The organism is Bacillus sp. 22-7, assembly GCF_010628845.1.
In the GTDB taxonomy this organism is placed as follows: Bacteria; Bacillota; Bacilli; order Bacillales; family Cytobacillaceae; genus Cytobacillus; species Cytobacillus firmus_B.
In genome coordinates, this window is the sequence record NZ_NJQY01000009.1 from 115,344 (window position 1) to 230,686 (window position 115,343).

Genomic DNA, 115,343 nt, shown 5'->3' on the forward strand with positions numbered 1-115,343 from the left:
GGACCGGAAAGCTGCTTTAGATCCGATGAAAGTATCTTTGGGATTGTTTTTACAGATGCTCTATTGGACAAACGGGAAGCCGGTAAACCTTTTGTCCGATTCCGGAGAGTTGTCAATAAAGCCAGTGAATAGTAAAGAACGGCTGGATTTCATTTTTGCACGTCCGGCTTTTTATCATTCTTACATACAGCTGTCTGAACTTATAGCTGAAATGGAGAAGCAATATATGAGGATGCTGGCATTAGAAAAAATGAAGAAAAAGCGCTGATTCAAAACTGAATCAGCGCTTTTTTATAAGCTTTATTTAATTACGGCCGCCACTGGATTCAGATCCGTTGTCGGAATCTCCTCCGGTGTCGCCGCCAGTCCCGCCAGTTTCAGTTCCAGTTCCTGCTCCGGTACCTGTATCGCCATCTCCAGTACCTGTATCGCCATCTCCGGAACCTTCACCATCACCGTTTCCGGCTCCTTCACCGTCTCCAGTACCTGTATCGCCATCTTCGGAACCTTCACCATTACCATTTCCAGAACCATCGCCATCCTGGTTTCCGTCCTGGCCGCCTTCACCATTTTGATTGTCCTGATCTTCCTGTTCTTCTTCTTCCGTTCCTTCCTGCCCTTCATCTTCCGTTTCATCTTCTTCGATGAGACTTGGGTCAGGGATTTCTACTTTTACAGAAGCAGGATCACTTTGCTGGTCACCGTTAAATGCTGTTACTTTAAAGGTATACACAGCACCTGGCTGAGGGTTGGCAATTTTTAAGCCTTTTTCTGAAGTAACGCTAAGCTGCTGATCTCCGCCTTCATTTACGGATACAGTCACTTCAAATTGAGTGCCTTCTGCGTCTTCCGGGTAATTCCATGATAATGTGATCTCATTTGCATCCTGGTCAAAGTTCGCTGACAGTCCAGAAGGGGAGTCCAGTTTATCAAACTTCTCGGACACTTGTGTCGGAGCATTGCCTTTTACAGCGTACTCATAAATGATTTGCTCCTTAGGTGTGTACTGGCTTGCCAGTTTGGCAGGATTGCTGCCTTTTTCAATGGCTACCTTCTCTACAGAGTTAGGGGCCTTGAAGTCTTCCGTTTCTTTTCCTTCTGAAACATGTGCCATTAAGCTGCTGAAAAGCTTTTGAGCAATTTTTTGCTCATCGCCGGCCGGGATGTAATTTTTTCTATCCTGATAGCCGGTCCAGACAGCTGCTGTATAATTAGTTGTATAGCCTGCAAACCAGGCATCAGGCACGGCACCTTGAGGTATTCCAAATTCCTGTTCCTGTTCATCCGTATAGTTTGTAGTCCCTGTTTTCCCTGCAACAGGCAATCCAGGTACATCAGCCAGACGGCCCGTTCCGTAAGAAGATTTAACTACACTTTTCAGCATGTCACTGATCATAAATGCTGTATAATCCTTCATCACTACTTCAGATTCAGGTTTCAAATCAAGCTTCGTGCCGTCACGCATTTCAATTTGCTTGATGGCATGTGGTTCAGTGTAGAAGCCATTATTACCAAATGCACTGTATGCACCGGCTACCTGAAGAGAAGAAACCTCATAAGCGCCGATAGAATAGGACTCATACATCTCTTTCATTGGAATGCCTAATTTATTGGTGAATTCCAATGCTTTATCAGTCCCGACTTCCTGAAGTGTTTTCAGAGCCGGAATGTTGCGTGAGCGGGCAAGGGCCTCACGCATGGACATAGGACCCATGTGTTTTCCATCCCAGTTATTGATTTCTGTACCTCCGGAATATGTGTGAGGTTCATCAACTATTGTCTGGTAAGTTCCCCATTTTAGATATTCGATTGCTGGTCCATAATCGACAATTGGTTTAAAGGTTGAACCGGCATGTCTTTTTTGATCCACGGCAAAGTTAAAGCCGCGTTTTACTTCCTGATTGCGTCCTCCTCCGATTGCTCTGATTTCCCCAGTTTTGGTATCAAGCAGGGTGATTCCTGCTTGGAATTCGTCATCTGGATACGCTACTGCTGCATCAGTGTTTAAAATGTTTTCTACGTGTTTCTGTGCATTTGGATCGAGTGTCGTATGGATTTTCAGCCCGTCAGAATATGGGTTAAGATCCGGGTATTTTTTTTCGACTTCGTCCAAGACAACATCGATGAAAGAATCATATTTTGATTCGTTTGTTTCTCTTTTTTCTTCAGCCACAAGAGTAGATTCCACAGGAACCTTTTGGGCTGCTTCCATTTCTTCTTTTGTAATAAAACCATGCTGATTCATCAGTGAAAGGACAATATTTCTCCTTTTCTCTGCTTTGTCAGGATGATCAAAAGGATTATAATTGTTCGGGCTTTGCGGCATGCCGGCTAAGAGGGCAGCTTCATGCAGTTCCAGCTCACTAAGTTCTTTACCGAAGAAAATTTTCGATGCCGTTAATACCCCATGGCCTTCAGACATATAAATCTTGTTTACATACATTTCAAAGATTTCCTGTTTTGTATACTTGCGTTCAAGCTGGAAGGCAAGCCAGGCTTCCTGGGCTTTTCTGCTAAGCGTTTTTTCATTATTCAGGAAGGAGTTCTTTACCACCTGCTGGGTAATCGTACTTGCCCCTTCAGAACCAAATCCGCGCGTAACATTTGCGATAACAGCACCGCCTAAACGGATTAAGTCCATTCCATTATGTTTATAAAAGCGGACATCCTCAGTTGCTAAAAAGGCGTCTTCCACAAGTTTTGGAATGTCTTCATATGCGACATAATCCCGGTTTTCCGAGCCTACATCTGTAATGAATTCGCCCTCCATATCGTAAATCTGTGAAGAAATGGGATCCTTCAGCAATTTTTCATCAAGCTTTGGTGAGTCTTTCACCATAAATGCAAAAGCGCCTGCTCCTAAGAGCATTCCAGCAATTCCGAGGGCAATTAAAATAAGGAAAATACGTTTAAAAGTGCCTGTGCCTTTTTTCTTGCCCTTCTTTTTAGGCTTGGATTGCTGTTTGCGGCGCTCCTCCCTTGATTGATATTTTTCTGTCATATCTATGTTCATCCTTTCTGACAATGGAACTGTAAATTAATTATTTAAGGGTATAAAGATAATCTATTATCTTAATATAGTCAATTCTGGGCTGAAATCCAAGCGGAATGTAATGGCCATTCATTTCAATTTCACCCTTGGTGATTGATTTTCTCCCCCCATCCTTCATTCTCTCCCAATATGAGAGCAGATGATGTGCCTCTAACAGGAAAACTTCTTCGGTAGCCGAGAAGCGGAGGAGGACGAAACAAATCCCTTTCTGGGCTAAAACTTTCTCCATGTGCTTTACCTGGTGCTCATGAAAATTCTTTAAAGGGAAGGAGGTCGTGTTCTGGGTTTCTTTTGCTTCAAAATCAATATACCTGCCTTTATACACACCATTATAATCAGTTGTTGATGCTTGTTTGAAATAAGCTTCTTTAATAACGGCTGCACTTCTCTTTGGATAATCGACCTGTACGATTTGAACAGGCGTGGGCTTTTTATGAATAGTGGCTATTCCATGTTCCAAATAGAATTCATTGGTTTCATTTATATCTTCCTCCAGTGTCATTCCGCGATTGCTGTATGTCCATTTCTTCTCTGGAGTCAGTTTTTTGGCGCTATTAGCAGGCGGGGTATATCTCCTGCCATTAGGATAGTGGAAATTCATGCATTCACCTCATTTTAAGCTACTCCCTATGATAACAAAAGTACGCATGATTTGGTTGAATAAAAAGTTCTAAATAACAAAGTATATAGGAAACTCCAGTTAAGCAGTATTTTCCGGTTTTGCCCGGATGCTGCCTGATGCCCAAATATAGAACATTCATTTTCTGAGGTGAATTGCGGTGTTTCTTTCTGGGAAATTCCTGAACAGACATGAAAAAAAGGAACAGGCAATAAAGGATCATATTATGAAAATGACAGCCAAATATAACATGGACAATATCTCGAGAACGGAAGCTTATTTTCATTTTTACAAAAAGCACCCTGAAATACGCTGGGCGTTCCTGGCCTCCATGGTATCCCGTAATGCCGGCTGGAATATGTGCGATCTTGAAGGAAGCTGTTTTCCTAAATTGATAGGAAAGAAATTCAGGGATATGCTTTATATTACATATGAAAGGGCCAATTGGCTGATTTTTCAGGATGCATTTCCCCAGCTGCTCCTCTATCATTATTCGACGAAACTAAATAGGCCAATGTTTCATTTATTAAAAACTTTTCATGTATCGGCCTTTATGGAAAAGGAGTGGCTGTATTTCTGGAAAAATAGAAATAAAAAGAGATTAATGATTTCACTGATTATTAACGAACAAAATGTTATTCAAGAGCCTGTAATGGAGCATTCTATTTATAAAAATAAAGTTTTTCATACATTGCTTTTTTCCTTTCAGGATTATCTTCATTTTAGTTCAGTCATCTTCCCTACTTGCAAAGGGGAATTATACGGGGCGAGTGTTAATGGTTTCCGCTCTGTGTCCAAAAGAATTGATCTTGGAAAACGGCTGGCAGAAATATTATTTGACACAAGTTATTATGACGACGTGTATGAATTTGCTTTTAACACGGTTCATACTGGTTCAAGGCATGATTATGAGAAATACTTTAAGGGAAGAAAACGGAGAACTACCCCTTTCTTACGCTGTACATACCCAATAATCACTCATCACATACATCAATTTACTGATTGGTCTGTCAAAAAACGCATAAAGAGTAAATGGACATCAGAATCGGTTGTCCTAAAACATCCCGTCCATATTAAAAAATGGTATTTGCATAAGCAGGACCAGCTTCACAAGGCTGCCAAGCTGGGAAAAATATTTCGCTCAATTTGTTAACAGAATAAAACTGCAAACAAAAAAGCAAGGAGTTCCTTGCTTTTTTGTGTCTGCATCCAGCTCCAGCGCCTGCTCCCTCGAGGTCAGAAGCCAACCCTCTTCCGCTTTTGTTCTATTAAGTTGAAGGGCGGTCAGGACCTTCAAGCTTTTTATTGCCATAGCCTGCTTTTGTTTCTTCCAGCTTTTTTGGCTGAACTTTATTTTGTTTTTCTTTTTTTGCCATAACATAACACCTCCGTTCATTAGTTTGTTCAATGATGTTATTTTCATTCTTAGGAGGCTGTCGAAACCTTGCCGCTTCTATGCAAATAAGTACTTTCTTTGGCGAATCACTTCTAGTTTTGTCATGCATGGAGGAAACCTTCTGGGAAGATAGAATTTATGTAGGCACAAAGCAAATTTTCACTGTATCCTTCATTGTATTTATGGCAGATGGCAAGGGGAAAAAGAAATCGGGAGGTTTTTTGAATGCAGGGAAAAATGGTAGAAAAAGATGAATTGCTGGCCATGCTTTCAGAAATATATGATCAGCTTGAAGAGCTTGAAAATGTACTGGAGTCTAATTTGTCAGGACTTCGGCAGGATTGGTATTATGAACAGTCAGAAAAAATAGAGGCTTGTGAAAGCAGGCTCGAAGTGATTGAAGAAGATATGACGGCAATCAGGTCTGAGGCAGACAGTATAGAGAGCGCAAAAAGATCGGCACGAATGAAGCTTGAACTCGGCTTCTAAGTGGAATAGAATAGCAGTATCCTTCAGTAGCTAAAATTGACTAGCTACTTTTATTTTTGGAGATGAAGCCCATGGTAAATGAAAATTCCCTGCTGCAAATGACAGAAATGCTGCTTGAATATGTGGAGATCTCGGACAGCAGGTATAAACAGGCTAAGGAATCAGGTGAAAAGGGTGATTTTTATAATGAAGTCAAACCTTTTGCTGATGAGGTTAAATCCATAAATGACAGATGGAAAGAAGAAGCCCGGGAGTGGGTTAGCATTCATAAACCACGAAATCTTTATTCACAGCAGATTGAATCTGCTTCTGAACATATTGAAATGGTTTCCATTCAGGCATTTTTTCCTGAAACAAGCAGAACCAGATTTATTAATTATGTTAATTCGGCTGTGTATGTGTTAAAGCAGTTGATAATATTATTAAGTGATGAAAAAAAGGGAACCTGAATCAGGCTCCCTTCATTAAATTCTTATGCATTTACTGAATCCTGGAGGGTATTATCTCTGTAGCTTTCTGGAACGGCCGCTCCTTGAGCTTCGAGCTCACGAACGAGATTTCGATAATCTGTACTGGAAATTTCATTATGGATATAGGCCTTTTTAGCAAAATCCAATAATTCATTAACATTTTCAGGAGTATACTCCCGCAGCTGATGAAACTTCATTTGTAGTTCGTGAACATTCATGATATTGCCTCCTCTAGAATAGATTCGCGGAGAAATTTCTTCCCCGCATTCCGGTAAATGAAAAAGCGGACAAGAAACAATTTGTTTTTTATATCCTAACATGAAAATTTATTTTTCATCGTTTTTAAAAAAATCAAACTTCCGACATCTTTCATCATAGTTAGACAAAATCGGAAAGCGCTTCCTTTTTTACTCATATTTTACTCCTTTCACATTCTGGGCAAATCATTCATATATTGTAGTGGTGATAATAAGAAAGCTATTGCCTGATATTATCGCTAATATACTTATCTTATTGAATGGGGAGGATGTTTGCCCATGTTTGGCGGAGTAATGAATAGAACGAACCATATACAGCCATACGGCCATTTAAATCAAAATGTATACTTTGATCCATTTTATATGGGGCCCAATGGCCAATATTATATGAGGCAGCAGCCATTGCAGAATTATAACCAAGCTGCCGAACAGTATAATCCTTATTATTCGCCTTTTAACATGGAATACCAGCAGCCGCAGCAAATGACAGGAATGCCGCAGAGTTTTCCGCACCAGCCCTATCCGCAGCAAAATTTTGATTCCGGATATTACTCACATACAGGATCAAAAAATGCAGGGATTTTTCAGAATCCGCTAGAATCTGAAGATTATTATGGAAATCAGCCAAGTAAGCCAGCTGCTCCGCAAATGCCATACATGAATCCATATCCAAAGCAATCCTTCATTCCAAAACAGCCATCTGGCGTGCAAAGCATTATGAATTCGTTTAAAGCCCAGGACGGATCACTGGATCTTAATAAAATGGTAGACACAGCAGGCCAGATGATGTCTGCAGTCACACAGGTATCATCCATGGTTAAAGGGATTGGCGGAATATTTAAAGCTTAAAGGATCATGGCCGCACCGGCCTTTTTTTTATGTTTTAAAAAATCAGACTTGAAAAAAGATTAAATATATTTAAAAATAGAATAGCCGGTCTATTTTTAAATATATATAGGAAATATTAGCTATGAGAATTTAATTGTTATGATTGGCGAAATTTAGACAAAAGTGAAAAAATAGAAAAATGACTCTTAGTCATAAAAGGGGGGTTACTATGGTTCGTGCTGTGCAGCAAATTTTTATTATATTTGTATTAATTTTATTTCTTGCAGCTCTGCCAAAGATTATATCTGTTGATCCATTGAGCGGGAGTCTACACTGGAGCTTCGAAAGTCTGCCGCATATTTATGGAGATTTTATTTCTGAAATAAGCAAGGGAAGCCTTGGTACCTATGAGCTTGGGATGCAGACACGTCCTATAGCCGGGGACATTGCTGATAACTTTTTTACCAGCCTGCTGATCGTATTGGTTGCTGTAAATGCATCCTTAATTATAAGTCTAATTTTCGGAGTGTTTATCAGCCGCTTCAGGCTTACTAAGCTTTTTGGGGCTTTCATGAATATTCTTGCGGCCATACCTGACTTTATCATCATTGTGATGTCTATGATTCTTGCCGTTAAAATATATAAAATGACCGGTATCAGGGTGATTTCACTCAGACCGGATGGAGGAGCTCTCAACACATGGTTTCCCACAGCGCTTGCAGCGATTGCCCCGACGCTATATTTATTTAAGCTCGTGTCGGTCAAATATTATCAGACAAGCGGGGAGGATTATATTAAGACTGCAGTTGCTAAAGGAATGGGCTTAAATTACATAAATTTTCAGCATGTCTTCAAAAATTTAGAGCCATTTATCAAATCTGAACTTGTCAAAGTGATTTCCCTGGCTATTGGCAATCTCTTTATTATTGAATATATTATGAATGTTTCCGGCATAACAAAATTTATTTTTCAGAGCAGCGGGGTTCAGCCGATTGCAATCGGCTTGTTTGCCATGCTTTTGATTTCTTTAATTGTCTATATTTCTAATAGACTCATATTCTATCTGTTTAAACGGGGTTTTATCTATGAATAAGCTGTTAAAAATAAATTACTCCTTAATTATCGGAACTGTTATGGTTTCCGGCTTGCTTTTTTTCAGCATTTTCGGGCCTATTCTTGCACCGCATTCGTTAACATCGGTTTTAGAAACACAATATACTAACGGGAAGGTTCTGGCACCGCCATTGGAACCTTTTGAATCCTCTTCCTATCCGCTGGGCACCGATAAATGGGGCTATGATATTTTATCCATGATTTTATATGGATTAAGGTACACTGTTTTTATTGCAGCTGCTGTGACTGTTATAAAAATGGCATTTGGAACAATCATCGGTTTGTATGCGGGCACCTTAAAAAGGACGCCAGGCTGGCTGATTGCTTTCGAAAATGCATGGAGCTATGTACCGCTTTTTCTGATCCTGTATTTTTTTCTTGCGCCAATAAGCTTCAACAGTAATCTTAAGCAAAATGTGTTAATTGTCTATTTTATAGTCATTGCGTCAGTCATCAGCATTCCAAGCATTGTGTCTTCTGTAAGGCTTAAAACCGCTCAGTTATATAAGTCTGTTTATATTGAAGCTGCAAAAGCCCTGGGGGCCGGAAAACACCGTCTGATCTGGAAGCATATTTTTCCTCAGTTAAAGGAAACGTTCCTAGTAATGTTTATACTTGAAATTGTCTACGTAATCGCCCTTATGGGCCAGCTGGCACTTTTAAATATCTTTGTCGGCGGAACCATTATGAGATATGACCCCATCATCTACCTGTCAGCAACAAAGGAGCTGGCGGGATTGGTTGGCCAGGCAAGATTAAATATTTATGGCAATACCCATATATTAATTGCACCATTAGCGGTCCTTTTGCTTGCAACTGTGTCTTTCAGTCTGCTGGCAAATGGACTGAAGAACCGCTTTCAATCAAACTATCAGCGTACTCCCTGGATTAAGACTGGGCATGAGCCATTAATACAGCCTTCCAGAAAACAATATGGCCGAAAAAAGAAATTCTGGTCATTCTCCGGCCCTAAAGCAGGCTTCGCTGCATTAGTCGTTGCTTTTGCAGGTGCAGGTGTCTATGTTGTGGCTGCAAAGGATTCAAATACAGGTGTTCAAAGCGGCAGCAAGGCGGATTATAACATTGATCTGGAATTGAACGGTGAAGGCTATTTCACTGCTAAAGCAAATATCCAGATGAAAAACCAATCAGATAAAGACTGGAATGAGCTTGTCTTTTATTTCATTCCGAACGTTTTTAAAGAGGGACATTCATTTGATTCTGTTGAAGGATCGTCTGAAGCAGAGATCGAAAAAGTGACAGTGAATGGGCAAAAAGCTTCTTTTAAGCTGGATGGTGATACGCTAACAATAAACTTAAAACCTGAAATGAAGGATAAAAGCAGACATAAGGTGGAGATCCAATATGGATTTACAGTCCCAGAAAGAGGCATCCGTTTTTCAAAAGCAGGTACAAATTATTATCTTGCTCAATGGTACCCAATGGCTGCAGTCTATCAAAAAGGCAAATGGAACAAAGAGCCTTATATGGAGGGGCTGGAAACATTTCATACAGGCTTCTCTGATTTCAAAGTTTCCTATAAGCTGCCTGAAGGGTATTCCCTGGCTTCCACAGCAGAAATAGATCCGGAAAAAGGAAAGAGTGAAGGGACAGTTAAAGCCAAAAAGGTCAGGGATTTCTTCATTGCAGTCATGAAGGATATGAAAGTGTATGAAACGGAAGCGCAAGACGGTGTGAAGGTCAGACTATTTTCAAAGGGGAATCATGACAAAAACCCGGAAGCATCGTTAACACTGGCCAAAAAAGCACTATCTTTCTATCAGAATAATATTGGTGATTACCCGCATGAGCAGCTTGATATTGTTTTGGATGAAGGGCAATTTATGGAATATCCCGGTATAGTCACTATAAATCCTTATATTGATGATAAAAGGTTTTATGATATTTCTATTGTTCATGAAATTGCTCATCAGTATTTTTATGGAGCAGTAGCTAATGACCCATACAACAATGCGTGGATTGATGAAGGGATTACTGAATTTGCCACCTCTATGTACTTCTATGCAGGACAAAACCAGGCTGAACGACAGGCATTTGGCATCTCCCATTATCGGATGGAGGCTATCGAGGAAGCTGGTCTGGGCAGGCAATATTCAAATGTGCCGGTTAATGAGGTAAAGCATACAGGATATATTTATGGCCAGCCTGCTTTGGAGATTTTACAAATGATTCAGGAAAAGTATACCTTGAAAGGAGAATCCCCTAAGGAAGTGGGGATGCAGTTCCTGTCAGATTATTATCAGAAATTCCGCTATAAAGAGGTCGATACGAAGGAGTTTATATCCTTCACAAAGGATTATTTCAGTGTTCCGACCGGCTATTTCAATAATTGGATTGATACATCTAAACTGAACAGTTAAGCCCAGCTTAGATGACCCAAACAAAAACAAGCAGGCATGATACTGCTTGTTTTTGTTTATCCAGACTCTATAAAAGTGCAGCCAGAATCAGTTCTCATCGATCAGGATTCTTTTTCCCTGCTGCTTAGGTACTGTGATTTGCAAAAGGCCATTTTGGTAAACCGCTTTTACTTTCTTTTCATTAACTGGCTGTGGAAGCGGAATTGTCCGGCTGGAACGCTGCATGCTTTGCTGCCTGCGGAAAATTTTGTTTTTTTCATCTTCTTCCGTTATCATCTCAGAGGATTTAACTGAAATGGTTATATAATTATCCAGGATATCAATCTGTATTTGCTCTTTATTTATTCCTGGAAGTTCCGCACTAATGATGTGTTCCTTTTCAGTTTCAGCAACATCAACATGGAAGGAAGAAGAAGCCGGGAAGGGATTTTTAAAGAAATCATCCATTGTCTGCAGAAATCCTCTGCCAGGTTTTTCATGGAAAAGCTGATTCATTGATCTCATCAAATCCCCAAATGGTTCGTTTCGATCCTTTTTCTTTGGATCCTCCATATCCATCCATCCCCTCTCAAACAGGATTTTTCAACATATCGTATGCTGCCTATTGGGTGGATGTTCCTGTGGAATAATCAGGAAAAAGAAAAAACCGCATAGTGCGGTCTTAAAATATTGTTTCTAATAGCTGATCAGGGTTTATGATTAAATGTCCATCCTGGTCTGTTTCAATTAACATTTCTTTTTTCATTTTGGTTAAAGTCCTGCTGACCGTTTCCCTTGTGGTGCCAATCATATTGGCAAGGTCTTTATTTGTAAAGTCCCCTTTTAAAACAAAGCTGCCGTTTTCAAGTTTTTTTCCATGCATTTTGGCAAGCCGGATAAGCAATTTAATGATTTGCTCATAAGTGTTGTTTAAAATTTGCGATTCCAGGCGCTCCTGCAGATCGACAATCTTCTCGCCAAGGACTTTAAACACCTTAATACATAACTCTGGATTTTCAATAAGCACCTTTTCAAATTGCGAAATAGGCACAACTACGAGCTGAGCGTTTTCCAGCACCTCGGAAAAAGCCGGGTACCCGCCTTTTCTGAAGAATCCCACATGAGGGAACATCTCGCCTTTTGCCAGGATGGCAACAATCTGTTCTTTGCCATTAATATCACTTCTATAAATCTTAACTCTGCCGTTGTTAATAAAATAAACATTATCCAGCGGGTCGTCCTGCAGAAAAACATGACTTCCTTTTTTCCATTCCCGTGATATGGATATCTCAACTACTTTATCCAGTTCTTCGCTGTTCAGCTCTTTAAAAAGAGAGAACTGGGAAAGAACTCCCTTAATTTCTTCTGCTTTCATAATCCACCTCTTGCTTCTGTCCTATTAAGCTTATTGTAACAAAAAACATTAATAACGTTTATCTTAAGAAAAGCTTATTTTACTAATCCCGGCTGTGACATCTAAATATATCGGACCTTCCTGGTGAAAAATGATTTTAATCCCTCGGCGAAAATATTAAAAGTTAAGATGGCATAGGTCATGGAAAATGCCGAGAAAAAAGGAATCCAAATTGGGCCTCTTATATCCTCAAAGGCTTTAATCATCATCATTGGCCAAGAAATCGAATTATTGACCAATTGCCAATCTCCTGTCATGGATTGAACAAAATCCTGTGAAATAAAAATGCCGATAAACCCTAATTGACCAAGCAGAAACATGACTTTTCCAAGATCAGTAACCATATATACAAGAAGCTTACTATACAGAAGAGGAAGATAGTATATTCTGAAAAGCCTGTAAGGTGAAGCTCCGGCAGCAATCCCTCCATTTATATACTCTTTAGATGAAATCTGATCAAATTCCAGCTTTATCATTTCAGCAGCACGGGGCATTTCTGCCAGAGCAATAATAAGGAGCAGGAATAAAGGGCGGTATTCAATCAGCAAAAATGGCGGCAGCATGGCAAGAAGCATGACAATGATGATGGTTGGAATATATGACAGCAGTCCATTCAGCCATTTAAGCAAGAGGTGTGTACCCAGCCATTTTTTGTGTGCAAGAAAGGAGAGCGGAATGGCCAGTACATAGCGAAGGACAGTTATACAGGCAACTAGCAAAATGGTTTCTTTTGCCCCCAGGATGATCAGACTGAGTAAATCCCTTCCGCTTTTGTCAGTGCCAAATATGTAATCCCCTGATGGCGGATAAGGCGGTATAACTGGCTTCTTATCCTCATTTAGGATGTATGTAATCGTTGTAAGCTCGCGGTCAACAAAAGGAAGATATGGTCCGGCAAACGTGATTGCCAGCAATAGCAGCAGCAAAAAGGTTCCTAAGCAAAATAAAGCATGTTTCTTGATCCATGATAAAAGTCGCATCTCCATCACACCCTTTCCTTTTGGACGAGCCATAATTTTGCTGTCTGTGAAAGGATAATAGTTAAAAACATGATTAAGAGAAAGGGAAGCATCAGGGACAGTGCCTTAATTTCATCATTAGATGATATGCTGAATAGAAGTTCCTTGCCTGCCCCATTGTAGCCTGCCAGCTTTTCAATGATTGGGAGACTGGATAGGATATAGAGCATCACCATCTGCGCCTGGTTCATAATGGGGGACCAGCAATTCCATAGCATGTGAAGAAGTGCTTTGAAGTCGCCAAGCCCTTTTGCATATGCTGTGCGCACATACTCTTCGCCCATTTCATTTTCAAGAGCAGCCGATGTAAAACGGGACATGTGCAAAAATGGAAACAAGGATAATGAAATGAGCGGCAATAAAAAGCTATACCAATTTTCATGTCCATAAAGCTTAAAGTGCGGAAGTCCATGCTGCATCATCAGAATGAAAAGATACTGTATGGCAATAAACAGAAAAAAATCGGGTATGGAAGAAAACATCCAGGAAAGAAAATTCTGCAGTTTCCCGGTGAACTTTGTTCTCTGGTAAAATTGGACAGCACCCATTAATGTGCCAAGAAGCATGCTGACAATGAAAGCAGGCAGAACAATTTTTAAGCTGCGCGCCACGAATATTCCAGCTTCTTCACTAACGGGGCGTCCGGTGCGGGCTTCCCCTAATCCTTTTTCAGTTAAAATATGGCCTGTGAAATCTTCTATTCTTTCCAGATATAGTCCAAAACTGAAGGGGTAATCTGCTTCAATATGAAAGGCCGATAAAAAGGTTACTTCCTTTTCTCTTGGAAGAAAAAGAATCAGGATAAATCCAATGACAATTAACATAAATACACCTGTTGATTTTAAAATACTTTGCAGCACGACTTCACCTCATTTGAGAAAAAATGGATATGCTATATTTTCTTATATTTAGAACCTTCAGTCAATTTTTCTGTGAATCTGAAAATAAAGATTAAAGACTTTAAGGCTTAGTAGAAATTTTTCCATAAAAAGTTAATAGAAATTAAGAGTTTGCTCTGTTAGAACGAACGTTTATTCGATAGAATAGGAAGATGAGGTGAAATAGATGAAAGTGCGAAAAAATTTGCCTGAAATCATGAAACAGCTTATATCTGAACAGCAATATAAAGAGAATATTGTCCATTGGCACACAATAGAAGAAAAAGAGGCTAAGACTGCCAGCCTTCCGGAAAACATTCATCCATCCTTAAAGGGTGCACTCCAAAAAAGGGGCATTTCAAGGCTTTATACACATCAGAAAACATCTTATCAGACAGCCATGAATGGGGACAGTCTGGTAGCTGTTACTCCAACGGCATCTGGAAAAACGCTTTGCTACAACCTTCCAGTCCTGCAGACGATCGTAAATGATCCAGATGCAAGGGCGCTTTATATGTTTCCGACAAAAGCATTGGCTCAGGACCAAAAAAGCGAAATAAATGAAATCATCCAGGAGTCCGGATTGGATATAAATTCCTATACATATGACGGGGATACACCGGCAAACATCCGGCAAAAAGTTCGCAGGGCCGGGCATGTAGTTATAACAAATCCCGACATGCTTCACTCGGCAATATTGCCTCACCATACAAAGTGGGTATCCTTGTTTGAAAATTTAAAGTATGTGGTCATAGATGAACTTCATATTTACAGAGGGGTATTTGGCAGTCATGTAGCAAATGTTATTCGCCGCCTTAGACGAATTTGCCGTTTTTATGGCAGCGACCCCATTTTTATCTGTACATCTGCAACAATAGCCAATCCTCTGGAGCTGGCAGAAAAGCTTACTGAAAAGCCGATGAAACTCGTGAATAATAATGGAGCTCCAAGCGGGAAGAAACATTTTGTATTTTATAATCCTCCAATCGTCAATAAACCGCTGAATATCAGAAGAAGTGCAACTCTCGAAGCGAGAAAGCTCGCAGGAGAACTTCTGAAAAATAAAATCCAAACCATTGTATTTGCAAGAAGCAGGGTCAGAGTCGAAATCCTGCTGACGTACCTCCAGGAGCTTGTCAAACATAAACTGGGGCCTAAAGCAATTCGGGGTTATAGAGGCGGTTATTTGCCAACCCAGAGACGGGAAATTGAAAAAGGACTGCGTTCAGGGGAGATCTATGGAGTTATCAGCACAAATGCCCTTGAACTGGGAGTGGATATCGGACAGCTGCAGGTTTGTGTCATGACCGGATACCCCGGTACCATTGCCAGCTCATGGCAGCAGGCTGGACGCGCAGGCAGAAGGCATGGTGAATCGCTTGTCATTATGGTGGCAAACTCCAGTCCGCTGGATCAATATGTTATTCAGAATCCTGATTACTTTTTTAATAAAAGTCCTGAAACAGCCAGAATTAACCCGGATAACCTTATTATTCTCGTTGATCATATCAAATGTGCAGCCTATGAGCTCCCTTTCAATGCCGGGGAACGTTTTGGCACTTTTGAAACTGAAGAGGTATTGGAATACCTGGCGGAGGAAAGGGTGCTTCATCAGAACGGTGACAAATTTTATTGGATGAAAGACTCATTTCCTGCCCACAACATCAGTCTTCGTTCAGCATCACAGGAGAATGTTATCATAATTGATCAATCAGATATTGCGAATGTAAAAGTAATTGGTGAAATGGACCGCTTTTCCGCTATGACCCTTCTCCACGATGAGGCAATCTATCTTCATCAGGGAACCCAGTTTCAGGTGGAAATGCTTGATTGGGAAGAGAAGAAGGCATTTGTCCGGGAAGTGGATGTAGACTATTTTACGGATGCTAATCTGGCAGTAGAGCTCAAAGTGCTTGAGCAGGATAAAATCAGGTCGTCATCCATTGGAGAGATTGGCTTTGGGGATGTCAGTGTTGTAGCAATGGCAACAATATTTAAAAAAATTAAGTTTGAAACACATGAAAATATTGGATCCGGTCCAATAACACTTCCAGAAGAAGAGCTCCATACAAGCTCAACCTGGCTTTCGTTTAACCGGGAATCCTTGAATTATAAACAGGACCGGCTTGAACAGGGACTCATTGGAACAGCACATGCGCTCAAGCATATTGTGCCGTTATTTGTTATGTGCGATCCTCAGGATGTTCATGTTATCCCGCAAGTGAAAGCTGCCCATAATGAAAAGCCGACGATCTTTTTCTACGACAGGTATCCTGGCGGTGTAGGGTTAAGTGAGAAAATTTTCGGGGGAATCGAACATATCATGCACGAAACGATGGAAATGGTCAGCAGATGTGCATGTGACCATGGCTGTCCTTCCTGCATAGGAACAGATACCTCATCAGAAAAGGCCAAAAAAGACGTACTCAGGATTCTCGGCTCTTTTAAAAATGGCGTTAATAGCGCAGGTGATAGAATTGTCCATTAAAAACAAGCTGAACAGGCTTAAGGGCCATCTTGGCACAGATAAAGATAAACAGCCTTCATCCGTCCCAAAACATGAGAATAAGGCCGATGTCCCTTTTAAAGAAGTATGGACTAAAGAAGGTGTTTATCCGTATTACTTTGAAGACTCTTACTGTCTTGTAAGGGAAAAAGAATACAGCCTTGATTACAGGCATGGAATCTATACTTTTGGACAGTTTACAGCAGCGGTGGATGCCTGGAATTCTTCCGGCCTCAGACATCCGCTGTCTGCATCCGGTCACGGGCCGGAAAGTCTTTTCTTTTTTGATACAGAGACAACCGGTTTGGGCGGTGGTACTGGCAATACTATCTTCCTTCTTGGCCAAGCCAGCCTGCAGGGAAGCAAAATAAAGCTGAAACAGCACATTCTCCCTCAGCCGGGTGCTGAGATAGCTTTATATAAAAGTTTTCTGGAAAGCATAGATTATTCAACAATGGTCACATACAACGGGAAAGCTTTCGACTGGCCGCAGGTTAAAACGAGACATACCCTGTTAAGGGAGCATGTTCCAAAACTCCCGCCGTTTGGACATTTTGATTTATATCATGCTGCAAGGAGAATGTGGAAGCACAAGCTTGAAAGAATAAAGCTTGCTGCAGTGGAGAAAGATGTTCTGGGGATTGAAAGAAAAGATGATATTCCAGGGTTTCTGGCACCAATGATTTATTTTGATTTTATTGAAAGAAAAGATCCTGAAGGTATGCTGGGAATCATAAAGCATAATGAAATTGATATCCTATCCCTGATCAGCCTGTATACACATCTTTCTTTCCAGATTCTGCAGCTGGATGAAAGACAGACATCACGTGAGGTTTATGAAGTGGGAAGGTGGCTTTCCACACTGGGTGAATCTTCACAGGCAGCAAGTGCCTTCAATAAAATATCTGAAGGAGAGTCATCTGAAGCTTTGGATGCCAGGTTTGCATTAGCTTTTGAGCATAAGAAACATAAAAATTGGGATGAGGCAGCAAAATTATGGAAGGATATTGCTGAAAAAGGCTTAATCAATATGAAGGCAGTATCATGCATTGAACTGGCCAAGATTTACGAGCATCGAATAAAGGATATAAGCCAGGCTATACTCTATTCAAATAAAGCGTTAAACCTGCTGGAAGCAGATAACGGAACAGAAAAACTGAAAATAAAACAGGAAGATGTACACCGGCGGATTGTACGGCTTAAACGAAAATTTAATCGAGCTAATATCTCCTTGTAACATAATTTTAATATACCAGACAAAAAAATCCACTATTTCCTAGTTGTATGTACTTCTTCTAACAGTTAAAATTATAACTTGTGTGGTACTTTTTTAGGAATTTTTTATAGTGAGGCTGGTAAAAGATGTATAAAGCAATCTTATTTTTATTCTTCCTTGTAATTTTCACTACTGCAATCGTTTTCTCCAATTTAAAAGACAGTTTCTACAGTATGCTCTAAGGCTAGTACCTATAAAATAGGTGTTTTCATTAGTACAAGATTACTCTTTCTAACATAGGTTGTTAATGTAAAAACAATTTCGAAAGGGGATCTTTACATGTATTGCAGACCAAGACCTTCGCAGGTGATGCCTGCTGTTGTTCATCCGACAAAATGCTGTGTAACTCATTCGTTCCAGAACATTGTGGTTCCGCACATTCATCCTACGCATCATACTCATGTAAACCACATTAACTATGAGAATCAGCACTCTTACCCGCATACGCAGTCAAATGTTAACCAGGTTACACAATCGAATGTGAATATGGGACCAAGACCTGGCGTGGCAGGTGCATATAGCCCAGGAATGGGTCCAGGTATGGGAATGGGCCCTGGTATGGGAATGGGTCCAGGTATGGGAATGGGTCCAGGTATGGGAATGGGTCCAGGATATGGCGGACCTGGAACTGGCGTAGCTGGAGCATCAACGGGAATGGGTCCAAAACAAGGGCCAAGTTTTTCCGGCAGATAATAGACAAGGGCTTTATGCCCTTGTTTTATTTATATAAACGGCAGGTTACTCAGCCAGATTTCTTTAAGGAGTTTTGCAATTGACAAAAGTAGCAGTTATTTCAGGGTACAAGCCTTTTGAAGTAGGGATATTTAAATACGATGCCCCTGCTGTCAGCTATATTAAAACCGCAATCAGAAAAAGCCTGCTTTCATTGCTGGATGACGGTCTGGAGTGGGTAATCATCAGCGGACAGCTTGGTGCAGAACTTTGGGCAGCTGAAGTTGTTTATGATCTTCAGATCGAAGGTTACGAAGACCTGAAGCTTGCAGTCATTACTCCCTTTTTAGATCAGGAAGCTTCCTGGAAGGCTGCCAACAAAGAATGGTATGAATCTATATTGGTTCAGGCAGATTTTGTTGATTCGGTAACAAAAAAACCTTATGAAAGCCCGCTGCAATTCAGATTGAAAAATCATTTTTTGGTCAGTAAGAGCGATGTTCTGCTGCTGTTTTATGATATGGAAAAAGAGGGAAGCCCTAAGTATCTGTATGAAACCGCAAAAAAATATCAGGAAGAAAATGAATATGATATTAGACTAATCACCTTTTATGATTTACAATTGGTTGTAGAAGAAGAACAACTCTCTCAGAGAGACTCATTTGAATAATGCTCAGATAAATTGACAAATGTACATATCTCTGGAAAAATAGTATTAATTATGATTGCCGATATACTGAGGTGAGTGTCATGCTATCCGATAAAATTAAATTAACTGCAAAAGATATTTTGGAAAAAGAGTTTAAGACAGCCATGAGAGGCTACAAGCCTGAAGATGTCGATAAGTTTTTAGATCTGGTCATTAAAGACTACGAAGCATTCCATCAGGAAATTGAAGATTTGCAGCTGGAAAATATGAAGCTGAAAAAACAGGTTGAGGAAGCTTCACGCAGACCGGCAGCACAAACTGCAGGAACAACCAATTTTGACATCCTAAAAAGATTATCAAATCTGGAAAAACACGTTTTTGGCAGTAAATTGTATGATTGACAGTATTTATCGGACTTTCCAGTTTAAAACCATTGCTATTCCATCACAGATTACATATAATATTCTTTGTGATCATTAATAGCGTTCGGGTAATCGCTGCAATATATCTTATATTGTAGAGGAAAGTCCATGCTCGCACAGGCTGAGATGCCTGTAGTGTTCGTGCCTAGCGAATTCATAAGCTAGGGCAGTCGGAGCTGGCTCCGGCTGACGGCAGGGAAAATGCCTAAGTCCTTCGGGATATGGCATGAATACCTTGAAAGTGCCACAGTGACGTAGCCTTTTCAGAAATGAAAAGGGTGGAACGAGGTAAACCCCGCGAGCGAGAAACCCAAATGATGGTAGGGGCACTTTCCCTGAGGAAATGAACAACGGGAAGGACAGGCAGAAGCCTGTAGATAGATGATTACCACCTGAGTACGAGACATTTGTCGCTTGCAGTACTACGGTACAAAACATGGCTTACAGAACGTTATTAGTGAGACAGTATGAGTGTTATAAATTCAAGCTCTCCTTTTTGGGAGAGCTTTTTTACTTTGCTGCAGGCTGGTAAGAAGTATATGCTGATTTCAAGATGACTACTCAGAGGACCTGAGAGTCTCATTGCGGCTAAAGAAATAAACAGATATACTTTATGTGTTGATTGCTATGTCCAGTTAGGGTATACATAATAGAAATAAGAATTTAGGTTAGGGTGAAAATAAATATGTCTAAATACGATTTAATCGCCACTACGGCCATGGGCCTTGAGGCACTTGCTGCCAAAGAAGTGCGCGATCTTGGATATGAATGTGAAGTTGAAAATGGCAGAATAACATTTAAAGGCGATGAAGCTGCAATTGTCCGGTCTAATTTATGGCTGAGAACAGCAGATCGGGTTCGCATAAAAGTGGGAGAATTTAAAGCAACGAGTTTTGACGAGCTTTTTGAAAAAACTAAAGCGCTGCGCTGGGAAAGGTATATGCCAGAAAACGCCGAATTCCCAGTATCAGGGAAATCTGTGAAGTCCAAGCTTTTTTCTGTTTCCGATTGTCAGGCGATTGTCAAGAAAGCAATCGTTGAACGCATGAGAACAAAGTATAATAAGACAGGCTGGCTTGAAGAAAATGGGCCCCTATTTAAAATAGAAGTCGCTCTCCATAAAGATGTAGCCCTTCTGACCATCGATGCTAGCGGAAGCGGCCTCCATAAACGGGGATATCGTGCAGGGCAGGGGGAAGCTCCACTGAAGGAAACACTTGCAGCTGCATTGGTTATGCTGACAAATTGGAACCCTGAAAAGCCATTTGCTGATCCCTTCTGCGGATCCGGCACTATCCCGATAGAAGCAGCATTAATCGGACAGAATATTGCACCCGGTTTCAATCGTGAATTCATTTCGGAAGGGTGGTCCTGGATTCCTGAAAAAGTCTGGGAAGATGCAAGAAATGAAGCTGAAGACCTGGCAAACTATGATCAGCCACTCGATATAACAGGTGCTGACATTGATCACAGGATGGTTAAGATAGCCGAAGAAAATGCTTTCGAAGCTGGGTTGGGTGATTTGATCAACTTCAAACAAATGCAAGTGCGTGATTTTACGACTGCTAAGGAATATGGTGTCATTGTCGGGAATCCTCCATATGGGGAACGCCTTGGTGAGAAGGCTGCGGTACAGCGAATGTATGCAGAGATGGGAAGTGCCTTTGCTCCTCTTGACACGTGGTCCATTTATATCCTGACTTCAGACGAGGAATTTGAGACTCACTATGGAAGAAAAGCAACTAAAAAACGAAAGCTCTTCAATGGTTTTATTCGTACAGACTATTATCAGTACTGGGGCAAAAGACCGCCGAGAAATAATTAGCAGCAAAAGCATAAAACCTCCTGAAACTGTATAGAATATATCTATCTGATTCTTTTTTCAGGAGGGGTGGCAATGAAACATTCCAGCATCGATTTTCATAAAATTTCCCAGGCGCTGAATGGAACACTTGAAGCAATACACGGAGACGGTGATCCATCAGCAGAGGCACTGGAGAGTCTTAAAAACGCACAGGATGAACTTCAGCAGGCATTGTCATTTTCTATGTCACGTTTCAACTAGTCGTTTATCGCAGTCTAACGGGCAGTAAGACCCCCACTTCAAGAGATAAGTGGGGGTCAAACTGCCCGTAAAGGCCCGATTGGTTCAACTAACAATCAGTGGGGGATAAGGAAAAACCCCACTGATTGAAGTTTCACTTTATAATGAGCAGGGGGCTGCCTTAAAGCACCCCTGTTTTTTTGATAAATTTGCAGGTTTGGCGTTATATCTTGACAGTTACTGTATTTGAGATAAAATTATATGATGTTCATTTGATTATTAATTACTGATATATGAAATAATGATAGAACTGAATTCAAAGCGTCTGGTTTATAGGCGCTTTAAATTTTTAATTACGGAGGGGTAGCATGTCGAACCGGATGCCTTTTGCCGTATCCAAGAGCGAATCTTTTTATGAAAAGCTAAGTGAGTGGATCGGAGATGTTTTTTACGATATATTGCCTGAAGCAGGATTTGAAATTCGGGATGAGCAAATATTTATGGCTTTTCAGCTGGAGAAAGCATTTAAAGATAAAAGTGTTATTTTCGCTGAGGCAGGTGTAGGGACTGGGAAAACGATTGTTTACCTTTTATATGCAATCAGTTATGCAAGGTACATAAATAAACCTGCTATTATCGCCTGTGCGGATGAGACTTTAATCGAGCAGCTTGTGAAAAAAGAAGGTGATATTGCCAAGCTGGAAAAAGCATTAGGGTTAAATATTGATGTCAGACTGGCAAAATCACGCGATCAGTATCTATGCCTAAACAAGCTGGACAAGCTCGTTGCAAATGATGTTCATGATCACTATAATCGCATTTTTGATGATCTTCCGGATTTTGTTCAAACAGGCTCATCCATGCAAAAGTTTGAAAGATATGGTGACCGGAAAGATTACCCTGAATTGCCGGATGAGCATTGGACCAATGTCTCTTGGGATTCAATACAGGACTGTTTCACTTGTGAGAAGCGTCACCGCTGTGGTCAAACTCTCCATAGGGAATATTACCGCAACGCAAAAGACTTGATCATTTGTTCACACGACTTTTACATGGAACATATCTGGACCAAGGAATCGAGAAAACGGGAAGGGCAGCTGCCTTTGCTCCCTGAGAGCTCATGTGTGGTTTTTGATGAAGGCCATCTGCTGGAATATGCATCGCAAAAGGCTCTGACATATCGTTTTTCCGAGCAGATTCTGGAATCCATCTTAACAAGGCTCATGGCGAATGATGTACGTGAAAAAACGTTAAATATCATTGAAGATGCTATTTACCAGAATGAGCATTTCTTTTTGACACTGTCCATGTCAGCTTCGGGTGATACTGGTTCTGACAAGAAAACGATTGAAAAAACTGCAGATGTTATGAGTGAAGGACGTAAACTGCAGGACTTGATCAATACACTTGAGGAAGAATTAGTATTTGAAAGCGAAATGTATGTCATTAATGAATATGACTTAAAAATTGTTGAAGAATATCTTGAGCAAATCTCATACTCACTTTCATTGTTCCTTAAGGATTTAAAAGGAATCACCTGGTTTGAAGAGAATAATGGGGAAAGAACCCTGGTTATTATGCCAAGAATGGTAGAAGACATTATGCGGGAAGAAGTATTTTCCCAGAAGAAGCCGTTTGTTTTCTCCTCTGCAACACTGTCTGAGAATAAGTCCTTTGATTATATGGCAAAAAGCCTGGGAGTAGACGATTATCTATCCTTTACCGTAGATTCCCCGTTCGACTATGACGAAAATATGGTCATTCGCATGCCGGAATTTGCGGAGGGATCAGGAACTGCGAAAATGGACTACATTCTCGAACAAGTTAAAGCAACAGAAGGAAGGGCTTTAGTATTATTCAACAGTTCTTCTGAGCTGGCAGAATTCAAAGCATTTGTTTCAGGGAAAATAAGTGTGCCGGTCTTTTTTGAAGGGGATGCAGAGATAAGCAGCCTCGTATCAAGTTTCCAAAATGATGAGCATTCAGTTCTCTGCTCTGTTCATTTATGGGAAGGTCTTGATATACCGGGCAGATCCCTGGAGAATGTGCTTATTTATGGCCTTCCATTCCCTCCTCACGATCCGGTCTTTACAGCCAAAAGGGAAGGTTCGGCCGATCCTTTCAAAGAGGTTGATCTTCCATATATGATCCTGCGTTTAAGGCAGGGGATTGGAAGATTAATTAGAACACATGAAGACAAAGGGACCGTTCATATTCTGATGAATAAAAATGAAAATCCTGAAGTCCGCGAAATGATAAAAAAGGTTCTGCCTGCAGAGCCCGTAACAAGCTGAACGAAGGCAGTGCCCAAGCGGGCGCTGCCTTCCCTTTAACCTCTCAACAGCTGATTTGCTTCGGGTGTCATACGAGCAGGAGTCCAGGCAGGCTCCCAGACAAGGTTAACCTCCACATCTGAAAACAGCTCAAGATCTTCAATGCAATACTTAACTCCACTGACTATGCTGTCATGCAGCGGGCAACCCGGTGTTGTAAGAGTCATGGTAATAACTGCCTTGTCACCATCGGGAAAATTAATATCATAAATAAGGCCCAAATCAACCACGTTTATATTCAATTCAGGATCCATAACTCTTTTTAGATTGCTGAGAACTACTTCTTTTCGATTCATGTTAATTCCCCCTATTGTTTTAAAACAGAAATAATCAAATAACAGAAAACAATGCTGGCTCCAGCCGTTACAATCTGGCCGGATAGGAACAGGGCGGGCTGTTCACATACGATGGAGACTGTCACACTGAGTATACCGAGAATAAAGGCGGAAAGAACCGGAATGGATGCCTTGTCATTCATCATATCTTTGAGAGAAGGTACACTCCGTTTGCCGATCTCTTTGCTGTATTTCCAGGTCCACCACAAGAATGGCACGATTTTAAACAGATAACCGAGAATGCTCAAAGCTACCCAGAGCATGAGGTATGCAAACACAAGATACCCAACTGCATTTTGAAAGCTTCCGATTAGTGAGCTTATGAATGCTCCAAGGTGGATTGCCAGCCCTGCAGGTATGGCGATAAGAGCATATCGGAATGAATAATCAAGCTTTTTCTTTACTCTTTTCTGCAGGATTTGCAGCATGTGCCAGGTGAAGAAGGCAAATCCGCCAGCCAGGACCAATAAGGCAATAGTAAAAAGAGAATTATTCCCGGTGAAAAAAGAGATAATTGCCGCAGCTAGTCCTGCTGCATAAACCATATACACATATTTGGCAGGCTTCATGCTGTAGCCGTGGGACAAGGAAAACATGGGAACCATTTTATAGGAAAATCCAAAAATCAGAAGTGTAAACCAGCCTGCTGTCCCAAGCAGTATGTGGCTTTTAAAAACTGCCTGGTAATCGGTGGAAATAAATCCGGTTTTCATGCTGAAAACCATAAGGATTCCCAATAGAATTGCAGACAGCAGGCTAATTAGTGCAGTTCCTACGAAAAGAGTCAGTACATTAGGCTTTGCCTGCTGCCTTAAAGTCATGAACATCTGCAGCAGAAACATTAAGATGCCTGTTAATGTAATGAGCCCGGGCAGCATTGCACCCGCCGGATTATAAAATAGACTATGCGCAAAATATAATATTCCAAAGGCAGTTACAGTAAATTGTGAAAATCCAAATCTTTCATTCCATATAGGGGTAAGAAAGGCCACCGGAACGAGCTGATACATGGCTCCCATTGCTGTCATCAACGCCCAGCCCAATATAAACAAATGAGCCGCTGACCAAATGGCGGGTATACGGAATTGACTGTTAATTATGGATTCCCCTTGAAAAAGAATGAGCGCCATAGATCCTATTAAGCAGAGCAAGCTGAAAAGTATAAAGGAAAAAGGAAGTTTTATATTGGTCTCATTTTTTGTATTGGCCAGCAACGCGATCACCTGCTTATTTTTTGATTTCTATTAAAAAGCTTCCGTCTTCCAGTTCGGAAGTTACATGCCTGCAGCCCATTTCGTCCAGCTGTTCATAAAGAAACATGGGCCGCCTGTCATTTATAATTGATAAGGTTTCTCCCTCTGGCAGATCTTCAAGAGCCGCGAGAGTTCTCATCATCGGCTGAGGCGGTTCCAGCCCCCGGTTATCCAGTTTCATTATGACGTACCTCTCTTAGTAAAGATCACTTTCCAATGCTTCTTTTCAATTTCTTCAGCTTTATATTCAAACCCTTTAGCCTTTAATACTCCAAAAAGAGGGATGGGCTTAAACGGGGCATGAAGGATAAAAACATCATCGATATCAAGTTCAGCAATCGCCGACATGATTTTTTGAAACGGCTCCAATTTATTTTTTAAATCCTCTCTTACATCAAGCTCAATAACTTTGTTTTCCATTCTGATCTCTCCTTCAATCGGCTGATGGATTAAATTAATTGCCAATAACTGAAAATCACCTGCCAGTGAGAATCGTTATTAATTACTTTAAGTTTAACAGCGTGAGCTTTTCAAATAAGTGACATATATCATATTGCAGAGAACATTTTTCAATGTACAAATCCAATGGAACAAAAAAACCCGCAGATGCTTACTCTGCGGATTCTTTCTGTTCTTCTATACATTCAAAACAGATGGTTTCATTTTTTTCATTATGGACTCCGTTGAAGAATCCATCAAGACAGTATAGGTCTTTCCCGCAAACAGCGCAGCAGCCTACTAATTCTTTCATTTTCAGTCACTCCCGCTTTTTAATATTTGAGGGCTTCTCTTTTTAAAGTATATCGACATGCCGCATACCGTTAACAATAAAATGGCTGCGGCGATTAAAAAACCTCTATCGAATGTTACTCCTAAGAAACCTAATATGGTGGAACCGGCTACCACGCCTAATGAAAAAAAGGCATAGAAGAGGCCAAATGCCTTACCTCTTGTTTTTTCAGTTGTATGATTGGCAATAAGGGCATTAATGGATGGGAATAGAAGAGCAAACCCGGTGCCGTAAAGAACCATGCATAAAAACATGAAACCAAGAGAAGATGCTGAACTTAGCAGGATTAATGCGATTCCTATGATCAGCATTCCGGTAAGCATGCTATTGTGATGTTTATACTTATCAAAGATTTTATTAATGGGCAGCAGAAAAATAAGAATTGCAGTTATTCCAAAAGTGCTTAATAAGATCCCGCTGTACATCGCATCAATTTGCAGAGCTTCTACCTGAAGAGGAAGAAGGTAGGCAAGTGTCCCTTGAGCAAACATGAGAGAAAAGGCTCCTAAATAGCTTGCTGCGAGCATAGGATTCTTAAGTAATGGAAGCATTTTTTCATGGGAGTTCTCTTTTTTTACATTTTTCAGAGTTCCTGCCGGCAGAAACAGAAAGGCGAGGACTGCGCTGCTGATCATGGTTGCCGCTATAATTAAAAAGACCCAGTTTATAGTGTAATTGGACGCAATCACCGCCCCAAAAGCCGGTCCTATAATGGCTGAACAGCCGACAGCAGCGCCTGATACAGCCATTTTTCTTCCTTGTTTTTCTGAATTTCCGATGTTTGAAATGATTGTGAAAGCCGCAGGGACCAGGAAGCCTCCAAATAACCCGTGAAAAAATCTTACTGAAATTAAATGCAGGGGTGATTCAGCAAATGTATACAGTACTAATATAATTCCAGTTAAGGTTAGGCCGGACACCAAAACTCTTTTTGCTCCGCTTTTATCGATCCAATAGCCGGCTAAAATATTGCCAATCATATTCGAGAAGGAATACATCCCAACAATCATTCCTGCAAATGCGGGTGATGGATTAAATGTCATGGCAAAGGGGCTCATTATAGGAAGCTGAGAAAATGTATCAATAAATGCTGCAATAACGATAAAGTAAATCAAATATTTCATGCTATCTCTCTTTCCGGTTAGTTCACTTTCCACTATTATAACTCTTTGGCAGCCAGGTGAAAAAGAAAAGCAGCCAAAGGGCATAGTTTAAGAAAAAGATTATAGAGACTGCCTTTTCAGAAAAATATGATAAAATGATACTGTAGTAGATACAAAGGGGGAAAAATTGTGGCAGAATCACTAAAACAGACAGAACAGCAATTCCTTGATTATGTCAAAAAAATGATGGCCTATAATGAAGCGATCGGGCTGATGTATTGGGATATGCGGACAGGCGCACCCAAGAAGGGAATGGAACAGCGCTCCGAAGTGATTGGAATGATCTCTTCAGAAGTTTTCAGAATGTCCACTTCTGAGGAAATGGCAGCATACATAGCGAAACTTTCAAGCCGGGAAAATATTTCTGAAGTAACATTGAAAACATTGGAAGAATGCAAAAAGGATTATGACAGGAATAAAAAAATTCCTGCAGAGGAATATACCGAATATGTCATCCTGCAATCCAAGGCTGAAAGTATTTGGGAAGATGCAAAGGCAAGCTCAGATTTTGAAATGTTCCAGCCTTATTTGGAAAAGCTTGTTGAAATGAATAAAAGATTCATTTCTTATTGGGGATATGAAGGAAACAAATATAATACACTGCTGGATATGTATGAACCTGGCGTAACCGTTGATACGCTTGATCAGGTGTTCGGGCAGCTGAGGGAAAAAATTGTTCCGCTTGTTCAGCAAATCTCTGAATCACAGAATAAACCGGACACCAGCTTTTTATTTGAACACTTTGCCAAGGATAAGCAGCGGGATTTCAGCCTTAAAATTCTTGATCAAATGGGCTATAACTTTAAAGCGGGACGTCTCGATGAAACTGTTCATCCTTTTGCAACAGGTTTGAATCCTGGTGATGTCCGAGTGACCACCAAATATGATGAAGCTGATTTCCGGACAGCTGTGTTTGGCACGATTCATGAAGGCGGGCATGCTCTTTATGAACAAAATATTTCTTCTGACCTGGTTGGAACTCCGCTGTGCTCTGGAACATCAATGGGAATTCATGAATCACAGTCATTATTTTATGAAAACTTTGTCGGAAGACATCGTTCTTTCTGGAAAAAGAATTATGACCTTCTTAAAGAATATGCAAACGGTCAATTTGATGATGTGTCAATAGATGCTTTTTATCGTGCAATTAATGAATCAAAGCCTTCATTAATCCGTATTGAAGCAGACGAATTAACATATCCGCTTCATATAATTATCCGTTATGAAATTGAAAAAGGCTTGTTTAACGATGAAATTGAAGTTAAAGACCTGCCAGCGATCTGGAATGAAAAATATGAACAATACCTCGGAGTAAAGCCAGAAAATAACGGAGAAGGCGTTCTGCAGGATGTTCACTGGGCAGGGGGGAGCTTTGGTTATTTCCCTTCATACGCTTTGGGTTACATGTATGCAGCACAGCTAAAAAACAGCATGTTAAAGGACTTGCCAAACTATGATGAATTACTTGAAGAAGGCAATTTAATGCCAGTCAAAGAGTGGTTTACTAAGAATGTGCACCAATTCGGCAAAATGAAAAAGCCGCTTGAAATCTTAACTGAAGTCACCGGGGAAGGCCTGAATGCCCAGCATTTAATTGATTATCTGTATGATAAGTACGGTAAGGTGTATCAGCTGAAATAAGTGTTTAATCATAATTTTTGTAAGAGGGTGGTCTCAGTCATCCTCTTACTTCATGGAGAGACATAATGAAGAAATTACTTCCATTTCTAATGATTGCATTAGGAGCAAGTCTATGGGGCATTATTGCTGTATTTGTTAAAGGGCTCGGGGAATATGGATTCTCAGCTATGGAAATCGTGGCTGTAAGAGTGTTTTTTGCGGCCATATTTCTCGTTCTAATAGGGATAATGCGTTTCCGGAACTGCTTTAAACTGGAATCTGCCACTGACATCCGGTTATTTGCTGGAACCGGGATACTGAGCATCGTCTTTTTTAATTATTGTTATTTCACAGCAATGAACCAGATCAGCATTTCATTGGCAGTCGTTCTGCTTTACACCGCTCCTGCATTTGTGACTGTATTATCCTACCTGTTTTTAAAGGAAGGGATAAATCTAAGAAAGATTGCAGCTGTAGCAGGCACCATTGTGGGCTGCATATTAGTTGCCGGATTATCAGCAGGCAGCAGTGATATTACTCTGCTTGGAATTTTGACGGGGTTAGGTGCCGGGTTCGGGTATGCGCTTTATACCATCTTCGGGAAATTTGCGTTAAGAAAGTATCATCCTTTTACAGTTACGCTTTATACATTCCTGGTTGCTTCGGTATTTCTGATCCCGGTAACAAAGCTATGGACAAAAGCTTCAGTTTTTTTGAACGCTGAAGTTCTGTTTCTTAGTATGGGTTTAGGTTTTGTGCCTACGGTTCTCGCCTATTTTGTTTACACATGGGGACTGGAAAAAACAGATGGAAGCAAAGCAGCTGTAATCGCTACAGTCGAACCAGTCGTTGCCATGCTTTTAGGAGTGACACTTTACGGGGAAAATCTTGGTGCAATCCAGATTGCCGGTGCTTTACTGATACTTAGTTCGGTTATTATTGTGAATCTGCCTGCAAGAAGGAAAAATACGGGACTGACAGCTGAGAGCAAGTTAGAACATTAAAACACTCCGGTCCAATTTAGACCGGAGTGTTTTTTTACCATAACTTATATCCCTTGGCCCCTGGGGGTGCGTTTTGAATTAAATCGATAAATGGAATGGTGTAGGCAAATAGAATAAGAACAACAGTAATTCCGAGCCATAGCTTCCAGTTTTCGAATACCATCGGTGCTTTTTCGGCTTCTTCAGCCGCTTCTCCGACAGGGAACTCCTGCTCGCCCTTTGGTGCGAAGAATGCAAGGTTGATAAAGATATAGATCATTAATATAATGCCAATAAAGAGAATAGAACCGCCGATTGCCTGTGCAACCTGGTATGGAATCCATTCTGCTGCTTGTGCTGCTCCGCCATATTCAGAATATGATGAACGGCGCGGTGCTCCAAGCAGACCGACAGCATGCATGGCACCGGACATGAATGTCATTCCGATTGACCAGATAACTGCCTGGATGATCCCTAATTTATTCATTGCTTTGGTTAATGTTCTTCCAGTCAGATGAGGAATAAGCCAGTAAGAAACCCCAAAGAATGTAAGTACTACAGAAGTTGCCACTGTTAAGTGAAAATGACCGGTTACCCAAATCGTGTTATGAACTACCTGGTTCATCTGGTGGGAGGCGTTGACGATCCCGCCTGCACCCGCAGGGATAAAGGCTACCATCCCAATAAAAGGAACGACAAATCGCGCATCTCCCCATGGAAGCTTCTTCACCCAGCCGAATAACCCTGTAGCCCCTTTAGAACGGCCAAAGCTTTCGAAAGTAGCAAATAAAGAAAATGCAGTCATTAAAGATGGAATGACAACAAGGAATGTTAAGATAACCTGCAGGAATTTCCATGCCGGATCAATTCCCGGCTCCATTAATTGATGGTGAAATCCGACAGGGATTGAGAACAGCAGGAATAATATAAAAGACAAACGTGCCAATGAATCAGAGAAAATTTTTCCGCCGATGACTTTTGGAATGACAACATACCACGCCATATAAGCAGGCAATAGCCAGAAGTATACAAGCGGATGTCCGAAATACCAGAATAGAGTTCGGCTGACGCCGATATTTACGGTTTCTACAAATCCCAATGACCATGGAAGAAGCTGGAAAAGAACGGTAGATGCTACACCGATTGTTGCCACAATCCACATCATTGTATTGACCAATGACATGAAAGTTAATAACGGACTCGGCTGGCCAGGGTTTTTCCTGCGCCATTCTGCATACTTCATAATGATTGCTGCCCCGTCAATCCAGCTTCCCACTATAACAAGTGTTAAACCGATATAGTACAATGCATGTGCCTGAAGAGGAGCATAGAAAGTATAAAGAACTGTAGCTTCATTCAGCAGGATCATAACAGCTGCAAGAACAGTTCCCGCTGTCATCAGCCAAAAACCGATCCAGCCGGTAATTCGCTGTTTATTTGTAAGGGTCCCTGATGTTTTGCTTGTTGCAGCTAACTGGAAGCCCATTATAAAAAAAGTAGTAAGTACAAGTCCCAATACAACACCGTGAACCGTGAGGATCTGGTAATACCCGATGCCTGCCGGGAGCTCGAATTTACCGGAGCGGACCAAAGTCTGCAATAATCCGGCTAGGCCGCCTATTGCTAAAGCTGTAAAGGCAACGAAAAAGTGAGCCATTGCCAATTTTGCGTCGCGAGGGTCAACTTTTAATTTTGCTGAAGGATTAAACATTATTCCACCACCTTAATTTTAGACGACATCATGTGGTGACCAACACCGCAATATTCATTACATACAATTAAGTATTCGCCTGTTTTATCAAATGTTGTCACATGTTCACTGATATAGCCGGGTTCAAGCATCATGTTGATATTCGATCCCGCAACTTCAAAACCGTGGACGACGTCTTTGGTTGTAGCGATAATTTTCACTTTAGCCCCATATGGAACCTCTACTTCAGCTGGGCTGTAGGAAAACGCAGATGCTACGTATACCAATTCGTAATCCCAATCTTTTCCTTCTACCTTTTTCAATCCAGGCTCATTAAATGGAACGGTAGTATCGACCTTTTCAGGGTCAATGGTTGCCAAACAGCTTGGAGGCTGATTGCCCAGGTAAAATGCGCTGACTCCCAGTACTGTTAGGAAAACAAGCAGTGATCCAATTCCAAAAATGAGCCAGGCTTTTTCAAACTTATGCATATGCATGGCTTTTTCCCCCTTCTAACTTTAAAAGCGGCTGATAAATAATAGATAAACGCCTACCCATGTAATAATCAGGAAGAATCCTAATAAGAAAACGGAAGCTAACGTTCCCTTTAAGGAAGAGCTATCCTCTATTTCAGTTTTCGTTTTGCGGCTGAGTTCCGTTTTCGCCATTTTCCTTCACTCCTTTCGAAAATTGGAAAAAGTAAATGATTACACTTTCATAATACAAAACATTTAGGAAGATTCTAGATGCTTTTGGTGAGTTCACAAATTGTTCATTCGTAACTTAAACACTATGATAATGGTGAAAAATTGATATTTAAGTGATTTAAATCACAAAACCCATGTGTAAATTGTGAAATAAATGTGAAGGTTTATATTAGGCTTCAAAAGTGGGACTAATTATTGAAAAAAATCATACTGAAGATAGTAAAATGTTCAATTTACGAACAATTATGAAAAAAACATTATTTTAGTTCGCTTTTCTATGAAGGTTTTTGTTGAAGTATTAGGAAATGGTGTTATAATGTTAATAAATTAATAACATTCACTCATATAATCGCGAGGATATGGCTCGCAAGTTTCTACCGGATTACCGTAAATAATCTGACTATGAGTGAGCAATGACCAGGACGTTTTTTTGTCATCCTCGTTTGCCTGCAGCCAGCCTGAAGGCCATTGCTTCACTCATTTTTATGTTGTGAATGCAATGGGCCTCAGGCTTTTTTTATGGACCTGAAGGCTTTCTATCACAGAGGAGGATGCAAAATGGATATGCTTATTGAAAAAATAAAAAGCGAAGGGATTGTTTTATCGCATTCAGTCTTAAAGGTTGATTCATTTCTGAATCACCAAATAGATCCTAAGCTTATGCATGAAGTCGGGAGAGATTTTGCAGATAGATTCTCAAACAGCGGGATTACAAAAATATTGACAATCGAATCTTCAGGGATTGCACCAGCTGTAATGGCGGGACTTCATCTGAATGTCCCGGTTGTATTTGCGAGAAAAAGAAAATCTCTCACTCTGGTAAATGACCTGATTACAGCTTCTGTCTATTCTTTTACTAAAGAAGAAACAAGTGAAATTTCTGTTTCAAAGAAATATCTTTCAGAAAAAGATAATGTTCTTATAATCGATGATTTTCTTGCGAATGGACAGGCAGCATTAGGTCTTGCGGATATAGCGGAAAAAGCGGGATCATCAATAGCAGGGATTGGGATCGTTATTGAAAAAGGCTTTCAAAAGGGCGGACAGCAGCTGAGAGAGAAGGGATTTCGGGTCGAATCTTTAGCTATTATTGACTCTCTTGAAAATGGCATGATCAGCTTTGAAAAAACATCAGAGAATGTGGAGGAATTGTTGCGATGAATCAGAATCCAATTAAAATTGCTTCGCTCGGAATTCAGCATGTCCTTGCCATGTACGCAGGCGCGGTCATTGTACCTTTGATTGTAGGAGGGGCACTGGGCTTAACAGGGGAGCAGCTCACCTATCTGGTTTCAATTGATATTTTTATGTGCGGAATTGCAACACTACTTCAAGTATGGCGCAGTAAATTTTTCGGGATTGGCCTTCCGGTCGTCCTTGGCTGCACATTTACGGCTGTTGGACCAATGATTGCGATTGGCGGTCAGTATGGGATACCGGCAATCTATGGGTCTATACTGGTTTCCGGTATTTTTGTGGTTGCTGTTTCAAAGTATTTTGGAAAACTGGTGAAATTTTTCCCGCCTGTTGTGACAGGGTCAGTAGTTACAATAATCGGGATTACGCTTATTCCTGTTGCTATGAATAATATGGCCGGCGGGCAGGGAAGCCCTGACTTTGGGTCGATGACAAACATAGCATTGGCTTTTGGAACATTGCTGTTCATCATTATTCTCTTCCGTTTCTTTAATGGCTTTATCCGGGCGATTGCCATTTTGCTGGGATTAGCTGCGGGAACCATAGCATCCTATTTTATGGGCATGGTCGACTTCACAGCTGTTGGTGACGCTTCCTGGTTCCATATGCCATCACCTTTCTATTTTGGCATGCCGACATTTGAGGTGACAGCCATCCTGACTATGATTCTAGTAGCAATGGTAAGTTTAGTTGAATCTACAGGCGTATACTTTGCTCTGGGAGATATTTGTGAAGAGAAACTGGAAGAAAAGGACCTCTCGAATGGTTATCGTGCCGAAGGACTTGCCATTATCCTTGGTGCTGTCTTTAATGCATTTCCTTATACAACCTATTCCCAAAACGTCGGACTTCTTCAGCTGTCAGGCGTAAAAACAAAAAATGTCATATATACAGCAGGTGCTTTCCTTGTACTGCTTGGACTGGTACCGAAAATTGGTGCATTGACCACTATCATTCCAACTCCGGTATTAGGAGGCGCAATGGTTGCCATGTTCGGTATGGTAGTCGCTTATGGAATAAAAATGCTCAGCAAAGTGGAATTCTCCTCCCAGGAAAATTTATTGATCATTGCCTGCTCTGTCGGGATGGGACTGGGCGTAACAGCTGTTCCTGAACTATTCGCGCAAATGCCTTCGAGTGTGCGGATCCTGACGGATAACGGGATAGTGGCAGGCAGTGTGACGGCCATTCTTTTAAATATCGTTTTCAATGTAGTTAAAGGAAAAAAAGCAGTTCAGCGCCCTTCTCTTGCGGAGCAAAAGGCTTTATAATTCTCTTTTGAGGCAATCACAATAATATTGGAAATTAATATAATAATCTATCGGTATTTTTACATTTCCGAAGCGATGTTTCTCGCAAGAAAGAGAGTGTAATGTGATGGAGAAATATTATTGTGATAACTGCCGGCTTTTATATAATGAAGAAGAGGTTTGTGCTGCTTGCGGTATCCTGGTGACGAAAAAAATATATATAGAAGTTCAAAAGCATCATAAAAACCATAATGGATTGGATGCATCAAAATAACTGCGTCAATCGCCGGCCGCATTTCATGGTTAGGTGCGGCATTAAAAAGTAATTGGAAAAGATTTAGTAATGCTATTCATTTAATGATTCATTTATAATAAAGATGCACAACAACTCCTTCAAAACACATTGCTTCCTCCTAATGGGGGGAGCTTTTTTTTTGCTCTTTATCCAATTTTGAAACATAAATTGCTTTTATTTGGAAAAATTAACAGAAAGCAATAGAAGGAGAGTCGCTTATGCCAGCAATTGTATCAGTAGCGGAGGCAATACCTGAATATGTTCTGACACAGGATCAGGTAATGGATTTTGCCAGAGATTTATTTTCCGATTCCTTTAAGGATATTGAACGGCTATTAAAAGCTTTCCACAACGGCCAAATTGAGAAGCGGCACTTTGCAAAGGGATTGGAATGGTTCAAAACAGATAAATCATTTGAAGAACGAAACAATGCATATATTGAGCAGTCTATTGAACTGGGAACAAGGGCCATAAAGCGCTGCCTGGAAAATGATCTTTTCCTGACCAGAAGTCTTCCGTGCGATGAGATAGATGCCATCTTTACTATCTCAAGTTCAGGGATTGCCACTCCGAGTATTGAAGCAAGAATCATGAATAAGCTTCCATTTTCTGAGTATACGAAACGAATTCCGATATGGGGGCTCGGATGTGCAGGCGGTGCTTCAGGGCTTTCAAGAGCCTATGAATATTGTCTGGCATTCCCTGAAGCGAAGGTACTGGTTTTAAGTATAGAATTATGCAGTTTGACCTTTCAGCGCAATGACCGGTCAAAAAGCAATCTTATCGGGACCTCTCTTTTTGCTGACGGTGCAGCATGTGCTCTTATAACAGGTGATATGGTACAAAGGGATTTTCAAAAGCTGTCATCCATTCCAGGAATTCGGGGAACCCAATCGACAACCAAGCGAAATTCTCTGGATGTAATGGGCTGGGAAGTTAAGAATGAGGGTCTATATGTGGTGTTCTCAAAGGACATCCCATCCATAATAGAGGGATGGCTAAAGCCTAATGTAACGGAATTTCTAAGGGGAAAAGGCATAGAAATGGAAGAGATAAACCACTTTGTTGCCCATCCCGGCGGAAAAAAAGTCATTGATGCTTATCAGAAAGCGCTGCAATTTGACCCTGGTATGACAGAGATTTCACTTGATGTATTAAGGGAATTCGGTAATATGTCATCTGCAACTATTCTTTACGTACTCAAAAGGTTTATGGAGATAGGCAGACAGGGAGATACCGGGCTGGCAACTGCACTCGGACCGGGATTCAGCTCGGAATTATTGCTGCTGGAATGGGAGTGAATACATGCTGTTCTTAATTTTTATTACCTTCATCATTTTGCAAAGGGCTGCAGAGCTTGCTGTAGCCCGGAGTAATGAAAAGTGGATGAAAGAGCGTGGAGCATTGGAATTTGGCCAGAGGCACTATCCGTGGATCGTTGCTGTTCACGCTTCATTTTTTGTCTGCTATTTGCTGGAAGTATTCATCTTTGAAAAGAATCTGTCGCCTTTTTGGCCCATATTGCTGATTCTGTTCTTCCTTACCCAGGCGGGAAGGGTATGGGCGCTGTTTTCCTTGGGCAAATACTGGAATACGAAAATCATTGTCCTGCCGGGAGCTGAGGTAGTCAGAAGAGGGCCATACCGGTTTATAAAGCATCCCAACTATGCCATTGTAGCTGCTGAATTTCTCGTGATTCCTTTAATGTTTCAGGCTTATTTAACGGCTGCTGTATTTACTCTGCTAAACATAATAGTGTTATCTGTCAGAATACCGGCGGAGGAAAAAGCACTGAAGGAATTGACAGAATACGAAGAAGCTTTTTTACGATTACGGCCTGACCTTAATGAAGATATTAAAAAAGTTTGACAATTTTAAATTCCCTATTGAAAATGATTATCGTTCGTGATAAACTTCTAATTGAATTTGAAAATTATTCTCAATATCATTCCAACAGGAAGGTGCTGCTACATATGACAATTCTTTTCGTTGCCGGCACAATTGCTGCCTACTCACTTGTTATGAAACATGTTTTAAATAACGTAGCTAGACCACATACAAGATAATTACTACTTATTAAAACCAGGCTATCAATGCCTGGTTTTTGTTTTCATATCGTCTATTTAATTAGGTTTTTAGAAGTTAAATACATTAATGCACTGAGTTGATTGGAGCGGAAGGCGCGAGATCCTCGAAAATGCTATCGCATTTTCTTCGTGCGGTGTTTTTTCAGGGAAGCTTATTCAACGTCCAGTGAGAGCAGCGGGACAGGTGAGACCCCGGAGACGCGTAGCGTTGAGGAGGCTCAGCGCCCGCCCCACGGAAAGCGAGTGTCTGCAGCGGAAATCAACGGGCCAAATTGAAAGACAAACAATTTATAAGCAGTAATTTGAAAATAGAACATAGAATAACAGCAGAAACTGATTTGCTGATAAAAATTAGAAAAATCAAAGATTAATCCATCCTGTATAGGAAAATAAACAAAAATCATTTAAAATAGGAAGTAAATTAAAGTTACAAGGGGATTAATGGAAATGGCCGACACGATTTTGCAACCAGGATTGCAGCAAACTGAATTAATTAACAGAATAACTGCTATATATACATTTGCCCAGAGAAATGGAGATGCCGAGACAGCCCAAAGAGCTAAGGATCTCGTGCTTAAGCTAACGAACCAGGAATTTGCCATTGCTTTTTGCGGTCATTTTTCTGCCGGAAAATCAAGCATGATCAACAGGCTGGCAGGAGAAGATCTTCTTCCTTCATCGCCGATTCCAACCAGTGCCAACCTGGTCAAAGTCAAATCAGGTGAGGAAGATTATGCAAAAGTAATTTTTAAGGAAGGAAAGCCAAGACTTTATCCTGCTCCATATGATTACGGACAGGTAAAATCCTATTGCAAAGATGGCGATTCTATCCATTCCATTGAAATAAGCCATTCTGCCACCAGCTTGCCAAAGAAGGCAGTGATTATGGATACACCCGGAATCGATTCCACTGATGATGCGCATAGAATTGCTACTGAATCTGCTCTTCATTTAGCTGACCTCATTTTTTATGTAATGGATTACAACCATGTCCAGTCGGAATTAAATTTTCTTTTTACGAAAGAACTGACGGCAGCAGGAAAAGATGTTTATCTTGTTATCAATCAAATTGATAAACATCGCGATGAAGAACTCAGCTTTGAGCAATTCAAAAAAAGTGTAAAGGATTCATTTGCATCCTGGGGAGTAAAGCCTGCCCGGATTTTTTACACCACGTTAAAAGACGAGAACCATCAGGCAAACGATTTTAAGGAACTTCAGAGCTTTATTAACAGCAGCATCGCTGATCGTGAAGAACTTTTGCCTCAGTCTGTATTTAATTCTTTGAAGAAATTAACAGAGGATCATCTTGAGTTTTTAAGAGACTCTCATGCAGCTGAAAAAGCTGACTGGGAAGAAAAACTGGCAGAACTTGATCAGGATGACAGGGAGCAGCTTCCCGGCAGACTGGAAGACCTGGAGAACCAGTTAAATAAGCTGAATTCTTCCTTACATGAAGCTGATATAGAGGTAACCCGTAAATTAGATGAGATTTTGAAAAATGCTTATTTAATGCCTTTCCAAACGAGGGAACTGGCTGAATCATATCTTGAATCGTGCCAGCCTTCCTTTAAGATTGGCCTGTTTTTCAGCAAACAGAAAACGGAGCAGGAAAGGTCATTGAGGCTTGACCGCTTCTATGAGGATTTATCAGAAAACGTTAAATCTCAGCTGGAGTGGCATATAAAGGAGCTGTTTTTACAGCAGTTCAAGAAGCATAATATCCATGATTCTGAAAAACTTGCACAAGTTCAGAGCTTCAAGCTTAACTTTGAACCAGCTGTTTTAGCTGAAACGGTAAAATCCGGGGCAATGGTTTCAGGTGACTATGTTCTGCAATATACAAACGACACAGCTGAGGCTGTAAAGAGAATTGCCAAAAAGAACGCAGCTTCTTTAAAGAATGCACTTCTAGAAGCACTCGAAGAAAATAACAGCCAGGAACAAACAGCGCTGGTCAATGAAATTCACACCCTTAATGCTTACGCTGAAGCATTAAATGCGCTAAAGGCCATCCATGAAAAAATTAATAAGGCATCAGCGGGAATGAAAGTCTATTTGACTGGTGAATTTAATACTCATGAGTTTCAGGAAAAAGCCCAGATGCTTGCAGCAGAAGAAGTTGATGAAGCTGAAGTTGTTTTCCTGAATGAAGATAAAGCTAAGAAAGAACAGGCAACCCGGAAATCTGAACAGTCACTTGATGAAGAGCCTGAAAAGGAAGCGGTTGCTGTTGCGGTACAGCCTGTTATTGAAAAGCTTCGATATACTGCTAATGCAGTAAAGGAGCTCCCTGGCTTCAGAAAGCTTGCAGCTGATTTGGCAGATAAAGCATCAAGGCTTGAGAGCAAAGAATTCACAGTTGCCCTTTTTGGTGCATTTAGTGCAGGGAAGTCTTCCTTTGCCAACGCTTTGATCGGGAATAAGCTTCTTCCTGTTTCACCGAATCCGACGACAGCTGCTATCAATAAGATTAAGCCTGTTACAGATGAATATAAACATGGAACCGTTCTTGTTAAAGTTAAAGATTCACATACACTTTTAAATGATATCAATCATTCCTTGAAGGTGTTTGATTATTCAGCAGGAAACTTCGATGATGCTGCCGCCGCAATTAAGAAGATTACTGGGGAAAACCAGGATTTTGATGCGAGTGAAAAGACACACTTTGCATTTCTTAATGCATTTATGAAAGGGTACAATTTCTTCACTGATAAGCTGGGGAAAATCATTAAAGCTGACTTGGATGAGTTTGGGGATTATGTTGCCAATGAAGAAAAATCATGCTTTGTTGAAACGATTGAAGTTTACTTTGACTGTGAACTGACAAGGCAGGGAATTACCCTGGTTGACACACCCGGCGCTGATTCGATTAATGCGAGGCATACCGGCGTTGCATTTGAATATATTAAAAACTCGGATGCTATCCTTTTTGTCACTTATTATAATCATGCCTTCTCAAAAGCGGATAGAGAGTTTCTTATCCAGCTGGGGAGGGTTAAGGATACCTTCTCCCTTGATAAGATGTTCTTTATTGTCAATGCCATTGACCTTGCCAATAATGAGGAGGAAAAAGATTCGGTTCTACAGTACGTTGAAGAACAACTGGTGCAATACGGAATCCGCCGTCCTAATTTGTCTGGCATTTCAAGCCTTCAAGCTCTGGCAGAGAAGCTGGATAGCAGCAAAGAGGAAGTATCCAATATCAGTTCATTTGAAAAAAGCTTTTACTCCTTTATTAATCAGGATCTGCTGAATATTTCCATTTCATCAGCTGAAACAGAGTGGAGGCGCCTACTAGCCCAGCTGAGGTCTTATATTTCTTCCTCACAGGAAAATAAAGAAGTCCGGATTGAAAAGCTCAAACAGCTTGAGAAAGAACATAAGGATATTACTGCGATTATCAGCGGACAAAAACCTGAACTGCTTTCCCAAAGGCTTGAACAGGAAACAGATGAGCTCGTCTATTACATCAAACAGAGGGTATTTCTTCGTTTCTATGACTTTGTGAAGGAGGCCTTCAATCCATCAGTTCTGAAAGATGACGGCAGGAATTTAAAGAAAATGCTTAAGTTGGCACTGGACGAATTCCTTGCAAGCTTTGGATTTGATTTTGCCCAGGAGCTTCGTGCTACAACATTAAGGCTTGAATCCTATATATCCAAACTGATCGCTCAGCAGCAGGAGACTATTTCGAAAAAAGCCTCCAATGTAAACAGTGATTTGACTTTTAGCACATATGAGCCCTTAAAAATGGAAAGTATTGAATTTGAATCAGCATTTTCCAATGAAGACACGAACCAATTTAAAAAAGCTTTGTCCTACTTTAAAAATCCAAAAGCATTTTTTGAAAAAAATGAGCGCAAGCAATTAGCTGATGAACTGGAGAAGAACCTGCAGGAACCTGCAGAACGTTATCTGCAGGCTGAAAGCAGCAGGCTGAAATTCCATTACAGCAGCCAGCTGATGACTGAATTCGAGCGGCTGCTCAATTCGCTGATTGAACAGAACAACGAATATTATGAAGGAATTACGGCTGCTTTAAAAGATGATTTCCCAATTGAAGAGCTGAAAGAAATTGAGAGGAATATTGCACAGTACGAAAACTAACTTGGAAAGGTTGCTGCTTTTCACATGGACAAATGGCTGTGCACAGCAGAAGAGAAATATAATATCGATATCCTTTTTGCATGTGACGCGGGGAGCAGGGCGTGGGGGACAGATGATGCGGATTCGGATTATGATATTCGCTTCATCTTCAAACATAAGAATCTTAAAACATATCTTTCCCTTGAACGCGCAAAAGATGTTATCAATACAGATACCCCTTATGATGCGCATGGCTGGGATATCTTTAAAGCATTTGACCTTATGCAGAAATCCAATCCCAGTATATTTGAATGGGCATACTCACCTATTGTCTACAAGGAAATGAACGGCTTTTCAGAAAGACTGAGGAGTATTGCGGAAGAAGAGTTTTCAAGATTTAAGTTATTCCATCATTACACTCAGGCTTTTTCACGGAATCTCGGTGAAGCGGTAAAAAATGAGAATCTTACGTTTAAGAAACAAAAGCTGCTGATTCAGGCAGTAAGGGCGTGCCTCATATCAAGGCAGCTGCTTAAGCAAAGTAATGTAAAAGGGGATTTTTTGTATACAGGTCTCTTTTGCATAAAGGCCGAGGATGAGATCACCCGCTTTTATCAGACCCTGGTTCATGCAAAACAAAGCGGGAGGATTATCGAGAATCATTTAGCAATGCAAATGGCGGAGAAACTGGAGTCAGAAAGGGAACTGCTCTATGCAGCAGCTGACTCAATGCCTAAAGAAAAAGGCAAGGTATCCGGATTGAATGAATGGCTTTGGGAACTGCTGAAGATTTAATATCATTTCTGAGAAGAAAAGGGAGACAAATGGAGAAGAATTCTTTTCATGCATGTGCAACCTGCATAAACTTCCAGCCTGAAAAACGTAAAGACGGAATGTTTTATTTTTGCAGCAGGCTGGGCTATGAGACAAAGCCTGACTATCAATTTAATTGCTGGACACCAAAGGAACATATAATACACCTGATGGAAAAGAGAAAAGGGGAGAACCTTAAATGAAGTATCTAGCAGAAAAGGAATGGGTATTATCCAAACTGGATGACTCCAATATCCGAATTGCCGACTGCCGTTTTAAACTTGGATCGCCAGATGAAGGGCGCAGCTTATATGATCATAGCCATATTCCCCATGCAGTGTATTTTGATCTGGAGAAAGATCTGTCAGGTCCGGTAAGAGAACACGGAGGCCGGCATCCCCTTCCGGATCCAGCTCAACTTAAAAAAGTCCTTGAGAAAGCCGGGATCAGCAGAGATACCACAGTTATTGCCTATGACGGCGGAGAAGGGGCTTTTGCTGCAAGATTCTGGTGGCTGCTCAGGTATTTAGGGCATGAGAAAGTGTTTGTATTGAACGGCGGATATAAGGAATGGGCTGAAAGCGATTATCCTTTGACTAAAGAAGTTCCCAGCATGGAGCGCGCGGATTTTAAAATTGATCTGCAGCCTGACATAATTGCCTCATGCGAAGAAGTTAAAAGCGTCGCAGGTAATCAGGATAGCGCTGTATTAATTGACTCCAGAGAGGAAAAGAGATACCTGGGGCTGGAGGAGCCAATTGATAAAAAAGCAGGCCATATTCCAGGAGCAATCAATAAAGTTTGGCTTGAAGCATATAAAAATGGCAGATTTAAAGATACCAAAGAACAGGAAAATCGATTTGCAGGTATGGATAAAAACAAACCCATCATTGTTTATTGCGGCTCTGGTGTAACGGCGGCACCTAATTTTCTTGCTTTAAAGGAAGCCGGCTATAAACATGTTAAATTATATGCAGGAAGCTTCAGCGATTGGATCTCTTATGACAGCAATAAAATAGAAACTGTCGAAAAATAGTGAAATCCCTTTTTAAAAAGGGATTTTTTTACTGTTTAAATTATTATATAATTTAAAATGTTTGATAGATTAGAAATTTTGGAGGGGAAATATGAATACTTCGGGTTACACCATAACCAAAAAACAAAAAACCGATATAACTCAAATATTGGTCACGACGGGAATCATTCTTATATTATCTGCAATATTTATTCCAATATTTTTACTTTCGCCATTTCAGGCTCAATTTTACAGGCCTGAAGGAACCTGGGTATTCGAAGCGCCAAAATCAGCTTATTTGACATTTAGCATTGGTCTGGCAGCTGTGGGTGTTTTTATCATATTGGGAGTTTGGATGAAGAGCGCCGAAAAATTCGGGTGGTTTGGAAAAGTTTTTGTCGGAGCAGGATTTTTAATTTCGCTTTTGATGGCAATTTTAAGTTTTGATTATTATCACTATATCGATAAAAATGGTGTGCATTTCAACACCTTACTCAGTTTGCAGGAGAAGCATTATGAATGGTCGGAAATTCAGCAGGCAAGGCAAACGGTTATAAATAAAATGGGTGTTATGTCAGATGATGAATTAATTTTTACTTTTTCCGATGGAACTGCTTATTCATTTCAGCTAAATGATAATATCCGCAAAGCGAGAATCGCGACTTACTATGAATTGGAAGAACAAGGAGTGGAATTGATCAGGGAAACGGACTGATTCTGTAAAACTTTTCAAGAGAAATGGAGAGTTTCCCATGTTATAATAGTTGTTATGATTATAATTGGGAGGCGGAGACATGAACGAGAATAAACCTTCACTGCTGCTTGTTGATGGAATGGCGCTGCTGTTCAGAGCTTATTTTGCAACAGCAATGTCCGGTCAATTTATGATAAATTCTAAAGGAATTCCTACAAACGGAGTTTATGGTTTTGTTAAACATTTTTTAACAGCTGTTTCTTCCTTTAATCCGTCACATGTGGCAGTATGCTGGGATATGGGCAGCAAAACCTTCCGAACGGAAATGTTCGATGCCTATAAAGCAAACCGTCCAGAAGCTCCGATTGAACTTGTGCCTCAATTCGATCTGGTAAAAGAAGTGGTGGAAGCCTTCGATGTACCTAATATTGGCCTTGAAGGGTTTGAAGCTGACGATTGCATTGGAACCATTGCAAAAAAAGCAAGCCAGGAAGCGGAAGTTCTGATCCTTACTGGTGATCAGGATATGCTGCAGCTTCTGGATGACAATATTTCTGTCATTTTACTGCAAAAAGGCTACGGCAATTACCTTGTGCATACAACGGAGACGTTTTATGAAGAAAAAGGAATCACACCTAAGCAGATGATTGACCTGAAAGCCTTCATGGGAGATACGAGTGATAATTACCCGGGTGTAAAAGGAATTGGCGAAAAAACAGCGCTTAAGCTGCTTCAGCAATTTGAGCATATTGAAGGCGTATTAGAAAATCTGGAACAGCTGACAAAGGGACAGCGTGCCAAGATCGAACAGGATCTTGAAATGCTCCACTTGAGCAGGCAGCTGGCCGAAATAAAATGCGACGTTCCTGTTGAATGCCCTCTTGACCTCGCCCAATTCACAATGAACCGTGAAAAGGTCCTCGAGAAATTCACTGAAATTGAATTCCGCGGCCTTCACAGATTCCTTGATATTAAAAAGGAATATGCATAAATAAAGCTCCAGGCTTAGCCTGGAGTTTTTTTATGCATACATCGAAAAAAGCCGCACGTGGCGGCCATCCTAATATTATTTAGTATTTTTCTTCTTCGCTGCATTCTCCAGTTTGCTTTTAGGCTCTTCTGCAAATTCAGCATCCTGTCCGTATCCTTGCGGGTTTACGCCAGGTGCTTTTTTTCCTCTGTTTGTATGTCCGTTTTTACTCATCTGATTCACCTCCTAAGTCAGCAATTCTTCATTTGATAAGCTTATTATTGTTAAAGTCTTCGGGTTTTAATCATGTACAGGCAGGGTACAATTTAGCAACTGATGCGGTGAATTTTTTCTTCAGATCCGGTTTAATTACTCCATAAAATCCAATCTATTTAGCGTTTGAAGGAGGAATAATAAAAGTCTGCATACTTAACACTAATGATGAGGTGAGTTTTTATGAACAAGGGAGTTTATATTGCTCTTTTAAGTATAGGGATGGCACAGGGTTTGAAAATTCCGATCCACTATGTGAAAAAGGGAGAACTGCGTCCGGATTTATTTTTCCAGACAGGAGGCATGCCAAGTTCCCATTCGGCAGGCGTATCGTCTTTAACCACGTTTATTGCTTTAAAGCGGGGTGTACCAACGGTAGATTTTGCTCTATCACTGGTTTATGGCCTGATCGTAATGTATGATGCACAGGGAATCAGGCGCCAGACAGGTGAGCTTACCCTAAAAGTAAACAGTCTGGGTGAGCTGGTTGATAAAATTCACAAAGATGAAACCGTAAAATTTGAGGAAGAAGGTCCAAAAAAGCTGAAGGAAATGCTTGGCCACCAGCCTGCTGAAGTATTAGGCGGAGCACTCCTGGGTGTATTAACCGGAACACTTGGCTACCTTCTTACTAAAAAGAAAAAATAGCTGCTCACTTGAGCTTACAGCGCCCCTGCTTCATGCCGAAAAAAGGTAGATAATTGTCGAAAAATCAGTTAAGATTTAAGAATACAGGAGGAGCAGGGGAAGAGGGTAAGTACAATGAAGACAGTTGAAGAATATTTGCATTTTTTGCAAAGTAAAGGTTTTCAATTCAGGGAGGACGCAGTTGGCTTCATTTACTTTGGCAAACATTATACCAATGCTTCTGACGAGCTGGCCAATGCTGCGATAGAACTGACATTAAAGGCACAGAAATCATTTGACGGAAGTTTCTACGTTTCTTTGCTGGAAACTTTGGTTTCAAAGAATATTACCAGCAGGCGGGAAGCAATAAAATTTGTAAAAGAAAAAGCAATCATCTAAAAAGGCGTGTCTGTTTCGAGAACACGCCTTTTTTGAATTATGAAGCTGTTTTTTTTCTGAAGGTTAAAAACGTTTTCTTAGCAGGCAGTTCTGCAAAAATCATTCCCGCAAAAATAAGCAGACAGCCGGCCAGGGCACTAAACGAAAGTCTTTCATTCGCCCACATAAATCCTGCAGCTGCTGCAAACACGGGCTCCATAGCGAAAATCAGGGCAACTCTTGTTGGTGTTGTGTACTTTTGAAATGCCGTCTGTGCAAAGAATGCGATAGCGGTAGCAAAAAGTGAAGTCACAATAAGCGCAGTAACCACATTGGCTTTAAATAAAACTTCTGTCTCCAATGCCTGCTGCCAGTCTTCAGTGATCAATGCGAAAATAACTGATAATACTGCCACCGTACTTACTTGGATAACCGTTAATAGCAGGGCTGGGTATTTGCTGCTGTATTTACCTGTAAAGATAATATGGAGGGCAAAACCGACAGCACAGATTAATACATAGGCATCACCAATATTCAGCGGGGCATTATCGGTCATGGTTAGAAAATATAGTCCGGCCGTCGCGATTAAAACTCCGATAATGGCATTGAATCCCGGCTTGATTTTTAGCAGCATTAAAGAAAAGACTGGAACCATTACTACACTTAACCCCGTAATAAAGCCGGCTTTTGAAGAAGTTGTGTGCAGCAGGCCGATGGTTTGAAAGGCATAGCCAATAAATAAAAACAAGCCCATAATAACTCCGGATATTAAAAGCTCTCTATCCATTTTCTTTATCTGTTTTCTTTCAAAAATAACAAGCCATCCGCCCAGAATTAAAGCGGCCAGGAAAAAACGGACACCATTAAAAGAGAATGGCTCAAGAAAAGCAATGGCGTTTTGTACTAGCACAAAGGTGGTTCCCCACACAAAGGCAACCAGCAAAAGGCTTACATCTGCAAATATTACTGATCTATTCATGATCTTCCTGACCTTTCACTTTGTTTTTGTGAATGGCAGCTCTTGCTAATTCATCCGCTGCCTTGTTTTCAGAGCTGGGAACCCACTTCATAAAAAATAAATCAAATTTTCCTGTAAGCTCCAAAGATTCTTCAAGCAGTGGGGCAAACTTTTTATTTTTTACAAATTCTTTTTCAACAGCACGGTTAACAAGCTGTGAATCCGTTCGAAACGAAACAGTTTTATATCCCTTATCAATGCATAATTTCAGTGCATGAATAAATGCACGGTATTCTGCTTCGTGATTTTCCATGCAGCCCAATGCGATGGAAAAGCGTTCAACCTGGCCATTATTTTTTATAAATATGCCTGCACCGCTGGGACCCGGGTTTCCCGCACTTGCTCCATCGATATATACTTCAATCAATTGAATTGCCTCCTGATTTTAACACTATAATAGGGTAAACTAAATGTAGTTTATCACAAAAATAGTTGATACTGCAGAAAAAGGATACCTAAAAGGCATCCTAATCTTTTACTGGGAAACGTTTAGCGATATAGCCAAACGGGGTATCAAGTACAGCTACTATAAATTTCAGCAAGTAAGTTGTGATGAAAATTTGGATCCATTCTTCCAGGGGAAATACACCAAGGAAGGCAATGCTTGTAAACACAAGGGTATCCAATAGCTGGCTGACCATGGTGCTGCCATTATTCCTGATCCAAAACTGGCCGTCTTTTGGAAATTTCTTTTTTAAATAGGTAAAGATATAAACATCTGTAAATTGGCTGACTAAATAGGCAGCGAGGCTTCCGGCAGCAATTCGCGGCAGAACCGAGAAAAGAGTGCTGAGAGATTCCTGTGCAAAATCCGTTTCATGCGGTTTGAACATTAATACCATCTGCATAATCAGAGTCATGGACAGAAGAGTAAAGAAACCGAGCCATACAGCTTTTTTCGCTTCTTCTTTTCCGTACTTCTCATTTAAGATATCTGTAACAAGAAAAGCTGTACCATACATAGCGTTGCCTAAAGTGGCGGTCAGTCCGAACATTTCAATTGTTTTTACGACTTGAAGGTTGGCCATGACAGTGGAGAAGCCGATCCACACGAAAAGACCAGTCTTTCCGAACAGGCGGTACATCGCCAATACTAAAATGAAATTAATTATTGCAAAAAGCAATCCAAACCATTCATTAAACATCAAATTCCTCCTAGTTTTGTTAATGCGGGAGTTTTCGAACCGCAGAATATAAAAATGTCATTGACCATTATACCTTGAAATATACTCATTTAGTAATAAACAAAGGAAAGTATAATAAGTTCAACTATTGCAAACAGTTCTAATAATGATAACCAGCTAATAAAGTACAGAAAGGCTGACCTCAATGAAATATAAATTAGAATGGAAATATAAACTTAAAGGAACTGAGGATATTTTGTTTACTTCAGACCTGATCGATGGTGAAACTGCTTTGCAGGCTGGTGAAGATATTGAAAAGTCGGGCAAGGGCAAAGAGGTAATTTATTATGATGAAGCCGGCACTTCCTGGAGCACAAAGGAAATGAAAAAGCTTCTTATGGAAGTTGAAGAGGATCCTCATGATATTACCGTATTTTTTGATGGCGGCTTTAATAAAGATACCGGCCAGGCCGGACTCGGTGCGGTCATTTATTTTAAACAGGGTAAAAAAAAGTATCGTGTGCGGGCAAATGAGCTTTTTGATGAGATGGATAATAATAATGAGGCAGAATATGCAGCAATTTATTACACCCTGAATCTGCTTGAAGAAATGGGCGTTCATCATATGACATGTGAATTTAAGGGGGATTCCCAGGTAGTATTAAAACAGCTTGAAGGTGAATGGCCTTGTTATGAAGAAAATCTAAATCGCTGGCTTGACCGGATAGAAGAAAAGATTAAAAAGCTGGGCATACTGCCAAGATATAAATCCATTCCGCGCAATGAAAATAAAGAAGCGGATAAGCTGGCAAGCCAGGCACTGCAAGGGAAATTTATTAACAGCAAAATGCAGATCATATAATCGCAAATAAGGAAGGCGTGAACCGTTTTGAGCAGAAAGGAAATTATCAATGAAGTGGAGGAGCTGATGACCAGTTACTGCAAAGACTGCTTCCTTCATAAACATCATAAAGATGAAAAAGGGCGCAGATATGCCCATCGATTTTGCATTACAGAGTGCACTGTCGGTGTGAAAATAAAATCGATAGGAAGCAAGCTTTCATAAAGTGAAACTTCAATCAGTGGGGGGCTTTATCCCCACTGATTGTTAGTTGAACCAATCGGGCCTTTACAGGCAGTTTGACCCCCGCTTATCCTCTATTGATTCATCAGAGTTATAAAGTGGGGGTCTTACTGCCTGTTAGACTGCGATAAAGTGAAACTTCAATCAGTGGGGGGTTATCCCCACTGATTGTTAGTTCTTCTTTCGGGCCTTTACATTATAAAGCGAGGCGACTTGCCTTGAGGTGACAAGCATAAGACGAGCAGATGTTGGAAAGTGCTTTTCTTCCTATCAGCTGATTGGCTTATGACCTCGAGCCTCTATGAGCTGCAGCTGGATTGGGCAGTTTGTGACCCCGCTTATCTTCCATTGATTCATCTGAGTCTTGATGTGGGGTCTCACAGCCCGTTAGACTGCGATAACCTGGACAAAAATAAAAGGCTGGCAGATGCCAGCCTTTTTATCGTTATATTTGAATTATAGTTTTACAACGTTTGCAGCTTGAGGTCCACGGTTTCCTTCAACGATTTCAAAAGAAACTTCCTGGCCTTCTTCTAAAGATTTGAAACCATCACCTTGGATAGCTGTGAAGTGTACGAATACATCGTCTCCGCCTTCAACTTCGATAAAACCGAAACCTTTTTCATTGTTGAACCATTTTACTTTACCGTTTTGCATGTTTACTTTTCCTCCTAAGCCTTTCAAGACACAACAGGTGCCTTAGATGAATATTACCACCTAACAAAACATAAAGCAGATATTTTTAGCTAATAACGGAAATATATTCTGTTAAATGATGATTATAATATACACGAATGGGCACTTTCAGTCAAGGAAATGAACACCTTTTTTACAAAAAACATTAAAATATTTTAAATATTTTTACTTTTTTATGCTGGGGAGGAAAATACAAAGTTTCTGCTGTGATCTGATAACATAAATTATCGTTTTTCTCATATGAATTATTAATTATCTTGTTGTTAAAGGGTGAGGAAAATGTACAGGTTTTCGATTGAGGATCAGGATTGGATTTTGAGGTTTTCACCCAACATCCAAATTGAAGCGGAGGAGAAGCAGGCCATTATAAGCTCCATTCTGCAGGTTGGCAAGGATCTCCCGCAATATTCGCATGGAGAGTCTTTTATCATTATGAATGACCAATTAGGCATTATCGTTTTTAGTGTCGAGAAAATACCATCTATGATATTGACCGTCTCAAACATTGTTACAGAAGATAAATGGTACATTCAAAAGAACCTTACAATAAAGCGGTATCATAAAGAATGATCGGCAAATGCCGATTTTTTTTTGAGAGATAAAAAAGTATAAACTTTGTACGTAGATAACAATCATCGCAGGACTAAAAGCGTTAGCTTTAGGAGGAGCGCCTGCCCCCTCGAGGTCACCAGTCTGTCTTGTTTCGGCTCCTAGGGACGAAAGACTAGCCAATCCCTTCCAGAAGGAAAGAACACCTTCTTGCAGGGCTCTTCTTATGGTAGTCTTCCCTGAGCAGTCGCCTCCACATTTCGGACAACCCTCCCAAAAAGGCAAAGAACGCCTTCCCATGAGGCTCGTCTTGTGCTTTAGGCCCGCAGGACAAGGAAGGCTTCGTCAGCATAAACATTGCACGACCAAAAGCGGCAGCTTTTGGGAGGACGTGGCGTTCTTAGTCTGCGTTCCTTCGTGGGCATGGCGCTTGGGCTTTTCTTATTGTGAACAGGTTTAATAGGTAAAAAATCACAGAGTCTTCCGCCTTATGCAAACGCTTTCTCTTTTGGATTAATATATAATTGCAGGAATCTTTAAACAATTTATAAAGGAGGGCTTAGGTTGAAAGGGTTTAAACAGTTTATTTTTCTGGCCGCAGCTATAATATTGGCGGCATCAAATTTTTCATCCCCATTTATGCAAACGATTGCATCGGCCGAAAAAACAACACAGGGGGCCGGTCAGACTACAGCAGTCACCATCCATTATCAGCCTGAAGAGGGCGAAATAAAGGATTGGAATTTGTGGGTATGGCCTAAAGATGGCGAGGGTCAGGTTTTTGAATTCACTGGTGAAGATGAGTTTGGACTTATTGCAGAGGTTATGCTGCAAGGTATTCATGATGAAGTTGGTTTTATTGTCCGCACTGACAGCTGGGAGAAAGATGGAGGGGACCGATTCATCAATGTAAAGAGCGGCAATGATGAGGTATGGGTGAAAGCAGGCGATGAACATACCTATACATCACCGCCTGATGGTGAGTACAGAGACTTTCCAGCATTTGAACGTGTGAAGGTCAAACTCCACTACTTTCGATATGACGGGAATTATGAAGGCTGGAATTTATGGACATGGCCAGAAGGCAAGGATGGGAAAAGAGTTGATTTTACAGCAGAAGATGATTTTGGGAAAGTTGCAGAGTTTGAGCTTGAAAATCCGGAAGGTATGAAAAAGGCCGGATTTATAGTCAGGAAGAGCATGGAAGGAAATGATTGGGCCGGCAAGGAATTTGGTGATCGCTTTATTGCAAAGTTCGATGAAAATGGGAATGCAGAAATATGGATTGTTCAGGGAACAGAAAGAATTTATTACAATCCAGCATATATTGAAAAAGATCCAAAAATAGTGAATGCTTCTATGGATACTTTTAATCAGATTACGCTTGAAACCAATTTTCCTTTCCAGTGGAGGGATTGGAAATCCATAATTAATATTGACAATGCCGATATTAAAGAAGTTGTCCCTTATGACGCGAACGAGGAAAATGATTTTACAAATAAAGTAAAAGTGATAACAGAAGATAAACTGGATTTCAGGCAATCTTATAAAATCTCTGCAGTTTCATTCGGAGAGGCAGAGGTGAAGTTAGGGGAGATTGTCAGATCAAAGGAATTTGATGATGCTTTCTATTATGATGGGAAGCTGGGAAACCAGTATACGAAAAATCAAACCTCTTTCAGGCTTTGGGCCCCTACAGCAAGTGAAGCATCGATTGTGCTTTATGACAGCTGGGATGATCAGACCGCAGAAGAACTTCCTCTTAAAAGAGGTGAAAAAGGAACCTGGACAACTGTTCTAAAAGGTAATCAACATGGGCTGATTTACAATTATAAAGTTAACATCGGAGGGGAATGGGCAGAAGCGACTGATCCCTATGTCCGGGCTGTAACAGTGAATGGCGACAGGGGCGTTGTAATGGACCTGGACTCAACCAATCCTAAACAGTGGAATAAACAGAAGCCGGAGTTAAAGAATCCAGAGGACTCCATCATTTATGAAGTTCATGTACGGGACCTTTCAATTCATGAGGACAGCGGCATGAAGCATAAGGGGAAGTTCCTAGGGGCTGCTGAGAAAAGCACCATAAATTCTAAAGGAGAAAAAACAGGTTTAAATCATATAAAAGACCTTGGAGTCACACATGTTCAGTTCCTTCCGATTTATGACTACCGGACAGTTGATGAAACAAAACTGGACGAACCGCAATATAACTGGGGCTATGATCCTAAAAACTATAATGTGCCGGAAGGATCCTATTCTACTGATCCTTATGATCCAGCGGCAAGAATTACAGAATTGAAGACAATGATTCAGGCATATCATGATGAGCAGCTGCGGGTTGTAATGGATGTTGTGTATAATCATGTGTTTGCAGTAAATGAATCCAGTTTCCACAAGCTTGTTCCAGGCTACTATTTCCGCTATAACGAAGATGGAACACTTGCCAATGGCACAGGCGTCGGCAATGATACAGCTTCAGAAAGAAAAATGGTGCAGAAATTTATTGTGGACTCTGTTGCCTATTGGGCTGAGGAATATAATCTTGATGGATTCCGCTTCGATCTGATGGGCATTCATGACACTGAAACAATGAATAAAGTAAGAGAGGCATTGGATGCTATTGATCCTACTATCATTATCATTGGTGAGGGCTGGGAATTAAACACACCACTGGCAGCTGAAAAGAAGGCCAATCAGAAAAATGCCGAAGATATGCCTGGCATTGGCCATTTCAATGATGGCATCCGGGATGGATTAAAAGGCAGTGTGTTTGATGAAATGGATAAGGGTTTTGTAAATGGCAAACAAGGCATGGAAAGCTTTGTACAGCAAGGAATTGCAGCCGGATTGGATTATCCGGATGCAATGGCCACATACAAAGATCCTGAACAGGCGGTTACGTATGCTGAGGCACATGATAACCACACTCTTTGGGATAAGCTTGAACTGACCAATCCAGATGCAGCGGAAGAATCCAAAAAGAAAATGCATAAATTGGCTTCTTCCATCATACTGACATCCCAAGGAGTCAGCTTTGTTCATGCTGGCCAGGAATTCATGCGGACAAAGTATGGGGATCACAACAGCTATAAATCCCCTGACAGTGTAAATCAGTTAGACTGGGACCGCCGAACTGAATTCAGCGGGGAAGTAGACTATTTTAAAGGTCTGATTAAGCTCAGAAAGCATTATAAATCCTTTAGAATGACAACAGCTGAGGATATTCAATCAAAGCTTCATTTCATTGATGCCCCGGATAATACTGTGGCCTACAGACTGGATGCAAAAGGCCTGAAAGATAGGGCGAAAGAGATCGTTGTAATCCATAATGCGAATACAGAACCAGCTAAAATATCACTTCCGGGCAAGGGCCCTTGGCATTTGCTTGCAGACGGAAAACAAGCTGGGATTAGAACCCTAAAGATATATCAGTCAAAAACAATTGAAGTACCCGCACAAACTAGCTTTATACTAAAAAGATAAGTAACGGAGGAGAATCCTGTCAGGGGTTCTTCTTTTTATTTGCTTAGCGGAACACGATTGTTTTAAAAATTTCATAACTATAAAGGTATTTTAACCCTTTTGCTAAATTTTTAGGTTAATATTAAAATAGATGTCTATATTTTGTATTACAACAAAGGGAGCTAAAGTATGAAACTGATAATCGCGGAAAAGCCCGATCAGGGTATGACGCTGGCTTCTATTTTTAAAATGAAGAAACACCAGGGATATATTGAGATCTTTCCAAATGATATATTCCCCCAGGGGGCTCATGTTACCTGGGCTATAGGCCACCTATGCCAGCTGTCTGCCCCTGAAAAATACAAAAAGGACTGGAAAAAATGGTCATTGGACACATTGCCGATCATTCCGGAGCAATTTCAATATGAAGTGACAAAGGATAAAGCAAAGCAATTTAATATAATCAAACAGCTAGCTTCTAATCCTGATTTAACAGAAATTATCCATGCGGGCGATGCAGGGAGAGAAGGAGAGCTTATCATCCGGAACATTCTAAGGCTTACCGGATCAAGAGTGCCTATGAAAAGGCTCTGGATCTCTTCTTTGACTCCAAAGGCCATAAAGGAAGGGTTCCTTGCCCTGCTGGATGAAAGTGACACAAGGAATTTATATTATGAAGCCTATACGAGAGCATGTGCCGACTGGGTCGTTGGGATGAATGCTTCGCGTTTATACAGTCTTCTTCTGCAGCAGAAAGGTTTCTCGGATGTTTTTTCAGTAGGAAGGGTTCAGACCCCAACTCTTGCTTTAATTGTAAAGAGAGAACAGGAAATTCAGAATTTTGTTTCCGAACCTTTCTGGGAGGTTAATGCACAGTTTAAAGTGGACGGGAAAAAATATACCGGCAAGTGGGAAAAAGATGGTGAGACCAGAATTAAAACCAAAGAGCTTGCCGAAAAGATTGCGGCATTTTGCAGAGATAAAGAGGCACAGGTAGAAGATGTGCAAGCTGAGAAAAAAGAATTCCTGCCGCCGATGCTTTATAATCTTTCGGCATTGCAGGCGGAAGCCAACCGCAGGTTCAAGTTCCCGCCTAAAAAAACACTTGATGTACTGCAGAAGCTTTATCAAAAAGGAATCGTATCATATCCCCGTTCAGACTCCAGGCATGTAACAGAAGGAGAAGCGGAAATGTTTCCGGAAATCCTCAGAAAAATGGAAGCAAAAGAGGAGTATAAGGAATTCTTCCCTCTGCCTATAAGCTCCATATTGCATAATAAACGGTTTGTGAATGACAAAAAGGTGACGGATCACTATGCCATCATACCGACGGAACAGGTGCCGGACCTGGGAAGATTATCTTTGGATGAAAAAATTCTCTATGATCTGATCGTGAGGAGCTTAATAGCTGCACATTATGGAAAAGCTGTATCAGAATATACAACTATAAAAACCCTTGTTGAAGGAAGGGCATTGTTCCTATCCAAGGGAAAAGTACAGCTTGAAGAGGGCTGGAGAAAAGTGATTCCGCAGCAGGAGAAGGAAAAGGAACCGATTCTGCCTTTATTGCAGGCTGGCGACCAGGGAACAGTGTTAAAGGCCGATGTAAAAGAAAGCAAAACCCAGCCGCCCAAAAGGTATACCGAAGGCCAGCTGATTACACTAATGAAATCGGCCGGTAAGCAGATCGAGGATAAGGAACTCGAAAAGGTTCTAATGAAAACAGAAGGCCTGGGAACGGAAGCCACAAGAGCGGGAATCATTACCATGCTGAAGGAGCGCAAATACATTGATATAAAGAAGAATCTTGTATATGCAAACTCAAAAGCAAAAATCCTTATTGAAGCGATAGGAACAGAGATACTTGCTTCCCCTGAAATGACTGCCAAATGGGAACAGCGGCTGAAGGACATTTCAGATGGGCAGGCATCCCCGAAACAATTCATGGAGCAGACCAATAAAATGGTAGGCCATTTGATCTCTGCCTCCATTGAACATTCTGGAAAGTGGGCATTCTCAGAAGAAGACAAAGAGGGATTCATCCCTGGGAAATTCAAACAAAAAAGATCAGCCAATCTGGGCAAATGCATGCTGTGTGATGGTAAAGTTGTGGATAAAGGAAGCTTTTATGGCTGCTCCAATTATAATAAAACCAAATGCACTTTCACTATTTCCAAAAGCATTATGGGCAAGACAATAACTCAAAAAATGCTCAAACAGCTATTAAAGGATGGAGAAACAGAATTAGTCGAAGGATTTACAAGCAAAGGAAAAGATAAAACATTCTCTGCTAAATTATCCTGGGACCGACAGGGAAACAGAGTTAAATTTCTCTTCCCGCAAAAGGCCTGAATAAGCCAGATGCAGTATATTTCCTTGTCTCCATTTTCCAACTGTAGTAAAATCGTTAAAGTCTAATATTTATTTAAGAAAGATATAAAGTGAACATGCGCTCTGCGCTTTTCTAATAATATCTGAATTTGTATCTTTGAATTTTGAGAACTGTCTAGCTCCAGCGCCTACCCCCTCGAGGTCACAAGCTTGTCTTGTTTCGGCTCCTAGGGACTCGGGGTCATAAGCCGTTTCCTTTCAGAAGGAAAAACGCCTTCTTACAGGAACCGTCTTATGCCTGTCGTCCCTGGGCAGTCGCCTCCACATTTCGGGCACTCCTCCCAAAAAGGCAAAGAACGCCTTTCTTAGAGGCTTGTCTTGTGCTTGTCGGGGGTGGGCAAGGCGCTTGCGCTTTTCTAATTGGCAGGAGGTTGCGTAATGCCAACACCAAGTATGGAAGATTACATTGAACAAATATATATGTTAATTGAAGATAAAGGATATGCGAGAGTTTCTGATATTGCTGAGGCTCTTTCTGTGCATCCATCTTCTGTGACAAAAATGGTTCAGAAGTTAGATAAAGATGAGTATCTTGTTTATGAAAAATACCGCGGGCTTATATTAACGCCAAAAGGGAAAAAAATCGGCAAGAGGCTTGTATATCGGCATGAACTTTTAGAACAGCTACTGCGTATTATTGGAGTCAAAGAAGAAAACATTTATGAAGATGTGGAAGGCATCGAACATCACCTGAGCTGGGATGCCATCGACCGGGTTGGCGACCTGGTTCAATTTTTTGAAGAGGATGACAGCCGCATCGGAGTGCTGAGGGAAATTCAGCGTAAAAATGAAGAAGAACAGTAAAAACCTGACTGCTATAAGTCAGGTTTTTTCATGTTTCGCAATATTAATAGAGACTTGGAAAATCATCAAAAGATGACGAATCGGAAGGATTCAGCTGCATAGAGCCGTCTTCGTTTTCATCAATATGGATACCCTCAATTACACCGTTCTCAGCCTCCATTAGTGCTTTGCGATAAGAAATAATCCGTCCTCCGGAAGTCTGGAAGGAAATTATTTCACCATTATTGTTGCGGTAGACTGCTGTCAGCTGCTCGCCGTTCATAAAAAACTCTCCTTATTCATTTTCTATTAATATTGTTGACGTTTTTACCATTTTATAATCAGAGGTATTTTTGAGAATCTTAGCGAATTTAAAATATTGGGAACTTTTTTATTGAACAATCGTATTCATAAACGGAGGGATAAAATGAGTACTTTTAATTGGTCTGCAGAAGCAGAGAAGCTTTGGGATAATAATTCGGAATCATGGAATGCAAAGAGCAGGGCAATGTGGGAGGAAGGAAGCCGAAAGGATATCATCTCCTTCTTCGAAAAGCATGTCAAAAAAGGATCTGCTGTTTGTGATCTTGGTTGCGGAGATGGTTACGGTTCATACAAGCTTGCTTTGGCTGGCTATAGAGTTACTGGGATTGATGTCTCAGAAGAGATGATACATAAAGCTGAAAAATTAAACGCTGAAACTGGTGCGGTGTTTAAGAAAGAAGACATTTCTAATCTTTCACTTGAGGAAAATGCGTTTGATTCGATTCTTGCAATTAATTCCTTGGAATGGACTGAAAGCCCGCTGGATGTTTTACAGGAAATTCAGCGAATAGTTAAGCCGGGAGGAAGAGCGTGTATAGGGATTCTTGGCCCCACAGCCGCCCCCCGGGCTAACAGCTACCGCAGACTTTATAAGGAAAAAGTTATCTGCAATACCATGATGCCATGGGAATTTGAACAGCTTGCAAATGAAAACGGATGGTTGAAGATTGATGAACTGGGTGTTTATAAAAAAGCATCAGAGCAGCTTTCAAAAGGATCGCTGACTGATGAGCTAAAGCAATCATTATCTTTTATGTGGGTCTTTATGCTTGAAAACAGGGAAATGAAAGGATGAAAAGAGAATGAGCAGATATTCAATTGAAGAGTTTGTAAACCAGACGAAACAGCAGGATAAAGGTGAAGGGCTGTTTGAACTGGAAACATCAAGGATGCTCGAAATTAATTTAACCAGCCAGGTTTGGGCTAAAGCAGGCGGGATGGTTTCCTACCGCGGCCAGATAAAGTTTGAGCGCGAAGGCATTCTCGAGCACGGCTTAGGAAAGATGTTCAAAAAGGCACTTACTGGAGAAGGCACAGCATTAATGAAAGCAACAGGCAACGGAAAGCTGTACCTTGCAGACCAGGGGAAAAAGATTTCAATCCTGAATCTTGAGGGGGATTCCATCTTTGTAAATGGGAATGATCTCCTTGCTTTCGAGCCTTCCATCAGCTGGGATATTAAATTAATGAAAAGGATGGCAGGCATGCTTGCAGGCGGCTTGTTCAATGTCCGTTTAGAAGGGACGGGAATGGTGGCTATTACTTCTCACTATGAGCCCCTGACACTTTTAGTTACTCCTGATAATCCCGTATATACCGATCCAAATGCGACAGTTGCATGGTCAGGGTCACTGCAGCCGGAATTCGTAACAGATATCTCCTTTAAAACGTTTCTTGGTAGAGGGAGCGGGGAGTCGATCCAAATGAAGTTCTCAGGCAGCGGATTTGTAGTGGTTCAGCCGTTCGAAGAAGTGTATTATGCCCAGCAATCATAATGAATATCGGAAGCGCTTCCGCTTACCAGCCGCTTGAAGATATTTAAATTTTATAAAATGAAAAAGCCGGTTTTGAGAGGGGAAACCCTGCAAAAAACCGGCTGTTCCTGCTTTTAGCTGCATATTAAATTATTCCGCTCACTGCATAATTAATCCCACTCGTAAGGAGTCTCCTGGTATACATAGTAGTTCAGCCAGTTGGAAAACATTAAATGGGCATGTGACCGCCATATATTAAGGGGTCTTCTGCCGGTATCATCATTCGGAAAATAGTGTTTTGGCACTGGAACCTGAAGACCTCTGCTTTTGTCTCTAGCATATTCTTCTGCGAGTGTGCCTGCTTCATATTCCAGATGGCCAGTTACCATGATTTGTCTGCCGCCGTTTGCGCTCATGATGAAAGGACCCGCCTCCTCAGAAGAAGACAGAAGCTTCACTTCCGGGTGATTCAGCAGCTGCTCTTTATAAACATCGGTATTTCGTGAATGCGGGGCATAATAGATATCGTCAAAGCCCCTCAGCAATTTTTCGCTTCTGTCATGAACTTCATGAAGATAAACACCGGAGCATTTCACAGGCAGCTCATATTTTCCGATCCCAAAGTGATAGAACAACGCTGCCTGTGCTCCCCAGCATATATGCAGAGTGGAGGTAACATTTGTTTTTGTCCATTCCATTATTACAGTTAGCTCCTCCCAATAGTCAACATCTTTAAAGTCAAGAAGTTCTACAGGAGCTCCAGTTATAATCATCCCGTCAAATTTTCTTTTTTGAACCTGCTCAAACGTAGTATAGAATTGTTCAAGATGCAGGGGACTGGTATTTTTTGATTGATGAGTGGCTGTTTTTAAAAATGAGATATTTACCTGTAAAGGCGTATTTCCAAGAAGTCTTAAAAGATGGGCTTCTGTTTTTTCTTTCTCAGGCATCAAATTCAGGATGAGGATATTTAATGGGCGGATATCCTGCTGTTTGGCACGGTCCTCATCCATGATAAATATATTTTCTTCCTCTAAGATCTCCCTGGCAGGAAGCAGCTTAGGAATTTTTATTGGCAAGTGATCATCTCCCTGTACAAAATTCAATTAAACTTATTATAAAGACGATTCAAAATTGTATCAATGCTTTACTGTGTGAAAATGCGAAAATATCAAAAGTAATTGATAATATTTCGTTTCAGTGATGGTACAATATAGCTGTAAGTAACTTATACATATTGGATTCCGGGGGGACAAAAATGAATGTGAAACCGATCGTGAAATCAGACATTGAAATTGCTCAGGCATCAGAAATGAAGCCCATTACGGAAATAGCTGAAAAACTAGGGCTCATTGAGGATGATCTGGAGCTATTTGGCAAGTATAAAGCAAAAATATCCGCAGCAGCCTTAAAGAAATTAAGTACGAATGACAGCGGTAAAATAATTCTAGTCACTTCCATTAATCCCACACCAGCGGGCGAAGGGAAGTCCACAGTAACAGTCGGACTTGCCGATGCTTTTAACAGACTTGGCAAAAAGGCTATGGTCGCAATGCGGGAACCTTCCCTGGGGCCGACAATGGGGATTAAAGGCGGTGCAACAGGCGGGGGATATTCACAAGTTCTGCCGATGGAAGACATCAATCTGCATTTTACCGGCGATCTTCACGCAATTACAACAGCCAATAATGCCTTGGCTGCCCTGATTGATAATCACCTCCAGCAGGGAAATCTGTTGAATATCGACCAGAGAAGAATTGTCTGGAAGCGTGCTCTGGATTTGAACGACCGTGCATTGAGAAAAATCGTGATTGGCCTGGGAGGGCCGTTACAAGGTGTCCCAAGGGAGGATGGCTTTGATATTACTGTGGCTTCAGAAATTATGGCCGTTTTATGCCTTGCATCCGATCTGCAGAACCTGAAGGAAAGACTGGGGAAAATGGTTATAGCCTACAATTATGATAAACAGCCCGTAACAGTGAGCGATCTTGGAGTGGAAGGCGCTCTTACTCTCCTGCTTAAAGAAGCAGTCAAACCTAATCTTGTCCAGACTATAGAACATACACCGGCATTGGTTCATGGCGGCCCGTTTGCCAATATCGCTCATGGCTGCAACAGTGTGATTGCAACTTCCGCTGCATCCAAACTCGCTGATTATGTAGTGACAGAAGCGGGTTTTGGCGCAGATCTTGGCGCTGAAAAGTTTCTGAATATTAAAGCCAGAAACGAAGGCATTGACCCTGAAGCAGTGGTTATTGTAGCTACAATCCGTGCTTTAAAAATGCATGGAGGCTTGTCAAAGGCTGAATTGGGCATGGAAGATACTGAAGCACTCACTAGAGGTTTTGCAAACTTAAAGAAGCATGTTGAAACAGTTGAAAGCTTCGGGCTACCGTATGTAGTGGCTATTAACCGGTTTATTTCCGATAGCGAGAATGAAATTGCAACCCTTACAGATCTTTGCAGTGAGGCAGGCATGCCAGTAGCCCTGACAGAGGTTTGGGAAAAAGGCGGCCAGGGCGGAATTGAGCTGGCAGAGAAGCTGCTGGAAATTTTGGACCAAAACGCAGCGAAGTTCAATCATCTGTATGATTTATCACTGCCTCTTGAAGAAAAAATTCTAACAGTGGCTCAGAAGGTTTATGGCGCAGATAATGTTGAATACTCAACCAAAGCCAAAAAGCAGATTAAAGACTTTGAAAGCTTTGGCTGGGGTGTCCTGCCGGTTTGTATGGCTAAAACACAATATTCTTTATCTGATGATCCTTCAAAACTGGGAAGGCCATCTGATTTTACCGTTAAAATCCGTGAACTGAAGCCATCGATTGGTGCAGGATTCATTGTAGCACTTACCGGTGATGTGATGACTATGCCGGGCTTGCCTAAAGCCCCTTCAGCCATGAACATGGATGTAGATGAAGATGGAAATGCAGTCGGCCTATTTTAAGGGGGATAACCATGTTTGATCCAACGGCCTTTGAAAATATGAAGGTTGTAATGGAAGGCGGATTCTATGACCGGGATCTGAGCGGAGAAATAAGAATAGTTGACCGGAATGATAATATAAACTCAGCGAAAATGAGCCGCAGGTATGACCTTACTTTCACAGATCTTGCTGAAGGCTTGGCGGAGATTCTCGGTACCTTTACTATGGAAGCGGGACTTGATAACCTTGCAGCTGAGCTATTGCCTCAAGTGAAATCAGAAATGCTGGCCGGATGCCGGATTTCTGTGATTTTTAAAATTAAGCATCAAATGGAACACAACAAATTTCAGGAAATTCGAGAAGTCCTGGAGCAAATTTGGGGCAGCGGAAGGAATATCGAACAGACAGTGAAATACAGCCCTGAAAAAAGGCAGGGTCTTGCCGAAACCGAAACCATCATTTCCTTTAACCGCCTTGTCCAGGAAGAGCAGATAGATGACCTGCATGAAATGATCAATTATATGACTGCTTCTATGGATGCTTTGAGAAAAATTCAATTTTGACAAAAAAACGCCTTGCTAGTGGAAGCAAGGCGTTTTTTTGTGCTGCTGTTTTCACAAGGTTTGTTGCTTTTTGTATCTTATTTACTGAGTTGATTGTAGCGGAAGGTGCGAGATCCTCGAAAATGCATGCGCATTTTCTTCGTGCGGTGTTCACTCAAGGAAGCTTATTCAAAGTCCTGCGGGAGTAGCGGGACAGGTGAGACCCCGCAGACGCGCAGCGTTGAGGAGGCTCACCGCCCGCCCCGCTGTTCGCTGAGCATCCTGGAGCGGAAATCAACGGACAACATTGATAGGCGGAAACAACTTCAAAAAGAGCCTTTTGCAAAGGATTTATACGGAAAATTAAAAATTATATTTACAATCCATTCCTCTGATAATACGATTAAGAAGGAATGGAAAAACATTCCGAATACGATCAAAAGGAGGAGAGGCAAATGATTAAGGAAATCATTGCGAAAAAAGATTTGGAGAAGGGTAGACAAGACGTAACCTAGTCAGGAGGACAAAGGAATGATTCAAGGTACAGACAAATTAATCATTGCAGAGTATCATGAGGACTTTGCTGCAGGAATCGCAAAAATGTGGAACTTAAGCAGAGACAGCTGGGGCGGAGATACTAGTGTAATGACGGAAGAGCAAGTGAAAACGAAGGAAGCGAATAACGGCAATATTATTTTATACTTAGCCCTTGATGGGGAAGAAGTTGTAGGCTATTGCGGGCTATCGGAATATAAAGAGGATACGGGATCCCTGTATATCCCTCTTTTAAATGTAAGGCCGGATTACCATGGGCGGAAAATCGGAAAGATGCTGGTGCTAAAAGCGCTGCAAAAGACTATAGAATTGGGCTGGCCGCGCCTTGATTTATATACATGGCCAGGAAACGTGAAAGCTGTCCCGCTTTACAAAAAATGCGGCTTCTTCTGGGAAGACCGGGATGATACAACCCATTTAATGAATTTCATTCCCGCTGTTCATCAGACAGAGCTTTTAAAACCTGTCCTGGAGAAGCTTGATTGGTATGGCAGCAGCCTGAGAAATATCGATGTGAAGCCAGATGGAATCAAAAAAAATGGCTTTACATTTTACGAGTATAAATGGCAAAGCGGGGAAGTGTCTGCAAGAGTCAGATTTGAAAGAACTGGCAGAGGCATCAGTTTAATTGAAACAAATGATTATCTTCTAGAACTATGCATGGATAATCATGAAGTTATTGAAAATCAAGTTCAAACTTTTCAGCTCAACCTTGTAAATAAAACAGGAAATCCCGTTTCGTTTAAAGCCGAAGGGAATAATCAGGGAAGGGTCGAATCAATGTTCGAGCATGATTTGACAGCTGAGAGCGACGCTGTAATGACCGGAACATATATTGTGCATGAAGGGGAAGAGCCCAGTGTCTGGAAAACTCATCCTTCATTGGATGTAAAGGTTTGGGTAAATGGAGAGGAATGTGAACTGCGCCTTGGGCTTCTTCCAAAGCAGCCAGCCAAAATAACAGGCGCTTCTAAAGGAAATCTCAGTTTTTTCAATCAGGAAGCAGAATTGGAAATGGAAGTAGAAAACAACCTGGAGGATGAGGCAGTATTTCACCTTTCTTTCCCTGAAAGCGATCTGGTTGAATTAGAAAAGCGGGAGTATCGAATACAGCTCCACAAAAAAGAACGTAAGCTGCTAAAGGTGCCTTTTATAGTGAAAAAACATGGCTTTTATCAGCCCGAAATATCGATAACGGCATTAAAGAAGAACGGAGAAGAACTCTCTTTTACGTGCAGATCGGTGGGCATTCCCCTTAAAAGCTTCGGTCAGAAATTCGGAGGAGAGTCCAAGGATTACTGGCATATCTGCAATGGGATCTGCCAGGTGAATATCCGGAAATTAGATTATAAAATAACAGCAGGCAGGAATGAAAGTGTTAACCAGCCTTTTTCGTTTTTTGTTCCTAGGCTTGGCAAGCCTTATTCTACTGAATTTTCAAAGGCAAAGCCTTTGGCAGCAGAGTGGTTCACAGATGATACGGCCATCACCTTCAAACTGGTTTTCAGATCTGAAGCTTTTCCGGGAATTCTTGTAGCCTTGTATACCTCTCTTTATGGTGAGGGCTTTGTGAAAATTTGGTCTGAACTGACAAATGATGGGGATAAAAAATATGAAAACCTGTTTTTAAGCCAGCCGTTATATCATGAAATGCAGCATCCATATTTTCCGCTGGAGAATGAGGTGATAGAGTTTTCTGATGTAAGAGAATTAGGGTTCATGGAAATACCAGGTGAAAGCATAAGTGAAAATTGGTTTTTCGCCAATCATAACGGAGAGCCGATTGGATTCTGCTGGCCTAAAAGTGCTAAATCCAATCCGGATGGGTGGCAATTTTATTATCAGCAGGAGACTGGCTGTCTTGCACCCGGAGATCAGAAGGTACTTGCCCCTGGCTATTTATCCATTGGAGCTTTCAGGACATGGGAAGAAATGCAGCAATTTGCATGGGTGACGGCTGAAGCTGGAAAAATAGTGAAAAATGAAAAAGCGCTAGTAATAAATAGCGGAAATCCAGTTGCAAAGGAGCAGGGAACAGCGGAGTTTACTCTTAAAACTTATCGTTCGAGTTATCTAAACGGCACTATAGATATTTATTTAAATGAAGATAAAAAACTATCCGCAAATTTCAGCCAGGAACAGGAACTTAAGGAATTTAAATCGAATTTCCCTATTGAAGGAATGAAACCCATTTCTCTTGTAAAAGCCGAGATTACACTTGACAGTGGTAGGACGAATGTAAAAGATCTTCTGCTGATGCCCGGTGGGAAAATTCGTATATTAACTGAAGAGCAGAACGGCAAGACTGTATATACAATGGATAACGGCATTATTAGCTTCAAAGCCGCACCGGATTTTTATCCAGGATTATTCTCTTTATCATATAAAGATAGGGAATGGCTGGATTCTTCATTTCCTGAACCGGTTGCCAAGGGATGGTGGAATCCGTGGGCTGGCGGCATGAAAACTGCTCCATCGCAAATGAGTGTGTTTTCGCTATTGAAGGAGAAATCTTCTGCTGAATTTCTCAATGTTAAAGATTCGTATGAAAATGAATGGTCTGTATTGGCCATTCATACGAAAGCAGTCCAGCACTCCACCTGGAAAGGTCTTGATTATACACAGTATTTCGCGTTATTGCCGGGAGTGCCAATCCTTGCTCATTGGGTAAAAGTGATCAATGCAGGCGGGAAGTATCTGTTAAACGAAAAATGGATTACAGATATATTTTTATCCGGAGGCTCATTAAAGGATCTTACGCTTACACTAAGTGACAAAGGTGCTGAATCAGCCTACCAGGCAGGAATCGAGGAACAATCATTTGTTAATATTGATGGATCCCGTATCAGCAGCTCCCTCTCTTCTGAAAAAATGTATGTAATGAAAAGCAAAGATACTGAATTCCTGGGGGCATATATGAATAAAGAAGCCTTCGAAGTTATTTCCGAAAGGAAGGCGTGCCCATTGGCCAAACCGGGATTTATCGCATTTGATGAAAGAAGCTTCGATGGCCGATTACTTAATAAACTGCATTATCTGGAATTCCGTTAAAGGAGAAATTATGAAAGTCATAGATGCACATATTCATTTTTCTGATATAAAATCATTTCATCATACTGCCGAGGAACTCTCATTTGTAGATTATTCATATGATGGGCACCAGAAGGAGTTCCAAAATGCCAATGTAGTTCTGAGCATCGCAATGGGACTTACAGAAACAGATAATATGGGCTTTCCTGATTATGAAACAAGAACACCGATGGGGATTGACCTGGAAGACAAGGTCCCGGCTAATATTGTTTACTGTGCCGGCATCAATCCATATGATCTCAATGAAGAGGCTTTAGAAAGGCTCGAAGAAGATCTGCAAAAGCCTGCTGTTGTGGGCATTAAGATTTACCTGGGGTATTATCCTTTCTACGCCTATGATGAAGTATACGAACCTGTGTATGCACTCGCTGAAAAATATGGAGTTCCTGTTGTATTTCATACAGGGGATACTTATTCCGAAAGGGGATTGCTTAAGTATTCTCATCCCCTGGCTATTGACGAGGTTGCAGTTAAACACCGGAATATCAATTTCATGATAGCTCATTTTGGAGATCCGTGGACGCTGACCGGAGCTGAAATCATATATAAAAATCCGAATGTCTATGCCGATCTTTCAGGCCTTATTGTTGGAACAGAAAAAGAATTGAAGAAACACAGTGAAGGAAGATTTTTGGATCATCTTAGGCATGCTTTAGTGTTTGCAGATTCTTACGATAAATTGCTTTTTGGAACCGATTGGCCGCTTGCGCCTGTGGGCCCTTATATCGAATTTATAAAAGAGCTCATACCTGGAGAGCATCATGAGGATGTTTTCTATAATACCGCTATAAAGGTTTTTCCTAAAATCAAGCCTTTTCTGCCATAGAACCAGGGGCTGGGAGAGAAATCTTTCAATTCCAGCCTTTCAAATAGTATTATTTACATACATATACGTATAAATATCTTAAAAGGGGGCGTCTTTAGTGGTTAAAATTGCATGGGTAACAGACAGCACGGCTTTTTTAAATAATGAGTTAAGGAACCACCCTGACCTGTACCAGATTCCAATGACTATCATTATGGATGGCAGTGAGTATACAGATGGTGTTGATTTATCACCTGAAGAACTTTATGCGAGATTAAAAACCCTGGATACCCCAGCTAAAACTTCCCAGCCATCCATTGGCGCTTTCAGGGATTTATACGAAAATCTGCAGAAAGATTATGACTGTATCATCGCTGTACTTGTATCGGCAAAGCTCAGCGGGACTGTTTCTTCGAGTGAACAGGCTGCCCAGCTGGTTGATATTCCGGTATACAGCCTGGACTCCAAGATATTATCATATCCTTTAACAAGATTAATCCTTAAAGGGATGGAATTGGCAGAGGCCGGATTGGATAGTAAAGACATTATCAGCGAGCTTAAGACGCTTCGCGATACGGGCGAAACATATGTCCTCATCGGCAGTCTTGAACAGCTTCATCGAAGCGGCAGGATGTCCGGAGTTCAATTTTTCCTGGGAAGCATGCTTAATGTAAAGCCGATTATCTCAGTACATGATGGAGAATTAAGTGTCAGGGAGAAGGCCAGGAGCGAGAGAAAGGCAAAAGATAAGATTGTGAAGCTTCTGAGGAGCGCTCACGAGAGAAACCCGCTGAAGGAAGTATTCATCCTGTACGGTTTGCATCCGGAAGAAGCCGAGCTATGGAAGAAGGAACTTCAGGATGAATTTACGGGCATTGAATTTGGGTGCTATTCCTTAGGAGCCACCATTGGCGTCCACGCAGGAGAGCATACACTCGGCATCAGCTGGCTGAATGGCCTGGATTAAATTATTATAAGCTCAGGTGCAGGAAATCAATTACTGGTTTTTTGCACTTTTTTTGTCTTCAAATATCAATATAGCTTGACCTTGCCATCGTTTCTTTTTAGGACTAATGTTAAAATGGACAGTGGAGTTTGAAAGCGGGTGAAATAATGAAAGAAAATATAATACATATAACAGAAAAATTTGTCCGGGATACACTCGGGGATGATTCAACCGGGCATGACTGGCATCATATTGAGCGCGTGCGAAAAAATGCCCTTTACATAGCGAAAAGGGAACAAAAAGGAGATCCTTTTTTCATTGAAATGGCAGCCTTGCTTCATGATATACCTGATGCGAAGCTGAACACTTCCAGAGAAGCAGGGGACAGAAAACTGTCGGACTTTCTGCAGGAACTTGAAATCACAGAGGAAGCATTCAGCAGTATTAAGGCAATCATTGATTCAGTTTCCTTTAATGGCGGCTATAACACCAGGATTTTAAGTGAAGAAGCCAAAATAGTCCAGGATGCGGACAGATTGGATGCGATCGGCGCCGTGGGAATTGCGAGAGCATTTGCATACGGAGGCAAAAAAGGACAGCTGATTTATGATCCTGCCCTTAATATCAGAAGAGAAATGACTGAAGATGAATACCGGAATGGCAGGTCGTCATCCATCAATCATTTTTACGAAAAGCTTTTGAAGCTGAAAGATCTGCTGAATACTGACACTGCTATGAAAATGGCAGAAGAGCGGCATGAGCTTATGGAACAGTTTCTGCATCAATTTTTTAAAGAATGGAATGGTCAAGCATGAAGATGATTTCTGTGGAAAATGTGACAAAAACCTATGGTGAGAAAGAACTTTTTAACAATATATCATTTACAATAGCCGAAAAAGAAAGGGCAGGACTGATCGGTGTAAACGGTACAGGAAAATCCTCCCTGCTGAAGGTGATCGCGGGGGTAGACCTCCCGGACTCAGGAGAAATAGTCAAACCGAGAGATTACACCATTTCATATTCAGCACAGCAGCCTGACCTGAATTATGATTTAACCGTTCTCGAGCAGGTATTTGCAGGAGATGCGCCAATACTTGTCCTGCAGAGAGAATATGAGCTCGCGCTGCTGGAGCTTAGCCGGAACCCTGAAGATCCAGCTATCCAGGATAGCCTTTTCGAACTTCAAAAAAGAATGGATACACTTAATGCATGGGAGGTAAATACCGATGCCAAAACGATTCTCACTAAACTGGGCATTGAGGATTTCAGCAGAAAAATTGGCGAGCTTTCAGGCGGACAGAAAAAGCGGGTTGCGCTCGCCCAAGCTTTGATCCAGTCACCAGACTTGCTGATTCTTGACGAGCCGACAAATCATCTTGATTTTGAATCGGTTAAATGGCTGGAAGAATATCTGGGCAGATATAGGGGCGCACTGCTTCTTGTGACACATGACCGTTATTTCCTTGACCGGGTTACAAACAAAATGTTTGAGCTTGAGGGCGGAAATCTTTACAGCTATAAAGGGAATTATGCTGCATTCCTTGAAGCCAAAGCAATAAGAGAGGAAAATGAAGCAGCCACTATAGAAAAGCAGAAAAATCTGTTCAGAAGAGAACTCGAATGGATCAGAAGAGGTGCAAAAGCCCGTACCACCAAGCAAAAAGCCAGGATCCAGCGGTTCGAAACTCTTGACAGCCAGCTTGCTTCAGTTAAATCCTCCGAAAAATTGGACATGTCCCTAAGCGGCAGCCGCCTCGGAAAACAGGTATTTGAACTTGAAGCTGCATCAAAAAAATTTGGCTCCCAGACAATTCTGGATCATTTTGATCTTCTCGTAAAACCAGGGGACAGAATAGGGATTATTGGAAGAAATGGGACAGGGAAATCAACTCTCCTTAACATACTGGCAGGCAGGATTCCGCTTGACTCAGGTGAGCGCATTATTGGGCAGACAGTAAAAATTGCTTACTATACACAGGAAAGCGAAGATATGGATGAAAGTAAACGCATGATAGAATATCTCAAAGAAACAGCTGAAGTAGTTGAAACTTCAGATGGAAAAACCATTTCTGCGGCTCAAATGCTGGAGCGTTTCCTTTTTCCGCCATATACTCATGGCACTCCAATCCGCAAGCTTTCCGGCGGGGAAAAACGGAGGCTTTATCTACTGAAGATCTTAATGTCAGAGCCTAATGTTCTTCTTCTTGACGAGCCGACCAATAACCTTGATACCCAAACCCTGACGGTTCTCGAGGATTACCTGGATGATTTTCCCGGCGTAGTCATTACTGTTTCGCATGACCGCTACTTCCTGGATAAAGTGGCTGAGCAGCTGCTTGTGTTAAAAGGAGAGGGCAAAATCGAATCCTACTATGGAAATTACAGTGAATTTCTTGAAAGTGAAAATGCCAAACCGGTTCAGGAAATGGACCATGCCCCTAAAAAAACGAGGGAAACAAAACCGAAAAAGAAGAGAATGAGCTACAAAGAGAAGAAAGAATGGGAAGAAATAGAGGGAAAGATTGAGGCTGCTGAAGCCCGTCTTGAAGCGATTTCCTCAGAAATGGCCAGCATCGGAAGTGACTTTGAAAAGGGCCAGGCCTTAGTAGAAGAAGAAACAAAGCTGAATGAAGAGCTTGAATACTTGATTGAGAGATGGAGCTATCTATCAGAAGCAGCAGAAGATGAATAATGTCATGCCCGGGGGAATCTCCGGGTTATTTTTTATGGTTAAAACAGCTAAAATGCCTCGAAATTCTCCTTATGTTAAAATAAAATCAGTTACCAGCGTTAATATATAAAAAAGGGTGATACTTTTGAAAATAAAAGCAATCGAACCAACACCAAGTCCGAATACAATGAAGGTTATTCTTGATGAAGAGCTTCCAATGGGGAAAGCCAATAATTACAAAAAAGATAAAAAAGAAGGAGCTCCAAGGATCATCCTTGATATTCTTGAGATCGAAGGCATAAAAGGGGTTTACCATGTTGCTGATTTCCTGGCAGTAGAAAGAAATGCCAAATATGACTGGAAAGAGCTGCTTCCTCAAGTTCGATCTGCATTTGGCGAGGACGTGGAAAATGACGGTAGTGAAGAAAACGGCATGGATGAACATTTTGGTGAGGTGCAGGTATTAGTCCAAATGTACAAAGGAATTCCGATGCAGGTGAAGCTGACTGACGGCACAGAAGAAAAGCGCTTCGGACTTCCTGAAAACTTTATTAAAGCAGTTACAAAAGCGCAGGATCCTGCTGATAATGTTGTCATGGTCCGCAAGTGGAAGGAATTCGGGGTCCGCTACGGGGACTTTGACCAAGTTGGCCATGATATTGTTGAGGAACTAATGGCTGCCTATCCGGAGGGACGGCTCCAGACCCTAGTGAAAACAGCTAAAAGCCCGGATAACACAGAGGATAAACATGTGCGGTCTCTCCTTAAACTTTCATTAGAAGATTTGGATTCTCCTGATTGGCGGGAGCGCTATCAAAAACTCGAGCAGATGGATAATCCAGAACTGGGGGATCTGCCTGTTCTTGAAAAAGCTCTCAATGATGAAAAGGCTTCAATTAGAAGACTTGCGACAGTTTATCTTGGAATGATTGAAGATAAAAAGGTCCTGCCGCTTCTGTACAGAGCATTGAAGGATAAAACGGTCACTGTAAGGCGTACAGCCGGAGACTGTTTATCAGACTTAGGGTTTGCAGAAGCAATGGATGCCATGAAGGAAGCCCTGCAGGATGATAGTAAGCTTGTACGCTGGCGTGCGGCCATGTTCCTTTACGAAGTGGGTGATGAAAGTGCGCTGCCTGCTCTAAAAGCTGCAGAAGACGACCCGGAATTCGAAGTCAGTCTGCAGATTAAACTGGCAATTGAGAGAATTGAGCATGGAGAAGAAGCAAAGGGTTCAGTATGGAAACAAATGACTGAATCCCGGAATAAAGGTGAGAAATAATTTTAAAAAAACCGCTCAGATTTTAGGATCTGCAGCGGTTTTTTTATTGGAATTGATTAATTTAAAACTTACACGCATTACAGTTTCATTCATTTAAAGCGAAAAATTAAATTAAATTTGTAATAATTATTGAAATTATCCGAAAAAGGGTCTATATTGAAAAGAAATATTTGGGGGGCAGGAGGTTAGTTAATTTATTTCCATAGAATAAGAGATTATGAATCTAGGGTAAAACGGGAGGTACATACTATGACTGGCTCACAGATGAGAAGTGATATGATCAAAAAAGGGACAGACAGGGCTCCGCACCGCAGCCTGCTGCGTGCTGCCGGAGTAAAGGAAGAAGATTTCGGAAAACCATTTATTGCTGTGTGCAATTCCTACATTGATATCGTTCCTGGCCATGTGCATTTGCAGGAATTTGGTAAAATTGTTAAAGAGGCAATCCGTGAAGCAGGCGGTGTTCCATTTGAATTTAATACCATTGGAGTGGATGATGGCATTGCCATGGGCCATATCGGCATGCGCTATTCTCTCCCAAGCCGTGAGATCATTGCAGATTCACTTGAAACAGTGGTTTCTGCCCACTGGTTTGACGGAATGGTCTGTATCCCGAACTGCGATAAAATCACACCCGGAATGATGATGGGGGCATTGAGGGTTAATATTCCAACCCTTTTTGTCAGCGGAGGCCCGATGAAAGCCGGCGTAGATTCAAGCGGAAAGCCATTATCCTTAAGTTCGGTATTTGAGGGTGTAGGTGCCTTCGAATCCGGCCAGATAGATGAACAAAAGCTCCTGGAAATCGAGCAGGTAGCATGTCCGACCTGCGGTTCCTGTTCAGGGATGTTCACTGCGAATTCCATGAACTGCCTTGCAGAAGGACTGGGCCTTGCACTTCCTGGCAATGGCACGATTCTGGCCGTATCAGAAGAAAGAAAGGAATTTGTTAAACGTTCAGCCAAACAGCTGATGGAATTAATCAAGCAAGACATCAAGCCGCGTGATATTGTTACTATTGATGCCATTGACAATGCATTTGCCCTTGATATGGCAATGGGCGGTTCCACCAATACAGTTCTTCACACATTAGCGCTTGCTCACGAAGCTGAAATTGAATATCCGATTGAACGAATCAATGAGATCGCCAATCGGGTTCCGCATTTAGCCAAGATCGCTCCTGCATCAGATTATCATATTGAAGATGTTCATAATGCGGGTGGGGTGAGTGCAATCATCAATGAATTGCTTAAAAAGCCGGACGCCTTGAATGGTGACTGTCTGACAGTTACCGGAAAGCCGCTAAGGGAGAATGTAGCAGGCAGTGAGATTCTGGATAAAAATGTAATCCGGACACTGGAGAATCCGCACTCTGAACGAGGAGGGCTGGCGGTTTTATTTGGGAATTTAGCTCCTGAGGGATCAATTATAAAAGTGGGTGCAGTAGATGAGTCAGTAGGCGGATACCATAGAGGGCCAGCCATCTGCTTTGATTCGCAGGAAGATGCACTATCCGGAATCATTACTGGCAAGGTGCAGGAAGGCCATGTTGTTGTCATTCGTTATGAGGGCCCTAAAGGCGGCCCTGGAATGCCGGAGATGCTTGCACCGACTTCACAGATTGTCGGCCGTGGTTTAGGTGCAAAAGTCGGCCTGATTACAGATGGCCGTTTCTCGGGTGCTTCACGCGGCATCAGCATTGGGCACATCTCACCGGAGGCTGCTGAAGGCGGACCTATTGCATTTGTGGAAAATGGAGACATAATTGAATTGGATCTGAATAACCGTACAATCAATCTGGAAATTTCAGATGAAGAATTCGAAAAGCGGAAAGCCAATTGGAAGGGCTTCGAGCCAAAGGTTAAAAAAGGGTACCTTGCCCGTTATTCGAAGCTTGTCACGAATGCCAGCACAGGCGGCGTTATGAAAATTTAAATATATTTAGGATGCCGGTCTTTTAGGACCGGCTTTCTTGCTGAATTGATTTGAATTAGAAACCTTATGACAAAAAATAAAACCCGGCATAGAAAAATTGCATAAGGATCGTGTGATATAGTATGCTTACTTTACAAAATGAACGATAAGGAGGAAATAAATTTTATGTCAATGGCATATGAAGAATATATGAAACAAATGGTGAAGCCGATGCGTGAGGAGCTTGTACAGGCAGGCTTTAAAGAGCTTGCGGCTTCAGAAGATGTAGAGCAATTCATGGAGAACCTTGAAGGCACAGCTCTTGTTGTTGTGAATTCAGTTTGCGGCTGTGCAGCAGGTCTTGCCCGCCCTGCAGCAACACAGGCTGTTCTAAGAAGTGAAAAGAAACCTGATCATCTAGTGACGGTTTTTGCAGGACAGGACAAAGAAGCAACAGCAAAAATGCGCGAGTACTTTGATGGATATGAGCCTTCATCACCTTCTATGGCTCTTTTAAGAGGAAAGGAAGTTGTGCACTTCATTCACCGCCATGATATTGAAGACCATTCCATGGAAGCAATCATGGAGAACCTGCTTGCAGCATTTGAGGCGAACTGCTGAGAACATAATGCTTAAACAAAAAAGGGTGTCTGCAGGCACCCTTTTTTAATAGCAATTTTAGGAATCAGGTGAACATATATGCTAATTACGACATCCGGACGCACCAATGAAGCAATGAAAGAAAAAGCAAAAAAAATTGCAGAACAATTGGGAGCAGAGTACATCGAAAGGAATAAAAGGTCTGTTAAAGCGATTCAACAACAAGTTCCTGAAGACTGCATAGTAGTCGGAAAAGACCGGCTGGAACTTTATCAGATTGGTGAAAACCAGCCGTTCTTCTTTCATCCGAGTTCTGCAATGTTCAGAGTGAAGCGCCTCTTAAAAGGTGAGAGTGATCCTTTTCTTGAGGCTGCGGGTCTTAAAGAAGGCAGCAGTATACTCGATTGTACTCTTGGTCTGGCATCTGACAGCATAACAGCCAGTTTTGCTGCGGGCAATAAAGGTAAAGTTACGGGACTCGAAGGAAATAAATACCTTTCCTTTCTCGTTGCGAACGGGCTAAGGCAGTGGGACTCCGGGCTTGAAAGTATGAATCAGGCCATGGGAAGAATAAATGTTGAAGCAACAATGGCCCTTCCATATTTAAAAAAACTGCCTTCGGACAGTTACGATATTGTCTATTTTGATCCAATGTTTGAAGAAGAAATCTTTGAGTCAGAAGGGATTAAAGCTTTAAGGAGCTTTGCTGTTTATGAGGATCTGTCAGAGGAAGTTATATTTCATGCAAAAAGAGCTGCGAGGCAAAGGGTGATCCTGAAAGACCACTTTAGAAGTTCCAGGTTTGCTCAATATGGTTTCAAAGTAATTGAAAGAAAGTCATCTAAATTTCATTTTGGCATAATTGAAAAATAAGAAAAGGTGCCAGTTAACAGGCACCTGCTTATTTAATCTGCAATAGCCAGATAAACAAAGTAAGCCATAAGTAAAAGACTTGCAATGACAAAGAATACAGACCAATCCATGATCATTTCCCCCTTATTCATTCTTCTGGACTTGAAGAACATGATTTGTTTTATTATTCCCCGCTTTGCTCCTAATTAATCCGCCAAATAAGTTATTACTATATTTCTATTGTTCTTTTTGCAGATACATGAAATCAATTTTAATTTGGTTCGAAAAGAAGTATAATAGAAAAATAGAAACGAGATACATAGCGAGGAAGGTTACGATGGAATTTCCTATTTCAAAAAGAATGGCTTCTTTTACAGAGAGCGTGTTTACGGAATTGGCCCAAATTAAGAATTCGAAACTTTCAGACGGGCTTTCGGTGATTGATTTGAGCATTGGCAGTCCTGATATGCCCCCTCCCTCTTTTGTTATGGAGGAATTGGCAAGAGGTGCCCGTGATCAAGAACTATACGGGTACTCGTTAACAGGTACAAATGAATTTCATACCGCAGTCAGCGGCTATTATAAACGAAATTTCGAAGTGGATGTCGATCCTGCTTCAGAGGTGCTGCTTTTAATGGGGTCCCAGGATGGGCTGGTACATATGCCGATGGTTCTATGTGATCCGGGAGATTATATCCTTGTTCCTGACCCCGGATACACTGCTTATGCTGCAGGTGCTGCAATGGCTGGTGCACAAATGTACGGAATGCCTTTAAAGAAGGAGAACAGCTTTCTCCCTGATTTTAATGAGATCCCTGAAGAAATCCTTGCAAACACGAAATTAATGATATTGAACTTCCCTGGCAACCCAGTTCCGGCAATGGCCACAGAGGAACTTTTTCTTCAAGCGATCCGGCTTGCAAAGAAATACGGTTTTGCTGTACTGCATGATTTTGCTTATTCGGAACTTTATTATGAAAATAAGCCTTTAAGTTTTTTGTCTGTTGAAGGGGCAGCTGATGTGGGGATTGAAATGAACTCACTATCAAAAAGCTTTAATATGGCTGGCTGCAGGGTGGCATATGCCGCAGGTAATCAGCAGCTTATTGCGCTGCTGGCCAACTTCAAATCCAATTTGGATTATGGGGTATTTCTGCCGGTACAGGCAGCTGCGGTGAAAGCATTGAATGATCAGTCCGGTTTTTTGCAGGACTTGAGAGAGACATATAGAAAAAGAAGAGATGTATTAATAAAAGATCTTGAAACTATCGGCTGGGATATCAGCAGGCCTGAGGGGTCAATGTTCTTGTGGGCCGAGGTCCCATCCGGGTACAGCTGCTCCAAGGATTTTGCGATTGACTTAATTAACCGGGCCGGTGTAGTCGTAACTCCTGGAAGTGCATTTGGCAGGTGGGGTGAGGGATACGTTCGGATTGCTCTTGTTCAGCACGAAGATGTTTTAAGGCAAGCTGCCCTTAATATTGAAGGCAGCGGCATATTTAAAAAAATCCTTGCTTAGGGGAAAGGAAGGGCGAATAACATGCCGAATTGGCTGAGGAAATCCTTTGTTGTACTTGTTACCATTTTAACGTTTGGCCTCGTCACACCTTCTCAGGCATTTCTTTATGAAAATACGAACCAGCTAAAAGCCTCCAGAGCTTCAGATGTTGAAAACTCAGAGAAGGGCGCAGAACTTGTTGAAGAGGAAAATAGTAATTTCGATAAAGAGAACTTTATCAGGCAAATGCTTGTAGAGGCTGAGACACAATCGTATGAGAAATTTGGTGCAAAGATAGGCCCAGTTATTGAAGATGAGTTTAACGAGGTCATCCTTCCGGAAATTGAGAAAGCCATCCAGGAGGTGGCAGTGCAATTTCCCGAGGAAAGCCTTGCACAGTTAAAAGTTACAGAAACTCCGGGGGGCGGATTATCGGAAAAAATTTTCCATATCACCAATAGCATGACGGATGAGGATGTGATTCGGTTCCATGTGCGAAGGGACCACCCTCCTCAACAGGGGTACTGGTTTAATTTTCATTATCACACACACCATGATCAATTTCAGGCTCACCATGAACTCGGTTCAATCTATTGGAATAAAAACACCCCGCCTAAATGGATGAGTTAGAGGTTTAAGATTGAAATAAATTTTGGAATGTGAAAAAATATTTATACGGATTATGAAACTTTTCATGATTTATACCGTAAATACATTTATTCTACATAATGGAGGTTTGAGTTGAAATGGCAGTAAGCTTATCAAAAGGACAAAAAGTGGACTTAACAAAGACAAATCCAGGAATGAGTAAGGTAGTAGTAGGACTTGGATGGGATACGAACAAATATGATGGCGGAAATGACTTTGATTTGGATTCCTCCGTATTTCTGCTTGGAGATACTGGAAAAGTAACTTCTGAAAGTGACTTTGTTTTCTACAACAATACATCAGGCGCTAATGGTTCAGTTGTACATACTGGGGATAACCGTACAGGTGAAGGGGAGGGCGATGATGAGCAGGTGAAAATTGACCTGGCAAATGTGCCGGCAAGCATTCAGCGCATTACATTCACAATCACCATTCATGACGGGGAAGCCCGCAATCAGAACTTTGGACAGGTATCCAATGCTTATGCAAGAATTCTGAATGAAGATACAGGCGAAGAATTGATCCGCTATGACCTGGGTGAAGACTTCTCAATTGAAACTGCTCTTGTAGTTGGGGAATTGTACAGACATAACGGAGAGTGGAAATTCAGTGCAATCGGAAGCGGATATCAGGGCGGACTGGCTGCACTGGCAAAAGATTTTGGTTTACAGGTTGGATAAATAAGAGGTATATTTGCTTAATAAGGCTCGGCAATGCCGGGTCTTTTATATGAAAAAGCAGTCATCACCGGGAGGAATAATTTAGAATGGAAATCTTAGAATCTATTATGCATACATATTCCCAGTTCTTTAATTGGGAAATGTGGGTTGAAGCTTTGTCAAAGCCGGAAAGCTGGGCACTGATAGGTACACTTGTAATTCTGGAAGGCCTATTATCTGCTGATAATGCGCTTGTTCTTGCTGTAATGGTAAAGCATCTGCCGGAAAAACAGCGGAAGAAAGCTCTTTTTTACGGTCTTTTAGGTGCTTACTTCTTCAGATTTATTGCTATCGGCATCGGTGTATTTTTAATTGAATTCTGGTATATCAAGGTGTTAGGTGCTGCCTACCTGGCTTGGCTTGCTATTAAGTATTTTATTGATAAGAGGCAAGCTGAAGAGGAAGGCGATGAACATGCAATTGAAGGCATTAATCAAAGAGGATTATTAATTCGCCTTTTCGGTACTTTCTGGGGAACTGTCATTGCAGTTGAATTAATGGATATTGCATTCTCAATCGATAGTATATTGGCTGCGCTTGGAGTCAGCCAGGAAATCTGGGTGCTGTTGATAGGCGGTATGCTTGGTATTATCATGATGCGTGGTGTAGCAGGCGTATTTTTGAAGCTGATTGACAGGGTACCGGAGCTGGAAACCAGCTCATATATTCTGATCCTTCTTATTGCTGCTAAAATGCTTGCGAGTGCTGCTGGTATTCACATTGACCATATTTACTTCTTTATCGTATTGGTTATCGTGTTTGCTGTTACTTTTATTGTACATGCGAGGAATGCAAAAAAAGAAGCTGCAGATCAAGGATCAAACTAAATATGTAACTGCATAGATCTTGAAAGGGAACAGACACTTGTCCGCTCCCTTTTATTTTTATCTTTTTTGGTTGAAAAAGGAAGAAAGTAGTATTTTAGTGAAGGAATGGAGCTGCGAAAATGAGACTATTTTCCGATATTCCGGGTGAAAAAATAAATAAAATGTTTTACAAGAAGCCTGGCTATTTTAATAAGAGATCCGACAGGGAGCTATTATCATATGCTCTTGGGGCAACTTTATATATGCCGGCGACAAGGCCAAATATTCACCAGGATCTGCTGTCAAAAAAGCATGCTGGCCTTTCATCCATGGTCATATGCCTTGAAGATGCAATTGGTGATGATGAAGTAGAATTGGCCGAAAATCTGCTTTGTTCGGAATTGGAAAATTTGAGTTCAGACCTTGTGAAAGGTCTTTGTGAAGAAGAAGATCTCCCTTTGATCTTCGTTCGAATCAGAAGCTATGAGCAGCTTATGAGACTCAAAAGCAGAATTCCGAATGGAATGCATCTCCTGACCGGCTTTGTCCTGCCTAAGTTTTCACCAGCTGAAGGATGCAAAATTTTAACTGAAATAAAAGAGCTTAATTCTCATGGGTATTGTTTATATGCCATGCCGATTCTGGAGACGAAAGAAATTATTCAGAAAGAAACAAGGCTTGAAGAGTTGATCGGCATAAAGAAAGTGCTGGACCAATATTTTGAGCTAATTTTAAATGTAAGAATTGGAGCTACGGATTTTAGCGGACTCTACGGAATACGAAGAAATTCTGATACGACAGTTTACGATATTGCTGTAATTAGAGATTGCATATCAGATATAATTAATATTTTTCTGCGTGCCGACCAGCCGTATGTCATTTCAGGTCCGGTCTGGGAATATTTTTCCTCAAAAGAGCGGCTTCTAAAGCCTCAAATAAGGCAAACACCATTCATGGAGCGTCTGGGACAGGATGGACTGAAAATGAGAACGGACTTAATTGATCGGCATATGGATGGTTTAATAAGAGAAATTGCAATGGATATTTCAAATGGCTTATCAGGGAAAACCATTATTCATCCAACCCATATTAGGCCTGTACAGGCATTGAATACGGTAACACTTGAAGAGTACCTGGATGCTCAGAGCATCGCCGGTCAGGCCGGCGGAAAAATAGGGGTAATGAAAAGCGATTATCAAAACAAAATGAATGAAATAAAACCTCATTTATTTTGGGCTAAAAAAATATTATTAAAATCAGAAGTATACGGGGTGCTGCAGGATGAGATCACATACATTGACCTACTCAAAAACGAAACATTCAATTCAGATACTCAACTCATTAACCGTTAATATTCATATAACTGAGAACCCATATGAGCTGCTCCCTGAAGATTTATTTGTCATGGCAGCAAGAATTAACAAGAAAAGATCTTTCTTATTTGTCAGCAAAGTACTCGGGAAGCATATACCGATAGACCCGAAGATCGGACTTCTGACAGGAGAATTGCTCGCCAGCCGTTATATGGAGAAGGTGAAGAAGGTTGAGACCGGAAAGGCCGCAGAGCTTTTATCCGCTATTAAAAACGGTACAGATTTCTTGAACAGCAATCCTTTTATTGATAAAGACCATAACCCGGTGATTATTGGATTTGCCGAGACAGCAACGGCACTTGGACATGCTTTCTTTCAATCATTTAAACGTGCCGATTACTTTCATACAACAAGAGAGCAGCTGGCAAATCAGAATTCAGTCATAACTTTTGAAGAAGAGCATTCTCATGCTACTTCACACAGATGCTATGCAGATGCAGACCTTTTGTATAACAAGAGGGAGATTATACTTGTCGATGATGAAATGACTACAGGGAAAACCGCTATTAATATCATCCGCTCCATTCATGAACGCTTTCCGAGAAAGATATATACAGTCGTCTCCATCCTGGATTGGCGTTCCCCAAAAGATCAAATCCTGTTTGATGATTTGGAAAAAGAGCTGGGCATTATTATTAACAATGTGTCTCTTCTAAAGGGGGAGATCGATGTAAATGGGACTCCTGAAGTGAATAAAGGTCAGTCAGCAGGCGAGCTGTCAGGACAAACTGCACAGATTTCCCATATTGATATAAGTAAAGAATTCCCTGAATTATTAAGCACTACGAATGAACCATCAGTTACTTTAAACGGTGAGATCAGAAGTACTCCCTATTTAAAAGATTCGGGCCGTTTCGGGCTGGATGAAAAACGCCAGGCAGGATTAAGTGTGTCATTAGCTGAGGTTGGCCAATCCTTATCCCGAAAACGGGATGGAAGAAATACATTATGTCTCGGAACCGGGGAGTTTATGTATATCCCTATGAAGCTTGCCTCCTTAATGGGGGAAGGCGTAAAGTTCCACTCAACAACACGCAGTCCCATCTTTGTAAGAAATGATAAAGACTATGGAGCACAATACGGCATATCCTTTGAAAATCCAGAAGACCCTGAAATTGCACAATTTGTTTATAACATTCCAGACGGTTGTTATGATGAAGTGTTCCTGTTTTTTGAAAGAGAACCGGAAAAAGATTCCCTTATGCCTTTTATCAATCAATTAAAAAAATATATTAAAAATGTAAAAGTAGTCTACTTTAATGGAGGTGGAAAAAATGAATAAAACAGCAGATAAATTAGGTTCATATAGTAAAGATGATGTTATCTTTTTATTGAAGGATTTAAGCGGATATTCACTTGAAGGATCCATTGAACAAAGAGAAAAAAACATTCAGTCCGGTCAGCATTATAGTGAAACGCTTCCTATTGAATATCAGCCGCCTGAAAAATACCTTTCCCTGTTTTGGGAAACGCTTGATGTTTATAAACGGAAAACAGCATTGTCAACAGGAGCGGTTTCTGAGCAGATCTGGAAGCAAAAAGGAAAAAATACTGTTTTAGTTTCTCTCGCGAGAGCAGGAACACCTGTTGGAATTTTGATAAAGAGGTATCTTTCTGAAGTTTATGGTGTGAGTTTGCCGCATTACAGCATTTCCATTATCAGGGACCGGGGGATTGACGAAAATGCCATAAAGCATATTCTAAACTCACATCCCGGCTGTGAAATTCAATTTGTGGACGGATGGACAGGAAAAGGTGCTATCTCCATTGAATTAACCAAGGCCTGCAGACAGTTCCAGGAAACTTATGGTGTTATTCTTGATGATACCTTGGCCGTTCTTGCTGATCCTGGTTATTGCACAACTCTATATGGAACGAGGGAAGATTTTCTGATTCCAAGTGCCTGTCTCAACTCAACTGTTTCAGGATTGGTCAGCAGAACAGTATTAAATAAATCCTTAATTGGGCCGGAAGATTTCCATGGCGCCAAATATTATAGTGAGCTGGAAGAAGCTGATGTTTCAAACCAATATCTCTCAGCTGTAGCAGATGAGTTCCCGGCTATTAAGCAGGAAGCTGCTGAACTTGCGAAAAGGATTATCGAAAACCCTGGGGAAGCAAGTTTTAAGGGCATGGAAGAGATTCAGAGAATACAAGAGGAATTTAATATTGAATCTATTAACTTTGTAAAGCCGGGAGTAGGCGAAACAACCAGAGTTCTTCTAAGAAGGCTTCCATGGAAAATTCTGATGAAAGATCCGGAAAGTCCATATGTTGGCCATATTGTCATGCTGGCCCGGGAGCGGAATGTTGAGGTTATTCATTATCCTGATATGAGTTATACCTGCTGCGGATTAATTAAAAAGACTGGAGAAAAATCATGAGGATGTTTGCATCAGATTTGGACAGGACACTGATCTACTCAAATAAAGCACTTGCTGATTTTGGGCAGTCAGGAGAAGATTTAATAGGTGTTGAGCGTAAAGATGGCAGGGAAATTGCCTTTATGACACAAGAAGCTCGGAGTTTACTGAAAGAGATATCTGCTCAAATGCTCTTTGTGCCTGTTACAACGAGGACTTATGAGCAATATAAGCGTATTTTCATTTTTCAGGATGTCCTTAACATTCCTTACACTGTCACATCCAATGGTGCCAATATCCATTATTATGGAAAACCTCTTGAGGAGTGGTCCGTCATAGTCCGAAAGAGGCTGAAGGCAGAGTGTGCTTTGCTTGAGGAAATGATGGTCAGGTCACAAAGCCTGGAACTGAACGGGAAAATAAAAATGGCTGAAAATCTTTTCTTTTATTATATTCTTGAAGAAAAATTAACAGCTGAAGCCAAAAAAGCAATGGCTGATCTGGCGGAATCCTTTGGATGGAGGATATCCCATCAGGGAAGAAAGCTGTATTTTATGCCAAATCCCATCTGTAAGGGCGAGGCAGTGAACTTTATTCAGGAACGGGAAGATATAAATATGATAATTGGGGCAGGAGATTCCATGCTTGATCATGACTTTTTAAAGTACTGCGACTATGCATATGTCCCCAGCCACGGAGAACTGGCAGCTGAAAAGTCCATCTCATCTCCTTACTTGATTACTGCTAATATAGGGACAGCGGCAGGGGAAGAAATTCTAAATAATATACTAAATAGTATGAAAGAAAGAGTTTAGTCCGGCTGGTCCCTCAGCCATTTTTTTAAAACGATAAATAAGCAGATGCAAAAAGTATAGCTTCCTGTAAAGATTAAGCTGCTGATGGGAATAGACTGGTAATTGGCAAAAGAGAAAATGGCAAGGATCAATGACAGGAAAAAGACGTCTATAAAAACAAAGGAACTTGAACATAAAGTATTCCTGATTATATCCAGATCATGATCAATCCCCCGATATCTCACTCTTCGAAAAAGCAGCCTCATACTTACTCACCTTCCTCTTACAAAGTACTCCACTTTATGCGGGGACAGGGATAAAGGTGAAAGAGTCCATTTGAGGTCAATCAGCAATGAAAAATATTGCCGGAATGAAACTTTCTTACTGTTTATACGTAAAGAAAGTGAACGATTTTTAGAAAAAGGCTGTATTCCTATGATATGATGGTAATAAGTTTACATATTTTTTTCCCGTGCCATTATCCGGGAACTGAAACGCAATTTTTGAATGAAATGATAAGAATGCATCTTTCGCTCATAGAGGGAAGGGATAATAATTGAACTTGTCGTACAGTCAAATTAAAACTCACATCTTAAAGGTTACATATGAGAACTGGAGCTCTCAGTTAAAAAAGCCTAATCATGAACGTGAAAGTTACAGAGAGGAACAGCAAGCGCTGCATGTTGGCCAAATTGTTGCCAGATTTCTTGGAGTTCCCCTCGATGAAGATGAATATTATAATCGTCTTTTTGATCTTATTCACACAGAGAATACAGGGCTTCTCCTCCTTAGTGAAGAACATTTGGATAAAACCATTAATAATCAGCAGTTCCAGGCGATACAAAAAGTCCTGAATATTAACCGGGAACAGAATTTATCCATAAACCGATTTGCTGCTTTCCTAGATGGAGAACAGCTGCTGCTCAAATCTTCCTCACCTTCTCTGCACAGGAAAATAAGAGAAGCGATGATCAGTATGCTGAATCTGTTTTCTGAAAAGGAATCAGGCGGCTTGAAAAACCAGGATATAAGAAGAGTGCTTGTAGATGTGATTAAGTGGTCCGCTAATCATTTAGGCACAGAACTTAAAGAAATTGACCCGAAATTGGGTATGCCAAAAGTCCTTTGGTACGGGAATGGGAAAAAGAGTCATTATTACTTTTTATACTACTTAATTCAAATCGGGTGCGATATTCTTTATTTTTCTCCATCAGGAGAAGACCTTTTTGCAGAGATGGGTCAGGAAGTTCAGGATTCTTTTGTACATCATTATCCTGAAAAGAAAAAGCCTGAACCCTTCCCGCAGGAAAAGAGAAGAAGGAGTGCTACAGTCGCCTACAGGGCATCCAGGGAAATAGAAACCATCCTTAACCATGAGGGTTCAGGCCTTTATAAACCCTGGCAGCTTAGGGAGTATACTCCTTCTTCTGTGACCTTGAAAACCACTTATGATGAACTTTTTATTTTAATTAAAGAGAAAGCTATGATCCGCCCAAACTTTGAGGTGAAGGATGGAAGGGTCATGATACCCTCCCTTTTTTCAAAGATTCAGGGAGTAAGCAGGAACCGAAAGGAATATTGGGATCGAATACAAACGATCAGCCAATATGAAGAAAGTCTGCTGATAAAAAGATTCCCTTTCACGAACAGCGTCAACAATGATTTTCGTTTCCATTATCGCAATGCACTGGACGGGGAAGGGAAGCTTGACCCTGAAAAAATCATTTCAGGGCACTATTGGAGGTATCAGCAGCTTCCTGGAGGTCTTCAAAATGGCATTGCAAAGGCTATTAGAAATATGTGTGATCGCCCGCGATTAAAGCCGCTGCCGGGTGAATCGGAAGAAGAATTGAAGATTTATCTGTTTAGCCAAAGCCTGCAAATTCCGCCGAGCATTCTAAAGTTAATGCAGCAATTTGATTACTCGCAGGAAGTTCCTAAGATTATCCTCTATAACAACGAGCTGAACGGGACGATGGTAAGAACAGATGCCGCACTCCTTTTGCTGCTTAATCAATTTGGGATAGATATTGTACTGTATAATCCGCCGGGCCATAACGACATTGAAAACTTCATTGAGGAAGATTTATATGATGTTCATTGGCTTGAGGATGTTGTTTTTGAACAGGAATTTAAGGAGCCATCCTTTCTTAAAAAGGTTCTCTTTCAAGGATTATTAAAAAATTTAAAGGGTGATTGAAAATGAATCCGACCAAATCAACAGAACTGAATTTAACAGCCGAGCTGCAGGATGATAAATTAACCGAAAATAACGTTTCAGAAATTAAGCTTGCTTTAAGGCAGGAGCCTGAGGTGCAAAATCTGGCCAGGTCCATTGATGAGAAGGACCAAATCCAAATACTTGAATTCGGCAAAGAGCCTGCTGTTCAGATTTCCCGCTTCTCTGACCAGATATTGAGCAACATGAGAACAACGAAGGTTGAAGATTCAGGTGAACTTTTAAAGCAGCTCGGCAGAATCATGGACAAATTTGACAAGAAGGATTTCGAGCAGGGACCTAAAGGCATCTTTGGCAAGCTTTTCAAGCGCGGAGAAAAAATGATTGAAAAGCTTTTCGGAAAATACCAGACAATGGGTGCGGAAATTGATAAAGTGTATGTTGAAATTTCCAAATACCAAAGTGAAATGGTGGATTCCACAACCATGCTTGAACAAATGTATGAGCAGAATTATCAGTACTATCTGACGCTCGAAAAATATGCTGTTGCAGGACAAATGAAAGCTGATGATTTAAAAGCCAATCAGCTTCCACAGCTGGAAGCTCGGGCGGCTCAGGGAGATCAGATGGCTTCGATGCAGCTTGATACGTTAAGAAATGCCGTCGATCTACTCGAGCAAAGAGTTTATGATCTTGAAATGGCTAAAATGGTTGCCCTTCAGACAGCACCGCAAATCCGGCTGCTGCAGAGAGGAAATACCAAACTTATCGGCAAGATTAATTCTGCGTTTGTAACCACTATTCCAATCTTTAAAAATGGTCTGATTCAGGCAGTTGCAGCCAAAAGGCAAAAGCTCGTTGCTGATTCTATGAGCGAGCTGGACAGACGGACAAATGAAATGCTGGTGCGCAATGCGCAGAATATTTCAAACCAAAGTGCTGATATTGCAAGATTGGCAGGCGGTCCAAGCATTAAGATTGAAACGATTGAGGAATCCTGGAATATCATCATGAAAGGTATGCAGGAGACAAAATCAATAGAAGAAGAAAATAAACGTCTGCGAGAAGAAGGAACCAGGAGACTGGAACAGCTCCAGGATAATTTTAAAAAAATGAAGCAGCAGGGTTAGTCAGCTGCACATTTTTAAATAAAATATAAATTATTGACGAGGTGGAATTGATATGGCAATAAATCTTCAAAAAGGCCAGCGTGTTGACTTAACTAAAGGAAATCCGGGATTATCTAAAATTATGGTAGGATTAGGGTGGGATCCAGTGCAAAAAAGCGGAGGCGGCGGTCTCCTGGGATCTTTGTTCGGAGGCGGCGGCGGAGCAAATATCGACTGTGACGCTTCTGTAATCATGCTTGGTGAAAATGGAAAGCTTAAAAGCAATAAAGATGTCATTTACTTCGGCAATTTAAAAAGCAGCGACGGAAGTGTCCAGCATACGGGGGACAATCTGACAGGAGCAGGAGATGGGGACGACGAGCAGGTGCTGATTGATTTAAGCAGAGTGCCTGCACACATTCACAAAATGGTGTTCGTTGTAAACATTTATGACAGTGTAAAGAGAAAGCAGCATTTCGGAATGATCCAAAATGCATTCATCAGAGTAGTAAACTCCGGCAACAATCAGGAACTGATTCATTACAACCTGACTGACAACTACAGCGGAAGTACCAGCTTAATAGTTGGAGAAATTTATCGCCATGGAAGTGATTGGAAGTTTGCAGCAGTAGGTACTGGAACTGCTTCTCCCGGCCTTTCAGATGTAGTGCGTTCTTATTCTTAATAAAAATAAACTTCGAAGGGGCCCGAAATTACTCGGGCCCTTTTTGAATTTTCATAAAAGTTTCCCATCATTTGTTTCCTTTTAATCCTCCTTTCATATGTTATAATTTTAATAGATTATCAGATCGGTTAGAGATTTTTTATCCATTCAGGCAGTTCCGCAGCTTATACACTTCAAAGAGCTCTGTTGCCCGCAAATTAGACATCTTAGATTAGCAGAAGGGGCTTTTAACATGCGCAAAATGGTACTTACATTTACAATTATAATCATTTCCCTTGCACTGCTCGGGAATTCTCAGGCTGCCATGGGCGGCATAAAACTAAAGGATTACCCGCATTCTTCCCAGCTTAAAGAGTTTCTCAGTCTGAAATCTCCACGCCAGCTTGGTGAAATCTTTATTGTGCCTCTCGAACCTTTTGATGAGAGAGAGGCTGCAGAGATGATTTCCCGAGTGGATCACCTGCCCGCTTCTCTGCTCTCCAAAATAGAGGGTGAAGATATTAGGGTGAAATTATTCACGGGGAAACTTACTGATAATCCTACAGCGCAGCATCTCACAGGGGTAATACCGCGCGGCTATACAGGGGATACCACTTGGGATGATGTCCCGGGGATTGGCGGCGCCAAAACTGTCCTTGTAAAAATAGGCTTCAGTGAGAGAGGGAAAGGTCATGGATCCGTTAATCTGGAACTTCATGAACTTGCCCATTCTGTGGATCGTCATGTGTACGATGGCATTCGATTTAATCAGAAGTTTCTGTCTGTGTGGAAAGCTGAAAAAGCTAAACTGTTTCCGGGCCAAAATTATCTTCTTTCCTTCCCGGAAGAATATTTTGCTGAGGCTTTTGCCATGTATTTTGCAGAAGGGGAATCGAGGGAATTATTAAGAGAGAATGCCCCGAAAACCTATGATTTTATAAAAGAGTTAAACTGATTTTACCTGTTTTTTTATGATTTTTAACTAATGTTAAACAATCGCAAATTGTGTACAATAGCAATGAGTATCTTAAAAAGGTTGGGTTGAAATGAAACAATATTTGGATCTTTGCAGGCATGTCCTGGAAAATGGCACTAAAAAAGAAGACCGTACAGGCACAGGTACAATAAGCACGTTTGGTTATCAGATGCGCTTTGACCTGCAGGAGGGCTTCCCGCTTGTTACTACTAAGAAATTGCATCTAAAATCCATTATCCATGAGCTATTATGGTTTTTAAATGGAGATACAAATGTGAAATACCTTCAGGACAATGGTGTGCGGATATGGAATGAGTGGGCAGACGAGGAAGGGAATCTAGGGCCCGTTTATGGACATCAGTGGAGATCCTGGACAGGTGCTGATGGAAATACAGTTGATCAGATCACGAGCCTGATTGAGCAAATCAAAACAAATCCTGATTCCCGCCGCCTGATTGTAAATGCATGGAATGTTGGAGAAATTGAAAAGATGGCTTTGCCGCCTTGCCACTGCATGTTCCAGTTTTACGCTGCAGATGGAAAGCTATCCTGCCAGCTTTATCAGAGATCTGCAGATGTCTTTCTCGGCGTGCCGTTTAATATTGCTTCCTATGCTTTACTGACTATGATGGTTGCGCAGGTTTGCGATCTGGAGCCTGGTGAATTTGTTCATACTTTCGGTGATGTGCATATCTACCAGAATCATCTTGAACAGGTAAACCTCCAGCTGAGCCGCGATCCCCGAAAGCTTCCAAAGATGAAGATTAATCCTGAGGTGAAAGATATTTTCAGCTTTAAGTTTGGCGATTTCCAGCTTGAAGACTATAATCCGCATCCTCATATTAAAGGAGTTGTCAGTGTATGATATCTTTAATGTGGGCAATGGATGAGAACCGTGTGATCGGCAGGGATAATAAACTTCCCTGGCATTTGCCTGAGGATTTAAAATTTTTTAAAAGAACGACGATGGGGCATCCCATTGCCATGGGACGCAAAACCTGGGATTCAATCGGGAGACCTCTGCCGGGGAGAGAAAATATTGTGATAACCCGGAATAATTCCTTTTCCTGTGATGGATGTACAGTAGTACATACAGTTGAGGAGCTGCTGAAGTACAGCGGCGATAGGGAAGATGAAATTTTTGTCATTGGCGGTGCCGAGATTTTCAAAGCCATTCTTCCTGCAGCTGATCGTCTATATCTGACTATGATTTATGACGAATTTGAAGGGGACACATATTTTCCGGAATTGGACATGTCAGAATGGGACCTTCTATCAAGGGAGAAGGGCACAAGGGATGAAAAAAATCCGTATGATTTTGAATTCCTCATTTATAAAAGAAAATAACCAAAAAGCAGCTCGCGCCGGCGGGCTGCTTTTTTAAATTTATAAACTGTAAACATATAGTGAAAGGATCCTGATTAATATATAATGTAAAACATCCCAACCCTTGGAGGTATGTATGCTTCGATTAATAATCTTTTTTCTTTATATGGGCGGATATTTGATTTATAGCCTGCCTGCTCTATCCCGGATGAGAAACCTGAATTCAGCACTTCCCGTTGAAGAGCGCGACTGCATCATCCATAAAGTGCCCCAAAAGTGGTCCAGGACAATAATGAAAATATCAGGCTCTCAAGTAAAAATTACGGGGCAGGAATTGATCCCCGAGGGGCCTGTTGTCATTGTCTGCAACCATGAAGGGGATTTCGATATTCCAGTCCTTCTATCATCTATTAATAAACCTTTTGGCTTCATATCAAAAATTGAAGTGAAGAAAGCACCCATCATCTCATCATGGATGGAAGTCATGAACTGTGTCTTTATTGATCGCAGCAATCGCAGGAGTGCTATCAATTCTTTGAAGAATGCTGCAGAGCTTTTAAAACAGGGACACTCTCTCCTGATTTTCCCGGAAGGGACGAGAAGCAGGGGCGGGCAGGTAGCGCCTTTTAAAGTAGGCGGATTCAGGCTTGCACAGGATGCAGGTGTTCCGATTGTGCCAATATCTATTAAAGGGACGGCAGATGCCTTTGAAAAGAATGGGAGACTCATAAAGCCGGCTAAAATAGAAATCAGGGTATGCAAGCCTGTGAATGCCAGGATTGTTAAAGATATGGATGCAAAGTTTCTTGCGCAGGAAGTAAGAGGGATAATCTGCAGCAGTCTCTCGAACAGAAAAATCGCATCATAAAAAGAAGGCCCCAGTCAGTCAGGGGCCTTTTAGCGGTAAATTATAAATTCGGATTCACTAAATAATCTGTGAGCTTCTGAATCATTCCGTGGTATTCCCTGGGATCGCAAAACTCTTCTGCGGTAAAGTTCTCTTTCACCCACTCTATTAATTCATCTGCACTGTTGAAGTACTCTCCACTCGTGTCGCTTTTCCGAATCATATACCTGCCGTTATCTTCATCCACTGTTACCTCCACAGGCAAAGCGCTATCCAGACTGCATAAAGAAAACTCCATTCCTGCACCCCTTTGAGATATAAATTAACTTTTGCTTATTATATGTCAGTTTTATCTGTTTCTATCCATAAAATAATTCGAAAAATGTAAATTTTTAAAATACCGGATTGAAATCGTGATTTGTCATGGTATAATGTACAAATTAATAACTTGTAAAGAAGAGGGTGGCAAAATGGAACAGAAACTAATGACAAAAAAATGGGTGCAGTTGGAAGATATTTTGATTGCATACCAGCAGCTAAAGGATATTGTTGCCCATACACCTTTACAGAAAAATGAACGCCTATCAGAAAAGTATGAGTGCAATGTCTATTTGAAAAGGGAAGATCTTCAGCATGTCCGCTCATTTAAATTAAGAGGCGCCTACTATAAAGTTAAATCTTTAACTGCAGGGGAGCTTGAAAACGGTGTAGTCTGTGCAAGTGCAGGGAATCATGCGCAGGGAGTTGCCTATGCATGCAGACACCTTGGGGTTCAGGGGAAGATCTTTATGCCAGCGACCACGCCGAGACAGAAGGTGAGCCAAGTAGAGCTGTTTGGGAGAGATACAGTGGAGATTATACTTGTTGGAGACACTTTTGATGATTCCTATCACGAAGCTCTTAAATGTGCCACGGAGGAAGACAGGGCATTTATCCATCCGTTTGATGATGAAATGGTGATAGCGGGACAGGGAACAGTAGCGGTCGAAATGCTTAACGATTGTGAAGAGCAAGTCGATTTTGTTATTGCCAGCATTGGCGGAGGCGGATTGATGGCAGGACTCAGCACATACATAAAAAGCATCTCACCGGAAACGCAGATGATTGGGGTTGAACCTGAAGGAGCACCCTCTATGAGTGAAGCTATCAGGGTTCAAACAGTAGCACCCCTCGGGGAGATTGATAAGTTTGTAGATGGTGCTGCGGTAAAGTGTGTCGGTGAAAAAACTTATGACATCTGTAATGAGCTTGTTGATGATATTTTCATGGTTCCGGAAGGGAAAGTGTGCACGACAATCCTTGAATTATATAACGAGCATGCGATTGTGGCAGAGCCTGCCGGTGCTTTGCCGATTGCTGCATTGGATATGTGCAGAGATCAAATTAAGGGAAAGAATGTTGTATGTGTGATCAGCGGGGGCAATAATGATATTGGCCGCATGCAGGAAATTAAAGAGCGTTCCCTGCTTTATGAAGGCCTGCTTTACCACTTCATAGTGAATTTCCCCCAAAGGGCAGGGGCATTAAGAGAATTCCTTGATGAAGTGCTTGGCCCAACGGACGATATTACACGTTTTGAATATACGAAAAAAAATAATAAAGAAAATGGTCCGGCCCTTGTAGGAATAGAACTGAAGCATAGGGAAGACTATAGCGACCTCATAGTGAGAATGAATAAAAAGGGATTCTCTTACAAGGAGATAAACAAAGACAGCAACCTTTTTCATCTTCTTGTATAAGTATCCGAATGACTTGCAGATCCCTATTATTTAATAAGATATGTGACTGAAATATGAATTTTTATGATATCTGTGACATTTCCTTTGAAAAGTACTATAATCGTATTAGATTCAAAAGGGAAGTACTTTAAAGGAGATGTGAATATGCTTTCAAATATCGGTGTACCAGGATTAATTTTAATCCTAGTTTTGGCGTTAATCATATTCGGTCCAAAAAAGCTGCCGGAAATTGGCCGTGCTTTTGGTGAAACACTAAGAGAATTTAAAAAATCTACCCGGGACCTGACCAGTGACGTGATGGATGAGCTTGAACAGGATACTAAGAAAAAAACGGTTAAATAAGGTGTAAGGATATACTTCTTGCACCTTTTTGTTTTGGGTTAAGATACAACAGGCTGGGCCAGATATAAAATTAGCAGGAGAATCGTATGGAAGAAAAAGAGTTAAATTTAGTCGAACATCTAGATGAATTAAGAAAAAGACTCATTATAACGGCATCAGCATTTATCCTGTTCTTTATTGCAGGCTTTGTGTTTGTGGAGGATATTTATAAATGGCTGGTAAGAGACCTGGACGTCAAATTGATTGTCCTGGGCCCAAGTGATATAATCTGGGTTTACTTTATGCTTGCTACGGTCATTGCCGTTGCAGGAACAATTCCCGTTCTGGCTTTGCAGATTTGGCTGTTTGTCAAGCCTGCCCTTACAGCAGCTGAGCGGAAGATTTCTCTTTCTTATGTGCCGGCGCTATTTATTTTGTTCATTATTGGCCTTTGCTTTGGCTATTTTGTCATTTTCCCCACCGTATTAAGTTTTCTTGTTGATTTGGGTGGAGAATTGTTTGAGGCCAATTTCACTGTGGATAAATATTTCCGCTTTGTCCTTAATATGACTTTGCCTTTTGGAGTTTTGTTTGAACTCCCGGTAGTCATCATGTTCCTGACTTCGCTGGGAATTATAAATCCTTATGTGCTTACTAAAATCAGGAAGTATGCTTACTTTGTCCTTGTCGTGATTTCGGTTGTAATATCACCTCCTGACTTCATGTCTGATATTCTTGTCACTATTCCATTGCTTCTGCTCTACGAAATAAGCATCAACTTATCAAAAATTGTCTACAAAAAAAAGCTGAAAAAACAAGAGAATACAGGAGAATCTTCTTCATAAAAGTTTTTTTTGCAAGGTTTGATGATATATATATTATTTGCTGAGTTGATTGGAGCGGAAGGTGCGAGATCCTCGAAAATGCATTCGCATTTTCTTCGTGCGGTGTTTACTCAGGGAAGATTATTCAACGTCCTGCGGGAGTAGCGGGACAGGTGAGACCCCGCAGACGCGAAGCGTCGAGGAGGCTCACCGCCTGCCCGCGGTTCGCTGTGCAGCCTGGAGCGGAAATCAACGGACAACATTGAGAGGCGAAAAACAATAATTTATAGGAAAAGAGCTTCATAAAAAAAATAATGTGATAGCATAATCAGACACATTTCGAGCCGTATTTGGGGTATAATATTAACAAACGGGTGAAAAAGAGGATTGATATTTTGCTATTTAAAAGCCTAGAGTTCAAAAATGCTGTTGGACAGAAGGTAAAAATTACTGAAATTCCTGTATTGGCAAAAGATAGCCCTTATTATTTTATGATCCAAGTCCGTTTAAAAACTTTTATTGCGGCCACTAATGCCAATCCACTTAAGAACCATTCTTTTAGAGAATATCTAAAGCGAGTTTTAAAGTGGCCCGTCTATGAAGAGATTTTTAAGACTCCAGAATTAAAAAATAACGCTTAACAACATTGATGCCGGCAGCCAGCCGGTATTTTTTTGGCCGCTTGGAAGAGAAAAACAAGCTATATATTTATTGCTTTATTTGTATTTTGCTTGAATGTATAATATGAACTAATTGTTAATGCAGGGGAAGTGAAAGCATAATGGCTAAAATTAAAATTGTTACTGATTCAACAGCTGACCTATCCAGCGAATTGCTTGAAAAATTCGATATTGAAGTCGTCCCGCTATCTATTCACATCGATGGTGATACATACTTGGACCGGGTTGATATTACTCCATCTGAATTCATGAGGAAAATGAAAGAAGCGGACGAGCTGCCTAAAAGCTCACAGCCTCCCGCGGGAGTGTTCGCAGAGGTGTATGACAGGTTTGGTGACCAGGGCTATGAAATTCTCTCTATTCATATGACTGGCGGAATGAGCGGTACTGTTCAATCAGCAGAAAGTGCAGCAGCTATGTCACATGCAAATGTTACCGTGGTAGATTCCAGATATATTTCCAAAGCACTGGCTTTTCAAGTCTTGGAGGCTGCGAAAATGGCCAGAGAAGGTAAAAGTATTCAGGAAATTGTCAGCCGGCTGGAAACCATTCGCAGCAATACTAAGTTGTTTGTAGTAGTGGACACACTGGAAAACCTTGTGAAAGGCGGGAGAATTGGCAAAGGCAAAGCCATGATCGGGTCCCTGCTGAATATAAAACCAATTGCCTCGCTTGAAGGCGGTGTTTATACACCTGTCGCCAAAGTAAGAAGCCATACCCAGGTTGCAAAATATTTGGCCAAGCAATTTGCAGAAGATATTAAAGGGAAAACAATTAGAGGTGTAGGTCTTGTTCATGCAGAGGGCATTGAGTTAGCTTCTAAGCTGAAAACAATGATAGAAGAGCTGGATGCTGGCGCAGAGGTTGAAATCGAAGAAACAACTCCAATTATCAGTACACATACAGGTCCAGGTGCAATTGGCTTTATGTATCATCTGGAAGATAAATAAAAAGGACGCATAGCACTCAGGCTATGCGTTTTTTTGCGAAATCAATTTTTTCTCTAATCATGGTTAGGAATAGTGAAATCATAGACTTTTATCCTATTTGAAAATATTTGCCATTCTTGATTATCCCCGGAATAAAATGAATTATGGGGGTGTAGGATTGAAGAGGAAAAATGTATTATTTTTTAGTGACTTTGGTATTGACGATTTTGTTGCAGTTATATTTGCGTTTTTCTCAGAGGCAATCAATATCGTCGGGATTGTTGCTGATTATGGAAATGTTTCCAGGGACGATGCCGTCCGAAATGCGGCTTACCTTCGTGAATTGACCGGACAAAATACTCCTGTATTCAGCGGAGCCGTATTGCCTTTAACCGGCGAGGTTCCGGTGTTTTACCCGGATATTCACGGCATAGAAGGGCTGGGTCCGATTATTCCTAACCTGGAGAATTCCAATAACATGTTTGAAAACTTCGATGATTTTAAGGAACTGATTGAGAACTATGAAAATGATATAACAATCGTTAATGTAGGAAGACTTTCTTCATTGGCGACGGCCTTTATCCTTTATCCGGGACTTATGGGTAAAGTCAGTGACTTTTATATTATGGGAGGGGCATTCAATGTTCCGGGCAATGTGACTCCAGTGGCTGAAGCAAATTTTTATGGGGACCCGTATGCGGCTAATGTTGTGTTTGCCAATGCACCGAAGAAGATTCATGTCTTTCCTCTGGATGTAACCATGTCTGCAATCATTACTCCAGCACTTATCGATTCTCTTGATGCCTATTATCAAAAAGTGCAAAATAAAGTCGGCTTGATTCTTAAGCCTATGGTTGATTATTATTTCAATTTTTATAAGGAAACCTATCCAGACATAAGCGGAAGTCCCATGCATGATTTATTTACATTGTGGGCAATGCTTGCGGGGGCTGAAATTCAATATCAGGATGTACCGGTAAAGATAATTACTGACAAAGGGGAGGCATTTGGCCAGAGCATTGGAGACTTTAGAAATGTTCCTCCGGAAGATAAGATGAAGTACCGGATACATCAGATTGCTGTGCAATTTAATTATTCAAACTTCATAAAAACATTTTATGAGATTATGACGAACCATAAAACGAAACCAACCTAAAAATTTTTCCATCCATCAGTTTGTCATAATAATAGAAGAAGGTTCTTATTCACAAGTTTGTCATAAGTACTTCTTTCTTCTTTCATGAATATTTGCTAAAATTAGCATCGTAACTAATCAAAGCAGGTGAATGTATGAAGAAAAAAGTTTTTGCTGTAATGGCTGCTGCTTTTATGCTTGCAGTTCTTGCAGCATGCGGACAGAGCGGCATAAAGGACGCGTTAAATTGGGAACTGGCTGATTTTACGTATACAAACCAGGATAATAAAGAATTTGGTTTAAAGGATCTTAAAGGCAAGGTGTGGGTAGCCGACTTTATTTTTACCAATTGCGAAGATGTATGTATGCCCATGACAGCTAATATGAAGAAGCTTCAGGATTTGGCTGAGGAGGAAGGCATAAAAAATATTGAATTTGTTTCATTCAGTGTAGACCCAAAAGTGGATACACCTGAAGTTTTAAAGGAATTTGCTTCTACATACAATGCAGATTTCAGCAATTGGCATTTTCTGACCGGATATGAACAGGAGGAAATTGAGAAATATGCTATGGAATACTTCAAAACCATTGTGAAAAAGCCGCAAACAGGTGATCAGGTAATCCATGGAACAGATTTTTATCTTGTTGACCAGAATGGTAAAGTAATGAAGTATTATACTGGTCTTAATGAAATTCCATTAGATGAAATTATGAATGATATTAAAGCATTGCAATAGACCTTGGACGAGGTCTATTTTTCTTTTCAGTTTAGTCCTTGCTGCTGCAGGAACAATGCTGATTATTTTTAAATTTGAGTTGCATGTTATAATATGAATGAGAAAAATGGGCAGGTGATAGTATGATAAAAAAATTCACCCTCATCTTTTGGATCATGCTGCTTCTCGCCTCCTGCAGTTCAGTTAACCACAGCGATATAATTCATTCTGAAAAAGAATCCCGCCTGACAGTTAAAGAAGAAATTCCATTGGGTTTTTTTCCTCGAAACCTTACTGTTGCTGCAGTAGGTGATTCTTTAACCCAAGGGGTAGGAGACAGTACTGAACGTGGAGGGTACGTGCCATATCTTGAAATGTCACTGGAAAAAGACAAAAGTGTTCAAGACGCTGTTTTTTATAATTTCGGTGTAAAAGGCAATCGTTCCGATCAATTATTGAAAAAGCTGGGGACAGATGAGGTAAAAGATGTTGTAAAGAATGCAGACGCGGTGATCATAACCATTGGCGGCAATGACGTTATGAAAGTTGTCCGTGAAAACTTTTCAAACCTAAAGCTGAGGGCCTTTGCCAAGGAAAAAGAAATCTATGAACAAAATCTGACTGAGGTTTTAGATTCGATAAAAGAGGTAAACCCAAATAGTAAAATTGTCTTAATAGGCTTATATAATCCCTTTTTAAAATGGTTTTCAGAAATAACGGAAATTAATGCTATTCTTGGAGATTGGAATGACACAAGCCAGGATATATTGAGAAATTATCCAGGCACTTATTTTGTTGAAATAGATGATATATTTGAAAATACCGATGATAATCTTTTATATACAGACTATTTTCATCCAAATGATAAAGGCTATGAATTAATAGCTGGTCGGGTCCATCAAATACTCACAGAGGAAGTGCTGAAAGATATTCCGTATATAAGGAAAGCTGAAGGAAATGGAGAGAAGTTGATTGAAAGATAGAAAATGGAAAAGGCTGTTTTTTGCACTGCTGGCGATTAATGCACTCGTTTTAGCTGTGCTGTTTATTTTTATCAGTATACCGGCAGATGACGAAGACTACACAGCGATCCCCGAGAATAGTGATAATTACGTTCCTTTTAACATAAAAGCCAATAAAGAAGATTTGAATAGAGTCATTAACCACTACCTTGAAAAAGAAGGGCTGACAGGAGCAATAGATTACAAGGTCCTCCTAAACGATGAAGTTGATTTATATGGCACAATCCCTTTCTTCAGCCAGGATCTGCAGATGAAACTGTCATTTGAACCAGAAGCCTTGAAAAATGGAGATGTTGTCCTTCAGCAAAAGTCTATATCTGTTGGGCAGCTGAATCTTCCAGTTTCACATGTTCTGAAGCTGGTAAAAGACCGCTACAAGCTTCCGGAAGGTGTTACCATTCAGCCGCAGAAAGAAAGAATTTATGTGTCACTGCAGGAAATGAAGCTAAAAAGTGATGTGAAAGTAAAAGTGGATGAATTTAATCTAAAACAGGATGATATTCGTTTTACCCTTCTTGTTCCGGTTAAATGAGAAAAGGGAATCCTTCCGCAGCTTTGGAGGGTTCCCTTTTTTGATGCTTGATAAGCGGTAAAGCATTAATCTGCAATGATAATTACTTCGAGCTCAGGCTCTGTGGCCACGGAACCTACAGCCGCTAAAGTGTAGGCCTGGTCTGCTTTAAATTGCATTCGAGGGATGGACAGCACTGAATTTGGGGTTCCCGCTATCCTGGCTTCCAAGTCGACGGTCATTGGAGTTAGTGCCATGTATTTGCTTGCCTGCCTGAAAGCGATATTGGGGAAAACAACATCCCTGTTTTTTACGGCAATATCAACTGCAGGAGCATCGGGTGACAGGTGGACAAATTTGACTTTTGTTTCGCCGGCAGGCACTTCAGGCTGATCTTCTAATAGGACAAGCTTTAAGTTTGCTGAATTCCCAGCAGCCGCAATTGTATATACTTTATCTGCAGCAGCATTGATTTTTCTGCTTAAAAGAGTGGAAACCATGCTGCCAGCCGGATATATGTCTATCTGATGCTTGCCTGCAGGCAGTGCAGCATAACCGCTTGCTTCTTTATATGAAAAGTCCTTTAAAATTCGCGTGCCATTTATATAAATATCAATCGGACCGGCATCAGGGGAACCATGGAACATCCGTACTCGTGCCTGCTGTCCCTGATGAGCTTCTTCAGAAGGCGCAGAATTATTTGTACGCATCATTCGAAAAGCCTGATTGAGGCAATGTAAATGTTTATAGTAAAAAGCAATATGCTGTGCTGCATCAATGTATTTAAAATACTGAGCCAAAAGATCATATTTTGCCGCTTTTTGTAAGTACCACTGCTGATTTCTCTCAGTAGGTATAATTTCCCTCCTAAATCTGCTTTAATACCATATGCTTCTCCCTGTGTGAATGCCACAAGAAATAAAAGGACTTTACTTCTGGATCGAAATTCCATATAATATAAACAAATAAACGAAAGCGGGTGATGTGCTATGACAAGAGAATTTAACGCAAATACGTCCATTGTAAATAATTCAGGCACAGCCCAAATGGAATTCGTTTAATCGAGCGGACCAGATTGTTTTTTTCTGCTTATTGAACTTTGCATGATCAAACCATGGGCTGATTGCCTATGGTTTTTTGTATGTAAAAAAATATTCGATAAGCATGGAGGAACAAAACATTGACAATTAATAAACTTGGATTCGATCCCTTTTTTAAAGACGCTTTTTCAGCGTATGAAGAAAAAGAATATCAAATGGGCCGGGTGGCTTTAGAGCATAAAAGAATGTATCGTGTATGGACAGATAAGGGTGAAATGCTTTGTGAAGTATCAGGAAAATTTTCTTTCGATGCATCATCAAGGGAGGATTTTCCTGCTGTAGGTGACTGGGTTGTCATTAAAGAAAGAGCGGATGAACAGCGGGGTACTATTCATGCTGTCCTTCCAAGAAAAAGCAAATTTTCAAGGAAGGCAGCAGGGGTGAATACGGAAGAACAAATTGTAGCTGCTAATGTAGACACCATATTCCTGGTTAATTCACTTAATGAGGATCTAAACTTAAGAAGATTGGAACGCTATTTGCTTTTAACATGGGAAAGCGGGGCAGCTCCAGTGATTGTTCTTACCAAGGCTGACCTTTGTGAGAATCTGGAGGAAAAGCTTGCTGAGGTGGACACCGTCGCCATGGGTGTTCCTGTTATCTCAATCAGCGTGATGGAAGAGAAGGGAATAGACCTGCTTAAGCCGTTTTTGAAGCCTGGAAAAACAATCGCACTGCTCGGCTCTTCAGGTGTTGGAAAGTCCACGCTTACCAATTACCTTCTTGGCGCGGAAAAGCAAAAGGTCCAGGATATTCGAATAAGTGATGATAAAGGAAAGCATACAACTACTCACAGGGAGCTCATCCTTCTTCCTGAGGGTGCCATACTGATTGATACCCCAGGAATGAGAGAGCTTCAGCTGTGGGAAAGCGAAAGCGGTCTTTCAGAAAGCTTCACAGATATTGAGAAAGCCGCTGAAAATTGCAGATTCAGGGACTGTACACATGAAAATGAGCCGGGATGCGCTGTGCATATGCTAATAGAAGAAGGAAGCATATCAGGAGCACGTCTTAGCAGCTATAAGAAGCTTCTCAAGGAACTCGCATATCTGGATAGAAAGCAGGATAAACGAGCCCAATCTGAAGAACGCAAACGCTGGAAAAAAATAAGTGCTGGAGCAAAGAATAAAAGAATGTAAAGATTCAGAAACCTCTTTTGTAAAGAGGTTTCTTTTGCATAAAATGAATCTTTTCATTAATCTTATGTATATAGCTTTAAATCATCATTTTAAGGGAAAAAGTAAAGATAGAAAAGTGCCGGAAAGAGGTGGAGCAGAATGACAGAGAAACAATACGAAAAGGCAAGCTTCGCAGGAGGCTGCTTCTGGTGCATGGTAAAGCCTTTTGATGAACAGCCTGGAATTAAAGAAGTACTATCCGGATATACCGGAGGGAATGTAGAAAACCCGACTTACCAGCAAGTCTGTTCGGAAACTACTGGCCATTATGAAGCGGTTCAGATCACATTTGATCCTGAGGTCTACCCATATGAAAAGCTGCTTGAATTATATTGGCAGCAGATTGACCCTACAGATGCCGGCGGGCAGTTCTATGATCGCGGCCAATCCTATCAGACAGCGATTTTTTATCACAATGAAAAACAAAAGCAGTTAGCAGAAGAATCGAAACAAAAGCTTGAAGAAACTGGTCCATTTACAAAACCGATTGTTACCAGGATTCTGCCTGCTTCAGACTTTTATCCTGCAGAAGAATATCATCAGCACTATTACAAAAAAAATCCGGATAGATACAATGCCTATCAAACCGGCTCTGGAAGAAAAGCATTTATTAATAAACATTGGGGTGAAGAATAATGGCAAAAAATAGAGAAGATTTAAAGCAGAAACTTGATCCCATGCAATATGAAGTAACTCAGAATAATGGCACAGAGCCGCCATTCCGCAATGAGTATTGGAATGAATTTAAAGATGGGATTTATGTGGATATCGTTTCCGGAAAGCCTCTCTTTAGCTCAAAAGATAAATATGACGCAGGATGCGGCTGGCCCAGCTTTACAAAACCCATACAGGATGAAGAAGTTGTGGAAAAAGAAGACCGCAGTCACTTTATGGTCAGAACAGAAGTGAGAAGCAAATCAGCCGATTCCCATCTTGGTCATGTTTTTGATGATGGGCCGGGACCTGCGGGCCTCCGTTATTGCATTAATTCTGCTGCACTCAGGTTTATCCCTAAGGAAAAACTCGAGGAAGAAGGCTACAAAGAATATCTGCGTCTATTTAATAATGAAAACTAAGAATTGGATGGTGTTTTTATGTTCAAGAAATTATTTGGTAAAAAGGAAACAGTCAAAACAATTGAAATTAAGGCTGCTTTGACGGGTACAGCGGTTAATCTGGAAGAGGTGCCTGATCCCGTATTTGCAGAAAGAATGATGGGGGACGGCATTGCAATTGAACCTTCAGAAGGGGTGGTTGTTTCCCCGGTAAATGGAGAAGTTGTTCAAGTATTCCCTACCAAGCATGCAATTGGCATTCGTGCTGAAAATGGTGCCGAGATTTTAATCCATATAGGCCTTGAAACGGTCTCCATGAAAGGGGAAGGATTCGAGACCCATATTTCCGAGGGTTCAAAAGTCAGTGAAGGTGATAAGCTTGTCACATTTGATTTAGGGCTGGTTAAAGAAAAGGCAAAGAGCACAGTAACACCAATGATAATCACTAATGGCGACCAGGTTGCTTCTCTTGAGAAAAATGCAGCAGGAGCTGTAACGAGAGGCACTTCAACAGTAATGACAGTTACTCCGAAATAATGAGAAAAAGCCGCTGATAATATTGGCGGCTTTTTTCGAGTTATTTTTTTCAGTCTTCTTCTATTTTTGCCCTTCATTGGTCTGCCCTGGTGAGGATGGAGGAGATTTGAATAACGGCATCGTCAGTACTGTTATTCACTGATTTTTCATTGGCCACAATAAACTTCACTAAATGCTGTCCGTCTTCGAGACCGCTGACAATATATTGATATCTTTCTTTAGTCAGCGGCCACCAGGCGGATAAGGATGTAATATACACATCATCTATAAACACATCCATCTTCCCGCCTTTTTCGCTTCGAATCATATCGACCCCAAGGAAAGGGCCGCTAAATTGATATTCAAGAGTGTCTCCAGCCTTGCGGCTCTCCCAAATGCCGTCTTTGTGAATAAATGATCCAGATATATCTGTCACATGAGGGATGGATGATATTTCGATGTCCGCATTTTCATGAATAGGGGCAGAAAGCTCTGCAATTTCTGCATGACTGCCGGTAAGCGCCCTTATTTTCTTTATCAAGGTATCTGCATATATTTCATAGCCGTCATCATTTGGATGGACTAAATCCTTTGTCAGTTCCTCTTCAGGTAATCCCGATAGTTCAAAAGGTTTTCTCATATCCACATTCTTTGCGCCATAATGGCTGGAAATAAAAGAAATCGCCTGAACGAACGCTTCATTATCAAGCGGGTTTTCTGTAATGGTTATGATCTCGGTATCAGGGTAAAGCTGTTTTGTTTTCCGGATAAGCCCTTCGTAGAAATAAGAAAATTGTTTCTCATCCATATATTTGCGGTCATTCTCCCCAAATACAATAAAAGTTAAATCAATTTTTCCTAAATGTTCGGATTGCTGAAGTTTATATAAACCTTCAAATGCAGTGGCACCACTTTGGACGATGGAATGTCTTTTGGCTTTAATCCCAAATTCACTATGCAGATGCTTCTCAAGCCTTGTAAACCATGCCGATGATTTGGAGGTCGCACCTGACCCTCTGCCAATGCTGTCCCCGATAATCAGGTAATTGATATTTTCTTTTGACGATAGCTTTTGATACACGTTAGTTGGATTTGCCCCTTCAACTTTAGATAGGCTATCAAACAAATGATACAAACCATATATAAAAGTGATGATAAAAAAATATATGCCAATCTTCCTTCTCTTCATTGGTTTGAATCCTCCGCTTCTTATCTGAATCTCTTACGTTCATCGTACCCTATTAATGGCAAAGGGGGAAGGTTTTAAAATGGAGTTAGAGCGTTTTTTTATAAAAATGGGCAAATGCACATGCGGGTCAAGTTCACCCTACATACATTAATATTGAAAATGCCCAAGAAATCTTGTTGAGGAGTGATTATTTATGTATAAAGGTGCAGTTGCCGGTGCGGGCTACGACCAATGTTATCCGGGATATGGCTATCCTGTTGCTGGTGCTCATTATGGAGGATGTGGATATGGCGGTTTTGCATTGATCGTCGTATTGTTCATTCTATTGATTATTATCGGAGCATGCTGCTGCGGAAATTGGTAATATAAATGGATATTGTGAAGGCTGCTCGTAATGAGCAGCCTTCTGTTTTTTGGACACTGAATTATTAACGGAATTTTACATAAATTATTATAAATACGAACATTATATATAAAATTAAATAAATAGTTCGTAAAAATGTTGACCTGCTCTATTGTATTTGATATAGTTACCTTTGGTTGATGATATTAACGAATAATGCGTCTGGGGGAATAGGACGATGAATACAAATTATGATGTTATTGTGGTCGGTGCTGGACCGGCTGGAATATTTACTTGTTATGAATTAACATTGAAAATGCCTGAAGCAAAAATTTTATTAATTGATAAAGGACACGATATTTATAAAAGAAATTGTCCGATTTTACAGAAAAAGATTGCTAAATGCCCGCCGGCAGCAGGAAGAAAAGAATTTGCCGGCTGCCTGCCGGCTTGCTCTATCACGAATGGATTTGGCGGAGCAGGGGCTTATTCAGATGGAAAATTCAATATTACGAGTGAGTTTGGCGGCTGGATGACCGATTATCTCCCTGACTCCCAGGTTGTTGATTTGATAAAATATGTAGATGAAATCAATTTGAAGCACGGCGCGACTGAAAGCATTACAGACCCAATGACATATGAAGTGAGGGATATCGAGCGCCGCGGATATGCAGCAGGACTTAAACTGCTTCGTGCGCAGGTCAGACATTTGGGCACTGAGCAGAATCTTGAAATCCTAAAGAGCATTTATGAATATTTACGTGAAAAAATTGATATGTCCTATAAGACAGAAGTTGAAGATCTCATAACAGAGAAAACCCCTGATGGCCATCGCATTTTGGGAGTTAAGCTTAAGTCCGGAAATGAAGTTCTTGCTGATAAGGTAGTTGTAGCACCAGGGAGAGATGGATCAGTTTGGCTGGCAAACCTCCTGAAGTCACGCCGTTTGAAGATGATCAATAATCAGGTAGATATTGGCGTGCGGGTTGAAACTTCGGATATAGTCATGGAAGAGATTAATAAACATCTTTACGAAGGAAAGTTCACATTTAATACATCTGTCGGTACAAGAGTGCGGACATTCTGCAGCAATCCTTCCGGCCATGTTGTAGTGGAAAACCACTCAGGAATCATGCTTGCGAATGGCCATGCTTACAAAGACCCTAAGCTGGGAAGCCCGAATACGAACTTTGCGCTGCTGGTATCCCATACATTCTCGGAACCGTTTGATAAGCCAAATGAATATGCGCATGAAATTTCCAGGCTTGCCAACAGCCTTTCAAACGGCGGAATCATTGTTCAAAAGTATGGAGATATATTAAAAGGAAGAAGATCTACCGAGAAGAGAATTAAAGAAGGCTTCCTTGAACCAACCTTAAAGGAAGCGGTGCCTGGCGATTTAGGCCTTGTGCTTCCATATAATACAATGAAAAGCCTGATTGAAATGACAGAGGCATTAAACCATGTATCTCCCGGCCTTGCATCAGAACATACCCTATTCTACGGTGTGGAGGCAAAATTCTACTCTGCACGTCCCAAGTTGAATGACCGTTTCGAAACGGAAATCAGCGGACTATATGTCGGCGGGGATGGTGCAGGCATCACCAGAGGACTTGCACAGGCGGGTGCCTGCGGTGTCTGGATTGCAAGGGATATTATCGAAAAGACAAGTAATGCACCTAGAAGAGAACCTGCATTAGTATAAGAACAGAAGGCCGTGCTGAAAAGCAGGCCTTTTTTTTAATAGGCTGTTTTCTTAAACTATGTTGCTTTATCATAACTTTGTTTAATTTGCTGAGCTGATCTTCGCTGTGGGCACTTTATCCTCGAAAATGCTGACGCATTTACTTCGTGCGTTGTTTGTTCGAGGAAACTTTTTCAATGTCCTGCGGGAGGAGAGGGAAGTGTGAGACCCCGCAGGCGATGCCGAGGAGGCTCGCATTCCTCCCCGCGGGTTCTCTGCGTGCCTGGAGCGGAAATCAACGGGCTGAATACATAAACAACAATAATCTTTGAAAAAGAGCCTTACAATAAAAACAGTTATTTCCTAACGACCCCGTATTTGATAAAATGTAAAACAATCTAAGTCTGAAAGTGAAAAAGGAGAGGACAAAATGCTTGCAGAGCGATTAAAGCCCGGCGATGAGATCCGGGTCATTGCACCGTCCAGAAGTATGGCCATCATAAAAGGCGAACAATTGCGAATTGCCCAGGAGCGGCTGAACCAGCTGGGGTTCACAGTGACATACGGCAAAAATGCAGAAGAGCATGATGAGTTTTTCAGTACTTCTATAGAAGAAAGAATTGAAGATTTGCATGATGCTTTTACTGATCCAAATGTAAAGGGAATCCTGACAGTGATCGGCGGCTATAACGCCAACCAGCTTTTAAATTACATAGACTTCGAGATTATAAAAAATAATCCAAAAATCATTTGCGGATTTAGTGATATCACTGCACTGCAGGGGGCCATTTATAAAAAAACAGGTTTGATCACCTATTCTGGCCCGCATTTTTCAAGCTTCGGTGTAAAGCATGGGTTTGAGTACACTTTGGAATCTTTTATTAACGCAGTAACAAACGATGCCCCATATGAAATTGCAGCATCATCACATTGGAGTGATGATCCATGGTATCTCGATCAGGAAGACAGGCAGTTCATCAAAAATAATGGGTATACGGTAATCCAGGAAGGGATTGCAGAAGGCAGATTGATTGGAGGGAATTTATGCACGCTTAATTTGCTGCAGGGGACAGAGTTCATGCCCTCTTTAAAGGATTCAATCTTATTTATTGAAGATGATGAGGAATCACATGCTCTCACCTTTGATCGGGATCTTCAATCACTTTTGCACCTGCCTGATGCCCGTGACATCAAAGGAATCCTCATTGGAAGGTTTCAGAAAAATTCTCAAGTGACAGATGAAGCACTGAAGAAAATTATTGTATCCAAAAAAGAGCTTCGAGGCATACCTGTAATCACAAATGTAAACTTCGGCCATGTTCAGCCCTATGCCACTATCCCAATTGGAGGCAAAGCAGTTATAAAAGCACAAGGTTCTGAAAGTGAAATTTGGATTGAACAGAATTAGGAAAATGAATTTTGAGCAGCCGCTTGATAGCGGCTGTTTTTATTTGCAGCGAAAAATAGATAACTCTGCAAAATTCTTTTATGAAAGATTTCTTAAGTGACTTCATACAATTTACTATATTGCCAAATGGTAGAGAATAGTTGGCTTGTAGAATTGAGGATTTGCTGTGAAAGCTCATGAAGCCATCGGCGGATATTGATTAGCCGCAGGCAAATTTCGCAATTATAGTTGGAGGGAGTACGCTGATGAACCAGTCGAACTTGATTAAGCCGATGCTTGATGCGCAGTACCCGATCATAGATTATGGCAGGGGAGTTTATTTATATGACATGGACGGAAAGGAATACCTGGATGCATCATCTGGCGCGATAACAGCCAATATTGGCCATGGTGTGGAGGAAATCATTGAGGCAATGCATGAACAGGCAAAAAAAGTTTCTTTTGTATATCGCTCGCAATTTACAAGCGGGGCAGCTGAAAAGCTTGCCCATAAAATAGCGGAGGCTGCAATTGGCGATTTGAATTGGAGCTTTTTTGTGAACAGCGGGTCTGAGGCCACAGAAACAGCTATGAAAATAGCGATTCAGTACTGGCAGGAAAAAGGCATTATGACAAAAACAAAGGTGCTCTCAAGGTGGATGAGCTATCATGGCATAACTCTTGGAGCTTTATCAATGTCAGGACATACGGGCAGAAGGGCTCGCTTCATACCGCTGCTGGAGGATTTCCCTGTCATTCATCCTCCATATTGCTATAGGTGCCCATACAATCTGGAAGCCCCTGAATGCGGTTATCTGTGTGCACATGAACTTGAAACCGTCATTAAACGGATAGGGCCAGAGAATATTGCTGCGTTTATCGCAGAGCCAGTCATTGGGGCTGCAGGGGGGGCTATTACACCTCCAAAGGATTACTACCGGATAATCAAAGAAATTTGTGAGCGGAATGACCTATTATTTATTGCTGATGAGGTGATGACTGGTTTTGGCAGAACAGGCACCATGCTTGCCTGTGAGCATTGGAATATAAAGCCTGATATTGTCGCACTTGGAAAAGGAATGGGAGCCGGGTATGCCCCGATTGCGGCTGCACTTGTAAGCGATGAAGTAATGGAGCCCATACTGGCAGGTTCAAAAAGCATTATGAGCGGTCATACGTTAAGTGCTAATCCGCAGTCATGTGCAGTTTCCCTCGCAGTGCTTGAATATATTGAGAAAAACAATATTATCCCGGAAGCAGAAAGCAAAGGAGTGTATTTAAGAAATAAATTGACTAAGCTGCAATCCAAATTTCCCTTTATTGGTGATATAAGAGGAAAAGGGCTAATGGTCGGACTTGAATTTGTAATGGATCCTCTGACTAAAGAGCCGTTTACAAAAAGCTTCGGTCTGACTCAGAGGTTAATACAGGAAGCACAGGAACAGGGTCTGCTTATTTACCCTGCAGGTGCGGGCACAAATGGCACAGACGGGGATGCCGTATTGATTGCACCGCCGCTGACCATTACCAAAAGGGAAATTGATGATCTGGTAAAGCGGTTTGAAAAGACTTTGCAGATTTTCTCAGATCATCTGAATCCTGGTGAGGAAGAGGCTGAATAACAATGGAGAACACATTTAATAAGATTATTGAACTTGATGATGCAATGAAGCATTTTCGGGACGGCATGATCATTATGTTTGGCGGCTTCGGCGGAATTGGAACCCCTCCATCCCTTATTGACGGTATTTTGGATAATGGATTCAAAGATTTAACCCTTATTGGAAATGATTCAGGCTTTCCTCATATTGGAATCGGGAAGGTGGTAAGCCAGGGAAGGGCAAAAAAAATGATTGCTTCTCATATTGGCTCAAATCCCGTTGCGGGCCAACTTATGACAGATGGAAAGATGGAGGTGGAATTTTCACCCCAGGGGATATTGGCAGAAAGAATACGAGCTGGCGGAGTCGGCATACCTGCCATCCTTTCCGACATTGGCCTTGATAACGACATTGTGACCGGCAATAAGCAAACATGCAGCGTGGGCGGAAAAAATTATCTTGTCGAGACGGCACTGACTGCAGATGTATCGATTGTTTTTGCTAAGAAAGCTGATCCTTACGGGAACTTAATTTTTGACAAAAGTGCCAGAAACACAAACCCGCTTGTCGCCATGGCTGGTGATATGACCATTGCGGAAGTGGAGGAAATTGTCCCGCTTGGCAGCCTGGATCCTGATGAAATTATAACACCGGGCGTTTTCGTTAATTATATCGTTCCTTCGAAGGGAGTGAATTGGAAATGGGCATGGGAGTAGAGATTAGAAATCGTATTGCCAAACGTGCTGCTGAGGAAATAAAGAACGGAATGATTGTAAATCTCGGAATTGGAATCCCATCGCTTGTGCCCAATCATTTGCCTGCCGGGACAAACGTAATGTTTCATGCGGAAAATGGCATTACAGGTATGGGGCCAAGTCCGGAGAAAGGGAAGGAAGATGAGAATCTCTGTAATGCAGGAGGTTTTCCGGTTTCCATTGTAAAAGGTGCTTCATATTGCGACAGCACCATTGCATTCGGGATGATACGCAGAGGAAGAGTTGATATGACAATTCTTGGCTCCCTGGAGGTAAGCGGAAAAGGGGACCTGGCAAATTGGATTGTACCGGGAAAGAAAGTTCCTGGCATGGGCGGTGCAATGGAGCTTGCCCAAAAAGCAAAAAAAGTCATTGTCCTTATGAACCAGACAGACAAGTACGGGAACCCCAAAATTGTGGAGGAGTGCACCCTGCCTCTTACATCAGCACGCTGTGTAAACATGATTATTACAGAGATGGCCGTCTTTCAAATCTCAGCTCATGGACTCACACTGACTGACTTGTTTGCGCCGCACTCTATTAATGAAGTAAGGGCAAAAACGGGCTGCAGTCTTACAATTGCTGAGAATGTGAGAGTGATTAATTGATAGATATATTGGATTGGGTCTAAAAAGGAGTGAGAATATGAATGATCATGCAAAGGTTAAACAATGGCTGGAAGAAAATAAGCAAAGAGGAACAAGACTTCTTCAGCAGCTAGTCCAGGAAGGCAGCATCCGCGGAAATGAAAGCAGTGCACAGGCCGTCATCATTGAAAAATGCCGCAAACTTGGACTAACCCTTGATATTTGGGAAATCGGCAAGGAACAATTGATTAAGCATCCTGCATTTTGTTCGGATCGAAAGGATTTTTCCGGAAATCCCAATGTGGTGGCTGTTTTGAAAGGAACAGGCGGAGGAAGGTCGATCATCCTCAATGGCCATATTGATGTCGTTCCGGAGGGAGACCGAAATGATTGGGAACATGATCCATTTAGCGGCAGAATTGAAGATGGAAAGTTATTTGGCCGTGGTTCGACCGATATGAAAGGCGGTACCGTTTCGCTCCTGCTTGCCATGGAGGCCATTATTGCGATTGGAATCAAGCTTAAAGGCGATGTGATTTTTCAAAGTGTCATAGAAGAAGAAAGCGGCGGGGCGGGTACATTGGCAGCAGTCCTCAGGGGATATTCAGCGGATGGGGCAATCATTCCCGAACCGACAAATATGAAACTATTTCCAAAACAGCAGGGCTCGATGTGGTTTCGGATATCAGTAAAAGGGCGTTCAGCTCATGGCGGAACCCGATATGAGGGCGTCAATGCCATCGAAAAAGCAATGTATGTGATGACAAAGCTTCAGGAGCTTGAGAAGTTAAGGAACCTTAACATTGAAGACCCGCTCTATTCAAAAATCCCTATTCCGATTCCAATTAATATCGGAAAAATATACAGCGGAGAGTGGCCATCTTCCGTACCGGATATTGCTGTCATAGAGGGAAGGATGGGGGTAGCGCCGGACGAAGAGATGAAATCGGCCGAAAAAGAGCTGGAAGATTGCCTGAAGGAAGCGGCACAAAATGATCCGTGGCTTAAAAAGAATCCTCCTCAAGTTGAATGGTTTGGCGGACGCTGGCTGCCTGGAGATCTGGAGCAGGATCATCCTTTAATGGCTGTATTATCGGAATCCTTTGAAACTGTAAAGGGAAAACAGCCGGCAGTTGAGGCATCACCATGGGGCACGGATGGTGGCATATTATCCAAAGTAGGAAATACACCTGTTGTTGTATTCGGCCCAGGTGTAACGGAAGCCGCACATGATGTTAACGAATTTATTTCCTTAGAGGAAGTTTTTGATGCGGCTGAAATTATTGCTCTGGCCATACTGGAATGGTGCGGCACTAATCAGGGAGAGGGGAAATAAGGATGGGATCAATTAATATAAGAACAGAGCTGCCGGGACCAAAAGCGAAGGAGTTACTGGCTAAAAAAGAGAAGAATGTCCCAAAGGGGCCATTTAACACGATGCAGACATTTGCTGCTAAAGGGGATGGAGCACTTCTGACAGATATAGATGGGAATACTTTTCTTGATTTTGCGGGGGCAATCGGGACCCTGAATGTTGGACACTGTCCGCCAAGGGTTGTTGAAGCGCTCCATGCCCAAATTGACCAATATCTTCACCCATGCTTCCATGTCATGATGTATGAGCCTTATATCAAGCTGGCAGAGAAACTCAACAGCATTACACCCGGCAATCACAGCAAAAAAACCTTCTTTTTAAGCACCGGAGCAGAGGCAGTGGAAAATGCGGTTAAAATAGCAAGGAAATATACAGGCAGAAAAGGAATTATATCATTTGAAAGGGGATTCCATGGCCGGACCTATATGTCCATGAGCTTAACGAGCAAGGTAAAACCATATAAATATGAATTCGGGCCATTTGCGCCGGAAACGCATAAATGGCCTTATCCTTATTATTATCGCAGCGAGGGGCTAAAGGATAAAGACCATGATAATGCCCTGCTTAAAAGATTCGAAACGTTTTTTCTGAGCGAGGTGCCGCCTGAAGAAGTTGCTGCTGTCATTATGGAGCCTGTTCAGGGTGAAGGCGGTTTTGTTATTCCGTCTTCCCATTTTATAAAAGGTGTTAAAGCGCTTTGTGAAAAACATGGAATCCTTTTTATTGCTGATGAGGTACAAACAGGATTTGGCAGGACAGGCAAAATGTTTGCCATGGAGCATTATGATGTTGTGCCGGATCTTATGACCATGTCTAAATCGATCGGTGCCGGATTGCCGGTCAGTGCTGTAACTGGAAGAGCAGACATAATGGATTCACCAAATATTGGTGAAATCGGCGGAACTTATGGAGGCAGTCCGCTAGGCTGTGCAGCTGCATTAGAAGTGATTCGGACGATTGAGGAAGAAGGATTATTAGAAAGAGCAAATGAAATCGGAAGTCTTTTCACTGAAAAATTTTCTGATTTTCCTTTAAAATATAAGCAAGTGGGTGAAGTACGTTCTTTAGGAGCAATGTGTGCCATTGAATTTGTTAAAGATCAGGAAACAAAGGAACCCAATAAAGAAATCGTTCAGGAGATCCTGTCAAAGGCACACAATCGCGGCCTCATCATAATGAGCGCCGGCTTATATGGCAATATTATTCGGTTGCTCAGCCCGCTTGTGACAACCAATGAACAGCTTGATGAAGGATTTTCCATACTGGAAGAAGTAATAGGTGAATGCTGCACATAAGGAGGGATTCCATTGAAACAACATTTATGGATCAGCGGAAAGTTCAAGGAAACAGAGAATTACAAAGCATTAAAGAGCCCTTATAGCGGGGAGGTTATTGCAGAAGTTGCCATGGCAGCTCCTTCCGATGTGAAGTCAGCAATTGATGCGGCAGAACAATCCAGAAAAGTAATAGCTGATATGCCTGCCCATAAACGGGCGGAAATACTGGAAAATGTGGTCGCCATCATGAAGGAGGAAAAAGAGGAGTGCGCAAAAATTATTGCGCTAGAAGCTTCAAAGCCGATAAAGGCTGCTAGAGGAGAAGTTGACCGCACCATCATGACATATACCTTCGCTGCCCAGGAAGCGCGCAGACTTTATGGAGAAACAATCCCAATGGATGCGGCTCCGGGAGGCGAAGGCAGAGTCTCCTATACAGTACGGGAGCCTCTCGGGATTATCGGAGCCATCACGCCATTCAATTTTCCTATGAACCTGGTTGCGCATAAAGTGGGACCGGCTATTGCGGCCGGCAACACGATTGTTTTAAAACCTGCATCTCAAACGCCAATGTCGGCCTACAAAATTGCTGATATTTTCCACAGAGCAGGACTTCCTGCCGGAGTGCTGAATGTGGTAACCGGAAGCGGCGGAACGGTTGGGGATGTACTTGTTGCCGACAAACGCATATCAATGATTACTTTTACAGGCAGCCCGGAAGTAGGCAGGCAGATCCGCGAACATGCAGGCTTGAAGAGAGTAACACTTGAATTAGGTTCGAATTCAGCAGTTGTTGTGGATGAGAATGCAGACGTGGAGAAAATTGTCCCGCGTATCGCAGCCGGGGCTTTTGCCTTCCAGGGTCAGGTATGTATTTCCGTGCAGCGCATCTATGTGCATGAATCTCTGTACCAGACATTTGCCGAGCGTTTTGTAGAGGAAGCCAAAAAGCTGAAAATCGGCGATCCGCTTAATGAGGATACGGATATTTCAGCGATGATCTCCCGGAGTGACACTGAACGCGCAGAGACCTGGATCAAGAGTGCCGTAGAAAGCGGAGCGGAGCTTGCTCTTGGCGGGAATGCGACAGATAATACATTGTATCCGACCGTGCTGCTGAATGTTGACAAATCTGAAAAAATTTCTTGTGAGGAAGCATTTGCACCAGTGGTTCATATTAACTCATTCAGCAGCTTTGAAGAGGCGCTGGCACTTGTAAATGATTCAGATTTTGGCCTTCAGGCAGGTGTTTTCACCAATGATGTGAACAAAGCCTTCAAAGCAGCAAAAGTGCTTCATGTCGGCGGGGTAATGGTGAACGATTTCCCAACCTTCCGTGTAGACCACATGCCATATGGAGGAGTGAAAATGAGCGGAATGGGACGTGAAGGAATCAAATATGCTGTTGAAGAAATGACAGAGATGAAGCTTATCAGCTTTAAAATTGACTAAGATGAAAAGAAAGAATACTTAGCCGATAAAGTTGCTGTTTTGGCCGGTATTCTTTAAGCTATCATAATGCCTGGCCCCCTGGCCGGGCAGTTTTATTAATAGAAGGGGGTCTTAGCAATGAATAATACTGCTTCGGTAAAAACATTAAAAAAAGAAGGCTTTGTGGCCGAATTCTATCTTGATTCATTCAATAAACGATTAAGGGTAGACGATTATGCAGGTAAATTGGCAGATGCCGTCCATGAAGCAGAGAAAACAGCAAAAGAATACCAGTGTGAGAAATTAATTTTCAGGGGAAGAGTTGAAAATTATATAGATCTTCTTGCGATGGGGTTTCAGTGCGAGGCTGTTATCGACGGATATTTCCGCGGCTCTGATCAATACTTTTTCTGCAAGTATTTTTCTGACGAAAGGAGAACCAATGGACACTGGATCTCTGAAGACAGCATCGTTAAAAATGTAACCGCCCTTGAAAGAAACCCGGATGTCATAATGCCTCCTTCTGAATATCAGCTTATAAAAATAACGGAGCAGGATGCTGAAAAAATGGCTGAACTATACAGTGAAGTATTTAAGATTTATCCAACACCTCTTCATGATCCCTCATATATAAAAAAGACAATCCGGGAGGGCACCATTTATTACGCATTTCAATATAAAGGTGACCTTGTCAGTGCCGCATCAGCGGAGGTCAATCTTTTTTATAAAAACGCAGAACTGACAGATTGTGCGACACTCCCATCCCACCGTAAACATGGTTTAATGAAAATACTCCTCGAAAAATTGGAGAAAGATCTAAAATCGCAGGGTGTATTCTGTGCCTACTCCATCGCCAGAGCGCTGTCATTCGGTATGAATGCCGTTCTGCATCAGCTTGGCTATTCCTATCGGGGCCGTCTTCTTAACAACTGCTATATTTTCGATAAACTTGAAAATATGAATGTCTGGGTAAAGAATTTGGCTTATTCGGATTGACGGATCCTCAAAAAGAAGTGCCGGATTTTCGGCACAATCCTGACAGGTTTTCGGCACCCTGTCATATACATAAGAGGGGGGGATTTAATGGTTGAAACTCAAAGTATTTCTAAAGAAGTTCTGGCCGCCATACTAAAAGGGATTGATGAAGGGATTCATGTAGTGGATTTGAATGGAATTACCATTTTTTATAATGAAATAGCTGCTAGACACGATGGTCTGGAGGTTTCTGAGGTAATCGGAAAACCTGTTCTGAAAGTCTTTCCCTCATTGGATAAAGAGACAAGCACTTTATTAAAAGTTATGAAAACAAAAGCACCGATTTATAATCAGACTCAGTCCTATGTAAACCTCCATGGTGCACAAATAGAAACCATCAATACCACTCTCCCTATAACTGTTAATGGGAAGGTAGCGGGAGCTGTTGAGATTGCCAAGGACTACTCCAGATTGAAGCTTCTTTCTGAAAGCCTTCTTGATTTGCGCAAAAAAATAAAACAGCCCCTCAACAAAGCGGCTGCTGCCAATAATGTACAGTATACATTGGATAGCCTTCTCACAATAAATAAGGA

The 115,343-nt window shown here is 41.3% G+C and carries 115 protein-coding genes, 1 other RNA gene and 1 riboswitch (2 of these 117 cut by a window edge); of the genes, 89 read left to right on the forward strand and 27 right to left on the reverse strand.

All coding sequences use genetic code 11. From position 1 onward, the window contains the following. On the forward strand, positions 1–268 hold the 3' portion of the coding sequence (locus CE058_RS08250; protein ID WP_227888270.1) for a YpoC family protein. 182 nt of this gene lie to the left of the window's left edge; the window shows 268 of its 450 coding nt (coding positions 183–450); its start codon lies off the left edge, out of view; the stop codon is at positions 266–268. A gap of 36 nt (positions 269–304) precedes the next feature. Here the strand turns inward: CE058_RS08250 and CE058_RS08255 are convergent, their stop codons facing one another. Then, on the reverse strand, positions 305–3,001 hold the full coding sequence (locus tag CE058_RS08255) for a penicillin-binding protein 1A (RefSeq protein ID WP_163141887.1): 2,697 nt from the start codon (positions 2,999–3,001) through the stop codon (positions 305–307). A 40-nt stretch (positions 3,002–3,041) separates the two neighbouring features. Next, on the reverse strand, positions 3,042–3,653 hold the full coding sequence (gene recU, locus CE058_RS08260; RefSeq protein ID WP_095244652.1) for a Holliday junction resolvase RecU: 612 nt from the start codon (positions 3,651–3,653) through the stop codon (positions 3,042–3,044). A gap of 178 nt (positions 3,654–3,831) precedes the next feature. Between recU and CE058_RS08265 the strand changes: the two genes are divergently transcribed. The 3 genes from CE058_RS08265 to CE058_RS08275 all read left to right on the forward strand — a co-directional run bounded on the left by CE058_RS08265 (position 3,832) and on the right by CE058_RS08275 (position 6,005). Beyond that, positions 3,832–4,824: a DUF2515 domain-containing protein gene (locus tag CE058_RS08265; protein ID WP_163141890.1), complete on the forward strand. Its 993-nt coding sequence runs from the start codon at positions 3,832–3,834 to the stop codon at positions 4,822–4,824. Positions 4,825–5,292: 468 nt separating this feature from the next. Beyond that, the gene (locus tag CE058_RS08270) at positions 5,293–5,556 is read left to right on the forward strand and encodes a hypothetical protein (protein ID WP_048008329.1); all 264 of its coding nucleotides are present in this window, start codon (positions 5,293–5,295) and stop codon (positions 5,554–5,556) included. Positions 5,557–5,627: 71 nt separating this feature from the next. Continuing rightward, positions 5,628–6,005 carry a YppE family protein gene (locus CE058_RS08275; protein WP_048008330.1) on the forward strand — a complete coding sequence of 126 codons (378 nt, stop codon included), beginning with the start codon at positions 5,628–5,630 and terminating at the stop codon, positions 6,003–6,005. Positions 6,006–6,028: 23 nt separating this feature from the next. Here CE058_RS08275 and CE058_RS08280 read toward each other — a convergent pair whose 3' ends face one another. Further along, positions 6,029–6,244 carry a YppF family protein gene (locus CE058_RS08280; RefSeq protein ID WP_048008331.1) on the reverse strand — a complete coding sequence of 72 codons (216 nt, stop codon included), beginning with the start codon at positions 6,242–6,244 and terminating at the stop codon, positions 6,029–6,031. A gap of 318 nt (positions 6,245–6,562) precedes the next feature. Between CE058_RS08280 and CE058_RS08285 the strand changes: the two genes are divergently transcribed. The 3 genes from CE058_RS08285 (at position 6,563) to CE058_RS08295 (ending at position 10,605) form a co-directional block, all read left to right on the forward strand. Continuing rightward, on the forward strand, positions 6,563–7,132 hold the full coding sequence (locus tag CE058_RS08285; protein WP_048008332.1) for a YppG family protein: 570 nt from the start codon (positions 6,563–6,565) through the stop codon (positions 7,130–7,132). 208 nt (positions 7,133–7,340) lie between these two features. After that, the gene (locus CE058_RS08290; RefSeq protein ID WP_163141893.1) at positions 7,341–8,204 is read left to right on the forward strand and encodes an ABC transporter permease subunit; all 864 of its coding nucleotides are present in this window, start codon (positions 7,341–7,343) and stop codon (positions 8,202–8,204) included. Beyond that, the gene (locus CE058_RS08295; RefSeq protein ID WP_163141895.1) at positions 8,197–10,605 is read left to right on the forward strand and encodes an ABC transporter permease subunit; all 2,409 of its coding nucleotides are present in this window, start codon (positions 8,197–8,199) and stop codon (positions 10,603–10,605) included. The genes CE058_RS08290 and CE058_RS08295 overlap by 8 nt, the downstream gene beginning before the upstream one ends. A gap of 87 nt (positions 10,606–10,692) precedes the next feature. On the opposite strand, the gene CE058_RS08300 is transcribed toward CE058_RS08295, so the two are convergent. The 4 genes from CE058_RS08300 to CE058_RS08315 form a co-directional block, all read right to left on the reverse strand. Next, positions 10,693–11,157 carry an Hsp20 family protein gene (locus tag CE058_RS08300; protein WP_048008335.1) on the reverse strand — a complete coding sequence of 155 codons (465 nt, stop codon included), beginning with the start codon at positions 11,155–11,157 and terminating at the stop codon, positions 10,693–10,695. Between the two features lie 109 nt (positions 11,158–11,266). Beyond that, positions 11,267–11,959, reverse strand: a complete 693-nt coding sequence (locus CE058_RS08305) for a Crp/Fnr family transcriptional regulator (protein WP_048008336.1) — start codon at positions 11,957–11,959, stop codon at positions 11,267–11,269. 101 nt (positions 11,960–12,060) lie between these two features. Then, positions 12,061–12,984 (reverse strand): ABC transporter permease subunit, encoded by a 924-nt coding sequence (locus CE058_RS08310; RefSeq protein ID WP_286167933.1) that lies wholly within the window; start codon positions 12,982–12,984, stop codon positions 12,061–12,063. Continuing rightward, positions 12,984–13,877 (reverse strand): ABC transporter permease subunit, encoded by an 894-nt coding sequence (locus tag CE058_RS08315; protein WP_163141899.1) that lies wholly within the window; start codon positions 13,875–13,877, stop codon positions 12,984–12,986. The genes CE058_RS08310 and CE058_RS08315 overlap by 1 nt, the downstream gene beginning before the upstream one ends. Positions 13,878–14,082: 205 nt before the next feature. Between CE058_RS08315 and CE058_RS08320 the strand changes: the two genes are divergently transcribed. From CE058_RS08320 to CE058_RS08355, 9 genes are all read left to right on the forward strand, one after another. Then, positions 14,083–16,383: a DEAD/DEAH box helicase gene (locus tag CE058_RS08320; RefSeq protein ID WP_163141902.1), complete on the forward strand. Its 2,301-nt coding sequence runs from the start codon at positions 14,083–14,085 to the stop codon at positions 16,381–16,383. Then, positions 16,373–17,638: a ribonuclease H-like domain-containing protein gene (locus CE058_RS08325; protein ID WP_048008339.1), complete on the forward strand. Its 1,266-nt coding sequence runs from the start codon at positions 16,373–16,375 to the stop codon at positions 17,636–17,638. Before CE058_RS08320 ends, CE058_RS08325 begins: the two co-directional genes overlap by 11 nt. Positions 17,639–17,956: 318 nt before the next feature. Beyond that, positions 17,957–18,370 carry a CotD family spore coat protein gene (locus CE058_RS08330; RefSeq protein ID WP_163141905.1) on the forward strand — a complete coding sequence of 138 codons (414 nt, stop codon included), beginning with the start codon at positions 17,957–17,959 and terminating at the stop codon, positions 18,368–18,370. 79 nt (positions 18,371–18,449) lie between these two features. Continuing rightward, complete coding sequence (locus CE058_RS08335) at positions 18,450–19,019, forward strand: SLOG family protein (protein WP_048008341.1); 570 nt, start codon at positions 18,450–18,452, stop codon at positions 19,017–19,019. An 80-nt stretch (positions 19,020–19,099) separates the two neighbouring features. Beyond that, a complete protein-coding gene (gpsB, locus tag CE058_RS08340; protein WP_048008342.1) occupies positions 19,100–19,399 on the forward strand; it encodes a cell division regulator GpsB in 300 nt (99 codons plus the stop codon). Between the two features lie 81 nt (positions 19,400–19,480). After that, an RNA gene (gene rnpB, locus CE058_RS08345) (RNase P RNA component class B) lies at positions 19,481–19,869 on the forward strand. A 236-nt stretch (positions 19,870–20,105) separates the two neighbouring features. Further along, positions 20,106–21,245 carry a THUMP domain-containing class I SAM-dependent RNA methyltransferase gene (locus tag CE058_RS08350; RefSeq protein ID WP_163141908.1) on the forward strand — a complete coding sequence of 380 codons (1,140 nt, stop codon included), beginning with the start codon at positions 20,106–20,108 and terminating at the stop codon, positions 21,243–21,245. A 72-nt stretch (positions 21,246–21,317) separates the two neighbouring features. Beyond that, positions 21,318–21,485 carry a hypothetical protein gene (locus CE058_RS24725; protein WP_175609136.1) on the forward strand — a complete coding sequence of 56 codons (168 nt, stop codon included), beginning with the start codon at positions 21,318–21,320 and terminating at the stop codon, positions 21,483–21,485. 347 nt (positions 21,486–21,832) lie between these two features. Further along, entirely contained in the window at positions 21,833–23,758 is a 1,926-nt protein-coding gene (locus tag CE058_RS08355) for an ATP-dependent DNA helicase (RefSeq protein ID WP_115596772.1), read from the forward strand. Between the two features lie 35 nt (positions 23,759–23,793). Here CE058_RS08355 and CE058_RS08360 read toward each other — a convergent pair whose 3' ends face one another. From CE058_RS08360 to CE058_RS08380, 6 genes are all read right to left on the reverse strand, one after another. Next, on the reverse strand, positions 23,794–24,093 hold the full coding sequence (locus CE058_RS08360) for a metal-sulfur cluster assembly factor (RefSeq protein ID WP_048007882.1): 300 nt from the start codon (positions 24,091–24,093) through the stop codon (positions 23,794–23,796). A gap of 11 nt (positions 24,094–24,104) precedes the next feature. Next, positions 24,105–25,346: a hypothetical protein gene (locus CE058_RS08365; RefSeq protein WP_163141910.1), complete on the reverse strand. Its 1,242-nt coding sequence runs from the start codon at positions 25,344–25,346 to the stop codon at positions 24,105–24,107. Between the two features lie 13 nt (positions 25,347–25,359). Further along, on the reverse strand, positions 25,360–25,566 hold the full coding sequence (locus CE058_RS08370) for a DUF2249 domain-containing protein (protein ID WP_163141913.1): 207 nt from the start codon (positions 25,564–25,566) through the stop codon (positions 25,360–25,362). Next, complete coding sequence (locus tag CE058_RS08375) at positions 25,566–25,805, reverse strand: DUF2249 domain-containing protein (protein WP_048007885.1); 240 nt, start codon at positions 25,803–25,805, stop codon at positions 25,566–25,568. The genes CE058_RS08370 and CE058_RS08375 overlap by 1 nt, the downstream gene beginning before the upstream one ends. 190 nt (positions 25,806–25,995) lie before the next feature. Beyond that, positions 25,996–26,136 (reverse strand): hypothetical protein, encoded by a 141-nt coding sequence (locus tag CE058_RS24730; RefSeq protein WP_197087561.1) that lies wholly within the window; start codon positions 26,134–26,136, stop codon positions 25,996–25,998. A gap of 2 nt (positions 26,137–26,138) precedes the next feature. Next, complete coding sequence (locus CE058_RS08380; RefSeq protein WP_163141916.1) at positions 26,139–27,299, reverse strand: MFS transporter; 1,161 nt, start codon at positions 27,297–27,299, stop codon at positions 26,139–26,141. Positions 27,300–27,467: 168 nt separating this feature from the next. Between CE058_RS08380 and CE058_RS08385 the strand changes: the two genes are divergently transcribed. Both CE058_RS08385 and CE058_RS08390 read left to right on the forward strand, forming a co-directional pair. Further along, positions 27,468–28,979: a carboxypeptidase M32 gene (locus CE058_RS08385; protein ID WP_163141919.1), complete on the forward strand. Its 1,512-nt coding sequence runs from the start codon at positions 27,468–27,470 to the stop codon at positions 28,977–28,979. A 65-nt stretch (positions 28,980–29,044) separates the two neighbouring features. Next, on the forward strand, positions 29,045–29,962 hold the full coding sequence (locus CE058_RS08390; RefSeq protein ID WP_163141921.1) for a DMT family transporter: 918 nt from the start codon (positions 29,045–29,047) through the stop codon (positions 29,960–29,962). Between the two features lie 34 nt (positions 29,963–29,996). Here CE058_RS08390 and CE058_RS08395 read toward each other — a convergent pair whose 3' ends face one another. From CE058_RS08395 to CE058_RS08405, 3 genes are read right to left on the reverse strand one after another with little or no spacing between them, the layout of a single operon-like run. Further along, positions 29,997–31,652: a b(o/a)3-type cytochrome-c oxidase subunit 1 gene (locus CE058_RS08395; protein WP_163141924.1), complete on the reverse strand. Its 1,656-nt coding sequence runs from the start codon at positions 31,650–31,652 to the stop codon at positions 29,997–29,999. Further along, a complete protein-coding gene (locus CE058_RS08400; protein ID WP_035333556.1) occupies positions 31,652–32,128 on the reverse strand; it encodes a cytochrome c oxidase subunit II in 477 nt (158 codons plus the stop codon). Before CE058_RS08400 ends, CE058_RS08395 begins: the two co-directional genes overlap by 1 nt. A gap of 21 nt (positions 32,129–32,149) precedes the next feature. Then, positions 32,150–32,299: a hypothetical protein gene (locus CE058_RS08405; protein ID WP_035333553.1), complete on the reverse strand. Its 150-nt coding sequence runs from the start codon at positions 32,297–32,299 to the stop codon at positions 32,150–32,152. 360 nt (positions 32,300–32,659) lie between these two features. Further along, a riboswitch (purine riboswitch) is annotated at positions 32,660–32,761 on the forward strand. A gap of 135 nt (positions 32,762–32,896) precedes the next feature. On the opposite strand from CE058_RS08405, the gene CE058_RS08410 reads away from it, so the two are divergent. The 11 genes from CE058_RS08410 (at position 32,897) to CE058_RS08455 (ending at position 44,769) form a co-directional block, all read left to right on the forward strand. Continuing rightward, positions 32,897–33,499, forward strand: coding sequence for a xanthine phosphoribosyltransferase (locus CE058_RS08410; protein ID WP_048007876.1), 603 nt, complete (start codon positions 32,897–32,899; stop codon positions 33,497–33,499). After that, complete coding sequence (locus CE058_RS08415) at positions 33,496–34,806, forward strand: nucleobase:cation symporter-2 family protein (protein WP_048007875.1); 1,311 nt, start codon at positions 33,496–33,498, stop codon at positions 34,804–34,806. Before CE058_RS08410 ends, CE058_RS08415 begins: the two co-directional genes overlap by 4 nt. 106 nt (positions 34,807–34,912) lie before the next feature. Then, complete coding sequence (locus tag CE058_RS24735; protein WP_197087559.1) at positions 34,913–35,059, forward strand: hypothetical protein; 147 nt, start codon at positions 34,913–34,915, stop codon at positions 35,057–35,059. A 239-nt stretch (positions 35,060–35,298) separates the two neighbouring features. Beyond that, on the forward strand, positions 35,299–36,381 hold the full coding sequence (locus CE058_RS08420) for a type III polyketide synthase (protein ID WP_048007874.1): 1,083 nt from the start codon (positions 35,299–35,301) through the stop codon (positions 36,379–36,381). A 4-nt stretch (positions 36,382–36,385) separates the two neighbouring features. Continuing rightward, a complete protein-coding gene (locus CE058_RS08425; protein WP_048007873.1) occupies positions 36,386–36,949 on the forward strand; it encodes an isoprenylcysteine carboxyl methyltransferase family protein in 564 nt (187 codons plus the stop codon). Positions 36,950–37,614: 665 nt separating this feature from the next. Continuing rightward, positions 37,615–41,277: a dynamin family protein gene (locus tag CE058_RS08430; protein ID WP_204260529.1), complete on the forward strand. Its 3,663-nt coding sequence runs from the start codon at positions 37,615–37,617 to the stop codon at positions 41,275–41,277. A gap of 24 nt (positions 41,278–41,301) precedes the next feature. Beyond that, positions 41,302–42,051, forward strand: coding sequence for a nucleotidyltransferase domain-containing protein (locus CE058_RS08435; RefSeq protein WP_163141930.1), 750 nt, complete (start codon positions 41,302–41,304; stop codon positions 42,049–42,051). 29 nt (positions 42,052–42,080) lie between these two features. Beyond that, positions 42,081–42,272, forward strand: coding sequence for a hypothetical protein (locus CE058_RS25055; RefSeq protein WP_048007884.1), 192 nt, complete (start codon positions 42,081–42,083; stop codon positions 42,270–42,272). After that, entirely contained in the window at positions 42,269–43,105 is an 837-nt protein-coding gene (locus CE058_RS08445) for a sulfurtransferase (protein ID WP_048007870.1), read from the forward strand. Before CE058_RS25055 ends, CE058_RS08445 begins: the two co-directional genes overlap by 4 nt. 91 nt (positions 43,106–43,196) lie before the next feature. Next, a complete protein-coding gene (locus tag CE058_RS08450) occupies positions 43,197–43,799 on the forward strand; it encodes a hypothetical protein (RefSeq protein ID WP_048007869.1) in 603 nt (200 codons plus the stop codon). A gap of 79 nt (positions 43,800–43,878) precedes the next feature. Continuing rightward, entirely contained in the window at positions 43,879–44,769 is an 891-nt protein-coding gene (locus CE058_RS08455; protein WP_048007868.1) for a 5'-3' exonuclease, read from the forward strand. A gap of 75 nt (positions 44,770–44,844) precedes the next feature. Here the strand turns inward: CE058_RS08455 and sspL are convergent, their stop codons facing one another. Further along, a complete protein-coding gene (gene sspL, locus CE058_RS08460; RefSeq protein WP_026581140.1) occupies positions 44,845–44,982 on the reverse strand; it encodes a small, acid-soluble spore protein L in 138 nt (45 codons plus the stop codon). Positions 44,983–45,204: 222 nt separating this feature from the next. On the opposite strand from sspL, the gene CE058_RS08465 reads away from it, so the two are divergent. Together CE058_RS08465 and CE058_RS08470 are read left to right on the forward strand one after the other, a co-directional pair. Further along, positions 45,205–45,669, forward strand: a complete 465-nt coding sequence (locus CE058_RS08465) for a divergent PAP2 family protein (protein ID WP_048007867.1) — start codon at positions 45,205–45,207, stop codon at positions 45,667–45,669. 114 nt (positions 45,670–45,783) lie between these two features. Further along, positions 45,784–46,047, forward strand: coding sequence for a DUF6123 family protein (locus CE058_RS08470; protein WP_048007866.1), 264 nt, complete (start codon positions 45,784–45,786; stop codon positions 46,045–46,047). Between the two features lie 37 nt (positions 46,048–46,084). On the opposite strand, the gene CE058_RS08475 is transcribed toward CE058_RS08470, so the two are convergent. The 3 genes from CE058_RS08475 to CE058_RS08485 form a co-directional block, all read right to left on the reverse strand. Then, entirely contained in the window at positions 46,085–47,005 is a 921-nt protein-coding gene (locus tag CE058_RS08475; RefSeq protein WP_163141933.1) for a DMT family transporter, read from the reverse strand. Next, a complete protein-coding gene (locus CE058_RS08480) occupies positions 46,998–47,411 on the reverse strand; it encodes a reverse transcriptase-like protein (protein WP_048007864.1) in 414 nt (137 codons plus the stop codon). The genes CE058_RS08475 and CE058_RS08480 overlap by 8 nt, the downstream gene beginning before the upstream one ends. Positions 47,412–47,511: 100 nt before the next feature. Then, positions 47,512–48,189: a queuosine precursor transporter gene (locus CE058_RS08485; RefSeq protein ID WP_048007863.1), complete on the reverse strand. Its 678-nt coding sequence runs from the start codon at positions 48,187–48,189 to the stop codon at positions 47,512–47,514. 184 nt (positions 48,190–48,373) lie between these two features. Between CE058_RS08485 and CE058_RS08490 the strand changes: the two genes are divergently transcribed. Beyond that, positions 48,374–49,030, forward strand: coding sequence for a reverse transcriptase-like protein (locus CE058_RS08490; protein ID WP_048007862.1), 657 nt, complete (start codon positions 48,374–48,376; stop codon positions 49,028–49,030). 27 nt (positions 49,031–49,057) lie between these two features. After that, positions 49,058–49,234, forward strand: a complete 177-nt coding sequence (locus tag CE058_RS08495; protein ID WP_082138913.1) for a zinc-finger domain-containing protein — start codon at positions 49,058–49,060, stop codon at positions 49,232–49,234. A gap of 474 nt (positions 49,235–49,708) precedes the next feature. Here CE058_RS08495 and cspD read toward each other — a convergent pair whose 3' ends face one another. Beyond that, the gene (gene cspD, locus CE058_RS08500; protein ID WP_009791749.1) at positions 49,709–49,909 is read right to left on the reverse strand and encodes a cold-shock protein CspD; all 201 of its coding nucleotides are present in this window, start codon (positions 49,907–49,909) and stop codon (positions 49,709–49,711) included. 318 nt (positions 49,910–50,227) lie between these two features. Between cspD and CE058_RS08505 the strand changes: the two genes are divergently transcribed. From CE058_RS08505 to mntR, 4 genes are all read left to right on the forward strand, one after another. Further along, positions 50,228–50,518 carry a hypothetical protein gene (locus CE058_RS08505; RefSeq protein WP_048009432.1) on the forward strand — a complete coding sequence of 97 codons (291 nt, stop codon included), beginning with the start codon at positions 50,228–50,230 and terminating at the stop codon, positions 50,516–50,518. 543 nt (positions 50,519–51,061) lie between these two features. Next, a complete protein-coding gene (pulA, locus tag CE058_RS08510; protein WP_353618131.1) occupies positions 51,062–53,983 on the forward strand; it encodes a type I pullulanase in 2,922 nt (973 codons plus the stop codon). A gap of 168 nt (positions 53,984–54,151) precedes the next feature. Then, positions 54,152–56,314, forward strand: a complete 2,163-nt coding sequence (locus tag CE058_RS08515) for a DNA topoisomerase III (protein WP_048009430.1) — start codon at positions 54,152–54,154, stop codon at positions 56,312–56,314. Between the two features lie 417 nt (positions 56,315–56,731). Beyond that, positions 56,732–57,157 (forward strand): transcriptional regulator MntR, encoded by a 426-nt coding sequence (gene mntR / locus CE058_RS08520; RefSeq protein ID WP_048009428.1) that lies wholly within the window; start codon positions 56,732–56,734, stop codon positions 57,155–57,157. Positions 57,158–57,200: 43 nt separating this feature from the next. Here mntR and CE058_RS08525 read toward each other — a convergent pair whose 3' ends face one another. Beyond that, a complete protein-coding gene (locus CE058_RS08525; protein WP_048009427.1) occupies positions 57,201–57,419 on the reverse strand; it encodes a DUF3892 domain-containing protein in 219 nt (72 codons plus the stop codon). A 144-nt stretch (positions 57,420–57,563) separates the two neighbouring features. On the opposite strand from CE058_RS08525, the gene CE058_RS08530 reads away from it, so the two are divergent. Next, positions 57,564–58,256, forward strand: coding sequence for a class I SAM-dependent methyltransferase (locus tag CE058_RS08530; protein WP_048009426.1), 693 nt, complete (start codon positions 57,564–57,566; stop codon positions 58,254–58,256). 7 nt (positions 58,257–58,263) lie between these two features. Further along, positions 58,264–58,956, forward strand: a complete 693-nt coding sequence (locus tag CE058_RS08535; protein ID WP_048009425.1) for an AIM24 family protein — start codon at positions 58,264–58,266, stop codon at positions 58,954–58,956. 149 nt (positions 58,957–59,105) lie between these two features. Here the strand turns inward: CE058_RS08535 and metA are convergent, their stop codons facing one another. Next, positions 59,106–60,014, reverse strand: a complete 909-nt coding sequence (metA, locus tag CE058_RS08540; protein ID WP_048009424.1) for a homoserine O-acetyltransferase MetA — start codon at positions 60,012–60,014, stop codon at positions 59,106–59,108. Positions 60,015–60,193: 179 nt separating this feature from the next. Here metA and CE058_RS08545 point away from each other — a divergent pair, with 179 nt between their 5' ends. The 19 genes from CE058_RS08545 (at position 60,194) to CE058_RS08635 (ending at position 83,340) form a co-directional block, all read left to right on the forward strand. Further along, positions 60,194–61,882 (forward strand): formate--tetrahydrofolate ligase, encoded by a 1,689-nt coding sequence (locus tag CE058_RS08545; RefSeq protein WP_163141936.1) that lies wholly within the window; start codon positions 60,194–60,196, stop codon positions 61,880–61,882. A gap of 11 nt (positions 61,883–61,893) precedes the next feature. Beyond that, entirely contained in the window at positions 61,894–62,424 is a 531-nt protein-coding gene (locus CE058_RS08550; RefSeq protein WP_048009422.1) for a hypothetical protein, read from the forward strand. Positions 62,425–62,934: 510 nt separating this feature from the next. Further along, a complete protein-coding gene (locus tag CE058_RS08555; RefSeq protein ID WP_163141939.1) occupies positions 62,935–66,009 on the forward strand; it encodes a GNAT family N-acetyltransferase in 3,075 nt (1,024 codons plus the stop codon). 10 nt (positions 66,010–66,019) lie between these two features. After that, positions 66,020–66,874: an amidohydrolase family protein gene (locus CE058_RS08560; RefSeq protein ID WP_048009419.1), complete on the forward strand. Its 855-nt coding sequence runs from the start codon at positions 66,020–66,022 to the stop codon at positions 66,872–66,874. 97 nt (positions 66,875–66,971) lie between these two features. After that, positions 66,972–67,820, forward strand: coding sequence for a DegV family protein (locus tag CE058_RS08565; RefSeq protein WP_048009418.1), 849 nt, complete (start codon positions 66,972–66,974; stop codon positions 67,818–67,820). Positions 67,821–67,966: 146 nt separating this feature from the next. Beyond that, positions 67,967–68,614: an HD domain-containing protein gene (locus tag CE058_RS08570; RefSeq protein ID WP_048009417.1), complete on the forward strand. Its 648-nt coding sequence runs from the start codon at positions 67,967–67,969 to the stop codon at positions 68,612–68,614. Further along, positions 68,611–70,491 carry an ABC-F family ATP-binding cassette domain-containing protein gene (locus CE058_RS08575; protein WP_163141942.1) on the forward strand — a complete coding sequence of 627 codons (1,881 nt, stop codon included), beginning with the start codon at positions 68,611–68,613 and terminating at the stop codon, positions 70,489–70,491. The genes CE058_RS08570 and CE058_RS08575 overlap by 4 nt, the downstream gene beginning before the upstream one ends. Positions 70,492–70,615: 124 nt before the next feature. Further along, on the forward strand, positions 70,616–71,752 hold the full coding sequence (locus tag CE058_RS08580) for a conserved virulence factor C family protein (protein WP_048009415.1): 1,137 nt from the start codon (positions 70,616–70,618) through the stop codon (positions 71,750–71,752). A 249-nt stretch (positions 71,753–72,001) separates the two neighbouring features. Then, positions 72,002–73,687: a dihydroxy-acid dehydratase gene (gene ilvD / locus CE058_RS08585; RefSeq protein WP_197087639.1), complete on the forward strand. Its 1,686-nt coding sequence runs from the start codon at positions 72,002–72,004 to the stop codon at positions 73,685–73,687. Between the two features lie 165 nt (positions 73,688–73,852). Beyond that, complete coding sequence (locus CE058_RS08590) at positions 73,853–74,287, forward strand: BrxA/BrxB family bacilliredoxin (protein WP_163141945.1); 435 nt, start codon at positions 73,853–73,855, stop codon at positions 74,285–74,287. Between the two features lie 78 nt (positions 74,288–74,365). Further along, positions 74,366–75,139 carry a class I SAM-dependent methyltransferase gene (locus CE058_RS08595; RefSeq protein WP_048009413.1) on the forward strand — a complete coding sequence of 258 codons (774 nt, stop codon included), beginning with the start codon at positions 74,366–74,368 and terminating at the stop codon, positions 75,137–75,139. A gap of 316 nt (positions 75,140–75,455) precedes the next feature. Then, positions 75,456–76,637 carry an LL-diaminopimelate aminotransferase gene (locus CE058_RS08600; protein WP_048009412.1) on the forward strand — a complete coding sequence of 394 codons (1,182 nt, stop codon included), beginning with the start codon at positions 75,456–75,458 and terminating at the stop codon, positions 76,635–76,637. A 21-nt stretch (positions 76,638–76,658) separates the two neighbouring features. Continuing rightward, positions 76,659–77,246, forward strand: coding sequence for a YpjP family protein (locus CE058_RS08605; RefSeq protein WP_159343994.1), 588 nt, complete (start codon positions 76,659–76,661; stop codon positions 77,244–77,246). 116 nt (positions 77,247–77,362) lie between these two features. Continuing rightward, positions 77,363–77,944 carry a TerD family protein gene (locus CE058_RS08610; protein ID WP_048009410.1) on the forward strand — a complete coding sequence of 194 codons (582 nt, stop codon included), beginning with the start codon at positions 77,363–77,365 and terminating at the stop codon, positions 77,942–77,944. 86 nt (positions 77,945–78,030) lie between these two features. Beyond that, on the forward strand, positions 78,031–78,810 hold the full coding sequence (locus CE058_RS08615) for a TerC family protein (protein WP_048009409.1): 780 nt from the start codon (positions 78,031–78,033) through the stop codon (positions 78,808–78,810). A gap of 119 nt (positions 78,811–78,929) precedes the next feature. Next, positions 78,930–80,141 (forward strand): HpcH/HpaI aldolase/citrate lyase family protein, encoded by a 1,212-nt coding sequence (locus CE058_RS08620; RefSeq protein WP_163141948.1) that lies wholly within the window; start codon positions 78,930–78,932, stop codon positions 80,139–80,141. Further along, on the forward strand, positions 80,071–81,444 hold the full coding sequence (locus CE058_RS08625) for a phosphoribosyltransferase family protein (RefSeq protein ID WP_258750941.1): 1,374 nt from the start codon (positions 80,071–80,073) through the stop codon (positions 81,442–81,444). Before CE058_RS08620 ends, CE058_RS08625 begins: the two co-directional genes overlap by 71 nt. Continuing rightward, a complete protein-coding gene (locus CE058_RS08630) occupies positions 81,437–82,546 on the forward strand; it encodes a cysteine protease StiP family protein (RefSeq protein WP_163141952.1) in 1,110 nt (369 codons plus the stop codon). The genes CE058_RS08625 and CE058_RS08630 overlap by 8 nt, the downstream gene beginning before the upstream one ends. Continuing rightward, positions 82,543–83,340: an HAD family hydrolase gene (locus CE058_RS08635; protein WP_163141955.1), complete on the forward strand. Its 798-nt coding sequence runs from the start codon at positions 82,543–82,545 to the stop codon at positions 83,338–83,340. Before CE058_RS08630 ends, CE058_RS08635 begins: the two co-directional genes overlap by 4 nt. Here CE058_RS08635 and CE058_RS08640 read toward each other — a convergent pair. Beyond that, positions 83,337–83,585, reverse strand: coding sequence for a hypothetical protein (locus CE058_RS08640; RefSeq protein ID WP_048009404.1), 249 nt, complete (start codon positions 83,583–83,585; stop codon positions 83,337–83,339). The two genes, CE058_RS08635 and CE058_RS08640, sit on opposite strands and share 4 nt — an antisense overlap. Before the next feature lie 290 nt (positions 83,586–83,875). Here CE058_RS08640 and CE058_RS08645 point away from each other — a divergent pair, with 290 nt between their 5' ends. The 7 genes from CE058_RS08645 (at position 83,876) to CE058_RS08675 (ending at position 90,441) form a co-directional block, all read left to right on the forward strand. Next, positions 83,876–85,519: a YceG family protein gene (locus CE058_RS08645; protein ID WP_396389152.1), complete on the forward strand. Its 1,644-nt coding sequence runs from the start codon at positions 83,876–83,878 to the stop codon at positions 85,517–85,519. A 2-nt stretch (positions 85,520–85,521) separates the two neighbouring features. Then, the gene (locus CE058_RS08650) at positions 85,522–86,628 is read left to right on the forward strand and encodes a toxic anion resistance protein (protein ID WP_048009402.1); all 1,107 of its coding nucleotides are present in this window, start codon (positions 85,522–85,524) and stop codon (positions 86,626–86,628) included. 52 nt (positions 86,629–86,680) lie between these two features. Continuing rightward, positions 86,681–87,292 (forward strand): TerD family protein, encoded by a 612-nt coding sequence (locus tag CE058_RS08655; protein WP_035331391.1) that lies wholly within the window; start codon positions 86,681–86,683, stop codon positions 87,290–87,292. Positions 87,293–87,524: 232 nt separating this feature from the next. Then, on the forward strand, positions 87,525–88,226 hold the full coding sequence (locus CE058_RS08660) for an anthrax toxin lethal factor-related metalloendopeptidase (RefSeq protein ID WP_048009401.1): 702 nt from the start codon (positions 87,525–87,527) through the stop codon (positions 88,224–88,226). Positions 88,227–88,317: 91 nt separating this feature from the next. After that, positions 88,318–89,112: a thymidylate synthase gene (locus CE058_RS08665; protein WP_163141958.1), complete on the forward strand. Its 795-nt coding sequence runs from the start codon at positions 88,318–88,320 to the stop codon at positions 89,110–89,112. Next, the gene (locus CE058_RS08670) at positions 89,109–89,594 is read left to right on the forward strand and encodes a dihydrofolate reductase (protein ID WP_163141961.1); all 486 of its coding nucleotides are present in this window, start codon (positions 89,109–89,111) and stop codon (positions 89,592–89,594) included. The genes CE058_RS08665 and CE058_RS08670 overlap by 4 nt, the downstream gene beginning before the upstream one ends. Before the next feature lie 115 nt (positions 89,595–89,709). Beyond that, positions 89,710–90,441, forward strand: coding sequence for a lysophospholipid acyltransferase family protein (locus CE058_RS08675; RefSeq protein ID WP_048009398.1), 732 nt, complete (start codon positions 89,710–89,712; stop codon positions 90,439–90,441). A gap of 40 nt (positions 90,442–90,481) precedes the next feature. Here the strand turns inward: CE058_RS08675 and CE058_RS08680 are convergent, their stop codons facing one another. After that, entirely contained in the window at positions 90,482–90,718 is a 237-nt protein-coding gene (locus CE058_RS08680) for a hypothetical protein (protein WP_048009397.1), read from the reverse strand. Between the two features lie 172 nt (positions 90,719–90,890). On the opposite strand from CE058_RS08680, the gene ilvA reads away from it, so the two are divergent. The 9 genes from ilvA (at position 90,891) to CE058_RS08725 (ending at position 98,318) form a co-directional block, all read left to right on the forward strand. Next, positions 90,891–92,159 carry a threonine ammonia-lyase IlvA gene (ilvA, locus tag CE058_RS08685; RefSeq protein ID WP_048009396.1) on the forward strand — a complete coding sequence of 423 codons (1,269 nt, stop codon included), beginning with the start codon at positions 90,891–90,893 and terminating at the stop codon, positions 92,157–92,159. A gap of 144 nt (positions 92,160–92,303) precedes the next feature. Continuing rightward, positions 92,304–92,501 (forward strand): twin-arginine translocase TatA/TatE family subunit, encoded by a 198-nt coding sequence (locus CE058_RS08690; RefSeq protein WP_035331398.1) that lies wholly within the window; start codon positions 92,304–92,306, stop codon positions 92,499–92,501. An 86-nt stretch (positions 92,502–92,587) separates the two neighbouring features. Beyond that, the gene (gene tatC / locus CE058_RS08695) at positions 92,588–93,325 is read left to right on the forward strand and encodes a twin-arginine translocase subunit TatC (protein WP_048009395.1); all 738 of its coding nucleotides are present in this window, start codon (positions 92,588–92,590) and stop codon (positions 93,323–93,325) included. Between the two features lie 374 nt (positions 93,326–93,699). Continuing rightward, on the forward strand, positions 93,700–93,945 hold the full coding sequence (locus tag CE058_RS08700) for a DUF2535 family protein (protein WP_048009394.1): 246 nt from the start codon (positions 93,700–93,702) through the stop codon (positions 93,943–93,945). A gap of 140 nt (positions 93,946–94,085) precedes the next feature. Next, a complete protein-coding gene (locus CE058_RS08705; protein WP_048009393.1) occupies positions 94,086–94,934 on the forward strand; it encodes a DegV family protein in 849 nt (282 codons plus the stop codon). A 157-nt stretch (positions 94,935–95,091) separates the two neighbouring features. Further along, complete coding sequence (locus tag CE058_RS08710) at positions 95,092–96,069, forward strand: nucleoside hydrolase (protein ID WP_048009392.1); 978 nt, start codon at positions 95,092–95,094, stop codon at positions 96,067–96,069. Between the two features lie 134 nt (positions 96,070–96,203). Then, a complete protein-coding gene (locus CE058_RS08715; RefSeq protein ID WP_048009391.1) occupies positions 96,204–96,785 on the forward strand; it encodes an SCO family protein in 582 nt (193 codons plus the stop codon). A gap of 122 nt (positions 96,786–96,907) precedes the next feature. Continuing rightward, positions 96,908–97,747, forward strand: a complete 840-nt coding sequence (locus CE058_RS08720; RefSeq protein WP_163141964.1) for an SGNH/GDSL hydrolase family protein — start codon at positions 96,908–96,910, stop codon at positions 97,745–97,747. Further along, positions 97,737–98,318: a YpmS family protein gene (locus CE058_RS08725; protein ID WP_048009389.1), complete on the forward strand. Its 582-nt coding sequence runs from the start codon at positions 97,737–97,739 to the stop codon at positions 98,316–98,318. The genes CE058_RS08720 and CE058_RS08725 overlap by 11 nt, the downstream gene beginning before the upstream one ends. 65 nt (positions 98,319–98,383) lie before the next feature. On the opposite strand, the gene CE058_RS08730 is transcribed toward CE058_RS08725, so the two are convergent. Then, positions 98,384–99,010: a DUF4397 domain-containing protein gene (locus tag CE058_RS08730; RefSeq protein WP_286167945.1), complete on the reverse strand. Its 627-nt coding sequence runs from the start codon at positions 99,008–99,010 to the stop codon at positions 98,384–98,386. Positions 99,011–99,477: 467 nt separating this feature from the next. Between CE058_RS08730 and rsgA the strand changes: the two genes are divergently transcribed. The 4 genes from rsgA to CE058_RS08750 all read left to right on the forward strand — a co-directional run bounded on the left by rsgA (position 99,478) and on the right by CE058_RS08750 (position 102,167). Beyond that, positions 99,478–100,536: a ribosome small subunit-dependent GTPase A gene (rsgA, locus tag CE058_RS08735; RefSeq protein ID WP_163141967.1), complete on the forward strand. Its 1,059-nt coding sequence runs from the start codon at positions 99,478–99,480 to the stop codon at positions 100,534–100,536. Between the two features lie 138 nt (positions 100,537–100,674). Next, positions 100,675–101,211, forward strand: a complete 537-nt coding sequence (gene msrA / locus CE058_RS08740; RefSeq protein WP_048009386.1) for a peptide-methionine (S)-S-oxide reductase MsrA — start codon at positions 100,675–100,677, stop codon at positions 101,209–101,211. After that, a complete protein-coding gene (msrB, locus tag CE058_RS08745) occupies positions 101,211–101,651 on the forward strand; it encodes a peptide-methionine (R)-S-oxide reductase MsrB (protein WP_048009385.1) in 441 nt (146 codons plus the stop codon). Before msrA ends, msrB begins: the two co-directional genes overlap by 1 nt. Positions 101,652–101,669: 18 nt before the next feature. Then, entirely contained in the window at positions 101,670–102,167 is a 498-nt protein-coding gene (locus CE058_RS08750; RefSeq protein WP_048009384.1) for a PTS sugar transporter subunit IIA, read from the forward strand. 73 nt (positions 102,168–102,240) lie between these two features. Here CE058_RS08750 and CE058_RS08755 read toward each other — a convergent pair whose 3' ends face one another. Beyond that, positions 102,241–103,335, reverse strand: coding sequence for an SGNH/GDSL hydrolase family protein (locus tag CE058_RS08755; protein WP_163141970.1), 1,095 nt, complete (start codon positions 103,333–103,335; stop codon positions 102,241–102,243). A gap of 193 nt (positions 103,336–103,528) precedes the next feature. On the opposite strand from CE058_RS08755, the gene CE058_RS08760 reads away from it, so the two are divergent. The 11 genes from CE058_RS08760 to CE058_RS08810 form a co-directional block, all read left to right on the forward strand. Further along, on the forward strand, positions 103,529–103,699 hold the full coding sequence (locus tag CE058_RS08760) for a YjcZ family sporulation protein (RefSeq protein ID WP_048009382.1): 171 nt from the start codon (positions 103,529–103,531) through the stop codon (positions 103,697–103,699). Positions 103,700–103,916: 217 nt separating this feature from the next. Then, positions 103,917–105,383 (forward strand): NAD(P)/FAD-dependent oxidoreductase, encoded by a 1,467-nt coding sequence (locus CE058_RS08765; protein ID WP_163141973.1) that lies wholly within the window; start codon positions 103,917–103,919, stop codon positions 105,381–105,383. A gap of 409 nt (positions 105,384–105,792) precedes the next feature. Continuing rightward, positions 105,793–106,770, forward strand: coding sequence for a S66 family peptidase (locus CE058_RS08770; RefSeq protein WP_163141976.1), 978 nt, complete (start codon positions 105,793–105,795; stop codon positions 106,768–106,770). Positions 106,771–107,015: 245 nt separating this feature from the next. Continuing rightward, a complete protein-coding gene (locus CE058_RS08775; RefSeq protein WP_163141979.1) occupies positions 107,016–108,371 on the forward strand; it encodes an aspartate aminotransferase family protein in 1,356 nt (451 codons plus the stop codon). 2 nt (positions 108,372–108,373) lie between these two features. Continuing rightward, positions 108,374–109,066, forward strand: a complete 693-nt coding sequence (locus CE058_RS08780) for a CoA transferase subunit A (protein ID WP_048009378.1) — start codon at positions 108,374–108,376, stop codon at positions 109,064–109,066. Then, a complete protein-coding gene (locus CE058_RS08785; protein WP_048009377.1) occupies positions 109,051–109,713 on the forward strand; it encodes a 3-oxoacid CoA-transferase subunit B in 663 nt (220 codons plus the stop codon). The genes CE058_RS08780 and CE058_RS08785 overlap by 16 nt, the downstream gene beginning before the upstream one ends. Before the next feature lie 37 nt (positions 109,714–109,750). After that, the gene (locus tag CE058_RS08790) at positions 109,751–111,028 is read left to right on the forward strand and encodes a peptidase (RefSeq protein ID WP_048009376.1); all 1,278 of its coding nucleotides are present in this window, start codon (positions 109,751–109,753) and stop codon (positions 111,026–111,028) included. A gap of 2 nt (positions 111,029–111,030) precedes the next feature. Further along, positions 111,031–112,362, forward strand: a complete 1,332-nt coding sequence (gene gabT, locus CE058_RS08795) for a 4-aminobutyrate--2-oxoglutarate transaminase (protein WP_048009375.1) — start codon at positions 111,031–111,033, stop codon at positions 112,360–112,362. 12 nt (positions 112,363–112,374) lie between these two features. Further along, the gene (locus CE058_RS08800; protein ID WP_048009374.1) at positions 112,375–113,796 is read left to right on the forward strand and encodes an aldehyde dehydrogenase family protein; all 1,422 of its coding nucleotides are present in this window, start codon (positions 112,375–112,377) and stop codon (positions 113,794–113,796) included. A gap of 117 nt (positions 113,797–113,913) precedes the next feature. Continuing rightward, positions 113,914–114,771 (forward strand): putative beta-lysine N-acetyltransferase, encoded by an 858-nt coding sequence (gene ablB, locus CE058_RS08805; RefSeq protein WP_048009373.1) that lies wholly within the window; start codon positions 113,914–113,916, stop codon positions 114,769–114,771. Positions 114,772–114,858: 87 nt separating this feature from the next. Next, positions 114,859–115,343, forward strand: partial view of a sigma-54 interaction domain-containing protein gene (locus CE058_RS08810; protein WP_048009372.1) — the beginning only. 958 nt of this gene lie beyond the right edge of the window; 485 of the gene's 1,443 nt are visible here — the first part of the coding sequence; the start codon lies at positions 114,859–114,861; its stop codon lies beyond the right edge, outside the window.

Bases quoted from the DNA above. Each gene is read 5' to 3' on its own strand.
- CE058_RS08515 (WP_048009430.1), top strand. From the start codon at position 54,152: ATGAAACTGATAATCGCGGAAAAGCCCGATCAGGGTATGACGCTGGCT.
- CE058_RS08400 (WP_035333556.1), bottom strand. From the start codon at position 32,128: ATGCATATGCATAAGTTTGAAAAAGCCTGGCTCATTTTTGGAATTGGA.
- CE058_RS08255 (WP_163141887.1), bottom strand. From the start codon at position 3,001: ATGACAGAAAAATATCAATCAAGGGAGGAGCGCCGCAAACAGCAATCC.
- CE058_RS08415 (WP_048007875.1), top strand. From the start codon at position 33,496: ATGAATCAGAATCCAATTAAAATTGCTTCGCTCGGAATTCAGCATGTC.
- CE058_RS08450 (WP_048007869.1), top strand. From the start codon at position 43,197: ATGAATACTTCGGGTTACACCATAACCAAAAAACAAAAAACCGATATA.
- CE058_RS08620 (WP_163141948.1), top strand. From the start codon at position 78,930: ATGAGACTATTTTCCGATATTCCGGGTGAAAAAATAAATAAAATGTTT.
- CE058_RS08505 (WP_048009432.1), top strand. From the start codon at position 50,228: ATGTACAGGTTTTCGATTGAGGATCAGGATTGGATTTTGAGGTTTTCA.
- CE058_RS08490 (WP_048007862.1), top strand. From the start codon at position 48,374: ATGAAATATAAATTAGAATGGAAATATAAACTTAAAGGAACTGAGGAT.
- CE058_RS08320 (WP_163141902.1), top strand. From the start codon at position 14,083: ATGAAAGTGCGAAAAAATTTGCCTGAAATCATGAAACAGCTTATATCT.
- CE058_RS08625 (WP_258750941.1), top strand. From the start codon at position 80,071: ATGAGATCACATACATTGACCTACTCAAAAACGAAACATTCAATTCAG.
- CE058_RS08595 (WP_048009413.1), top strand. From the start codon at position 74,366: ATGCTAATTACGACATCCGGACGCACCAATGAAGCAATGAAAGAAAAA.
- CE058_RS08270 (WP_048008329.1), top strand. From the start codon at position 5,293: ATGCAGGGAAAAATGGTAGAAAAAGATGAATTGCTGGCCATGCTTTCA.
- CE058_RS08545 (WP_163141936.1), top strand. From the start codon at position 60,194: ATGAATGTGAAACCGATCGTGAAATCAGACATTGAAATTGCTCAGGCA.
- CE058_RS08430 (WP_204260529.1), top strand. From the start codon at position 37,615: ATGGCCGACACGATTTTGCAACCAGGATTGCAGCAAACTGAATTAATT.
- CE058_RS08350 (WP_163141908.1), top strand. From the start codon at position 20,106: ATGTCTAAATACGATTTAATCGCCACTACGGCCATGGGCCTTGAGGCA.
- CE058_RS08680 (WP_048009397.1), bottom strand. From the start codon at position 90,718: ATGGAGTTTTCTTTATGCAGTCTGGATAGCGCTTTGCCTGTGGAGGTA.
- CE058_RS08715 (WP_048009391.1), top strand. From the start codon at position 96,204: ATGAAGAAAAAAGTTTTTGCTGTAATGGCTGCTGCTTTTATGCTTGCA.
- CE058_RS08750 (WP_048009384.1), top strand. From the start codon at position 101,670: ATGTTCAAGAAATTATTTGGTAAAAAGGAAACAGTCAAAACAATTGAA.
- CE058_RS08380 (WP_163141916.1), bottom strand. From the start codon at position 27,299: ATGAAATATTTGATTTACTTTATCGTTATTGCAGCATTTATTGATACA.
- CE058_RS08420 (WP_048007874.1), top strand. From the start codon at position 35,299: ATGCCAGCAATTGTATCAGTAGCGGAGGCAATACCTGAATATGTTCTG.
- CE058_RS25055 (WP_048007884.1), top strand. From the start codon at position 42,081: ATGGAGAAGAATTCTTTTCATGCATGTGCAACCTGCATAAACTTCCAG.
- CE058_RS08785 (WP_048009377.1), top strand. From the start codon at position 109,051: ATGGGCATGGGAGTAGAGATTAGAAATCGTATTGCCAAACGTGCTGCT.
- CE058_RS08780 (WP_048009378.1), top strand. From the start codon at position 108,374: ATGGAGAACACATTTAATAAGATTATTGAACTTGATGATGCAATGAAG.
- CE058_RS08560 (WP_048009419.1), top strand. From the start codon at position 66,020: ATGAAAGTCATAGATGCACATATTCATTTTTCTGATATAAAATCATTT.
- ilvA (WP_048009396.1), top strand. From the start codon at position 90,891: ATGGAACAGAAACTAATGACAAAAAAATGGGTGCAGTTGGAAGATATT.
- CE058_RS08730 (WP_286167945.1), bottom strand. From the start codon at position 99,010: ATGATGCGTACAAATAATTCTGCGCCTTCTGAAGAAGCTCATCAGGGA.
- CE058_RS08310 (WP_286167933.1), bottom strand. From the start codon at position 12,984: ATGGAGATGCGACTTTTATCATGGATCAAGAAACATGCTTTATTTTGC.
- CE058_RS24735 (WP_197087559.1), top strand. From the start codon at position 34,913: ATGGAGAAATATTATTGTGATAACTGCCGGCTTTTATATAATGAAGAA.
- CE058_RS08300 (WP_048008335.1), bottom strand. From the start codon at position 11,157: ATGGAGGATCCAAAGAAAAAGGATCGAAACGAACCATTTGGGGATTTG.
- CE058_RS08290 (WP_163141893.1), top strand. From the start codon at position 7,341: ATGGTTCGTGCTGTGCAGCAAATTTTTATTATATTTGTATTAATTTTA.
- cspD (WP_009791749.1), bottom strand. From the start codon at position 49,909: ATGCAAAACGGTAAAGTAAAATGGTTCAACAATGAAAAAGGTTTCGGT.
- CE058_RS08570 (WP_048009417.1), top strand. From the start codon at position 67,967: ATGAAAGAAAATATAATACATATAACAGAAAAATTTGTCCGGGATACA.
- msrA (WP_048009386.1), top strand. From the start codon at position 100,675: ATGACAGAGAAACAATACGAAAAGGCAAGCTTCGCAGGAGGCTGCTTC.
- CE058_RS24725 (WP_175609136.1), top strand. From the start codon at position 21,318: ATGAAACATTCCAGCATCGATTTTCATAAAATTTCCCAGGCGCTGAAT.
- CE058_RS08455 (WP_048007868.1), top strand. From the start codon at position 43,879: ATGAACGAGAATAAACCTTCACTGCTGCTTGTTGATGGAATGGCGCTG.
- CE058_RS08390 (WP_163141921.1), top strand. From the start codon at position 29,045: ATGAAGAAATTACTTCCATTTCTAATGATTGCATTAGGAGCAAGTCTA.
- CE058_RS08670 (WP_163141961.1), top strand. From the start codon at position 89,109: ATGATATCTTTAATGTGGGCAATGGATGAGAACCGTGTGATCGGCAGG.
- CE058_RS08765 (WP_163141973.1), top strand. From the start codon at position 103,917: ATGAATACAAATTATGATGTTATTGTGGTCGGTGCTGGACCGGCTGGA.
- CE058_RS08675 (WP_048009398.1), top strand. From the start codon at position 89,710: ATGCTTCGATTAATAATCTTTTTTCTTTATATGGGCGGATATTTGATT.
- CE058_RS08465 (WP_048007867.1), top strand. From the start codon at position 45,205: ATGAACAAGGGAGTTTATATTGCTCTTTTAAGTATAGGGATGGCACAG.
- CE058_RS08630 (WP_163141952.1), top strand. From the start codon at position 81,437: ATGAATAAAACAGCAGATAAATTAGGTTCATATAGTAAAGATGATGTT.
- CE058_RS08575 (WP_163141942.1), top strand. From the start codon at position 68,611: ATGAAGATGATTTCTGTGGAAAATGTGACAAAAACCTATGGTGAGAAA.
- CE058_RS08655 (WP_035331391.1), top strand. From the start codon at position 86,681: ATGGCAATAAATCTTCAAAAAGGCCAGCGTGTTGACTTAACTAAAGGA.
- CE058_RS08470 (WP_048007866.1), top strand. From the start codon at position 45,784: ATGAAGACAGTTGAAGAATATTTGCATTTTTTGCAAAGTAAAGGTTTT.
- CE058_RS08525 (WP_048009427.1), bottom strand. From the start codon at position 57,419: ATGAACGGCGAGCAGCTGACAGCAGTCTACCGCAACAATAATGGTGAA.
- CE058_RS08295 (WP_163141895.1), top strand. From the start codon at position 8,197: ATGAATAAGCTGTTAAAAATAAATTACTCCTTAATTATCGGAACTGTT.
- CE058_RS08600 (WP_048009412.1), top strand. From the start codon at position 75,456: ATGGAATTTCCTATTTCAAAAAGAATGGCTTCTTTTACAGAGAGCGTG.
- CE058_RS08425 (WP_048007873.1), top strand. From the start codon at position 36,386: ATGCTGTTCTTAATTTTTATTACCTTCATCATTTTGCAAAGGGCTGCA.
- CE058_RS08775 (WP_163141979.1), top strand. From the start codon at position 107,016: ATGAACCAGTCGAACTTGATTAAGCCGATGCTTGATGCGCAGTACCCG.
- CE058_RS08305 (WP_048008336.1), bottom strand. From the start codon at position 11,959: ATGAAAGCAGAAGAAATTAAGGGAGTTCTTTCCCAGTTCTCTCTTTTT.
- ablB (WP_048009373.1), top strand. From the start codon at position 113,914: ATGAATAATACTGCTTCGGTAAAAACATTAAAAAAAGAAGGCTTTGTG.
- msrB (WP_048009385.1), top strand. From the start codon at position 101,211: ATGGCAAAAAATAGAGAAGATTTAAAGCAGAAACTTGATCCCATGCAA.
- CE058_RS08435 (WP_163141930.1), top strand. From the start codon at position 41,302: ATGGACAAATGGCTGTGCACAGCAGAAGAGAAATATAATATCGATATC.
- CE058_RS08665 (WP_163141958.1), top strand. From the start codon at position 88,318: ATGAAACAATATTTGGATCTTTGCAGGCATGTCCTGGAAAATGGCACT.
- gabT (WP_048009375.1), top strand. From the start codon at position 111,031: ATGGGATCAATTAATATAAGAACAGAGCTGCCGGGACCAAAAGCGAAG.
- CE058_RS08535 (WP_048009425.1), top strand. From the start codon at position 58,264: ATGAGCAGATATTCAATTGAAGAGTTTGTAAACCAGACGAAACAGCAG.
- gpsB (WP_048008342.1), top strand. From the start codon at position 19,100: ATGCTATCCGATAAAATTAAATTAACTGCAAAAGATATTTTGGAAAAA.
- CE058_RS08280 (WP_048008331.1), bottom strand. From the start codon at position 6,244: ATGAATGTTCACGAACTACAAATGAAGTTTCATCAGCTGCGGGAGTAT.
- CE058_RS08360 (WP_048007882.1), bottom strand. From the start codon at position 24,093: ATGAATCGAAAAGAAGTAGTTCTCAGCAATCTAAAAAGAGTTATGGAT.
- CE058_RS08790 (WP_048009376.1), top strand. From the start codon at position 109,751: ATGAATGATCATGCAAAGGTTAAACAATGGCTGGAAGAAAATAAGCAA.
- CE058_RS08445 (WP_048007870.1), top strand. From the start codon at position 42,269: ATGAAGTATCTAGCAGAAAAGGAATGGGTATTATCCAAACTGGATGAC.
- mntR (WP_048009428.1), top strand. From the start codon at position 56,732: ATGCCAACACCAAGTATGGAAGATTACATTGAACAAATATATATGTTA.
- CE058_RS08640 (WP_048009404.1), bottom strand. From the start codon at position 83,585: ATGAGGCTGCTTTTTCGAAGAGTGAGATATCGGGGGATTGATCATGAT.
- tatC (WP_048009395.1), top strand. From the start codon at position 92,588: ATGGAAGAAAAAGAGTTAAATTTAGTCGAACATCTAGATGAATTAAGA.
- CE058_RS08370 (WP_163141913.1), bottom strand. From the start codon at position 25,566: ATGAAACTGGATAACCGGGGGCTGGAACCGCCTCAGCCGATGATGAGA.
- CE058_RS08330 (WP_163141905.1), top strand. From the start codon at position 17,957: ATGTATTGCAGACCAAGACCTTCGCAGGTGATGCCTGCTGTTGTTCAT.
- CE058_RS08550 (WP_048009422.1), top strand. From the start codon at position 61,894: ATGTTTGATCCAACGGCCTTTGAAAATATGAAGGTTGTAATGGAAGGC.
- CE058_RS08770 (WP_163141976.1), top strand. From the start codon at position 105,793: ATGCTTGCAGAGCGATTAAAGCCCGGCGATGAGATCCGGGTCATTGCA.
- CE058_RS08590 (WP_163141945.1), top strand. From the start codon at position 73,853: ATGTCAATGGCATATGAAGAATATATGAAACAAATGGTGAAGCCGATG.
- CE058_RS08650 (WP_048009402.1), top strand. From the start codon at position 85,522: ATGAATCCGACCAAATCAACAGAACTGAATTTAACAGCCGAGCTGCAG.
- CE058_RS08720 (WP_163141964.1), top strand. From the start codon at position 96,908: ATGATAAAAAAATTCACCCTCATCTTTTGGATCATGCTGCTTCTCGCC.
- CE058_RS08690 (WP_035331398.1), top strand. From the start codon at position 92,304: ATGCTTTCAAATATCGGTGTACCAGGATTAATTTTAATCCTAGTTTTG.
- CE058_RS08755 (WP_163141970.1), bottom strand. From the start codon at position 103,335: ATGAAGAGAAGGAAGATTGGCATATATTTTTTTATCATCACTTTTATA.
- CE058_RS08615 (WP_048009409.1), top strand. From the start codon at position 78,031: ATGGAAATCTTAGAATCTATTATGCATACATATTCCCAGTTCTTTAAT.
- CE058_RS08375 (WP_048007885.1), bottom strand. From the start codon at position 25,805: ATGGAAAACAAAGTTATTGAGCTTGATGTAAGAGAGGATTTAAAAAAT.
- CE058_RS08405 (WP_035333553.1), bottom strand. From the start codon at position 32,299: ATGGCGAAAACGGAACTCAGCCGCAAAACGAAAACTGAAATAGAGGAT.
- CE058_RS08555 (WP_163141939.1), top strand. From the start codon at position 62,935: ATGATTCAAGGTACAGACAAATTAATCATTGCAGAGTATCATGAGGAC.
- CE058_RS08355 (WP_115596772.1), top strand. From the start codon at position 21,833: ATGTCGAACCGGATGCCTTTTGCCGTATCCAAGAGCGAATCTTTTTAT.
- CE058_RS08275 (WP_048008330.1), top strand. From the start codon at position 5,628: ATGGTAAATGAAAATTCCCTGCTGCAAATGACAGAAATGCTGCTTGAA.
- ilvD (WP_197087639.1), top strand. From the start codon at position 72,002: ATGACTGGCTCACAGATGAGAAGTGATATGATCAAAAAAGGGACAGAC.
- CE058_RS08705 (WP_048009393.1), top strand. From the start codon at position 94,086: ATGGCTAAAATTAAAATTGTTACTGATTCAACAGCTGACCTATCCAGC.
- CE058_RS08635 (WP_163141955.1), top strand. From the start codon at position 82,543: ATGAGGATGTTTGCATCAGATTTGGACAGGACACTGATCTACTCAAAT.
- CE058_RS08660 (WP_048009401.1), top strand. From the start codon at position 87,525: ATGCGCAAAATGGTACTTACATTTACAATTATAATCATTTCCCTTGCA.
- CE058_RS08610 (WP_048009410.1), top strand. From the start codon at position 77,363: ATGGCAGTAAGCTTATCAAAAGGACAAAAAGTGGACTTAACAAAGACA.
- CE058_RS08475 (WP_163141933.1), bottom strand. From the start codon at position 47,005: ATGAATAGATCAGTAATATTTGCAGATGTAAGCCTTTTGCTGGTTGCC.
- sspL (WP_026581140.1), bottom strand. From the start codon at position 44,982: ATGAGTAAAAACGGACATACAAACAGAGGAAAAAAAGCACCTGGCGTA.
- recU (WP_095244652.1), bottom strand. From the start codon at position 3,653: ATGAATTTCCACTATCCTAATGGCAGGAGATATACCCCGCCTGCTAAT.
- CE058_RS24730 (WP_197087561.1), bottom strand. From the start codon at position 26,136: ATGAAAGAATTAGTAGGCTGCTGCGCTGTTTGCGGGAAAGACCTATAC.
- CE058_RS08530 (WP_048009426.1), top strand. From the start codon at position 57,564: ATGAGTACTTTTAATTGGTCTGCAGAAGCAGAGAAGCTTTGGGATAAT.
- CE058_RS08395 (WP_163141924.1), bottom strand. From the start codon at position 31,652: ATGTTTAATCCTTCAGCAAAATTAAAAGTTGACCCTCGCGACGCAAAA.
- CE058_RS08485 (WP_048007863.1), bottom strand. From the start codon at position 48,189: ATGTTTAATGAATGGTTTGGATTGCTTTTTGCAATAATTAATTTCATT.
- CE058_RS08760 (WP_048009382.1), top strand. From the start codon at position 103,529: ATGTATAAAGGTGCAGTTGCCGGTGCGGGCTACGACCAATGTTATCCG.
- CE058_RS08285 (WP_048008332.1), top strand. From the start codon at position 6,563: ATGTTTGGCGGAGTAATGAATAGAACGAACCATATACAGCCATACGGC.
- CE058_RS08605 (WP_159343994.1), top strand. From the start codon at position 76,659: ATGCCGAATTGGCTGAGGAAATCCTTTGTTGTACTTGTTACCATTTTA.
- CE058_RS08410 (WP_048007876.1), top strand. From the start codon at position 32,897: ATGGATATGCTTATTGAAAAAATAAAAAGCGAAGGGATTGTTTTATCG.